The organism is Peribacillus sp. B65, from assembly GCF_058513295.1.
The window spans coordinates 2,177,446-2,292,788 of the sequence record NZ_CP195840.1 but is presented as its reverse complement, the minus strand read 5'-3'; the positions used below and the strand labels follow the sequence as shown (position 1 = coordinate 2,292,788).

Below are 115,343 nucleotides of genomic sequence, written 5' to 3'. Positions count from 1 at the left end.
CGATAACCACATAGGTATATTTTTTTTTGCATAAGCCAATGGTCACGATTAATGGATTACATACTTTTGCAAGCCACTGTATAATATAGCCTGCAAGAGGGGTTAGTTTCGTTCGAAAGGCCATTCGCTTATCATAGATATCCTCGGAATTTATAGGAGGCTTTAGACTAATTCCGCCCGAAACTTTGAAGATGTAAAGAAAAAAAATCAATAATGTTATAACAAAAATGATTTTTAATAGACCGAGATTAACATTAGGAGGTGTAATCTTCATGGCTGGCAATCTATTTACATTTCCAATGATAAGTAAACAAAAAAACAAAAGAACATTCGTATATATAAAATCAGGCTGCAGCGTAAATAAATAGTTCGGAACCCATACTACCGGTATATAGACAATAAAATACAAAATCCAGAAAACGAGTTCCGACGGCTTATCCAGTTCCTTTTTTATGAATATGGCTGGCAATATAATAAAAAACATGGAAATTACTATCATGACTGCACTTGGATGTTGCCGATATATATACCCCATATAAGCATATTCAGGGGAAATAAAGTAAACGTAGGATATATCCAGTAACCAGACGTATAATCCTACCAGACCCAGTTGAATCAGCTTCATTTTTTTAGATTATCCTCTCGATCTATGGAATGTATCGCCCTATAGCCAAGGAGAGCAAAAAAGTAGTAGCTGGCCCCCATACAAATGCTAAAGTATAAAATGGCTGTTTCAGCTGAACCCCCTGAAATGAATATGACCAGTACTCCAATAGAAGACAGTAACAGCCTTGAAACATCCCATAAGAGCTGAGTCCGTTGTTTTTTGATTAAAAACAATATTTGGGAAACTGGCATGACAATCACTTGACTTAAAAACATAAAAGACATCAATGTCACATATTCACCGGAAACACGCCACTCTCCTCCAAAAACAAAGCTGAAGAGACCGGGTGCCATCCATGCCAAAATTACCATTATCGGCACACCTAACATGGCCGTTTTAGTAATAATGCTCTTATACAAATGTAAAACTCTTCCCGGTTCATTTGAAATGCTTTTTGCCACTTCGGCATAGAATACTGTCGAAATACTCGCTCCCAACAAACTAATGGGTAAACCGATCGTTTTTGTAGCCATGGAAAAATGCCCTGTCACGTCAGGTCCGTATAGACGCATCAATAACAAAAATATGATTTGCATAGATAAGGAACTTAAGAGGGTTGACCATGTGGAGTATTTGGCGAATTTCTCATATTTTTTAAGCAAATAACCGATTCTCCTATAGTTCACTTTTGGCCAATGCATTCGCTTTAAGAAATATCGCCAAATGTACACAAGGGTTATTCCCCGTCCAATCATATCTCCCGCTATTAAACCTATTCCTTGATGATTAATGGAAATAAGTGAGAACTGACTTATTACATTGCTAATCGATTGAAGCAGTTTAGAGTGAGTTAACCCTTTAAACTTATCTTCTTTTAACATCCAGTAACTCATCACTTGATAGATTCCAGCAAAAAACAGGCCAATTGAAAGCAAAAAGTCATTCATTATCGAAGCTTCTATACCGTATAATCGAAATAATGATAGATTAAGGAAGCCTAAACCTATATTCAGGATACAAACGACGGCAATCGTAAACATGCTAATGTACATCAAGTGAACCGTATTACTATGGTTTTTTTCTAAAGGAATCGCCTTTTCTAAACAAAGAGATGCAAATGACATGAGAATGGCCAAAAGTGACGTATAGGTTGAAAACACACCAAAATCTTCTGGTGTATATATTCTTGTCAGTATGGGGGAACTTGCGAATAGAATAAGCTGTGCAAGTGAATTCCCTGTTAATAATAAAAGGATTTTATTCATAAATTCATTTTTTATTTTCATATTTTCAAACACGCCACATCTCTATTTTATATACTCATTTACATTGTTCTGATTTGCCTACATTATCTTCCGTTAACGTTTCTTTTATTTGATCCGCCGGATAGTGCATGATCCAATCTAGAATCGATAAATTTTTTACACATTCTTTTTCATTTTTCACATAATACACGGGATGTATGAACTTTTGATAAACGACTTCAATACCTTCATTATGAAACAATTCTTCTTCCAAATAATCCTTTCCGCTTTTCCCGCTTAAATAGCATGTACCTCTGGTTTGCTTAACTAAGCTGACTAATCTCTCTGTTTTTCCAAAGGAAGTGTTAAAATCATTGGAAAGGTGTGTTTCTCCTTCATAATTTAAATATTTTAAAATCAATTCAAATAAATGAATATTTAAATCGACTAACAAAGCGTGTTCTTTTTGATATGCTTCTTCCAACAACGGGAAGAAATCTTGAAAGTGCCGAGTTTTTTTATAAACTTCGGATATTTGCTTCAAATGATTCCTTTTCCATTTTTGATTCGGGGAATGATAACTGATTAATTTTTCATGTAACATTTCAGGCTTTTTTTGAAGCGGTACAGTTAGCCTTGACTCTTTTCCATCAGCACCTAGAATATATGTTTTATTTTGAAAATTACTTGAAGAGTATTTCACATCGGCCAAATATATAAAAACGTCCGATTGGAAAACCTTATGAATCAAACCAATCCAGGGCAGGAAATTCGGCTGGTGAATTGTGACTATCTTCTTTTTTTCCACCTACAAAACCTCTTTTGAAAAAATTAATAGGAATGTCTCCGCGTATTTACAATTCACTTGGGAACCCCTCCAACTGCCGATATGCTCCGCATTCACTAAATAATGCCCCATATACCCGGTTAGCTGTGATTGGAACACGGTAATCATACGTTTTTTATCTTCCATGAACTCTGTAATATCACTATAAATATTCGGGTGAAATTGATTGGCAGCGATGTTATTATTTTGGTTGATTTGTTCGAATTCATATAGTGTAAATTGTTTTTTCCTGAAACAGCTTCTTACCACCTTTGATAACTTTTGGTGATCTTGATGACTATCATTCATCCAATGTGTGTAGATTTCGTCTGGTTCCATCTTTTCGATGATATCGTCGAGCTCTTTTATTAATTTATGGAGAGGGATATCCTCAACGTTATTACCCTCACAGTACTTAGAAAACTGTACCTCATATCCGAAATTCTTTGATGACTCCATTGCCTCTTGTTTCCTGACCTCGATATTCGAAGGGATGGAAAATATGATGTTGATAATGTAATGTCCTTGGTTCAACAGCTTACGAACGGTACCGCCCATACTAATTTCCGCATCATCCGGGTGTGCTGTTACTAGCAATATTTTTTTCATCATGTTCCTCCATTTAAAGCTTGTTCAATGATAGATATCGCTTTAAGCGTAATATTCTTTTGTTCCATATAGGCCGTTACATTTTTCTTTAAAATCCATTCTGAAAATTCAGTGATTACATAAAGCAAACTGTTATCACTGATAGGTTCACTTATCGTTTCTTCAATGTCATTAATGATACTGCGGTAACTTATTGTGCGGATATCGTATAACGAGTGAAAACGCAAGGTTCCGTTCTCTCCGTAAATTTCCGATATTGAATCATTCGTTAAGTTAATTTTTGAAATCAACATCGTTATTTTAAAATCTTCATATTCAAAGATGCACGTACCGCCTAAATCAATGTTTTTTACGATCAATTGTTTAAAATAATAACTTTTAACGGGAACACCAAATAATTGGATGGCCACATAAATAGGATAAATTCCAATCGTTCTTAATGTCCCGCCACCATGATTATCATCGAAAAGTGGAGCTTTCTCCCCTTTTAATAAGGCCGAATACTGCTTGGAATAGTTTTGGTACTTTAGGGTTGCCCCATGGATCTTCCCTAACTTTTTAATAGCTTTCTTTAAAATTTGAAAGTTGGGTTCATAAATGGATCTAACTGCCTCAAACACAAAAACATTTTGTTTTTCTGCAGCATCGAAAACTCGGTTGGCCTGATCGGCTGTCATGAATGCCGTTTTCTCCACAATAACGTTCTTTCCATGCTCAATGGCTGCCATCGCTTGATCATAATGGGAAGCATTTGGAGTGGCTATATAAACAGTATCCAGCTCATCATCTTCAAACACTTCATTCAGGGATCCATAAACTTTAGAAACTCCTTTTTCTTTTGCAAGCTCCTTGGCATAATGAAATCTTCTCCCCCAAATTCCCATCACATCTCCATTTGAACTTTCATTAATGGCATCAATCATGGCACAGCTTATTGGACCTGACCCCACCACTCCAATCCTATTTTTAATCGCCATGTTCCACTGCCTGTTTACATTTCGCTACAATGTATTTCAGATCCTCATCTGACAAATCCAAGTGACATGGCAACGTGAAATGAGATTCACGAAATCTATCGGCATTCGGGAGAGACGCAAGGGGATATTCCTCTAGCAATGTGGGCTGTAAATGTAATGGGACCCCATAACAATGCCCGGTGCTTATATGACACTCGTTTAAATGCTTTTTAAATGTTTCGCATTGCTCTTTGCTTTTAGACATGACGATTATTTTATAAAATGAAGATATATTGTGGTCAGATGAAGCTTGGAAGTAAAGACCGTGTTCATGAAAAATCTCATTCAAGTTTTTTTGATAGAAACTGAAGATTTCCTGCCTGACCTGGATCATCCCATAAGCTTCCTGAACTTGCAGATAACCAAGCAATGCATTAAATTCACTAAGAAGCATGTCACCGGATAATACTTGATTGACTGCACCATTTTCATTCCCATGGTGCCTTAACAACTCACAGTATTTGATTAAATCTATATCATCCGATGTAATGACACCGCCTGTTGCACTTGTAACAATTTTAGTGGGGTACATTGAAAAAACCCCAGCAAATCCAATTGTGCCTGCTTTATATCCATTTATAGTGGCACCAAAAGCATGTGAAGCATCTTCGATTAGATAAAGATCATTCTCATCACAAAACTCTTTAATCTCAAAGATGTTATCAGGAATCCTTCCGGCAATATACGTAATTAGGACAACTTTCGTTTTAGGAGTCACGGCGTTCTTCAGGCTATTTAAATCCAAATTGAAATCCTCTAAATTAATGTCACAAAGAACGACCCTTCCTTTCGCATTTTTCACCGCATATACTGGAGAAATGAACGTATTGCTTGGCATGATCACTTCTTTTCCTTCAACATCTAGATATTTTAAAATAATTTCAATGGCGGCCGTTGCACTGGAAAGTGCGACAGCATACTTAGAATCACTGTATTGTCTGACGCTTTCTTCAAATTTCCGAGTATACTCACCTAAAATTAACCTGCCAGAATCCAAAATCCGCTCGATGTTCTTAAGGTATTCCCGTTTTACCCAACCTGTTATCACTGGCTTTGTATTTACGATAGTCTCCATGGAACTCCATCCTTTTTCCAAAATTAGATCTTTCAATAGACCTTAAGTGAGATGCAGACAAATATATCAAATTCTGTATGACCCATTGTTCATGAATATTCAATGATCATTAACAACCAATTCCGACAGTGTTTGCTCCAGTTTTGAAATCAATTTGGTTTTCTCATAATTCAGGGTTAAACGCTTTATATTTTCTTGTATTTTCAGATACATTCGTTTGTCATTTTTCATTGCTTTTACATACTCTATCATCTGTGATTCTTCACTATATTCAAAACCGTGACCTGCATCATATTTTGTCATGACCTCATGCTGCCAGCCTTTATAGTTTATTAATGTTGGTTTTCCGGCTGCCCAAAAATCAAAAAGTTTATTTTGACTATTCCTATCCAATATTTCATTATCACGTACAAAACACAGACCTATATGAGATATGGCCATTAATAAGTACGCTTCTTTTTTAGATACCTGATCCAAGAAAATGACGTTGTTTAATCTTTTGCTCTCTTTCACTTGAATTAAGCGTTCTTTTTCCTTTCCATCACCTACAATTAGATAGACAATATCGGGGTCATCCGTCTTTTCGGCAAGCTGTAAAATATAATCGATATTATTGATAAATCCTAATGTGCCTGCATATAAACAGATAAACTTCGCTTTTAAACCTAATTTATTCAATGCTTCTTCTTTATCTTCGGAACGAATTCGAGAAAAATAGTTTATATCCGCAAAGTTAGTAACCGTAGCAATTTTTTCCCGTTTGACTCCTTTTCTCAATAAATCTTCTTTCATTCCAGGCGAAAGCACGATGATTTTATCAGCTGAAGAATAAATCATGCTTTCTAGCTTCAATAAAATTCCCTTTAACCATTCATGTCTGATGATTCCCAGCTCAATAGGTATATCTGGCCATAAATCCCTTACTTCAAAAACAAATTCACTGCGCTTCACCTTAGCAAGAAGCATACCTATCAATCCAATTGTCAAAGGGGTCGAGGAAGCATAAACAACGTCTACCTCCTTCTCCTTCACCCCAATGAAAAAACTTTTATACATATAATGAATAAACTATAATAATCTTTTCAGGTAACTATATTCTTGTTTATATTTAGTTTTGGTTGAGATTATCTTTATTCCCTCTCGCGAATCTATGGAATTCCCGGTGATGATGGTGACTTTATTATTTTTAGAAACTAAAAATTTAGCTATTTCATAAGATCGGGTACTGCCTTTATCGGTATTGAAATATTGATGCAAATAAAGAATCTTCACTTTTTCACTTCCTCTTTTACCACTGTGATTCAAATTTGACTTACAGAGTAATGCTTGCCTATTGCTTCACCCCAGAAAACAAATGTAACACTTAATATAGGTGGCGCATGTCCCTTTTTTAGAATGGGGCGTTTTAACTTTGAAACCCACTAGCATCTTGTACAGCACTCCCTTACTCTTGATAATTCGGATGGGCTTCACCATCTTCAATGATGTTTTTCACATTAGGTTTGTTCCAATCAAGGAATGCCGAGATGGCAATCCAGTCATCCAGGCGGTTATAAACCGTTTTGTCTTGTACATGGATTTCATGCCCAACTTCGGTAAATCTGTTATCCCCTTCAATGACGTTGCTTTTCATGTTCAAAGAGGTGATGGCATAGTCATTTGTAGGGCTGCCGTTATTATGCGACCCTCTGATGCCAATGCCCGCTGAAATAAACTTTTCATCCGATTTATGAATTTGGTTTATGATGTTTCCTTTGATTTTGGTAAACTTGTTGGAGCTAAGCATCGCGATCCCATTGTTGAGGCCATTTTCAATGATATTGCTTTCAATAAGGGCATTTTTGGTCACATGAATACTGATGCCTCCCCATTCCTCGACATTAGCCCGGACATCATTCACATAATTGCCTTTAATCACGACCTTTTGCAGGAAGCCCATCTTTGTTTCAGTAAGATCATGGTATTGCGTTCCGTTGACTGTAATGCCCCGTTCGCTGACTGTTGCATTTTTACCTATATCGTAATACGCATAATCATTAAAAGAATTGATTCTATTCCCCTCAATCGTAATATTGCCTGGTGGGTAAGCTGAGATAGCTCCTCCTTTGTAATCCATTCCGCCGACAATGATTGGAAAACGCGTGTTTAAGATGACATTATTCGTGAAGGAAACATTTTGGCCTGAATGGGTGTCAATCCCTTCCCATCGAGGGTTGTTCGCCACCACATTCCCATCGACTGCGATTGTGTCACTTCGCTGGAACTTTGATTGAGTCATTTCATCTCCGGCACTGTCTTTCCGGTGACTAAAGGCGATGCCATAGCTTTGTTTGGTATTGCCCACCGTCTCCCCGGGCCCAAGGTTTCTCACTGTCGCATGCCTTACAGTCACGTTACTCGCGGAATAACCGCCGATGCCTGCATATCCAATATCCTTTATGACCATTTTGTTTCTTTTTCTTGAATCAGACCCTTTAATCATGACTCCATTCACATGTTCTAAGTAAATGCCATATCCCTCATACCCGGAAATTTGAACATCCTCGATCAGGATATTTTGAAGCCTGTGCAAATCATTCACAGCCGAATAGACAGACACCAAATCCGCCGTGGATTTGGATTGATCGATTGCAGTGACCTCAATGCCCCTGTTCCTTGCTTCAAAATAATTTCTCGGTTTCCCAGTATTGGGGTCTTCCGTCCTTCTTTTTCCTTCTAGTATCAGGTTTTTGACACCAGTATGGCTCACCATGATTTTAATGGTGACAGAATTGCTGGAGGGCTGGGTACACACTGTCGTGACGGGGCGTTCGTTCTCAACCGTCCCTTCTAAAATGACCCCTTCTTTCATTACAATAAAGGCACTCGCCGTAAACTGGCCTTTTGACAAACGGACCGTTCCCCTTTTCCCATTCGATACATCTTGCGGATAGGCTGAAACCTTTGTAATGGCATTATTAAGGATCGTCCGGATCGATGTCGCGGAATGGTTTGCGTCTAGTGACATCGTTTGTTTTAACTCCCCTTTATTGTCCAATAACTGAATCGCGGTACCCGTTGTGGGACTGCAGATCTCGTTTGCCCCGGCGGCAGTTGACTGAAGGGAGAAGAGCGCCACGATCAACACAGTAAATATTCCTGTCATTTCATATAATCGTTTCATCTGAATACTCCCATGTCTTTTATTCATTTTTTCTACAGTTGTTTTGCATTTTCCAGGGCAGAAACCAGACACGACACCCTAGTCGACCTAGAAAAGAGTGGTGCCTATCTAATGTTACAAGGGATTTGAAATGTGAGTTTCTCAAAATCAACATAAGATGTTTTAATCTTGGAACAGTCGCTTAAACGTATAGTTCATTCGACAATTTTCACAAAAAAACTTCAATCGATCATAAAAGGTATAAACCGGATTGTGTTTGAGGAAAGCTTCACTATTGAAAAGTGACGGCCGTTTGATGTGTGTTTTATTCTAAGGAGGAATGTGTCCGGCGATTACAAGAGAGACTCGTCATCGACAGAAAAAGCCTTTCCCCGATGTTGGCCGGGAAAAGGCTGCAGCTCGATATACTCTTTTCTATGTGTCATTCTTTATAACCCCCGCAAAGAAAAAGGAGGATATCCAACTTGTAGTCAGATATCCTCCTATATGTTCACTCACTGGTTCATTTGATCGAGAAAATCACCAAGAAGATCATCAAGATTTTCCTCTTCAGGTTCTGGTTCCTCCACTTGTTGTGTGGTTTTTTCCAAACTCCAATCAAAGTCATCCAAATCTTTCTTAGATATTTCTGCCTGCACCACTTCATTATCCTGTTCTTCGGGCTCATCCTGCAAATAAATCTCCTCATTAAGTACATTGCTGTCTAATGAGGCTAGCAAGGCTGTTGCGCGTAAAGGATCGGATAAAAGATGGTACATAATCGTTCCAAGCATAGCTTCTGAGTGGGAATGCTTGAGCCAGTCACGCTGAGATTTGCTAAGCTTGTTCGGCATGGGCAGGGCAATCATTTCCCGTTCCTGATGGGTCGATTGTCCGATTCCATCGAGAACATACTCGGCAATTTTACTGGAAAAATTCCTTCTTTCCGTTTCCTTCAATTTCTGCAGCTGCCTTAACGTATAATCTGATACATCTGAAGGGATACGAAAAGTGATGGCTTGTCCTCTTTTGATTTCAGAAGAAGCTGTTTTTTTCATTCTCTCACCTATTTAACAGCACCTGATCTTTGTTCTTTCTTCTTTTGGTGGGATTGCTGCTGTTCCTTTGAATTCCGGCGATTAAAATCCGAAATCAATTTATAATAGGCGTTGGCCATCATCCAAACGCTTTCCCGTTCATCTTCAAAAAAGTCGATATTGTAGCCATCAAAATTCTGATTGAGCGTTTTCAGGTAATCTTTCAAGACAATCGAACCTCCGCCAACAAAATAGCAGATTTCCGTTTGCGAGTTTTTCTGCCATACGTTGCGCAGATGGCGATATTGCTTTTTGGCAAGTTCTCCTAAAATCCGGTCAACGATATCATGGACGCTTGTCCGGCTTCCGCGAACCATAATATGGTTACGATCGTTTTTCTTCGTGATGATTTCAACGACATCTCGTCTGCTATCCAGCTCGACACCGTGTTTTTTTCTGATTTCTTCACGAATAGATTCAAGAGCCTCAGCTACTCCTAGATTGAACCCTTGCGCCTTATCATCGTCAACTTTACGGTTTTTAATGACCGCGATATCTGTCGATAGTCCGCCAATATCTTGAATGAGAATTCTTCTATCTATTAATTCACGGTTAATGATATTCAAATCATTGTCCATGACTAAATTAATGTATGCGGCGAAGCCCTCTGGATAGACTTTCACTTCATCAAATTTGATATTAACCTTAATACCTTGGTATTTAGGGGTAATTAAAAATTCTACTTGGTGAACGGATCCCAGTAGCTTCGAACGGTACCCAACATCTTTCCCTTCCTTAACTTCCCGAAGAGGTAGACCTGTGCCCAGCGTATAATTCGCTTCGACAACGTTATTTACTTTTTTGAACTTATCATTATTCCCTTGCTTGGCAGCATCCAATGCAATAGCCGCAAAAAGCATGACTAATGTTTGGTCTTCCTCTGATTTACTGCTCCCCAAATCTAGTTCTGTTGGGTTATCACTTTTTGTCGCTAAATTTCCGACACGATAAATGGCATTATTGTCTTGCAATGCTGGTGAATGGACTCTAATATGTAACCCTTCCAATGGGTTTTTTTCATCAAGTTCTTCGATTCCTATGACCGGACGATCTTCAATGTCTTTTGCAATGACATTTGGTATATATAGTTCAGACTCTAGCTTTCCAAAAATAGCTTTAATTGCATCATTTCCTACGTCTATTGCTGCGATTCTAGAACTCATCTAAAAACATCCCCTTTTTCATAAAAAAATTTAGGTGGAGCACTCTATTAAGCATAGAAAAGGTTTCTATATTAGTCAATGCTTCATAAGTTGTAGCTTTATTTGTCGAATTGTATTCATTTGTGTACACATTAGGAACAAATATGTACACACGTTATATATAGCCATGTGTACTCATTTGTAAACGTGTTTACTTTTTTGTGTACAAACCAGCTATTTTTGTTTACATGTATACGATATTGCAAACAAACAAAAAAACTAACTTTTAATAATCTTCTTCATATAAAAGAAAGCGTAAAAAAGGAGAATTTGGTCATGGTAATAAATTGGACAAACCACTAATGAAACGTAGGAAGATATTAAAATCACCAAAAAAATACAGAACTTCCTCAATATCCGTAGCCATATTGGCGCAGCACTTTATCCTTCCTTCGTTTTGATATAACAACTGATGTCTTAATTGTTGGTGGCGGAATTACGGGTATCACTTCAGCTTATCTATTAGCCAAGCAAGGTGTGAAAGCCACATTCATTGAGGCAGATGAGACCCTTAATGGAACAACAGGCCACACAACCGCAAAAATCACGGTCCAGGCACGGCTTGATTTACGACCAATTTATTACTGATCACAGTGAGGAATAGGCCAGACTATACTACCAGACTATACTATATGAGGCCAACACTGAAGGAACGGAGCAATCAAAGGATTGATAGAAGAACCATTCTATTGAATGTACAAGATGCTAATGTATACGCAAATACTAATGTTTGGTCCTCCTCTGATTTACTGCTCCCCAAATCTAGTTCTGTTGGGTTATCACTTTTTGTCGCTAAATTTCCGACACGATAAATGGCATTATTGTCTTGCAAGGCTGGTGAATGGACTCTAATATGTAACCCTTCCAAGGTTTTTTTACATCGAGTTCTTCGATTCCTATGACTCGCCGATCTTCATGTCTTTTGCAATGACATTTGGTATATATAGTTTTAGGCTCTAGCTTTCCAAAAATAGTTTTAATTGCATCATTTCCTACGTCTACTGCTGCGATTCTAGAACTCATCTAAAAACACCCCCTTTTTCATAGAAAAAATTAGGTGGAGCACTCTCGATAGAAGAGATTTCTATATTAGTCGATGCTTCATAAGCTGTAGCTTTATTTTCATTTGTCGAATTGTATTCATTTTTGTATACATTAGGAACAAACATGTATACACCTTATATATAGCCATGTGTACGTATTTGTAAACATATATACATATTTGTGTACAAACCATCTATTTTTGTTTACATGTATACATAATTGTAAACAAACCAAATAATGTATTTTTTTAGTCTTTCTTCTTACAAAAATAAGCGTATAAATAGCGGATTTGGGTATGGTAATAAATGGACGATTCACTAATGAACTGTATGGAGGTATTCAAATGACTGAAAAAAATACAGACCTTCCCCGATTTCCGGAACCTTATTGGCGCAGTGCGTTGACATTCCCTACTTTTTCTAAATTAGATACAGATTTAACCACTGATGTCTTAATAGTAGGCGGCGGAATTACCGGAATCACATCTGCTTACCTACTAGCTAAACAAGGTGTTAAAGTCACACTGATTGAAGCAGGCGAAATCCTTACTGGAACGACAGGACACACTACAGCAAAAATCACGGCCCAACATGGCCTGATTTACGACCAACTGATCACTGACCATGGTGAAGAGAATGCCAAACTTTATTATGAAGCCAATACAGATGGAATGAAGCTTATCAAAGACTTGGTAGAAGAACATTCCATAGAATGTAATTTGACTGCACAGGATGCCTATGTGTACGCAAATACTGAGGAATATAAAAGCAAAATTCAAAATGAATTGAAAGCCTATCAAAAACTCGGCATTCGCGGGGATTATGCGGAGAATATCCCTTTCTCCATTCCTTGTAAAGCTGCTGTGATAATGAAAGATCAAGCACAGTTTCACCCATTAAAATATTTAACGGCCCTCATTTCGACAATTCTCGATGCAGGAGGCACCATTTATGAACGTACAACGGCAATGAAAATTGAAGACGGCGATCCACCAACCGTTCTGACCGATACTGGACATACAATCAAAAGCAATCAGGTTATCGTGGCCTCCCACTTCCCTTTCAATGATGAAAAGGGCTTATACTTTGCCCGTGTTCATGTAAGTAGGTCCTATGTGCTTGGCATCAGGACTGAACAGGAGTATCCAGGCGGGATGTATTACAGTGCAGACAGCCCTAGCCGCTCCCTTCGCTATACGGAATTGGACAATGGGGAAAAACTTATACTTGTTGGCGGAGATGGCCATAAAACAGGCCAGGGAATCTCGACGATCGAGCATTATGAAGCACTGAAGGACTTCAGTTCCCAGTATTTCGATGTGAAGGACATTCCCTACCGCTGGTCGGCACAGGATATCGTGACACCGGATAATATCCCCTTCGTCGGTCCAGTGACAGCCAACCAACAAAACGTCCTGATAGCTACCGGCTATGCGAAATGGGGAATGACGAATGGATCGATTGCCGCCAAGATCTTAACTGACCGGATTTTGCAAATAGATAACAGGTATGCGGAATTGTATGATCCTGCCCGTTTAAAAGGCGTGAAGAATATAGTCCAAGATAATGCTGATGTGGCGAAGCATCTGATTAAAGGCAAATTGGCCGTCATTCAAAAAACGCCGGAAGACTTAGGAATTGATGAAGGAGCAATCGTTAAGGTGAATGGAGACAAAGCTGGGTGTTACCGTGATCATGATGGCCAGCTTCATATCGTTGATTCCACATGTACACACATGGGGTGTGAAGTTGCCTGGAATAGCGGCGACCGTACTTGGGATTGCCCATGTCATGGCTCCCGCTACTCCATCGCTGGTGAAGTGTTGAATGGCCCTGCTGTCGAACCATTGAAAAAAATTCGCTAAGTGCCAATTGTGATTTTATCTAAAAGTCGACTGGGCCCGCCGTTTTCCTTATACTGAAGTTACTGCATGATTGAATGGTTGCAAATAACTCTGAAAAGGATTGAATTGAACATGAACGGTAAAAACCGGAAAGATATTACCCCAGGTGCCTCTGTGGACATTGTACTTAAAGCAGATCAACGCACCGGAAAACTGACAAGCGGCACTGTAAAGGATATTTTAACCAACTCCAGCACTCACCCTCATGGAATTAAAGTAAGGTTGACTGATGGGCAGGTTGGCAGGGTTCAAGTCATTCATAATTAATGCGCACTCGGTCTTGGCCGAGTGTTTTTTTATGATCATTCGAACGAATTAATGACGATGGGGATATTTCAATCATGTTTCCCGTTCATAATTCGTACAATAGGGGTGAGATTATCTCTTATAAAGGCTGGTGTCAAAATGAATCAAGAATACAATGCCCCCGAAAGGGATTATTACCGCAATGATGATCATATATTGAAAGTTTCCGGCTCAGAGACGCTATCTGCTGCTCCGGATCAAGCCACGATCACCCTTGGAGTCATAACAGAGGATAAGGACCCGCAAAAGGCCCAGCAAGCCAATTCCCAAGCAATCGCAAATGTCATCGCATCACTTAAATCCGCAGGCATTCCCGAAGAGCAATTGAAAACGAGTGATTACAGAATCGATCCACAATATGATTATATTGACGGAAAGGAATTGTTCAAGAACTATAAAGTCCAGCACATCATACAAGCCCAAACGTCCGACATCGAGAAAATAGGCAGCATAATCGACACGGCCGTCAGAAGCGGCGCCAATTCAATCACCAGCATCCGCTTCTCTTTATCAAATCCAGATGCATACTATAACCAGGCACTTTCTCTCGCCTTAAAAAATGCATATGAAAAAGCACTCTCCATGGCTCGAACACTGGGAATCTCATTGAACCCAGTCCCTAATAAGGTTGAAGAGCTATCCGAAACGGCAACCCCAATGCTTTATCAAACAAGTACCTTTTCAAAAATGGCGACTACCCCGATTCAGCCTGGTGAACTGAACATCACTGCCTCAGTAAGGGTGGAATACACGTACTAGCACTCACTAAATTCCATCCTAAAAACCCCCCTTGGCAACCCAAAGGGGGGATTTTCATTTTAAAAGACTACCGTTTTATTTTCATGAACAATCACGCGGTCCTCCAAATGCCATTTAACGGCACGTGCCAGTACCCTGCGTTCAGCTGAACGACCGATTTTCTTCATATCCGCGGCAGAATCACGATGGTCCACACGTTCAATATCCTGTTCGATGATTGGACCTTCATCCAAATCATTCGTCACATAATGGGATGTCGCTCCAATCAGCTTAACACCTCTGTCATAAGCTCGTTCATAAGGCCGGGCTCCAATGAAGGCAGGTAAAAATGAATGATGGATATTGATGATTCTGTTCGGATGGGCCGCTACGAAGTCCGGCGTCAATATCTGCATATACCTGGCCAATACAATAAGGTCCACTTTGAATTCTTCCAGAAGTCCAAGCTGTTTAGTCTCCACTTCCTTGCGTATATCCTTATTGGCAGGAATGTAATAAAACGGGATGCCCATCGATTCGACAATTTCCCTCGTATCTTCATGGTTGCTGATGACTAGCGCAATGTCAGCCAATAAATCCCCGCTTTGCCACTCCCATAGCAATTCCAAAAGGCAATGAGGTTCCTTGGAAACGAAGATGGCCGTTCTCTTCAAATCACTGACATGGTTAAATGTCCATTGCATCGAGAATGCTGTCGAAACTTCCTGGAATGCCAGTTGCATATCCGCTGCCTTATCCTTCAATCCTGGACAATCGAACTCGATCCTGGTGAAAAAGGTACCGCCCTCAGGATTCATCGAATACTGACTCAATTCAACAATATTTGCATCATATTCTTTAAGAAAAGCCGTAACTGTCGAAACAATTCCCGGCTGGTCCGGACATTTTATAATCAAACGGCCTCTATCTTGATTTCTTTCGCGAAATTCCTGTAACTGCTCTTGCACAAAGTTGCTCACCATTTTCCCAACTGCCCTTCTTCTATTTTGCTATATTATACTTCAATTCATGGCAAAAATTAAAGTCAGTCAATCAATTCGGGATTTTGTTGGTAGCCACGACGATTCGAAACATTCCACTTTTATTCCAACATACACAGATTACACAGTAGAAATAAGTACAACATATTTAAAAATTTTTGCTTACAAGGATTTGTACCTTAATATCCTATCTATAACATCTTTATCCTGTAAAAAAAATTGGTGTTTATATTTAATAGAAATTAATAAAGTTCCAATAATGAAATAAATTATTTATATATTGAAACTCTAAAAATCATTTCTTATGTTACGTTTGGGATGATTTTAGGCAATATTAAAAAACTATCCAACCACTTGCAGGCAGCATTATTACAACCTCTCTTATTCTGAGCTATACATATTCCGGAAGCACAGTGGATATTATTCTTTCCAATTTAAACTAATTCCTATTTGACGTTAAAACAAAACAATGATGGAGTGGGGAAAATAAGATATGGCTACTTTAAAATTAAAAACTAAATGGCTGTTTTCTTAAGAGATTCTTAAGAGATTGGAAATCACGTAATCTTTTGGTTGTTTCAGTGTTAAAACATTTGATTTCAATTTTGAGAAATGCACGTCTCTCTTTTCATTTAACATAGAATACACAAACTAAATGGAGGGAGAAATAACAATGATACAAAAAATGAAATCTTTACTATTTTTATCCTTGATTCTAGTTTTAGGAGCCGCTCTACTTCCATCTCATGTATTTGCAGCTGAGGGTAACTCAACTGTAACGGAGGAAAAGCCAGTTGAAAGACAACCAACATCATTAGACCCGATTGAAATTAAGGAAATTAAATTTAAAATTAATAAAAATTTATCAGACAAACAAATCATTGATAGATTTGAAAAAATTAATTCAAAATATAATATAAATGAACCCTTTTCATTGGAAGATACAGAGTTTATAAGAGCTTATGCTTCAAGTACAAACGAAACGGAGGACATTGCCGTCCAACCAACTAACTTAATTCAACCAATTTCACTGAAATTTGGTAATACAAATAGCCAATCTTTTAGTAAATCAAAATCAAAATATGGTGTCACTGTTAAATTCACTGGAAAAGTTTATACAAATATAAATGTATTAAATCATAGTTATCGAGGAAACCTTAAAGCTACGATTCCTGCCGGAAGTTCAAAAGTTAAAGGAATAAAAACTGCTGTAACAAATGTTGCTTATGGCGTACTAGGAAAAAGCGGAACTTACGTAGGCATAGTTTATAGTGGTTCCGCACAAAGTAGCACAACCACAAAAAAAACATCATGGGCAATGGATAAGACTGTAAAATATAGTGCAATTGCTGTAGTATACACATACACTGATGCTTATGTAGAAGTTAAAACAACTAGTGGGTCCTTCAACTTATATGCATTCTAAGGAGAAATAATATGAAAACCTTTAGTCCAATAGGAGCTTTAATAACAATAGTTATAATATCTTTAATAGGCTTTCTTCTTTTTAAAATTGTAAGAAAATTCAAAAGATAAGATAAAGTTTTAAATGTGACAAATTGGGATAAGCCGCTAAAATTAGCTGCTCATTCTTTTTTTTGCAAATAATCTCCCATTACAAGTATCGCTATGCCTAGTAAAATAGTAATTACAATTATAGTAGCATTTATACTCTCTATTATTTTCAAAGATTTAAATAGTATAGGAACTAATAAAACCATAAGTCCGAGTAATTTAAGCAAGAAATACTTTTTCATTTTTTACTTTCCCCTTTGTTTTTGTCATCGTTCCAAGCCATAAGTTCAAACCATAAATAACATTTGCTATTGTATTAGTCGCTGAACTTGAGACTCCGCCCCCTAGTTAATGGATTTACTTTATTGCAAATCAATTGATTTTTAATCTTCCTTCTTTTGAACTTGATACATGGGATTTAAATGAAGCATCAGCTTTTAATTCAGCCCCTTTTATTAATGAAAATTGAATTGTAATAATTTAATCGTATATAAAAGGAATTTGTTATACATTCCTACTTTGGAACAATGAGTTTCATTTTTGAGTAAATAAAGAGAAAGTGATGATATGAAATGAAGGTCTTTTATTCCAAGAGTCAAAAGTTCTACTTTAGTAACACTTACAAAATCAAAAGGAGTTTCCATTTGATAAACCTATCCTCTAGTCATATTTCATAGGTTTTAATCGCGGAAAAGTCGGCCTGATCACGGTCGGCTTTTTTATATTGAAATAGAAATTACCTATATGGAATTGAAAAGATACCATTAGTTCCCACCCTCTATTAATAGGCACTATCATTCTTCCAATAAATAACTGGTGAATTTAAAGGAAATGAAGGCAAAGGCCGAGAACCTTTATGAAATGCATAGTTAAGGGGGACTCTTGAATGAAATGTCGGCATGATCTGGACAACCATTTTTATTTCAGTTTTTATTTTCCCTAGTTAATAAGGTTATTCACTGCCTTATAAGGGTATAGACCATTCTATTAGTTTTTTTAAAGGGGGAAATGAAATTATCATGAAATCATCAGTTACATTCATTGTATCCATTCTGGCTGTTCTTGGTCTTCTGTCCGGCTGTGCTGAAAAGGACCAGCTGGAGGACGGGAGTAAGCTGATCAATGAGGACCAGTTTGTTTTCGCTGCCTCAGGTGAATTCAAGCCATTCAGTTATGTCAATGATGACATGACCGTAACCGGGTTCGATATTGAAGTTGGCGATGCAATTGCAAAGGAACTCGACCTAGAGCCAGTGCCTAAACGGATAAAATTCAAAGGTATCGTGGAAGGTGTTAAAACCGGTCGGGCAGATGCCGCGGTTGCCAGTCATACAATCAATGAACAACGAAGTAAACATGTTGCCTTCTCTACCCCTTATTACTATTCAGGTCCTCAAATTTTTGTCCGTTCGGATAGTGATATTAAAACGGTTGAAGATTTAAAGGGTAAGGAAGTTGCGGCTTCTAAAGGCTCTACGTACGCAACCACAGCAGAAAAATATACAACCAATGTAAAAACCTATGACAGTGATATCACCGCCCTGAAAGCATTGAGCGGAGGGCGTCATGATGCCGTCATCACCGACTTCGTAACCGGTAAGGAAGCGACCAAGGAAGGTTTCGACATCGAAGGAAGGCAATTGATCGAACGAAGCGAGCAGGCCATCGTACTGCCTAACGACAACCCGCAGCTCCTTGCACGCATCAACGAAGCACTTGAAAACCTCCGGGAAGATGGAACTCTTGCGAAAATCAGCAAAAAATACTTCGGTGAGGACATCACAACTAAGCCTGAATAAAGATTGATAGAAAGGGAGTCATTACATTGCCAAGTTTTTCACATTTTTTTGATACATTATTTAGCTCCTCGGACGTATTCATCCGAGCCATGCTCCTCACATTGGAACTGACGGTAGTCTCCATATTGGTAGGTATCGTCATCGGTTTGCTATTTGCACTTTTAAAAATATCCAATATAAAAATTCTTGCATGGATTTCAGATACATATGTATTCCTGGTACGTGGAACACCTTTAATCGTACAGATATTCATACTCTATTTCGGTATCAGCAATCTCTTCTTACTGCCGGACTTCTGGGCGGCGTCACTTGCCCTGGCCTTCCATAATGGAGCGTATATCTCAGAGATTTTACGTGGGACGATTCAATCCATCGACAAAGGCCAAATGGAGGCCGGACGCTCCCTTGGCATGAGCAATTCGCTCACCTTAAGGAGAATCATCTTGCCTCAAGCCTTCCGCCGCGCATTGCCGCCGCTTGGCAACCAATTCATCATCGGACTGAAGGATTCATCACTTGCAGCCTTCATATCCATGAATGAGCTGTTTAATGTGGCGACTACGTTAGGCTCGAATAATTTCGATGAAATGACTTATTTATTGATTGTAGCGGTCTACTACTTGATTCTAGTGGCATTCCTGACCATTATCGTCAATTTATTCGAAAAGAAACTGTCCATTAGTGATCGATAGGGGGAATTGAAATGGAACAAAAAGAAATGATTCGGATAAGGAATTTAAATAAATCGTATGGAAATCTGCATGTACTTAAAGATATTGATATGAAGGTACTCGATAGCGATGTTGTCTGTCTGATCGGACCAAGCGGTTCCGGAAAAAGCACCCTGCTCCGCTGTTTGAATTATTTAGAGAAGAAAGACAGCGGCCAAATCCTCATTGAAGGAACGGAAATCAATCCGGGTACCCATGATATTAATAAAATCCGCGAAAAAGTCGGAATGGTATTTCAGCATTTCTACCTCTTTCCTCATATGACCGTACTGGAAAATGTCATCGAAGCACCGACACACGTCAAAAAGGTCCCTAAGGCCCAAGCGATTGAAGAAGCAAAGGCATTGCTTGCAAAAGTCGGTTTATCAGATAAAGCGGATGTCTATCCAAGCAAGCTCTCAGGTGGCCAGAAACAGCGTGTTGCCATAGCCCGCGCCCTTGCCATGAAACCTGATATCCTGCTCTTTGATGAGCCCACCTCGGCTCTGGATCCCGAACTTGTCGGTGAAGTTCTTGCCACGATGAAGGAACTTGCCTTGGAAGGGATGACAATGGTAGTCGTTACACATGAAATGAGCTTTGCACGTGAAGTCGGGGATTGGATTGTCTTCATGCATAATGGTAGGGTTGTCGAAAGCGGACCGCCAAAAGAATTCTTCACCAATCCAAAGGAAGAGCGTACAAAAGAATTTTTGCAAACGACAGTCTTTTGATTTCAATTCTAAAATCTGTCTGCTAGCGAGATTATAAGCAATACAGGCGTGAATTCCTGTATTGCTTTTTTTGAATGAAAAAGGATTTATTGGTTTCCTTAATATCCAGTTAAGTAGTTCCCTAAATTACCTGATTAAAGTTTCAGGGATATTTCGGCTCCGATTGTACAAACTAAATACTTGATGAATTGTTTCAGATAAACCCTGATTCCGGCTTGAACATGGAAAAATATCTGTATTTATGGTATATATACAGGTAAAATTAAAAGAAGTATATAAATGAAAGAGGTCGAATTCAGTTGGAAAATAACTCTTCGAATTTTATTAAAAATATTATAAAAGATGACCTAGAGTCCGGAAAACATGATCATGTCATCACCCGCTTCCCTCCCGAGCCGAACGGATATTTACATATCGGACATGCCAAATCAATCATTTTGAATTTTGGGGTGGCTGATGATTTCAATGGGAAAACTAACCTTCGTTTCGATGATACGAATCCGTTGAAAGAGGATATTGAGTTTGTTAACTCCATAAAGGAAGATGTAAAATGGCTCGGTTACGACTGGGATAACCTTTTCTTCGCTTCCGACTATTTTGATGAAATGTATAAAAGAGCTGTGCTGCTCATCAATAAAGGACTGGCATATGTGGACGACCTTAATGCCGACCAAATCCGTGAATATCGCGGAACGCTGACAGAGCCGGGGAAAGACAGCCCCTACCGAAATAGAACCGTCGAGGAAAATCTTGAACTATTTGAAAAGATGCGCAGCGGCGAATTCGAAAACGGCAAAAAAGTATTGCGTGCAAAAATCGATATGAGCTCACCTAACATTAATTTGCGTGATCCCGTCATATACCGTATCTCCCATACTGAACACCATAATACCGGCAACAAATGGTGCATCTACCCAATGTATGCCTTTGCCCACCCAATTGAAGATGCCATCGAGGGAGTCACACACTCCATTTGTACCCTTGAGTTCGAAGATCAACGCCCTCTTTATGACTGGATCGTTGAGAATTGTGAAATGGAAAGCAAACCAAAACAATATGAATTTGGCCGTCTTAACCTGACCAATACAGTAATGAGCAAGCGAAAACTGAAGCAGCTTGTCGATGAGGGCTTCGTGGACGGCTGGGACGACCCGAGGATGCCTACTGTTTCAGGCTTGCGGAGACGCGGGTATACACCAGAAGCGATTCGTGCATTCTGCCAAGAGATAGGCGTCGCCAAAACAAGCGGTGTCGTGGACTCTCAAATGCTTGATCATTTCGTGCGGGAAGACTTGAAGCTGAAGGCTCCACGGACTATGGGCATCCTGAACCCGCTTAAAGTGGTCATCACCAACTATCCGGAAGGCGAGATAGAATGGCTGGATGCTGAGGTCAATCCGGAAGTTCCGGAAATGGGCACACGCCAAATCCCGTTTTCACGTGAAATATATATCGAACAGGACGATTTCATGGAAAACCCGCCGAAAAAGTATTTCCGACTTTTCCCGGGCAATGAAGTTCGTTTGAAACATGCTTATTTCATTAAATGTGAAGAAGTGATAAAAGACGATGCCGGTAACGTCATTGAACTTCGCTGCACATACGATATTGAAACGAAAAGCGGATCGGGTTTCACTGGCCGTAAAGTAAAAGGTACATTGCACTGGGTAGAAGCTTCACAAGCCGTTTCAGCGGAATTCCGCAACTATCAGCCTTTAATCCTGGATAAGGAAAATGATGAAGAGGAAGAAAAATCATTCCTGGACCGGGTAAACCCTGATTCTATAGAAATTTTACAAGGATTTGTCGAGCCTAACATGAAAGATGTTAAGCCTCAGGATAAATTCCAATTCTTCAGGCATGGCTATTATAATGTTGATTCAAAACTCACTGCGGCCGATCACTTGGTCTTCAACCAAATCGTCGGGTTGAAAAGTTCATTCAAGTTATAGAATCACGAAAAAGAACCAGATTCCTAGCGGGATCTGGTTCTTTTTCATTTTCTGCACCCTTATATCATTTTTTCTCGTAAAGTTTGATCCCTTGCTTGGAAAGAGCCTGTTTAAGAGTACTATGTGTCGAAACCTGACTAAAATCAAGACCTAACTGAATCGATGTCTGGGCCACTTCAGGACGAATCCCGGAAATGGTCGATTGAATTCCTAACAGGTTCAGGGTACTTATCAATTGATAGATCTGTTGGGCAACCATCGTATCCAAAAGGGAGACCCCCGATAAATCGATGAATAAGTGTGTGATATTTTTGCTAATGCATTTGCTTGGAGTCCCATTCAATATTTCCTTTGCCCGATAGGTATCGATTTCACCGATTAACGGCAATACCGCAATGGCATCAACAATGGGAATGACAGGTGCGCCCAGTTCATTAATCAGCTCCTGTTGAGCAAGGAGCCGTTCTTTTGTCAAAAGGTAATACTGCTCTGTGAACTCACGGTTCAATTGATCGAAGGCACGATTAATAAGCCGGCTCCACCGGATGATTGTATCCTTCGTTATCTTCGTATCCATGAGCATATAATCAGTGATGAAGGCCCAATATGTTTCGCGAACCTTATTAAGCGCTTCCAACACTTCGTAAATAGGGGTGTCAGATTCAACCCTGCTCTTCGCGACAAGTGTGGCCCACTGCTCCATCGTTTCAATAAAAGCAGTTTTATCTTCAAGCAAAGCACTGGTCACTGTCTTGATCGTCAATGTATTCTGTTCCCTAAGCAGCTTTTCGATTTCCTCATTAGAATCCATTGAATAGATGGATCCAGACTGCTTTTCCCTTAAAGCCAGCCAGTTTTCCGTAATCTTCGACGAGTTATCAAGGATATATTGATATAAATTTTCATCTATTTTATCCATTTGTGTTCCCCTATCTCCCTAGTTATTTCATTTTAAAAAGTAATAATAAGTCACCATATCCCTCTTTCTCCATTTCATTTCTAGGAATGAATCGAAGGGCCGCAGAGTTTATGCAATATCTTGTGCCTTTAGGGCTTGGGCCATCAGGAAAAACATGTCCAAGGTGGGAATCGGCGTCCTTGCTGCGCACCTCGGTCCGGGTCATTCGGTGGCTGAGATCGATTTTTTCATTGACACTTGCCGACATGATGGGCTTCGTGAAGCTAGGCCACCCACAGCCGCTATCATACTTATTCCGCGAACTGAATAGAGGCTCCCCAGAAACGACATCCACATAGATGCCTTCTTCAAAGTGATCCCAATAGGCATTATCGAAAGGCGGCTCCGTGCCATTTTCCTGGGTGACATGAAACTGACTCTCCGTTAAGGTTTTTCTAAGGTGTGCATTATCCTTAGGCCAATTTTCTTTAATGAAAGCATCCCGTCCTGAGCCTTTACGATATAATGCATAGCGAAATTGATTTTTTCGATAGAACTCTTGATGATATTCCTCAGCGGCGTAAAAATTCCCCGATGGTAGAATACCCGTAACAATAGGTTTCTTAAACCGCCCACTCATAATTAAGTCTTCCTTCGATTGTTCTGCCTCCTGTTTCTGACGTTCATTAAGATAGAAAATGGCTGCTTTGTATTGCTTTCCCCTATCCGAGAACTGCCCCTCGTCATCCGTAGGATCGATTTGATGCCAGAATATCTCCAATAAGGTTTTATATGAAATGATTGATGGATCGAATACCACTTGAACCGCTTCAACATGATCGGTCGAACCGGTAATCACTTGTTTATAACTAGGTGCGGCAAATTTACCGCCTGTATAACCCGATGTCACTGAAATAATACCATCCATTTCATCAAAGGGAGCAACCATGCACCAAAAGCAGCCTCCTGCAAAGATAGCCGTTTCTTTTCCATCCATCGTCATGCTAAAACTCCCCTTTCACGCCTGTCATTTTATGTATTATATACCAGCAAGCCAAACACCTTCAAAATATTGTATCTTTGCTGTACAAATATAAAAGAGGCACTTAGGAGTAAACCCAAGTGCCCTTTTATTTTAGATTCGTTATTTAAAGTATCACACTTACAATGATCGCTGATAGGATGCTGACAAGAGTCGCACCGTAAAGCAGCTTCAAGCCGAAACGGGCTACAACATTTCCCTGTTTTTCATGAAGTCCTTTGACTGCACCGGCAATGATTCCAATTGATGAGAAATTGGCGAATGAAACCAAGAAAACCGAAACGATCCCTATCGTTCTTTCACTCAAGGCTGCTGATGCGTCCCCTAAGCTCAGCATGGCAACGAATTCATTGGTTACCAGTTTCGTCGCCATGATTCCGCCAGCAGTCACGGTTTCGGAAATCGGTATACCCATGATAAAGGCAAACGGTGCAAAGATATACCCCATGATGTCTTGGAAGCTGATGCCGAAGATCATGTCGAATAAGCTATTGATCCCTGCGATTAATGCAACGAAACCAATTAACATCGCTGCTACAGTGATAGCAACTTTAAATCCATCCATGATATATTCCCCAAGCATTTCGAAGAAAGACTGCTTCTCTGCCCCTTCTTCAACAGGGAGAATATCCTCTTCATCCGTTACGGTATAAGGATTGATAATGGATGCGATGATAAATCCACCAAACATGTTAATAACAATTGCCGTCACAACGTACTTTGGTTCAATCATCGTCATATATGCGCCGACGATCGACATCGATACAGTTGACATCGCTGATGCACAAAGCGTATACATGCGAGATGGCGGAATGGCACCGAGTTGTTTTTTCAAGGTTATGAAAACCTCGGATTGGCCCACTATTGCTGATGCTACCGCATTGTAAGATTCCAATTTACCCATTCCATTCACCTTACTTAGAAGGAATCCAATCCACTTCATGATGAACGGAAGGATCTTGAAGTGCTGTAAAATCCCGATTAATGCTGAGATGAATACGATAGGAAGAAGGACATTTAAAAAGAAAGGCGACGCTCCTTCGTTCACAATCCCGCCAAATACAAAGGTTATCCCTTCATTTGCCCATTCTAAGAGTTTTCCGAAACCATCGGCAATCGAATTGATGATCACTAAGCCAAACTTCGTGTTTAATAATAAATAAGTTAAAATAAGCTGAATGACCACCATGAGGATGATCGGTTTAATTTTAACTTTCTTCCGGTCACTGCTGGCTAAGATAGCTAGTCCAAAAACAATAAGCAGTCCTAAAATTGCAATCAGAAATTTCATATATTCTGCCTCCACTAAGGGTGAATTTAATGTTCGTGCATTAATAGTAGGATACCCTCAAAAAATTTATGCAAACGTTTTCTCTTTCATCCAAAATACATGTACGTACCTCTCCAGAAGTCTATATTAAACTAATATTTTTTTAAGTGCAATTATTATTTCCCTTTTTAAAATAACAATTAGTGACAATAAGCGTTTCGTGAATTAAAAAAGAAGGCTCCCCATCGAAGGGAACCTTCTCTTTCCTTAAATAGTTTCGACTATTTAGGCAGCTGTTTTTCTGGATATCATCGTTGTCGCTAATCCAGCGCCTCCAATTACAAAGATGATGATGGATACGGCCAAGCCACCTGCCCCTTGATAAAAGTCGATGAATTTCCCTGCAAAAGAGTCTCTGCCTTGGAAACCGCCACCGCTTGGCATCTCCCCTGGAGTCCCGGAACCATTAGGCCCGCCTTGTGGAGTGCCCTGCGTATCATTAGATGCCGTTTCCGTGGATGAATCATCGGTCGCCGTACTGCTATTAGCCGATTCTTCCGTATCATCCGTTTCTGTTGTGTTGCGATCGGCAGGCTGACCCATCACCGCCTGTCGGTTCATGGGTTCAGTGCCGCTGCCATCCACATACATCATGATCCCGATGACTGCTTGGGCCATTAAAAGGATAGAAGCCAATATTCCAACCAAAAAGTGTAACTTACCAAGTCTTTTCATTAATGATTCCCCTCCGAAAATAACTGTATTTATAAGATGATTATCTAAAAAGACCCTTAATTTTTCCTTAAGCAACAAGGAAGAAAGTAAGGGTCTTTTACTATTGGATGACTTCTTAAGGCGGATTAATTTTTCCTTTGATTTCTCGGAAAAGTGATTTCGAAACGGGTGCGTTCATTCAGTTCACTCGTAACCTTGATGTTCCCTTGATGTGTGTTTACAATCCATTTGGCTATGGATAGACCTAAGCCTGAGCCTTCATTTGCTGAACGGGATTGCTCCACTTGATAAAAACGGTTAAAAATCAAGGGGAGATCTTCCTGCGGAATGCCTTTTCCATTATCCTCCACAGTAAGAATGATGGATGAAGCATTCTTGATGCAGGATAGGGAAATCTTCCCGCCTTCCTCGGTGAATTTCATGGCATTATCCACCAATATCACCAACAGCTGATGAATTCTCTCTTTATCACCATGAAACACCACCTGTTCGGGAGCATGGCTAATGATTGATTTTTCTTGAAAAGATGCTATATCCGTATACTGTTCCACGATATCCATAAGTAAGTCATCAAGGAAAAAGTTTGATTTCTTAACCTCCATTTGATTTGAATCCGTTCTGGTCAAGGTCAAAAGTCCGTTTACAAGCTTATTCAATCGCCGGACTTCTTTCGAAATGATGGATATATCAACGGCTTTTTCCTCGATTGTCGCGTTCGGTGATTGAAACAGCAAATCAGCCCGCGATTGAATGACAGCAAGAGGCGTTCTAATTTCATGCGAAGCATCCGAGACAAACTGCTGCTGCTGATCCCAGGATTTCTTGACCGGGATCAAAGCCCGTCCTGCCAGAAGATAGCCTGCGCCAACCGCCACTAGACTTCCAATTCCTCCACCAACAAACAATATGAGCAGCAAGCGATCGAGCATTTCCTTTTCTGTATCCACATTCCTGATGAATTGTACGGCCATCTCTCCATACCCTGTATCGACCTGGGTGGAAAGGGCCCGATACGTGTATCCATTCACTGATATTTCTTCAATGTCATCAAATGTTTTAGGGAAAAATTGTTGTTCATTGACCTTAAAAAAATTGTCTACACTCAGTCTTGGCTCAATGATCGTATCATCCGGTCCCCAAACGATGACACTTGGCCCCGGACCTAAGAGAAACTCACCTTGCGGACGTCCGCCTGGCATGCCGCCATTATTGAAATCCCTGTAATCCTTTATAAGTGAATCATTTACATCCTTATAGATCTGGTCTTCCGTATAGAAATAAATCGTTCTGCTTAATATGGCTATTAAGACAATAAAGACGATAGAATTCAATAATGTTAGTTGAAGCCGTGTTTTTTGGAACATAATGATCCCCTTATGGTTGTTTTAGCATATAACCAATACCGCGTACGGTTTGAATATCTTTATGATAATTGAAAGGTTCCAATTTTTTTCTAAGGTGATGGATGAACACTTCGACAATGGCAATCGTTGTATCTGAATCAAACCCCCAAATACGGTCGAAAATTTGCTCACGGGTCAATATTTTCCCATTATTTTGAATTAGGTACTCCAGTAATTCAAACTGTTTCAAGGTCATTTTAATGACCTTTCCATCAACTAAAATATCCTTTTCCTTTTCCAGCAGTTCAATACCACGGTATTTTACATGCTGCGCAAGCGATATAATGCCGCTCCTTCGAAGCAGGGCACGAATCCTGGCCTTAAGTTCCGGTGCCTGGAACGGCTTGACTAAATAATCATCGCCACCCATTTCCAATCCTTTGACACGATCCTCAAGAGCATCTTTTGCCGTCAAAAACAAGACACTTGTATCTATTTTTGCGTCCCTGATTTTCCGTACGATTTCAAATCCATCGATTCCTGGAAGCATTACATCCAAAATGATGATATCGTATATACTTTGCTGAGCCATGAATAGCCCATCTTCCCCATTGTCTGCTGTATCGACTTCATATTCATCAGTCAGAATCTGTCGGATCGATTCTAATAATGAAACATTATCCTCTACCACCAAAACCTTCATTCAGGGTACCTCCCAGCCGCTTCAATTGTGATATATATGTTGATTTTATCCTTTTTCATATGCAAAAGAAAGCGGGCTTTTAATCGCCTGCTTTCTCTCAAATTGTATGTTCATTCGTGACGCAGTGCTTGAATTGGATTTAATCTGGATGCTTTATTGGCAGGAAATACGCCAAATATTATCCCGATTAAAATGGAGAATAAGAAGGCAAACAATGTCACCGACCATGAATAACTAATCGTTAAGCTTGAAAAAGCTGAAATCAATTTTGCGATTCCCAAGCCAATTCCAACTCCCAACAATCCCCCTAAGCAGCTCAAGACCATCGCTTCAATTAAAAACTGAAGAAGAATCGATTTCCGATTTGCTCCAATTGCTTTTCTAATCCCGATTTCCTTCGTCCTCTCCGAGACGGAAACCAGCATGATATTCATGATCCCGATTCCGCCTACCAATAACGAAATACTCGCAATACCGCCAAGCATGAGTGTGAAAGTGTCCGATACAGAGCTCATTGTATCCATCAAATCTTCTTGATTGGACACCGAATAGTTATCACTCTGTTCCGGGAATGATGTGGTCATCGTACCTTGTACCTGGTACATCGCCCTATCTATGCTATTCTCGATCTCCGCTTTTAAATAGACGGTTCCAATTGTCGTGCTGCCTGTAGCCCTTTCAGCAGTGGTGATCGGTGCAATGATTACATCATCCCCGCTCGATCCCATTGAGGTGCCTACAGATTTCAGCACACCGATCACGCGATAGGAAACGCCGCCGATGAGAACGTTCTGGTCCACGGCTTTTTGATTTTCAAAAAGCGTGGTGGCTGTATCTGATCCCAGGACAACGACCTTGGAGCGTAATTCCGTTTCCATATCCGTCAAAAACCGGCCTTGACTGAGCTCCAGATCCCTGACTGATAAGTAGGATGAAGTTGCACCGGTCATTGAAACCTGTGCCGTAGCTTCTCCATTCTTAGCATAAACGCGTCCAGTGACCACAGGCGCCACTTCCGATATCCCGTTCAGCTCTTTAAACTGTTCAATTGTATCATCCGTCAGCTCCACGGAGTCGGTATCCGTGACACTAACCGTTATCAGGTTCGTTCCCAGGCTATTGATCTCATCCTGAACGGACTGTGAGGAACCCTGTCCAATCGAAACCAGGACGATTACGGAGGCAACTCCAATTATGATCCCAAGCATGGTTAAAAATGCTCTGACTTTATTGGTTTTGATACTGCGTATAGCCATCTTCATAGATTCGCTCAGGTTCAATCCAATCACCTCCGTTTTCAAATAGCTGACCATCCTGTATCCGGACGACACGAGTCGCTTCTTTAGCAACTTTCAAGTCATGGGTTATAAGAATGATTGTTTGTCCCTTTCCGTTCAATTCTTTCAGCATCTGCAGCACTTCTTTACTCGTTTTACTATCAAGTGCCCCCGTCGGCTCATCCGCCAATAAAACGGGAGGGTTACCGGCAAGTGCCCTTGCAATCGCAACTCTTTGCTGCTGTCCACCCGACAGTTGGGTCGGCAGGTGATGCTTCCGGTCACTCAGGCCGACCATATCAAGGCATGCATTGGCCACTTCCCTTCTTTCCTTCACGCTTGCCCCTCTATAAACCAGGGGAAGTTCGACATTCTCCAACGCTGTCAGTTTTGCCAACAGGTTGAAATTTTGAAAGATAAATCCGATTTTAATATTACGAATGGCAGCCAGCTCATTATCCTTCATCTTTTCCACTTCTTTTCCATCGAGAAGATATTCACCTATGTCAGGCTTGTCAAGGCAGCCAATCATATTCATGAACGTCGATTTCCCTGATCCGGAAGGACCGATGATCGAAATGAAATCGCCTTTATCGATTGTAAGACAGACATCTTGAAGGGCGTTGACCGTTTCACCGCCTAATTCATAAGATTTAGACATGTTCTTAATTTTTATGATGGGTTTCGCCATTTTACTGACCTCCCTTGCCACTCGGCATTCCGCCACCGCTTGGCATCCCGCCGCTCGGAACTCCGCTGCCGCTCTGCATTCTTATTTCGCCTCCTTGGCCTCCCCTCATTCCTTCGCCGCCACTGCCAGTGGAGCTTTCATTGATGGTGATGGGCAAGGAAACGAACTGTCCCTCTTCAAGACCCGAAGTTATTTCAATATACTTATCGTTGCTGATCCCAGTCTCAACCACTTTTTTTGTACTGGCAGCTCCTTCAGTTGTACCGGATTGTTGTATATTCACATATTTCTCTTCACCGTCAATTTGGACTGCTTCAATCGGAACATATAAAGCATCTTTTACACTATTCGTCAAAATGCTCACCTCAGTCGACATCCCAATTTTTATATCGCCGGGTTTGTCAATTTTGATAGTGACATCGAACGTAGAAACTCCATTCTCATATGTACCTTCCTTTGCTACACTGGTCACTTCACCCGTAAACGTTTCATCTTCAAAAGCACTGGCTTTAATTTCAACTGTTTGTCCTTTTTTAACACTTGGAACATCCAATTCATCAACACTGATCGTGGTTTTCAATTTTTTATAATCCGTAACATGTGCCACCACTTCACTGCTTGATACACGATCTCCTTCTTCTACATCCAATGTTGTCACGGTACCATCGAATGGTGCCGTTATCGGGTCACTTCCATCCGTGAAGGTAATGAGTTCATCGCCTTTCTCAACCAATTCATTCTTCGCTACAAGGACTTCATCCACTTCATCCGTTACCGAGGAAGTGATGTCCTCACTATTGATTGCGGCGACCGATCCGGAACCGCTTATTTGAACTTCAAGATCTCCCTTTTCAACTGTAGCCGTCACCGACTTTGCAATTACAGGCTCAGCATTGTCCTTCATGAAAGACCAAACGCATCCACCAATCGCCAGAACTAAAACCGTGCCTATCATTATCAACTTTTTCATCACTTTTCTCCTTTCAGATTTCCTTCATTGAAACCAGTATCGTGAAAGAAGCTTAACTTTTCCTTAATGGCCATGTGTTTGATATCAATCAGCAAGCAGCTTTTGCTTGTACGTAACAATAAAAAACTATGTCGAACGAAAAATGGTTTATTTTCAGCATTTAAATTTACAATATATTCTGAAAAATATATACTGATACTGTTATCGGAAATTGGTAATGAAAACCAAATCAATGATGATGAAGGGGGAACCAACTTGGCATCAAACGATTCAATCGCTAAGGAAACCGAAGTAAGCGCTTCCACGGACTACACCAAGATCGTCCAATCACAATCTTTTCAAGAACTCTTAAGGAAAAAACGCAATTTCATCGTCCCGCTATCCATCTTTTTCATGGTCTTTTATTTCACCCTACCCATACTAACTTCCTATTCTAAAGTTCTTAACTCCTATGCTTTCGGGGCAATCAGCTGGGCCTGGATCTTTGCCTTCGCTCAATTTATCATGACCTGGACATTATGCATCCTCTATTCCAAAAAAGCTGCGACATTTGACCGGTTAGTAGAAAAAATCGTTAAAGAAGCGAAAGGATAAAGGTGAATTCACAATGAATATACTTGCTTTTATTTTATTTCTAATCATTGTCGGACTAACATTGGTCATTACCTATTTTGCTTCACGGCGCACCAAAACGACCGCGGACTTTTATACGGCTGACAGCAGCCTTACTGGCTGGCAGAATGGCTGGGCCATTGCGGGAGATTATATGTCCGCCGCCTCATTTTTGGGGATAGCCGGCATGGTCGCACTCTCCGGATTTGATGGTTTTTTCTATAGCATAGGTTTTCTCGTTGCGTATCTGGTCGTTCTTTATATCGTGGCCGAACCGCTCCGTAACCTTGGCAAGTATACATTGGCGGACATGATCGCTGCCCGTTTCAATGAAAAGAAAGTACGCGGGGTTGCTGCCCTTAACACCATTTCCATTTCAACCTTTTATATGATCGCCCAATTAGTCGGTGCAGGTGCACTTATAAAACTCTTACTTGGAATTGATTATCTTTACTCCGTCATCATTGTAGGTATTTTAATGACCGTCTATGTCGTATTTGGCGGTATGACGGCCACCAGTTGGGTCCAAATCGTTAAAGCCGTTTTATTGATGGCAGGTACATTCATCATCTCCATCATCGTGTTGGCGAAATTCGACTTTAGCGTGATCGAGATGTTCAAGCAAATGAAAACAGCCACTCCTTTGGGCGGGGATTTCCTCAACCCAGGTAACAAATTCAAGGATCCTTTGGATACTTTATCCCTTAATTTAGCGCTTGTACTCGGTACAGCTGGACTGCCTCACATTCTCATCCGTTTCTTTACGGTGAAAGACGCCATCACAGCCCGTAAGTCCGTAGTATATGCCACGTGGATCATTGGCATCTTTTATATAATGACCATTTTCCTCGGCTTTGGAGCGGCAGCTTTTGTTGGATACGACAAAATCATAGCCGCGAATGCAGCCGGTAATATGGCTGCTCCGCTGCTTGCCGAAGCTATTGGGGGTGACTTCCTGTTCGCCTTCGTCTCTGCTGTTGCTTTCGCAACCATTTTAGCGGTTGTAGCAGGTCTCGTCCTATCGGCAGCATCTGCTTTTGCCCATGACTTCTATGGCCACATCATCCGGAAAGGCCAAGCCACTGACCAGGAACAAGTCGTTGCAGCTCGTTGGGCATCCATCGGAGTATCCGTCCTTTCCATCATCCTTGCCTTATTTGCCCAAAACATGAATGTCGCCTTCCTTGTTTCACTTGCCTTTGCCGTCGCTGCCAGTGCCAATCTGCCAATTATTGTCTTCACGGTATTCTGGAAACGTTTTAACACTGCCGGGGCTGTCACGGGCATGATAGTTGGACTGGTCAGTTCTTTATTGCTTGTATTCCTAAGTCCCAATGTCTGGTCACCGGTAGAGGGAGCGGCAATATTCGTTGGGGAGCCATTATTCCCGCTTGCCAACCCAGGCATCATCTCCATCCCGATTGGTTTTATCGCAGCCATCGCCGGAACACTTCTGTCAAGCAAGAAAGCTGATGCCAAAAAATACGACGAAATCTTGGTCACTGCTAACACTGGGATGAAAGATCCCATATAAGCTAGATTTATTATTATTTTAAAATATCAAAAAAGAAAGGAGATCAGGGTGTTCGACCTGCTCTCCTTTCTTTTTATTCAGAACATATTCATCAGGAATATTCCCACTAGCTTTTCAATCTTAACTTCCTTCTATTGTACTTAGTTACTAACTGGTTCATGACTTCTGCAAAGATCAGCCCCATCGCAATGGCACCAGCCAGCATGAAGACCTTGGCCGCCAGCTGAACGGCGACATAAAAATCATTTCCGACAAAATGCTTCATCGCATCATATGACAAACCTCCAGGCACTAGGGGGATGATTCCCGATACATTGAAAATCGTAATCGGCGTTTTATACCTTTTAGCAAAATACTGGCTGATGACCGCAACGATAAATGCAGCCGCTAAAGTTGCAATGATGCTGTTTATCTCATTTTCAACCAAAGCAAAGTATAAGATCCACCCCAACATCCCTACGAAACCACATTGAAACAATGAATTTTTTGGTACATTGAAGATGACTCCAAAGGCGGCTGAGGCAATGAAACTGGTAATAAGCTGTGCAATCATCATTCTTCCTCCCCTAAAATCATAAGAAAACAAACGCAGCCGATATTCCTGCCCCAATGGCTAAAGCAGTCAATCCTGCATCCGCACCCTTGGATAGACCCGAAACCAAATGCCCTGCAATTAAATCCCTGGCTGCATTCGTAATTAACAGCCCTGGCACAAGCGGCATCACCGCTCCAATGATTATCGTGTCCAGATGACTTCCAACTCCAATCTGGACAAAGAACATAGCTACTAATCCTACGACTAAAGAGGCGATGAATTCAGCAAAGAAACGAACTTCCAGTAACCAGTGCAAATAAAGCAGGCAAGAGAATCCCATTCCTCCAGCTATACAGGACCAGATGAAATCACTCCACTGTCCTTGGAACATGATTAAAAAGCAGCCGCTCGCTATAAATGCAGCAAAGACCTGTACCCACATGGGATACCCCATCCCGGCCTTTTCGATTTGTTTTAACCGTAAATATGCTTCCTCCGGTGTCATTTCCTTGCTGGAAATGCTTCGGGATATACTGTTAACCAGCGTTACCTTATGTAAATCTGTAGATCGTTGGGAAACTCGGATCAATTTTGAAGCTGGATGCATGCCATCCAGCGAAAAAATAATTCCGGTAGGGGTCGAAAAACTGTGTGATTCACCGCACCCAAACGCTGCAGCGATCCTAACCATCGTATCTTCCACCCTTGATGTTTCCGCTCCGTTCTGAAGCATGATTTTTCCCGCAAGTAAACATACATCTATAATTTCATTGTATGGTAAACGATCATCCATTTTATCCTCTCCATCACTTCCTGCATGAGTTTCTCTCAATAACAGATAACGATCACACCAATTTAAATCCACCTCATAATAGCCCAATTCCTGTGAAAAGGATATAAAAATATTACCTATTTAATTTATCAATTCCATTAACCTTCACTACTATCTTTCTTAGTACCAGTATTCCCTTTATTTCCTGCCAAAACCGTTTAGTTAAAAGAAAATTCAATTATATTCATAATTAAAAGGAATGCAGGCACTGCATCCCCTTTTCCTATCCTGTACGACTATACTCCCTTTTGAATGAAGCAATTCACTGTTTCATTAAACAAATCGCTTTCTTCCATAAATGGACAATGACAACTATCTTCAAAGATTACTAGTTTGGAGTTAGGAATGTTTTTATGCAAATGTTCGCCTGCAGCTACAGGAATGACTTTTTCATGCCTTCCAAAACAGAGAAGTGTCGGAATATTGATTTCTGGCAAGAATTCACGATAGTCCACAATCGATTGGTCAAATAGAATGCTACTGGCGATGGATTCCGGCATTTTGTTCACTTCCTTAAGCATCCAGCTTGCATCCTCTGCAGTTAATTCATTGTTGAACATGGAAGCAAGGAAGCTTTGCAAAAACGAGGAACGATTCGTTTGTATTTCAGTCATGAAGGCAATCAACGTATCCATATCAAATGCGCCGATATTAAAATCGGGCCACTTGAAATCAGATGCCAATTCATCCACAATCACGGTTGAATGAATATTTTCCTCACCGAATTGCTTAAGATACTCCCAGACGACAAATGCCCCCATCGACCAGCCTACAAGTATGACATCCCTTAATCCCAGTTCAACTATGAACGCATGAAGATCTTTTGCATAAACGGAGACCGTATTTCCGTAATGTACATGATTTGACTGGCCATGGCTTCTTAAATCAAGTAAGATCGTTCTATATTTTTCTGAAAAGTACGGAAGCTGCCTTTTAAAGAACCGGCTGCTCATCCACACACCATGGATAAAGATGATCGGTTTCCCCTGGCCCTTTTCTTCATAAAATAACCGAACGCCTTCTTCCACCTCAATAAATGCCATTCTATCCCTCCTTCTTGATATTTTCACCATTCATTCCCCATTATTATTTATTGCATTTCTTCTTTTAACATTCCTTCCTATAAAAATATATTGTCAAACCTGATTTTAGAGTTGATAATGAAGTATATTTTTATTGATATCTTCATCCTGAAAGGACGGAATTTTAATGAAGAGTTTTATCAAAAACTATCGATCCTCTTTAATACTGCTCACTGCCATTATTATCGGCGGGATAGCGGGTGTAGTTTTCGGGGATAAAACCTCGATCATACAGCCTCTAGGGGACTTATTCTTAAATCTGATGTTCACGATCATCGTGCCATTGGTATTTTTCAGCATTGCTTCAGCGATTGCCAATATGAGCGGAATGAAGCGTCTCGGAAAAATCATGGGAAGTATCGTTCTCGTATTCCTGACAACAGCCGCTTTGGCTGCCGTCATTGGATTTATTGGGACAACCATTGTCAATCCGTTGGAAGGCACAGATACGACAGCCATTAAAGAACTGATGGAAAACAGTTCCCCTGAAGAGACCATAGAAGAAGTATCTTTCTTCAGTCAACTGGTCAACACGGTAACCGTTTCCGATTTCCCAGAACTGTTCTCCAGAAGCAATATGCTTCAGCTTATCGTTTTCTCAGTACTAATCGGACTTTCCACTGCACTGGTCGGTGAGAAAGCAAGACCGATTACTGAGTTTTTGACAGCGGGTACAGCTGTCATGATGAAGGTCGTCAAAATTGTGATGTACTATGCTCCAATTGGACTTGGTGCTTATTTTGCGGCGATTATCGGGCAGCTTGGGCCGCAGATTTTAGAAGGCTATGCTCGCACTTTCATTCTTTATCTAGTCTTAGCCTTGATTTATTATTTTGGCTTCTTCACTTTGTATGCCTTTATCGCAGGCGGGAAAGATGGAGTTAAATTATTTTGGAAAAATGCCCTGACACCATCCATTACAGCCATCGCCACTTGTTCTAGTGCCGCTTCCATTCCAGTCAATCTGGAATCGGTCAAGAAAATGGGCGTGCCAAAGGATATAGCGGAGACTGTCATCCCACTCGGAGCCAACACTCATAAAGATGGTTCGGTATTCGGCGGGGTATTGAAAATCGTTTTCCTATTCAGCTTATTTGGAAAGGATATGACAAGCATTTCAAGCATTTTAAGTATACTTGCTGTTGCCTTTTTGGTTGGAGCTGTTATGGGTGCCATTCCTGGAGGCGGCATGATTGGGGAAATGCTGATTCTTAGTGTTTTCGGCTTCCCTGTGGAAGTCCTGCCTATCATTGCCGTTATATCAACGATCATCGATGCTCCCGCTACACTGCTTAACTCAACAGGAAACACGGTTTGTGCCATGCTTGTCACAAGGCTTGTTGAGGGGAAAAACTGGTTAAAACAAGCTTTCGTTAAAGAAAACTCAGCCGTATGATTCTTATGACTGACTGGCTCCTGGTTAAACAGGAGCCAGTTTTTTCATTTTCACGACTTTTGACAAGGGGTTCCTTCCCCTTACATAGAATTAAAGATTGAAGGAGGGAATGGAATGTTAATGAAATGCCTACCTGCCGCAATCCTTATCACGGGACTAGCATATATTTTTCTTATACCGGAAGAGCCTTTGATCATTAAAATACTGTTCAAGATACTCCCCATGTTATTGATTTTGCTCTACGCCCGGACAAATGTGAGAAGACGGGATCGTTACCAATCCTTAATCTTTCTCGGTTTATTCTTTTGCATGCTTGGAGATGGTTTGTTGATTTGGTTCGTCATCGGGCTTTCCGCCTTCTTGATCGGCCACCTTTTCTATATTACGGCATTCCTTGGACTATGGAACTTTTCATGGCTCCGATTTGCGACGATTGTTCCGATTAGCATTTACTCCACTTGGATTAGCCGTGAAATTGTACATTCGTTAATCGAAAGAGGTGAACATTACCTCATCATCCCTGTGATCTGTTATGTAACGGTCATCTCCCTCATGGGCTGGGCGGCATTTATGACCGGAAATACGACCGCAATCATCGGCGGGGTCCTATTCGTGATTTCCGACTCCATTTTATCTTGGAACAAATTTATCGATGATGTTGCCTATTCTGGCCCAATGATCATGCTTACCTACTATGCAGCCCAGTTTTGCATCGCTAACAGCATTCGCATGAAACCTTCCTTTCATTTATCGAAAGGTTTGAAAAGTGAACGGCCTATCCAGTGAATCTGAATGTCCAATCGTTCCACATGAAACATTTATATTACAAAAAAAGGCGTTCACAGCCCTGCTTGAACTGTGACGCCTTTATTTAACCTTTAATTTTCTTAATGAAGACTACTTTTAAATAATCCCCTTCCTTATATTCCCTTATCGTTTTAAAATCAGCCGGTAATGAGAATTCTTCCATGATCTCATATTTTCCATTCATTTCCTTAAAAGCAACATCAATGAAGCTCTTGAATTTTTTCATGTCAAACGTACTGCAATTAGTTGAGGCGATAATGATCCCATTGTCTTCCGTAATGGAAATGGTATCCTTCAATAGATTGGCATAGTCTTTCCCGGCACTGAAAGTAAACTTCTTCGATTTGGCAAAGCTGGGCGGATCGAGGATGACCATTTCAAATTTCAAAGCCTTCTTCACTGCATATTTAAAATACTTGAAAACATCCATCACCACGATATTGTGAGCTTCGGGATCTATTCCATTCACACTGAACTGCTCGATCGTCTTTGGTAAACTGCGATTCGCCAGGTCGACACTAGTTGTTTTAACAGCACCGCCTAAAGCGGCAAACACGGAGAATGCCCCCGTATAGGAGAACATATTCAACACGGTTTTCCCTTTTGCGTATTCATCCCGGATTTTCCTTCTGACATCGCGTTGATCAAGGAAGACACCGACCATTGCCCCATCATTCAGATAAACAGCAAAATGGACTCCATTCTCCTTTACAAGAAGCGGAAATGCCGGCTGTTCGCCCATGACAAAATCGTCTTCATCCACGTACTGCCCCTTTGTATCAAAGCGTTTCTTCTGATAAATCGATTTGACCTCGACCGTTTCCTGCAATGCCTTAATGATGTAGTCCTTAAAGGAATATATCCCTTTGCTATACCAGCTAATGACATAGTGACCATCATAATGATCAATGATTAAACCGCCAATTCCATCACCTTCCCCATTAAACAAGCGGAAAGCTGTAGTCTCCCCATCTTCAAAAAAAGACTTTCGGAATTCATATGCTGCCTGGATTTTGCCGTTGAAGAAGGATTGATCGATCTTTTCATTTTCTCTTCGGGTCAATACCCAGCCATAGCCCTTATTCTGTTTACCATAATAACCTTTTGCCAGAAAGCGGTTGTTTTCATCCACCAAACGCACCAAGGACCCCTCTTCCTGAAGGTCATTAAGGTTGGCTATCGACTCTTTAACAATCAAGGGAAAACCCTTTGCGATTTTACTCACGAACTTAGCTTTCACTTTTATATCAATTTCTTTTCCCATCCATATCATCCTATCTATGCAATTGCTTTCCTCCCCATTTTACCCTAATCCCTTTATAAATAAAAACCAGCCCGGTTCCTTAACCAGGCTGGTTTCCAAGAAAACTATGATTATGAAACTTCCAAATGAAGATCGCCTGGCTTAACTTTACCCATCATCTTCAATACCCGATGCAAGGCAAGTGTGATTACAGCTGGCAATACCATACCAACTGCCACATAAACCAAGAACGTGTACAGCCCCTGACCAGTTATGATGGCAATCGGGGCAATCATTGAACTTAACCCCATGCCTCCAAGCTCATACGGCACTTGAAAATCGAATGCCAGGGTAGCGATAGGCGCACAGATGATTGCCGCCACAAAAGGAGGAATTACATATAATGGCTTTTTGATCAAGTTAGGAAATTGGACTTTTGGTGTAACGACCATCTGTGCCAGGAACCCGCCCATATCATTATCTTTATAAGACATGACAGTGAACCCGACAAACTGAACGGTACATCCGATTAGAGCTGCAGCACTGGAAACGGGATCTAATTGCAGGGCGATCGCCAGTGCAGCGGAAGACGCCGGTGTCATCAATAAAATGCTCCATACCAAGGCTATGACCATGGAACCGATTAAGGGAGAACCCTCGACCGCAGCGGTGGTTTGACTGCTTATCCATGTTAGGAGCGGAGTGGTGACAAGAGCCAGGCCATATCCAGAAACTCCACCGACCAGAACAGCGCCCATTGGGATGGCCATGATATCCAACTTCGTTTTGCCGATTAGGCGCTTACCTATATATGTTGCAATCACTGCCGCCAAGACAGCACTTAGTGGCTGACCCGTTACAATCGTGAAGGCACCCTCAGCAGTTCTGTGAATGGCAGCACCTCCAACAGCACTTGAAGCCATGGCGCTAAAGATAATTAATGAATTTCCTCCGAGCTGATATGCGATACCTGCTCCTAAAGCTGGCGCTAGCAAGACCTTGGCAGCCCCGCCTATTGCCATGAAGACCTCCCAGCCTAAATAGCCCCCTATGGATTCAAACAATAACCCGATCCCTAATGTAACCAAGACTGCGTTGGCTATCCCTGTTGATGCCTTGTACATTCGATCGCTGATGTATTCTTTCCTGCTCACTTTATCTCCACTCCTTATTAATTATCTGAATATTCAATTTAGGAAAATCGAAAAAAAAATAAAGGTCTTCATTAAAAAAGCCTATCAAGTATATCGTACCGCTGCCTAAATGTCTGCTAATGTCTGTTCGTATAATAACATGAATTTTCTGATAATGTAAGTGGTATTTTTATTCTGAAAAAATAAAAGCGCTTTCAAAAATAAAGATTTAACACATTACTATTCAATAAAAACTAATAATTTATTATTTCAAAATAATTTATACCCATTTTAAGATGTCTATATGGAGATATTTCGGTACATTTGCAACAAAAAAAAGAACCCGATTAAGGATTCTCCCATTAGCTGGATTTATGACTTTTCTAATAGATACCCATCCTATTTTTGAAAACCTTCCAATTTTGCAAAAGTGTCCTTCAAATATTGGTAAAACAATTTCTCCGTGGGCATCAGTTCCCTATCAGTTGGAACGATGACACCTACAGCCCTGGTAACAGAAGGTTCCTCCAGCGGCAATTTAACCGTAAAACGCGGCAAGCTATCGACTAAGGAAATCTCAGGTATCAAGGTTATACCCAGACCTGCTGCCACCAGGCCTTTTATGGCATCAGTATCTTTTCCTTCAAATGCCACTTCCGGTTCAAAGCCATGCAATTTGCAAGCTTTCATAACGAGATCCCTTAATACATAACCCTTTGGAGATAGGATGAACGGGTTTCCTTGAAGCTCATTCAAGTGTAGTGATTTCTTCAAGGCCAAAGGATGACTTTCTGGTAAAAGGGCAACTAACTTCTCAATAAATAGCGTTTCACCTTTAATTTTCTTTTCATTCATCGGCAGAGGACCGATCAAGGCCATGTTAATGTTACCTTTAATTACCGAATCTATCAGGTATCGATATGAACCTTGTTTCAATGTGAATTTTGCCTGCGGATAACTTTCCCTGAAGTCGGAAATGACCCTTGGCAATACATAAGAAGCTAAACTGCTGGGAAAGCCAATCCGGATTGTCCCTTTTTCTGGGTGCAGGCTTTCAGCCATCTCACGTTTGGCACGATCGATTATATCCATAGCTTGCTCCATATTCGCTAAAAAGGTATGTCCGATAGGCGTCAATCTAATCTTTCGGCCATCCCTGATAAATAGTGGCACGCCTAATTCTTCTTCTAAATTGTAGATTTGACGACTGACAGCTGACTGGGCAACATGCAAGTTCACTGCTGCTTCCGTCATATGTTCACGCTTTGCCACTTCAATGAAATATTCGATTTGCCTTAATTCCACTCTAAGCTCCCTCTTCCATATCAAAACAGCATGCTACTTATCTAATATTCAGATTGTTTGTTTTATTTTTAAATTATATCATGAAAGTATCATATAAAAACCGATATCTTATTCAATTAGTATTTTAAAACTACTATATTACCTTAAGGGAGAGAGAACAATGACCACTTCACAAGAAGTCGAGCATGAGGAATTACAAGTTGCCAAAGAGTTTGTAAGTCAAGTATACGCACAGGTAAAGGAGCGTAATCCTCACGAAAATGAGTTCCATCAAGCCGTAAAGGAGATATTCCTTTCACTGATCCCTGTTTTTGCAAAACATCCTGAATATATGAAAAGCGGGATATTGGAGAGGCTGGTTGAACCCGAAAGAATGATCACCTTCCGTGTTTCTTGGGTTGATGACCTGGGCAATGTTCAAGTAAACCGTGGTTTTCGTGTGCAATTCAACAGTGCAATCGGACCATTCAAAGGCGGTCTCCGATTCCATCCCACTGTCAATTCCAGCATCATAAAGTTTCTTGGTTTCGAGCAAATCTTTAAAAACTCTCTTACTGGCCAGCCGATCGGCGGGGGAAAAGGCGGGTCGGACTTCGATCCAAAAGGAAAATCGGACGCAGAAATCATGCGTTTTTGCCAAAGCTTCATGTCGGAACTATCTCGCTATATCGGCCCTGATACAGACGTACCAGCTGGTGACATCGGAGTCGGTGCAAGAGAGATTGGATACCTGTTCGGTCAATATAAAAAGATGCAAGGCAGCTACCATGCCGGTGTTCTAACTGGTAAAGGTATAAGTTACGGAGGAAGCTTGGCCCGTACAGAAGCGACTGGATATGGAACGGTTTACTTCGTCGAGGAGATGCTCAATGACAAAGGGTTACAATTCCATGGCAGCACTGCCGTTATTTCCGGATCTGGCAATGTATCCATTTATGCCATTGAAAAAGCTACACAGCTAGGCGCAAAAGTGGTTGCATGCAGCGATTCAAATGGCTACATATATGATGAAAATGGTCTTAACCTGGATACAGTTAAACGGTTAAAAGAAGTGGAACGAAAACGCTTGAGCGAATATGTCGATGCGCACCCGGAAGCTGTATATCATGAAGGGAGCTACGGTATTTGGTCTGTACCATGCGACATCGCACTGCCTTGTGCCACACAAAATGAAATCGATGAAGAAGCAGCAAAACTACTGGTCAAAAATAATGTGAAGGCAGTCGGTGAGGGTGCTAATATGCCTTCAACCCTTGAGGCCATTGAAGTATTCCTTAATAACGGCATCCTTTTTGGACCAGCAAAAGCGGCCAATGCTGGCGGTGTAGCCGTGTCTGCACTCGAAATGGCCCAAAACAGCGCCAGGATGCCTTGGACTTTCGAAGAAGTCGATGCCAAGCTGCATGAAATCATGAAAAACATCTATAAAAACAGTGTAGAGGCTGCAGAAGCATATGGTGAGCCTGGCAACTTAGTTGTTGGGGCCAATATTGCCGGATTCCTTAAAGTGGCGGATGCGATGCTGACTCAAGGTATACTCTAGCAATCAGTTGATTTAGGAGGCGGTCCGACATGGGCCGCCTTACTTTTGTAAAAGAAGGATCTCACTTTCTTATACTCTCTCATTCATATCAATTCAAGCTGAATATCCACAATCAGATAACATCAATGGAATTAAAAAAGGAGTGCCGGAAAAGTTCCGGCACCCTCATTGTTTGTTTGACAATCATTCTTTGGTGACCAATTTCAATGGAACGGATATTGTGTCATCCACTTTGTCGCCTTTTAAGATTTTTTCAGCCGCATTAACCGCTTCTTCACCGATAAGTGCCGGCTGTTGGGCGATTGTAGCTTTTAGTTCACCGTTTTCAACTGCTTTCAATGCATCATCATTTCCGTCAAAACCAACCACGATGATGTCTTTTCCAGCTGCCTTGATTGCTTCAATGGCTCCTAGTGCCATTTCATCATTATGGGCGAATACCGCTTGGATGTCTTTATTGCCTTGCAGGATATTTTCCATGACGTTAAGCCCTTTTGTCCGGTCGAATTCCGCCGTTTGGCTTGTCTGGACATCTAACTGCTTGTCCGCAATATTGTGGAAACCTTTCCCGCGTTCACGAGTTGCAGATGCACCGGATACCCCTTCAAGTTCCACTACTTTCGCTTTTTCGCCAAGCTCCTTAACTAGATATTCTGCAGCCATTTCCCCGCCAGCCACATTGTCGGAAGCGATGAACGTTTCAATATCCCCTTCGTCTGAAGAGCGGTCAATCGTGATAACGGGAATGCCCGCTTCATTAGCTGATTGAACGGCTGAAGATATTGCCGCAGAGTCAGTAGGATTCACAAGAAGGACATCAACCTTTTGAAGGATTAGATCTTCAATTCCGCTGATTTGTTTTGCCGTATCATCTTGGGCGTCAACAACTGTGACTTTCATGCCCTTTTCTTTTGCTTCTTTTTCAATACCATCTTTTAAGGAAACGAAGAATGGATTGTTTAAAGTAGAGATGCTGACTCCGACTTTCACGTCTTTCATGGAGTCTTTCTTTTCCTTTTTATCATCTGTTAGACCAGAATCCATTGAACAGGCAGCCAAGACCATTAAAGAAAGAACCATGATGATCGATACTAATTTTTTCATTGATTACACCTTCTTATGATTTTTTACGGTCAAGTAAGACCGCGATTAATATAACTGCACCTTTCACCACTTGCTGGTAAAAAGAGGATACACCAAGTAAATTCATGCCGTTATTCAAGGTACCGATGATCAGGACACCGACCAGCGTTCCGAACAACCGCCCTTTACCGCCTGAAAGGCTCGTTCCGCCCAGCACCACGGCTGCGATGGCATCCATTTCATAGGATTGGCCTGCCGTCGGCTGTGCCGAATTCAGACGGGATGTCAAAATGGCACCGGCAATGGCCGCCATCGTACCGGCCAGACCATAGATGGCCACCTTGACTCGGTCAACTTTAATCCCCGAAATACGGGAAGCCCTTTCATTTCCTCCAATGGCATAAGTTTTACGGCCAAAGGATGTTTTATGAAGCAGGAACCACAGGATTAAGAAAGCGATGACCATCACAACGGCCGGTACTGGCACTCCAAGGAAGTAACCTCTCCCAAGCATCTGGAACATAACGGAATCGCCAATTCCGGTAATCGGCTTTCCATCCGTATACACAAGCGTTAATCCCCGGAAAATCGTCATGGTGGCCAGTGTCACGATGAAAGGGGCCATTTTTCCCTTTGAAACGAGTATCCCATTGATTACACCCATTATTGCACCTAGTAGAATGCCTACTAATATTGCTAAAATCGGATCTAATCCCGAGACCATCATACCAGCCATAAGTGCGCTGGATAGAGCTAAAATGGAACCGACGGACAAGTCGATGCCACCTGTCAATATGATAAAGGTCATTCCAAATGCAATAAGTGCATTGATGGAGGTTTGACGCAATAAATTCAATATATTATTCGGTTCCATGAATGATGGATTTAAAACGGTTATTACGATAAATAAAAGTACCAGGGCGAGTAAAGGACCGAATTTCTGCCAAATCCCGCTTTTCCCTGTAGCCTCAAGTTTCATCCTAGTTCCCTCCTGTCGCCAATGCCATAATTTTTTCTTGCGTCGCTTCCTGCTTTAACAATTCCCCAGCAATCTCACCTTCGTGAACGACAAGGATTCTATCACTCATTCCAATGACTTCCGGAAGCTCTGACGAAACCATGATGATGGCGATGCCTCGCTCCGTCAATTCATTCATCAACTCGTAAATTTCACGTTTTGCGCCAACATCTATGCCTCTTGTCGGTTCATCCATAATTAAAACTTTAGGGGAAGTCCCGATCCATTTGGCTATTACCACCTTCTGTTGATTTCCTCCGGATAGATTGCCGATTACCGTTTCAGCAGAAGATGTCTTTACATGAAGCCGCTTAATCATCATTTCGGCAAAGTTCATCTCATCTTCCGTTTTTACGATTCCGTTAGGAGCAAAACTTTTGAGATTCGGCAAGCCGATATTTTCCCTTACGGAAAAGTCCAGGATCAATCCCTCTTCTTTACGATTTTCCGTAATGAAAGCCAGGCCGTGTCGAACTGCATCCGTTGGTTTTCGTATGGAAACCTTCTTGCCTTCAATGACGATTTCACCCCTGTCTATTTGGTCGACACCAAAAAGGGCACGCATTATTTCTGTTCTTCCTGCTCCCATCAATCCGGCGACACCGACAATCTCACCTTGGCGAACCGCGAAATGGATATCTTCAAAAAGCCCCTTTTTAGTTAAACCTTTTACATCAAGGACTATGTCGCCAAGGTTCGCTTCACGATGAGGAAAACGATCCTCCAGCTCCCGCCCTACCATTTTTTGAACGACTTCATCGAAATTTGTATCTGCAATTCTTTTCGTATCGACGGTTTTTCCGTCACGCATTACGGTGATCCTGTCACAAATGGCGAATATTTCTTCCATCCGATGAGAAATATAAACAAGCGATACACCCTTTTTGGTAAGACCCTTCATCACTTCAAAGAGCTTCTCTATTTCCCTATCAGTTAAAGCTGCTGTGGGCTCGTCCATGATGATGACTTCGGCATCCGTCATGAGCGCCTTGGCAATTTCAATCATTTGTTGTTCCCCGACAGAACAAAATCCGGCTTCCTTATCAAAAGGAAGGGAAATATTAAGTGTTTTAAAAATCTCGTTTGCACGCGCTTTCATTTGTTTCGTCTTCAGGACACCGAAGGCATTCACCATTTCCCTGCCGATAAATAGATTCTCCAGCACGGTCATTTCTGGCCAAATATTCAATTCCTGACGGATGAAGGCCATTCCCGCCTCTTCCGCTTCCTTTGAATCCTTGAATGAGGTTTCTTTACCGTTAATCTCGATCGTTCCTTGATCTTGTTTATGCAGCCCGGTCAAAATGTTCATCAAGGTTGATTTCCCCGCACCATTTTCTCCCATTAGCGCATGTACTTCCCCAGCCTCTAAAGAAAAATGAACACCTTCCAATACCTTGTTTTGACCAAATGCTTTATAAATATTGTGCATTTCAATTTGCATGCTCATCATCTCATTTCTTTAAAAGAATACTCCAGACTGCAATATGCAATTTGAATATGGCGTCGTCTCCCCGGTCCGGATTATTGCTTTCGCGTTGCTTGTCAGCCTTTTAAAATCCTCATGGGAAACATATTCAATCGCTGCTCCGAATTGCTGCTCCATATATTGATGCTGTTCCGGGTTTTTAACCTTCACTTCTGTGGCAGCGATAACTTTTTCAACAACCATATCTTCGTGAATTGCCCGGACGACATCTTGAAATGATGGTATTCCAGGCGTCAATGCTAAGTCTATCTTACAAACTCCAGGTGGCACCGGCAGCCCGGCATCACCTACGACAATATAATCGGTATGACCAAGGTCAACCAGGACCTTGGCTATTGAACTATTGATGATTCCTTGACGTTTCATGCTTCAAAGCCCCTCTCGACCTCTATCCTTTGCGGCATGCCGCCTTGGGCTCCTAACTTCGTCACGGAAATGGATGCTGCCCGATTCGCGAATACCAAACATTCGTCAAAACTTTTTCCTTCTGCAACAGCCACGGCAAAGGCAGCATTGAATGTATCCCCTGCGCCTGTCGTATCCACCGCTTCCACTTCAAAGCTTGGAACAACCTTTTCTTCATGTCCGTCAAAATAACGGACGCCATTTTTTCCTTCGGTAATGAATAATTTATTGGGATGCTCAGTCAAGACTTCCGTTCTATCTCTCCCATTGAATAGTATTTCGAATTCATGTTCATTTGGAGTAAGGAATGATGCCTGTTGAATGACAGCCTCACTTAGCTTGCGGGCGGGAGCTGGGTTCAAAAGTAATCTCTTTTGAAGCGTGCTGCACAACTCAGCTAGATATTCCACCGTTTCCTCAGGTATTTCCTGCTGAACCAACACGATATCCGATTCCTCTATTACCTTTTTCGCCTTTTGTACATATTCAGGAGTAATGAAATCATTCGCACCCTTTACGACAATAATGCTGTTATCACCTTCCGAAAGGGTAATGTGTGCTGTCCCTGAAGCGAAACCTGTAACCGGTTCCACATACTTCGTGTTTACATGATTTTTTTTCAGGTTATCTAAGATGATCTCTCCATACACATCATCTCCTACACATCCAACCATCGACACTTCTGCACCAAGACGTGCCGCTGCAACAGCCTGGTTGGCTCCCTTTCCTCCAGGAACCGTGATAAATGACTCCCCTAAAACCGTTTCACCAGCCATTGGCCGCTTGGCTGATGTCACAACTAAGTCCATTGAGGAACTTCCCACTACTGCAATTCTAATCATGTCTTCTCCGCCTTCCTTCTCGTTGTTTGTCTCTCCACAAAAGAAACAGGGAGCTTTTCATGTGTTACTTCCAATTTTTCTTGATTGATCCTTTTAATTAGCATTTCCGCGGCTTGTGCCCCCATCTCATAGGCTGGCTGCCTAATTGTAGATAACGGCGGGTGCAATAACGCTGTGAAGGCGATATCATCATAGCCGATCAATTGTATGTCTTCCGGTATCCGTATTCCCCGTTTTAAAATCTCTTGAAGTGCGGCGGCTGCAACAATATCATTACAAGCTATGATTCCATCCGTTTCCGGATATTGCTCGAACAGCTGCTTCACGCAAGTTTGGCCGCCTTGAAGAGTTAAGGATGAATCCATGACTTGCACGTTAACTTTTGCTTGTTTCAATTCTTCGTATGCTGCCATGTACCGTTCATAAACAGGCTTTATTTCGACTGGCCCCCTAATGAGGACGATATTCGTACTGCCTCTATCCAGCAATACGCGTGCTGCCAGCTTACCGCCTGTCTTTTGATCAGAATAAACAGCTGGTAATTTCTCTGCTGTACGGTCGAGAAGGACAACTGGAATATCCAGATTATCAAAATTTTCATTGGCTTCTTCACTAGTTGAAGCAATCATGCCCACTACATTATTTTGCAGGAATGTGTCGATATATTCTATTTCTTTATCTCTCTTTTCATCACTATTTCCAAAAATTAACCGATAACCAAATTGCTGAAGATAATCCTCCACACCTCTAGCCATTTCTGGGAAGAAAGGATTCGTAATGTCCGGCAAAATCAAACCAACCAATTTGGATTTACGTTTGTAGAGGGATCTTGCCACTTCATTCGGTTTATAATTTAATTTCTCAACAGCTGCCATGACCACCTTTTTTGTGTCCTCATGTGCATAACCACTGCCATTCATAACTCTGGAAACCGTTGCCACAGAAACCCCGGCTTCCTTTGCCACATCCCGAATAGTTGCCAATATATCACCCTCAATAATTTTGTGTAACCGTTTACACATAGCTTATCACCAATTTAAATGCACGGCAAGCCCTCTTCCAAAGATATTTTTTGGGGAATTTGACCCAAAATCGAAGACATGATTGGAGTGGAAGGTACGAGACTCCTGCGGGAAAAGCGTGTCTAGGGAAGACCAACAGGCCAGGCGTAAGCCGAGGAGACTCCCTGACCGCCCGCGGAAAGCGAGTGCCTTGAGCGGAAATCAACGGTCAAATTGTAAGGGCCATAATAATACTGTGGAAAGGTGGTTGGAACACAAATTAACATCTTCAACTCCTTAGATATGGATTCTATCTAAATTTAATAACAAAGTTGATTGGAGCGGAAGGGGCGAGACTCCTGCGGGAAAAGCGTGTCTAGGGAAGACCCCACAGGCGTAAGCCGAGGAGGCTCCCTGACCGCCCGCGGAAAGCGAGTGCCTTGAGCGGAAATCAACGGTCAAATTGATAAACCCCATAAGAAAACTGGCTCAAAAGTCTGAGCCAGTTTAACTTTATAGCGTTTTTGCAGGTAACTTTTCATAAAGGGCATTATTCACATGCCCAAACTCAGATGCATGCGGACGGTCTTCACCATCGCTATACCCATATTGAAGCATCCGATTTCTATTCAGGCAGAGTTTTGTTAATTTTGGCGCAAAGAAATTGAATGTATCGAAACGATCCTGTAACATAGGGAATTTTTTCTGATGTGTCAGGATTGTTAGGGCGACGCCTTCCCAGAAAGCATTCTCATCCAAAAGGGACCTCTTCATCAGAAGTGTTGACAAGTATCGGAAATGACAGATGAATAGTCCCGTGAAAATGAATTGAACAAGCCCCTCGGGAGTCTCACTTCTTAGTACTTTCCTTAAATCATCAGGAAGGCTGCTTAATTCAGGAAGCGGCTGATCACTGACGTTTACATCATCTACAAAATCCTTGATGGCCAAACGGTGAGGCTTGTAATCCTTCAAAACTAATATGGTATTTTGACCATGCGGTGAGAAGACCAATCCATATTGATAGATAAAATGTAGTAATGGTGATAGGATGACGTCGAATAATTGAGCTGTCCAGGCTTCTGCAGTCAATCCCGATTTTTCAATAAGGCTTTCCACATATGGTTTACCTTTGCTGTCCACATGTAAAAGGGATGCAAGCGTAATGGGCTTTTCGCCTTCCTCCATATAACTGTAAATACTTTCTCTCCAAATCCCCCCCAGCATCTCTAAATATTGATACGGTACATTCTCTAGCTTGGAATAATACGGGTGATCAACATTTAAACTGGCCACTTCACCAGGAAGCACTACTTTGCATTGTTCTTTCAAGAATGAGTCATTTTCATAAATGTTCTTTATATACGCTGTGATTTTTGGGGCAATGACTGTGCGTTCAGCTGGCAATCCACGGTAGACTAGCGTATTTAAAATGCTCATTGGCAGCTTGACATGGTTTTTATCCTTGTTCGATACATTAACAAATGTCCGGATGGATTGTTGCGGCAAATACTTATCGGGACCATTTCCCAAAGCTACGATCAGCCCTTTAGCCAGGTCATCGGTAAAGTTTTGGATGATTACATTCTTCCACTGCCATTCATGAACAGGGAGGTAGTAATAGTTTTCTGCGTTCAGCCCTTTTTCCGTCAATATCTTTGCAAATGATTTTTGGGTTTCCCCATCCAGTTCATTCTCCATCAATTGCTTATAAGATAACGTTTCGACTGAATTGAATTCACCCCTCGTTTTATGGACGGCAATCCAAGATAACTGAACTTCCTTCTGGTTTTCTGGAGCGAACTGCAAATAATCATCATAACCGAAACCGATTCTTCCCTTGTTATAAGCAATCCAAGGGTGACCGCTCATTTCTCCTTCAAGTAATGCATAATCCAGTTCGACTAAATCATCCGCATCCTGTTCAGGTTTGGAAAGCAGTTGGAGATCCGCAAGCAGCGTATGATGGAATTCTTTGATTAAATGTCCTGTTGTTTCTGCAGTCATCCCAATTAACGGCTGGATGTCCAAAATGAATTGAATAGCATCCTTGGCCTGTGTAAAGCCTTCCGTTTCATATACCTGGATCGACTCAGCCTGTACTTCGTAGCTGTCAAAAAGACGGGGCCTCGCCAAAAACCGATAAGATTTCCCCTTATTTATCTTTAACTCATATAAGTTTCCTGCTGTATTTTCGTTCAGGACAGCTGGATGGATCATATCTTCATACATATACTCAGAAATCATCTTGGCCAGCAGGTTTTGGTTTACTATCGACCAATTTTTTTCTGAAACTGCCTGTTCCACTTCATTTATGAACTGCATATAAATTCTCCCTTCCCTTCTCTTAGTAAGCCATGACGGGTGTTTTTACACGGAATGACTGAAATGCACCCTTTGGCTCGGATGGATAAACTTCTTTACCTGCCAATTGATTGATGATAATAGAATTTCGGAATGCTCCTAAGCCTAAATCCGGTGCACCCACACCATGTGTATGTATCTCGCCATTTTGAATAAAAAGATGATTCGGTGTAGAGATGGCCATTCCTACCCGATAGTCTTTCGTTATTGCAAGTCGACCCAAGTCATCGCGGACTAAATGGTCCTCCATGGTCTCAAGGAATGCCGGAAGGGTTGATTTATAGCCCGTCCCAAAAACGATCGCTTCTGTATCCACATCAAATTCGCTATCTTCTACCCACTGTCGGCATTTCAATTCCCAGCCATTTTCAGCAGGGGTAACCGCTGCAACTTCCGTCATGGCCCGAAGTTCAATGGACAGTTCCGCATTTCCAATCGATTTTTCATACATCTTGTCAAAAATTGCTGCGATTGTAGTGGCGCTGATGCCTTTATACAATAAATCCTGTTTTGGCAGGATTTCATCCTTTTTTTCCTGAGGCAGCCGATAAAAGAAATCAAGGTAATCCGGCGTGAAATATTCCAATCCGAGTTTTGAATATTCCATAGGGAAAAATCCCTTGGATCTTGTATACCAGTTTAGCTGGTAGCCATTTTCCTCCTGCTCATTAAGCAGATCCAGAAAGACCTCGGCTGCACTTTGTCCAGATCCGACAACCGTTATGGATTTTTTCTTTAAGATATTTTCTTTATTCCGTAAATAATCGGCCGAATGCAGGATGCTCTCTCCCATATATGGATGAAAAGCCGATGGAACAGTCGGGACGCTGCCAATTCCCATGACTACATGACGGCTATAATAGACTTCGATCTTTTGTGATTGTGCATCCCTTACACTGATTTGATAGCAGGGTTCATCTTGATCCCCTATATATTCAACCGCCTCCACCGCTTTTCCAAAACGGCAGCTATCAAGTTGATGGGCAGCCCAGCGGCAATAATCGTTATATTCTTTTCGTGGAATCAAGAATTTTTCAAGGAAGTAGAAATGATAAAGCCGATCATGCTGCTGTAAATAATTCAGGTAACTATATGGACTTGTCACATCTGCCATGCTAACCAGATCGGCAAAGAACGGTACCTGCAGAGTTGTCCCTTCCAACAGCATCCCTTCATGCCAATTAAATTCCCGCTTTTTCTCAAAAAAGACGGCATTCACCTCCGGGGTTTTCTCCAAAAGGGCCGCAAGTCCAAGATTAAAGGGACCTATCCCTATCCCTACCAGGTCATAGATAGATTGTTGCTTCTCCATAGTTCCACTTCCTCTCGAAATTCTCCCGTGTACATGACATTAGCAATGCCGTTTTATCCGGGAGCTCAATTTCTTTAATTGGGGTAAACCCGCATTTTTCAAATAAATGAATCATCTTTGCATTCCTGATATCCGGTTCTGCCATCACTTTGTTTGTTGTTGAAGTCAGTAGTTGGAATTTCACCATTGCACGTAAAAACGGCAAAGCCAGTCCTTTTCCAAGGTAATCCGAATCACCAATGAGTAAATGAATGCCTTGATCTCCCTCTTCGGTTTCATAATAATCTTCGATGATATCGCCTTTTACCCAATACGATTCCCAATAGCTCATGGGAATGGAGTCCAGACAGCCTAAATAGAGTGTTTGGTGTGTATCAGCCAATGCCTTTTTTAAATGAACAGCGAATTTTTCTTTTGTGAAATTCAAATTCCAGTAGGGTATCACATGATCTTCATGCATCCATTTATGCAATGTATCCAAATCCCTCTCAAATTCAACTTTGACAAATGAAAGCTGCTGATTACAGTCCTTAAGCATTTCTTCATAACTATTTTTCATGGACGGCCATAACCCCCTGTGCGAACGGATTATCAATCGTTGTATAAACGGATTGTGTCTCAAGTGAACCGACAAGCTCATCCATATCATGAAAACGTGTCAGTAAATTAGCCTTACAAGATAATTCCCGGGCATGAAGCAATTTTGAAACAACTCGATTCAAACCTTCATCTCCGCTTTCCGTGCTGCATGTTTCCAGTTGTTCCTGAACGAGCTGTAACAGTGTTTTTTCTGATACTAATCCTTCCGTACCAAAATTATTGATCAGGCCTAATAGGTGATTAAAGAAGAAATAGTATTGAAGTCTTTCTTCAGCGACTTCATCAGAACAAATCGTGAAGCTTTTTTCACTTAGTTCAGGCAAGATCTTCAGCAGCCTGTCCACTTTGGACTCACAGTAGTAATACCCTTGATTATCACGATAATAAAAAGTGGCTGGATACCCATCTTGAAGCTGAATGATGGAATTTTGTTGATGGGCCTCCAAAACAATTCCATACTCTTCAAATAGCCAAAGCATCGGTTTCAATGTCGTTGACAGATAGGTTTTGAACCAATCCTTACTCACTTCTTCAGTACTGCGGTTTTCATCAGCTGATAATTTGCGGATGATCGCTCCAAGTCTTGATGGGGCACCATAGGCATTATCCTGACATAAGCCGGCAATCAGGATTGCTTGTTTATCGTTTTCATAAAAAGGGTTTTCCCGAATATCAACATCGAATCCTGATTCTTCCTCGGTTGTTTTGATCGTTAGGTAAGCAGGGTCCTTGATGATACGGAAGGAGGGGTGCCGTTCTTTTAGATCGTCGCCCACTTTAGAATCTATTAATTTTGCAATTTCGACACCACGATCCAATTCTTTTTGCAGATTTGCACGTAAAGAATTCGTGATTTTAACCGGAACGGAAAATTTGTACATATATTTCGATGTGGGACTATATACCGTTCTAAATGAAGAGGTGGCCGTGAATTTTTTTCCAAGCGGTCCGGCATAAACTAGTGTCCCTTGCTCGAGTAGCCTCTTGACCTCTTCTTTTTCGATAAGCACTTTTGCCTGGAGCGGGTGTGCCGGGATGATGATATATTGGCTTTCCTTTTGGCAATAAGTTCTTCGGAATTCACTGGAAATCTCTAGGTCACCGGCTAATTCCTGTTTAATGATCTCACTTGCCGATGTGACTTCACTGGAATCCTGGATGACAATTGAAGGTTCTGCCAGGAAGTAGTGCAGCTGAAACTCCCCTTTTAATTCGGGTGAATAGATCCATTCATCTTTTTCTGAAATTCCCTGCTTACTTTTCGGTGTCGGGTGGAACAGGTGCCCGAATAATAGCGACTGCTCTGCTTCGATGTAGGTGAAATCAGGGCTTTGAAGTGCATCAACGTCTTCTGTCCTGGCTTCAACATACCGTTGAATATTTTGGCTGCTTAGGATGACGCGCAGCATCAACTCATCTTCACTATCCGTCCGGCCCTGCTCATTCAATAATTCTTTAGAAACAATCGAGACCATTGTCACGTAATCTAATTCATGCACTTGTTTGGATGCAGTTTGATAGTAAATCGGGAAGTTAAAAATATGACGCCCCGTTTCCGACCAATATTTAAGCGGAACAAGCAATTCAATATCTTGGGATATGAGCTTACTGACCATTAATGAATCCGAAATGGATCCCTCCAAATTCGGCCAGTTTTTCGTTTCTTCTAAACTGCAATTTCCGGTTTCCCGGAAATAACAATTCAGAAAGCTTTGCATCGTCGCCCTTTCAGCTATTTGCTTACCATTCATATTCATTCCTCCATCATCTTGAACATTTCACCTAATACTCGAATTTCGTCTAAAATTTCCTCTATGTGTTCAAGCCTCGTCATTGGATTCAATAGTGTCATTTTTAAATATACCTGGCCTTCAAAACGTGTTTTTGCTAAAAATGCACGTCCGCTTTTCAGTAATTCTTGCTGAATCTGTTTATTTAATAGATTTACTAACTGATCACTTTCTCCTTCGGGATTATAACGGAATACAACCGCATTCAATTCAGGTTCTTTATTCAATACTGTGAACCCTTCCTCTTTATCGATCTTCACAGCCACTTCACGTGCAAGGTGACAAGTATAGTCGATCATTTCGGCAAAGGCATCCAGTCCAACGACCTTCAATGACATCCAGAGTTTCAGTGCGTCGAACCTTCTCGTCGTTTGAACCGATTTATTGACTAAGTGAACCATGCCCTCCGCTTCATCTTCCTGTGGATTCAAGTAATCGGCGTGATGCTGGATATATTGAAATGAGTTGCTGTCAGAGACAAGAAAAGCACCGCAACTGATGGGTTGATAGAATAATTTGTGAAAATCGACCGTAATCGAGTCCGCCCGTTCAATTCCGCTGATTAACTCTTTGTAATCCTTACTTAAAATCATCGCGCCTCCATATGCGGCATCGACATGCAGCCATATCCCATTCTTCCTTGCAGCTTCGGACAATTCGTGTAACGGATCGATTGAACCAAAATCCGTTGTTCCACAAGTTGCAACGATGGCAAAGGGAAGTAAACCCTGTTCCTCTAAATGCAGCAGTTGTTGATTTAATTCAGCTACGGACAGACGGTGATTTGAATCCGTTTTAATCGTGATTACAGCCTGTTCACCCAGCCCCAACTGTGCCGCTGATTTACGAACCGTAAAGTGGGCAGCCTCGGAGCATAAGATCCGCAATTTTTTCGCCTCGACCGGCAAGCCATGCTGTTGAACGTCAACACCCCAGAATTTCTTACAATAAGCGTCCCTAGCCAATAGCAGGCCCATATAATTAGATTGGGTTCCACCGCTTGTGAAAATCCCATCCGCTTGTTCCGGCAACCCTACCTGACTGCAAAGCCAATCTATTAAACGCTCTTCAACGAAGGTTGCCGCCGAGCTTTGGTCCCATGAATCCATGGATTGATTCAACGTACCGATAATCATTTCGGCAGCCACCGCAGGTATTAATGTCGGGCAATGCAAATGTCCGATACAAGCAGGGCTATGTACATTGATGCTGTCATTAATAACAAACTCTGCCAGCTCATTCGCTACCGCTTCAAGTGTCTTCCCTTTTGGAGAAGCGAGTGTCAGCTCGTTTAATCTTGCTTCGATTTCATACGGTTTTTTCCCAGAGTATGGTGAATTATTCCCTTTTAAAAAGCTGGTCAGCTTTTTTTCAATGATGTTTAATGACTGGCTGTAGTTATTGAAGCCTTCTTCGTTATTCAGGAAAAATCGAGAATAGGCAAAATCCGTTTTATTTATCATTTCGATCATTGATCATTCACCCTCTTGCAACAGCTGCACGAACAGCTTGTTCAAAAATTGCAGTGGCCTCGCGAAGCTGGGATTCCGTAACGATCAATGGAGGCAAGAACCTCACTACACTTCCATGTCTGCCGCCAACTTCGAGAATCAACCCTCTTTGAAAACATTCCTGTTGAATGGCACTGGCAAGTTGCGAATCAGCAGGATGGCTCCCATTCGCATTTTGCGGTTCTTCATGATTGATCATTTCCACACCGATCATTAATCCCCGGCCCCTGACATCCCCGATCTGCGGAATATCTTTTTGCAAATCTTTTAAAATATCCTTTAAGATTTCTCCCATTTTAGCGGCATGCTCCACAAGATTCGTCTCTTTCATGTATTTTAAAGTTGCTGTTCCCGCTGCCATCGCCATTTGATTTCCGCGGAATGTACCGATATGTGCACCTGGAGACCATAAATCCAGCTCTTTGTTATAAATAACCACCGATAATGGAAGACTTCCGCCTATTGCTTTGGATAGTACAAGAACATCCGGAACGATACCTGCATGTTCAAACGCAAACATTTTCCCTGTACGGCCGATACCTGATTGAACTTCGTCGATAATTAGCGGAATGCCCTTCTCTTTCGTTATTCTCCTGATTTCCTTAAGCCATGGAATTGGAGCTGGAATGGAACCTCCCTCGCCTTGTACTGCCTCCAAAATCATTCCTGCAGGCGCCAATAATCCTGATTCGGGATCGTTCAATAGATTTTCGATATACTGGCTGCTGATTTTATGGCTTTCTTCTCCGCCTATTCCAAAGGGACAGCGATATTGATAGGGATACGGCAGGAATTGTACATCCGGCATCAACCCTTGTATTTTTTCCTTTGGCTTTGTATTGCCGCTGATTGACATCGTTGCATGCGTTGCCCCGTGGTAAGCTCCTTGGAAGGATAATATGCTTCTATTGCCTGTCGCTGTTTTAACCAGTTTAAGTGCTGCCTCAATGGCATCTCCGCCAGTAGGACCACAGAATTGAATTTTTGCATTTTTCCTGAATTCCTCAGGCAGGCATTCAAAAATTTCATCGACGAACTGCTCTTTGATCGGCGTCGTAAAGTCCAATGTATGTAAAGGACGTTTATCCTTAAGAACTTTTTCCATTGCTTCAAGCACAGCCGGATGATTGTGTCCGAGCGCTAATGTTCCAGCCCCGGCAAGAAAATCAATATATCGTTTTCCATCCATGTCCGTTAGGTAAATTCCCTCCGCTTGATCGATCGCCATGGGTAATCTTCTAGGATAAGATCGGGCATTTGATTCCCTTGTATTTTGTTGTTCCAGTAGTTGATCATTTTTTGTAAGCATATTCGTTACCATAGTGAACCTCCATGTATTGAATTAATTGAGAATAATTATCATTATCATGGACCTTATTCTACTGATAATGATAATTATTCTCAATGAGTAAATTCACTCATTTTTCTTCTATTAAATTCCAATAAAATTAAGAAAAGGTTAAAACTGGGGCCTATTCTCTATTAATCTATTGAATATAAAAATGTTGTTAAGGTTTTATTAAGATTCTGTTTATAAGCTGAATGCAGTCAAAAATCAAGGAAAAGGAGGAACAACAATGAATGGTTTAAAGGGAAGGCGGGAGCTCAAACATGCAATCACCAAGGCGGATTGTCATTTATTAAGAAAAAATCTGCAAAACTTCATGAGGCTTGATCCGCATGGGCTGGATGGGAAATATTTAATTCGAAGTGTCTATTTCGATAACTTTGACAATAAAATCCTGCGGCAAAAAACAGAAGGATTTTATCACAGGGATAAGTTCAGGGCTAGACTTTATGATCACAATACCGATTTCATCAATCTAGAAAAAAAGAGTAAGCGGAATAACCTTACCTATAAACAGAAGTGCAGGCTTTCTGACGAGGAATACGAACGGATCCGTTCTGGGGATATAGATTGGATGTCCGAAGATTCAAGGGATATACTCAGGGACTTATACGTTCAAATGACCCTTTTCCAAATCAAGCCGACAACCGTCGTTGACTATGAAAGGGAGGTATTCATCTTTGAGTACGGAAATGTGCGGGTCAACTTTGACAGTAATGTGAAAACGAGCTATCGGGATACGGACTTCCTGAATCCCGAATTAATCGTGGTTGATGCTTTAGACCCGAATTGTGTCATCCTGGAAATAAAGTTTGACGAATTTCTTCCGGATATCATCAAACAATTGTTATCCATCATCGATACTAGAAAAACGGCTTTTTCAAAATACCAACTAAGCAGAAGATACGGCTGATTGAGCAAACATAATATTTGGAGGAATAGTAAATGGATACGACGACAACTAGCACCACCTTTAATGATATTTTCAAATCAAGCTTTTTGGACAAGACCGAGAGCTTTTCAATCATTGACTCCCTAATTGGATTACTGTTGGCATTTGCCATCGGGTTGTTCATTTACGTCATTTATAAGAAGACCTTTTCAGGTGTGATGTACTCACACAATTTCAATATATCCCTCATCATCATGACAATGGCCACGGCTTTGATCATCATGGGCATATCAACGAATATCGTTATCTCCCTTGGTATGGTCGGTGCACTCTCAATCGTACGATTCAGAACGCCTATCAAAGATCCCATGGATTTGGTCTTCCTATTCTGGGCAGCGGCCTCCGGGATTTTATGCGGGGCAGGACTAATTCCGCTGGTTATTATCGGTGCCATCTTAATAGGTAGCGTCATGCTCATATTTGCCAATCGGATCACTGTTGAAAATCCATTTTTATTAATCGTTAAATATTCAGATGCTTCAATTGAAAAAACGTTGGAAGAAATGATATCCAACAAGGTGAAAAAGCATTCCGTCAAATCGAAATCCGTCATGGCGGATAATAACCTCGAAGTGACATATGAAATTCGATTAAAAGATAATAATGCCGAATTCATTAATCAAGTCAAGGACATGAACAGCGTTCACTCTGCCATCATGTTAAGTTATGATGGCAACTTCACAGCTTAAGATAGATGGCGGACATAAATATCCATGCCCACCCCTCTATATAAGACTACAGGAGGAAGGAGCCAAGGCATGTTAAAAACAAGATATGTTGTAGCGACCATTGGATTATTGATAATGATTTTTATAGCAGTGATGTTCTTCCTTCCCAATCTTCAAGTTGAAAAAGCCACTAAAGGAAATACTTATACAGAATCTGTTTTTGATCAAAGTAAGGTGACAACCGTGGATATAACATTGGCTGATGAGGATTTGGATTCCATCCTGGATAACCCCACTGAAAAGGAAATCGTTAATGCCGATGTAACGATAGATGGGGAGACGGTTAAAAACGTGGGATTTCGCACCAAGGGAAACCTTTCCTTGAATTCCGTTGTTCAAATGGGAGATTCCGATCGTTACAGCTGGAAGATAGACTTTGATTATTATCAGGAAGATCAAGATTTACACGGCCTGAAGAAGTTGGCCCTAAACAATAATTACAGTGATCCAACCTATATGAGAGAATACCTTTCCTATGAATTAATGGATAAGATGGGCATAGCGACTCCAGGACATTCCTATATGTACGTGACCATCAACGGAAAGGAATGGGGCCTTTATCTAGGGGTGGAAGCTATAGAAGAAACCTTTCTGAATACCAACTTCACTGATGGCACAGGCGATCTCTATTATCCGGATGGTACGGGAAGCGATTTAAAGTGGATCAGCGAAGACATTGATGACTACACAGGATTAAACTTGAAAACAAACGATAATTCGGACCAATCCTCCATGATCAAAATGCTCGATGCCATCAATAATGGCGGGAATCTGGAGGAAGTCCTGGATGTCGATGAGATGCTGCGCTATTTCGCAGCCAATACTGCCCTTGTCAACCTCGATCACTATCAAGGAGATAAAAAGCACAATTACTACCTGTATGAAGAGAACGGGGTCTTTTCGATATTGCCTTGGGACTATAATATGTCATTTGGCGGTTATTCCGGAGGAGGCGGGCGACTGGCGGGCGACTCTGATCAAGAAACCGCTGACCAAAAAAATGGAACGGCTGCTGAGGGTAACGCCGATGCCGCTAAGCAGGATGACAAGGAACCCCTTGAAGGGGCACCGAATATGAACGGTGGCGGAATGATGGATATGAGCTCAAATTTCATGAATGAAAGTAATATCAACTTCAGCATTACCGAGCCTGTTTCAGGTACAACCCTTGAAGAGCGCCCTTTATTGAATGCCCTGCTTTCCAACGACGAGTACCGTGAAAAATATTATGATTATCTAAATGACATTGCCACAGATTTTTTCTCTGAAGAAAATATGACAGCAATGACCACTGAAATTACTAAATTGATCACATCATATGTGAAAAAGGACCCGACCAAGTTTTATACAATGGACGAGTATACAGAAGCAACGTCAGGCGAGGAGACCCTGGTTGACTTCGCTGTCAAACGTGCGGAATCAATATTGGCACAGCTTTCAGGAGATCTGGTCGTGAAAGCCGAGACAGAAAGCAGTATGGGCGGCGGAGCTCCTAATATCGGCGATGACGCAAATGCAGGCCAGCAACCGCCAAACATGGGCGGCGAGAATGGGGCTGCGATGCAGCCACCGGACATGGACCGGGGCGGGAATGGTGCACCTCCTGGTTTAACCGGGAACATGGCCCAAAAGGGGGCAGGTAACAGCGCCTCATCAAAAGATACGATCATTCTATCTTCCGTGCTTCTAATCTTACTATTAGGTGCAATGGCTTTCGCCCACTTCTTTAAACGAAGAGGTAAAAAAGGATAATAGACTTACGAAAAACTAAGGTATCCCTAAAATTCGGGATACCTTTTTTGAATGGCGTATAGGCATTCTCCGGGTTATTCCTCCACATTTGAATTATTTTTAGCTGCTAATCAATATAAATTACCCTTATTTGGTATAAAATAGTAAAATAGAGAGGTAAATGAACCTCTATCCTGAGGATTGTTCACTTGTTTATCATTTGATTTTAGTGGGTAAAGATTTCCATTATTACTTTATCCGATCGCATTAGTTTCACTTTGTTAAAAACAGGTCGGTGTCAGGGGGGGAACGGATGAAAAGAAATCATACGATGATGCAATTTTTTGAGTGGCATCTTGAGGCAGATGGTTCTCATTGGGAAAGATTGAAATATTCAGCCTCAAAGTTGAAGGATATAGGAATTGACTGCGTTTGGCTTCCGCCAGTCACCAAAGGGCAATCCGTTGGGGATAATGGATATGGAATATATGACGGTTACGATTTGGGGGAATTTGACCAAAAAGGAACCGTTCGTACCAAATACGGAACCAAAGATGAATTGCTGCAAGCAATAGCCACCTGTCATAACTACGGACTTTGCGTTTATATCGATTTAGTCATGAACCATAAGGCAGGAGCTGACGGAACCGAAAAATTTGAGGTGATTGAAGTCAATCCAGACAACCGTATGGAAGATATTTCAGAACCATTCGAAATGGAAGGCTGGACCAAATTCGATTTTCCGGGACGTAAAAATAAATACTCTGACTTTAAGTGGAACCATACTCATTTCAATGGTACAGACTATGATGCCGAAAACGACAAAATGGGTGTATTTCGCATCACAGGCGAAAATAAGCACTGGAATAAGCATGTCATCGATGAATTCGGAAACTACGATTATTTAATGTTTGCCAACATCGATTACAGCCTGCCGGAAGTTCGCAAGGAAATGATTAGCTGGGGAAAATGGATGGTTGATACGTTAAAGTGTGATGGTTTTCGTTTGGACGCCGTTAAACATATCGATTATGAATTCATCAACGAATTTCTCCAAGAACTCATTCCTTATACAAAGGAACATTTTTTCATGGTCGGCGAATTTTGGAAGGCGGATGTTAAAGCCTGTCAAACTTACTTAGAGCAAACCAATCATGACCTCAACTTGTTCGATGTTTCCCTGCATTATAAATTTCATGAGGCCTCAAACGCAGGAACAGACTTCGACCTCTCAACCATCTTTGATGATACCCTCGTCCAAACCAATCCAGCAGAGGCTGTCACTTTTGTCGATAACCATGACTCCCAGCCTCATGAATCCCTGGAGTCTTGGGTAAAGGACTGGTTCAAGCCATCGGCATATGCACTTACCTTGCTTAGACTTTGCGGTTATCCGTGTGTCTTTTACGGAGACTATTATGGAATCGGCGGACCTTCTCCGGTGCCTGGGAAAAAGGATATCCTGGATCGCCTATTATTCGCTAGGTATGAAAAAGCTTACGGAGAACAAACCGATTACTTTGATGATCCAAATACGATAGGCTGGGTCCGGCACGGAGTTGAAGAGCTAGAAGGCTCAGGGTGTGCGGTCATTATCTCTAATGGAGATCACAACAGTGAAAAAAGGATGTTCGTCGGTGAACATCGGGCTGGTGAAATCTGGAGTGATTTAACCTATCATAGAGATGACCACATCACCATTGAAGAAGATGGGTTCGCGACATTCCCCGTTCATGGAAAAAGCGTATCCGTATGGGCCTTGAATAATCCACTCTAAAAAGAGAAAGCAAGGAACGGCATGTCTTTTGCAGATATGCTGTTCTTTGCTGATTACACCACCCAAGAAGATTTGGAAAAAGATAATTTTTCCATTCCGGTCAATCATGGTAAGATAAGGGAAAAAGGAGTTGAAGGAAAAGTGAAAAATGAAATCATTGAAAGATTCACTTCTTATGTGAAAGTGGATACCCAATCGAATGAGGAAAATCCCTCATGCCCTTCTACACCCGGACAGCTGACCTTGGCAAATGCATTGGTCAAGGAACTTCAATCCATTGGGATGAAGGATGTGACAATTGATGGGAACGGCTATGTCATGGCAACCTTGCCAGCCAATTCAAATAAGGATGTCCCGACAATCGGTTTCTTGGCCCATGTCGATACAGCAACGGATTTCACTGGAAAAGATGTAAAACCGCAAATCGTTGACAACTATGATGGCAAAGATCTTACTTTACATGAAAAATTGGATGTCATTCTTTCACCTGATGATTTTCCTTCGCTTAAGAACTATAAAGGGCATACCTTGATTACGACGGATGGGACAACCCTGTTGGGAGCAGATAATAAGGCTGGAATTGCCGAAATCCTGACTGCCATGGATTACTTGATTCAGCATCCGGAAATCAAGCATGGAAAAATCCGTGTTGCTTTTACTCCCGATGAGGAAATCGGAAGGGGACCCCATAAGTTTGATGTAGATGCTTTTGGTGCCCAATTTGCCTACACCGTGGACGGCGGCCCACTTGGAGAACTTGAATATGAAAGCTTCAATGCAGCATCGGCCAAAATCCTGATCAAAGGGACGAATATTCACCCTGGTACGGCTAAAGGAAAAATGGTCAATTCAGCCAAAATCGCAATGGAATTCCATAATAGGCTCCCAGTGGCGGAAGCACCGGAATATACGGAGGGTTACGAAGGATTTTATCATCTGCTTTCATTTCACGGTGATGTGGAGGAGACCAAGCTTTCTTACATCATCAGGGATTTCGACCGCCAAAAATTTAATGACCGCAAGGAATATATAACAAAAGTAAGCGAGGATTTAAAAGAAAAATATGGGCAAAACCGGATCCAGCTTGAATTACACGACCAATACTTCAACATGAAGGAAAAAATTGAGCCCGTTAAGGAAATCGTGGATATTGCCCATGAAGCAATGGAGAAACTCGATATAAAACCGAAAATCTCACCAATACGCGGTGGTACGGACGGTTCTCAATTATCTTATATGGGACTGCCAACACCCAACATCTTTACGGGCGGGGAGAACTTTCATGGCAAATATGAATTTATTTCCGTCGATAATATGCTACTGGCCACTAAGGTTATCGTTGGCATTGCATCGCTTTTTGAAGAAAAGGCAAAGTAGCATGATACCTGTTTATTGAAAAACCCCCAGACTCCAAGTCTGGGGGTTTTGATTCAATATTAAGCGCGTGTCCAGTGACGGTGCTTGGCAATTGCCTCGATAAAGGCATAACCACTATTTTTATCCGTAATAGCTACAATGCCTCCGGCTGGATCATTGGAAACGATGCCTGCCTTCGATAAGATCTCGGCTCCTTCTTTTCCCGCTCCAATCGCTTTGAAATGATTGTAGGCTTCATCAACAAAGTAAATGGGTTCCTTGGACGCCTTTAAGGCATCGACACTCTCCTGGCCTCCTGCCACATATACAGCATCGAAAAGTACCGAATCGGCTGTCAGGAATGTCTGATTCACCTCGACCTGCTGTCCTTCAGAACTTGTAATCAATCCACGATTAATGCTGATGATATCAGCCGTTATACCTGCAGATTTAAATGATTCCAAGACTTGATCAACCTCCGGCCCGTTGAAACCATCTGCGGCCAGGATTGCCACTTTTCTTGTTGCGGCCGTGTTCACTTTCATTTGCTCCTGGCTTAAAGCTGGAGAAGCCAAGTCCATTTTGACCTCACTTTTGTTGGATGGAGGCTTCACGCCCACTCCAATAGCGATCGTTTTGGCCAGCTCGACATCTACATTGCTGAACATCTCGACAATTTGCTGCTGAACGTCCTTATTTTTCACTTTTCCCACTTCAAAGTGGAAAGCCTGTATAATATGCTCCTTCTCCACTTCCGTCATGCTATTCCAAAATAGTTTAGCCTGGCTGTAATGATCCTTGAAGCTTTCACTGCGCTGCCGGACCTTTCTGCCATCGACTTTTTCCTGGTAATGTGCATAGCCGCCTTCCTCTTCCGAAGCAGGTTCAGGAGAGTTGCCTGCAAGGGAATTTTTGTGGTAGCTGACCGGCCCTGGATTTATTGACATTCTGTGCATGCCATCGCGCTGATTATTATGGACGGGGGCAACCGACCTATTAATCGGAAGCTCATGGAAGTTCGGTCCTCCCAATCGGGATAGCTGGGTATCGGTGTATGAGAATAAACGTCCCTGAAGCAGCGGATCATTTGAAAAGTCAATACCAGGTACAACATGCCCCGGATGGAAAGCTATCTGTTCCGTCTCTGCAAAAAAGTTATCCGTATTTTGGTTCAAAACCATTTTTCCGATTATTTTAACCGGGATTTGTTCTTCCGGCCATAGTTTAGTAGGATCAAGGATATCAAAGTCGAATTTGAATTCATCTTCTTCCTTAATCATTTGGACGCCAAATTCAAATTCAGGATAATTTCCGGTATCTATCGCTTCCCACAGATCTTGGCGGTGAAAATCAGGATTCTTCCCTGCAATTTTCTGTGCCTCATCCCAGACAAGGGATTTAACTCCCAGTACAGGCTTCCAATGGAATTTAACGAAATGGGCCACGCCCTGCTCATTTACAAAACGGAATGTGTGGACACCAAACCCTTCCATCATCCGGAAACTTCTCGGTATGGCCCTATCAGATAGATGCCACATGACCATATGTGCCGTTTCTTCATTGTTGGCTACGAAATCCCAAAAAGTATCATGGGCAGACGCGGCCTGAGGTATTTCATTATGAGGCTCCGGTTTAACCGCATGAATTAAATCCGGGAACTTAATGGCATCCTGGATAAAAAATACCGGAATATTATTTCCGACCAAATCATAGTTTCCTTCCTCCGTATAAAACTTTGTAGAGAATCCCCTTACATCACGGACCGAGTCTGCCGAACCTCGGGAACCTGCCACAGTGGAGTAACGAACGAATACTGGTGTCTTGACTGAAGGGTCTTGAAGAAACTTGGCTTTTGTATATTCGGTCATCGGTTCATATACCTGGAAATATCCATGTGCACCAGATCCCCGCGCATGGACAATCCGCTCAGGAATACGCTCATGGTCAAAATGAGTCATTTTTTCACGAAAATGAAAATCCTCCATCAAAGTTGGACCACGGGTTCCCGCTTTCAAAGAATGCTCATCCTCAGAAACACGCAAACCTTGGTTAGTCGTCATCTTTTTCCCATTATCGTCCACTCGATATTGATCCAACTGCCGCTGCTTACTTTGCTCATCGATTCTTCCGCTTTCATTTGCTTTCGTCATCCCACTCAATCCCTCCATGTCTATGAATTCAGATTAAATCGTGTTGTTTATTGTCTACAGGGTCGTTGACCTCCACTCCAGGCACTCGCTTTCCGCGGGCGGTCCGTAAGCCTCCCCGGCGCCTTTGCGCCTGCGGGGTCTCCCCTGGACTCGCTTTCCCGCATTAGTCTCGCACCCTACGTTCCAATCAACTTTGTTTTAAAATTAGATAAACCCCTTTTTTCTACAATCGGATGTATTTATTTGATTCGAAATAATTGCGTTATCCTTCATCATATACCACTCTGTTTTGACGGTTAAACAGAATTTGGAGAAAGAATCTTAACCTCCCCATAAACAAAAAAACTACTATTTCAGTGAGGACGGATCATTTAGGGGGAGGGCGAATTATCTGTGTGTAGGTCGAATTTTCCCCCGGTGGGTCGAAAAGTTCCTGCCCCAAGTCATGTAAAAAAGAAGCGGGAAGACCGATTTTCGGTCTTCCCGCTTCTTTCATTCGACATCTTTAGTTCTTAAAGGCCTCTGAAACCTTCAGAAGTTTGCCTTTTACTTTCGTATTTTTCATCACTTTCAAGACAAGCGGTCCCTTTTCATTCAATATTTCCACATAAGAAACATTGTCCTGAATCGTAATGATCCCGATGTCCTCTGCATTCACTCCATCAATCTTTGCGATGGTTCCGACAAAATCCACAGCCCTGATTTTCTTTTTCTTGCCGCCATTAAAATACAGCTTCATGATTTGTTTATTCAATTGTTCGCTTTTATCTTTTTTGATCTTTGGACGAGCTTCCAGTTTCGCTTCGAATTCCATTTTTTTATTGGAGACTTCCTCTTTTGAAGGAACAGCCATCTTAGGGATTTCAAAACCGATATATCCTTGGATTTCAGCAAGGAATTTATCTTCGTACGGCGTCACAAAAGTAATGGCCTTTCCTTTTTTGCCGGCACGGCCCGTTCTTCCAGTCCGATGTACGTAACTTTCCTTTTCCAATGGCAGGTCATAGTTAATCACATGGGTTATATTGTCGATGTCAATTCCACGTGCAGCAACATCTGTCGCAACCAAATAACGGAATTCACCTCTTCTGAATTCATTCATCACTGCAAGGCGATCTTCCTGAAGCATGCCGCCGTGAATCATATCACACGGATATTCCAGCTCCAGCAGCTGTTCACATACTTGGTCCACCCTGTCTTTTGTCCGGCAGAAAATGATGCAGCTATCGGGGTTTTCCGTGATGGTGACGTCCCTAAGCAGGGAAAACTTATCATCTTCCTTCACTTCAATAAGAGCATGTTCAATTTTCTCCGTCGTTAATCCCTTTGCTTTGATTTCAATATCCAAAGGATCTTTCATATATTGCTTGCATAGCTTTTTTATACTCTCAGGTAACGTAGCAGAGAACAGCATGGTTACTCTATCTTTCGGAAGCTCTTTAATAATGGCTTCCACTTGTTCAATGAAGCCCATATTCAGCATTTCATCCGCTTCATCAATAACTAAATGAGTTAAGCGTTCCAAGGCGAATGTCCCTTTTTCGATATGATCCAGAACACGTCCCGGGGTTCCAACGACTACATGGCTTTTTTGTTTCAATTCCGCTTTTTGGAGTGCGAATGGATGTTTTCCATAAACCGCAGTAGCCTTTATCCTCTTAAATCTGCCAATATTCGTAATATCCTCTTTAACCTGCACGGCAAGCTCACGTGTCGGTGTTAAAATAAGCGCCTGAGGCTTATTCTCCTCCCAATCGACCATTTCGCAGATCGGTATGCCGAATGAAGCGGTCTTGCCGCTTCCCGTTTGTGATTTAACGACAAGATCACGCCTTTTCAGCGCCACTGGAATCACTTCACGCTGCACCTCGGTTGGATGTTGATATCCCAAGCTTTCTAATGCCCTTACAATTTCATCGCTTAATGTATAATCAGTAAAACTCAATTCATTCATATAACAGCCTCTTTTGTTGTTTAGTATGTTGCCTTATTGTTTCCATAATCGTAATTTCCTTATACAGAGTTCTATTATACGCGATATGCATCGATAAACCTTGTAATATCCAAATCCAATTACCTTATTTCAATATAATGTAGCGTCCGTCTTCATTAAAACAAGGGTCATCAGGATCTCATGATCCGAGTTAATCAAAATGGACCCTGCTTCTTTCAATATGCTAAAATATGTATGAAATTGCGGAAAATAGGGTGTAGATTCTAACCGAAGTCCAAAAGGAGAGCTGATTTATGATAATCGTAACGAATAGAATCAGAGTCAAAAAAGGGATGGGCGCAGTCATGGCCCCAGGATTTACTGCACCAGGTCCACTTGATACTATGGAAGGCTTCGTAAAAGTTGAAGTATTATTAACGCAGAATTTGTCGGATTACGATGAACTGAGCGTTAATATGTATTGGGAAAACCTTGATAACTTTACTGCTTGGAGAAATAGCGATGCATTCAAAGCTGCACATAAACGGCCTGAACCTGGTTCCGGTGATGCAAAAAAAGAATCTCCAATTCTAGGCAGCGAGCTTACAACGTATGAAGTCGCCTCGGTAAAGGAAATAGCCAAATAATGAAATCACGCCAAAAGAGGCCGCAAAATATGCGGCCTCTTTTTGTTTTATCTTAATGGATTTACTTAGCTTCAGCCTTCTTGATTTGTTTGCTTCTAAGCTGACCGCAAGCCGCATCAATATCCGTTCCATGTTCTTGGCGAATTTTACAATTTACGCCTCTCTTTTTCAGCGTATCATAAAACGAGAGAACGGACTCTTTTTCACTTCTTTGGTATTGACTATGCTCATCTACAGGATTATATGGGATCAGATTGACATAGAGGCGATGTTTTTTGTCCTCAAGTAGATTGGCGAGTTGCTCGGCTTCTTCTTGGTGGTCATTGACATCTTTCAATAGGATATATTCAATCGTAATTCTCCTATTCGTTTTCTCTAAATAATAATCAAGAGATTTCATCAACTTTTCTATCGGAATACCTCGATTTATTTTCATGATTCGTGTCCTGAGTTCATTGTTCGGCGCATGCAATGAGATGGCCAGATTCACCTGTAATTGGGTATCGGTGAATTCATAAATCTTATTGGCAAGACCGCTCGTCGAAACAGTAATGCGCCTAGCCGCGATGGCAAGACCCTTATGGTCCATGAGCACCTTCAAAAAGTCTATCATATTTTCAAAGTTATCGAACGGTTCGCCAATACCCATTACAACAACATGGCTTACAACATCCCCTTGTTCCAATTTATCCAGATGCAGTTGAACGTTCATGATCTGTTCCACTATTTCCCCGCTGGATAAATCACGGCTTTTGGCCAATAATCCACTGGCACAGAAACTGCAGCCAATATTGCAGCCCACTTGGGTGGTGACACAAACTGAAATTCCGTATTTATGTCTCATCATGACCGTTTCGATAAGGTTTCCATCCTGTAATTTAAACAGAAACTTGATCGTACCATCTGCTGATTCTTGCTTAACGTGCTCAGTCAAAGTCTGGATGACAAAGTGCTCTTCAAGTAATTTTATGCAGTCTTTATTAACATCCGTCATCTCAGAGAAATTCGTCACACGTGTTCTATAAAGCCACTCCCAGACTTGGGAAGCTCTGAATTTTTTATGGCCATGGTCCAAAAGCCATGCTGTCAATTGTTCGAATGTTAAACCATAAATGGACTCTTTATTCATTCGTTACCCTCTTTTCATTACATTAAAATTTAAAATGTTAACTCTTTAACCTTACGGAGAATTCCCCCGGAATCAGTTCTTTCATTTATGATATGGTTCATTTCTATTTATCCGAAAAGCCCGATATATCTGCTCCACTAGAACCAGTTTCATTAATTGATGCGGAAAGGTCATTTTCGAGAAGGAAAGGGCATAATCACTTCTTGATAACACCTCGGTGCCAAGCCCAAGCGACCCGCCAATGATAAAAGCAATTTTGCTCTTTCCATAGGTGGCAAGCTGATCCATATGAGTGGCCAGCTGCTCTGAAGTAAGCTGTTTTCCACTGATCTCAAGCGTTATTACGTAGGTGTCCGGGCTGACTTTCGCCAGGATTCGTTCACCCTCCTTTTGCTTTACAATCTCCATGTCCGCTGCACTCAGGTTCTCCGGAGCTTTTTCATCCGGTACTTCGACAAGTTCTATATTAGCATAGGCGCTTAACCTTTTTGTATATTCAGCAATTCCTTGCTTTAAGTATTTTTCCTTTAGCTTGCCAACAGTAATAATCGTTATTTTCATATATATCCTCTAGCTTTCATTAATGTTTTTACTATCAATTGTTGGATTTGCCTACCTATTATCATACCTTACAGTGACCTATAAGCAAAACAAGCATATCCTTTCCAATTTTTTAAAAATAAAAACCGCTGCCCCTGAAAGCGGCAACGGTAACTTTCATTATTTTTTAATGTATGTATATTGAAGAAATTGGGCTGGACTTAGTTTGGATTTATGGTTGATTATTCGTACAACCAAAAGCTTGATTTAAACAATTCAACCCTCCAGTTTATTCTTCGGAAAATGTTAAGAACAGGTTACAAACATGTTATCCACAAAAGTTATCCACATATCCACAAAATCTATCCACATCTTGTATGGGAATATTAGTTCCCTACTAGATATATTGCCACGTTTCGACAATATTCACAGGTTGTTGATAACTGATTTTCTTCGGAAACCAGCGTTAAAACAGGATAGGTTTCACATTCGTATACCACTTCATCCAGCGCCATGTCCACGTGTTCCTGACAGCAATATAATTTCATCTTTCATGTCTCCTTTCCTCTTCATTATTCCCAGTACTTCCATTCCCAATTATCCACAAGTTACTTGAGATTCTTAATTTCAGGATATATCCACAGGTAATCGTAACAAAAAATAAGAAAAGCGCAAGGAAATAGAAAGGACAGCAGGCATTTTCTGCCCCCTGTCCTTTTATGCTTTAAATTTCGCTGCTTGAAAGCGTGACTTCCGTAGTCTCTTTCTTTCCGTCACGGTAATAAGTGATTTTAACTTTATCACCGACTTGTTTTTCATTGTAAAGGTATTTTCTTAATTCCACGACATCATGGATTTTTTCATTATCCATTCCAACTACGACGTCAAATTCCTTCAATCCTGCTTTGGATGCTGGTGAGTTGCTTTGAACGCCTGTTATCGCAACGCCAAATGTAACTTTCCTTGGCAGCTTTAATGTATTTTGTTGATGGTATTGGGAAATTTCTTCTACAGATGCCAAGTTCACACCCAAGAAAGCACGTTTCACTTCACCAAATTCCTCTATATCATTAATAATCGGGATAACTGAATCGATTGGGATGGAAAGACCGATTCCTTCCACTGCATTTTCTGCAATCTTCATCGAATTTATTCCGATGACCTGCCCTGACATATTAACGAGTGCCCCCCCGCTGTTACCAGGATTAATCGCTGCATCGGTCTGAATGACCTCCGCATTCCAATCCACTTGGCCGTCCTCATTGATATCCACCTCTATCGTGCGCTCCAAACCGGAGATGATCCCTTGTGTGATCGATCCAGAGAATTGAAGGCCTAATGGGTTACCTATGGCAATTACGGGCTCACCAGGTTTCAATTTGCCGGATTTTCCGAATTCTGCAATGGTTTTGATTTTATCACCATTCACGACAATGACGGCTAAATCTGTCCATGGGTCACTGCCTTGTAATTCAGCTGGCAATTTAGTGCCATCACTTAATGTCACTTCCAGTTCATTAGCGCCTTCAATGACGTGATTATTCGTGACGATATAGGCCTTGCCGCCATCTTTTTTGTAGACGACTCCCGAACCTGTGCCGGCTTCTGCCGAACTGTCCTCGGCGTTGCTTCCTTGACCCCAGAAGTTCGTTTCCTGAATGTTAGTGATGCCGACCACTGCGTCGCTGGCTTTATCAACGGCATTGGTGACGGCACTTGTTACATCAACAGTAAGGTTTTGCTGAGCCTGCTCCGTGGACTCACTTCCCGTTGATTTTTCCGTTGTAATTTCGTTATCATCGTTATTTAACAGTCCACTTCCCGGAAAGGCTAATAAAATAAGTAAGGCCCCGATAATGGCGCCCCCCAAGCCTGCTAGAAAATAGCTCGTATGGCTCTTTTTCCGTTTATTTTGGTTCTCATCATTCTGATCATAATAACCCAAGACCGCCCCATCCTCTCATTTTAGGAATGAATTATAGCAATTCTATTGTTTGGTATCCTCCCTCAATTATACTCAATTACCGAAATTTTTCTAAAAAAATGCATGCTTTTATTTAAGGGAAACTTAAAATTGACTAATATACAGCCATTCACCTTTTACCTATACAGTTCTAACCAAACGATACCCCTTTTAATCCGATTCGTAACTTACGATTCGAAATTATTAAAAATAAAAAGGAATGAACAAGGTATCCCTCATCCATTCCTTATATTTTATAATGTAACAAGTTCCGTTGGTCTTTTCGGGTCAGTATCATATAAGGAAAACTGTTCCCCGACAATGATCCCCTTTGTCTTTAACGTTTGTTCCACCGACATTCTTGCTAGATCCTTCATATTGTTATCAAGGCTTAAGTGGGCCAAGTAAATCCGCTTGGTCTTATCACCGGCCACTTCACTCATGGCTAGGGCGGCGTCTTCATTACAAACATGTCCGACATCACTTAAAATTCGGCGCTTGATGCTCCATGGATATTTTCCCATCCTCAGCATGGACACATCATGGTTACTTTCAAATACATATGCATCGGCATTAGAAATGATTCCTTTCATCCGATCACTTACGTACCCTGTATCGGTAATGACCACAAGTTTCTTATCTTCATGATGAAAGACGTAAAACATCGGCTCTGCCGCATCGTGTGAAACGCCAAAAGATTCTATATCAAGGCTGCCGAATGTTTTGACCTGTTCCATTTCAAATGTGAATTTTTGTTCGGTTGCAATTTCACCGATTGATCGATCCATGGCATTCCATGTTTTTGCATTCGCATATATCGGGAGTTTATGTTTTCTGGCAACCACGCCAAGACCTTTAATATGGTCGCTGTGTTCATGGGTAACAAGGATACCGGATAGCTTTGACATATCACGGCCTATATCCTGAAACAACGCTTCCAGGGCTTTACCGCTTAAGCCGGCATCGACAAGGAATGATTGATCCTCCGTTTCCACGAAAAAGGCATTTCCTGTACTCCCGCTTGCGAGAACACTAAAATGCATTGTCATCTATACTCACTCCAGTATTTTTTCTTCTGTATTCAATTCAATGACCTCTCCATCAAAAGCGTTCACGAAGAGATCCGTTTCGTCATCAATGACCACCCACCATGTTGGCACAAGTAAATGTGACACAGATGTCGTCTGCAGCGAATTGTAAAAACCTAATTTTACATTCGTGACTTTGCTTTTAGGGGCGATATCGCCATTATCATACAATTCTCCAATAGCAGTTAAAGCAGATACCAATTCTTTAGGTTTGTTGAATTTTTCGATCCCCTCTAAATACATCTGTTCATAGGAGACGATTTCACCCTTCTTGTTCAGATATAAAGTGACCTTCCCCTTACTATTATTATAAAACATCTTTTTATCTGCCACCTGATAGCAGATTATGGTCTGGCTGATTTCATCATAGCTCCAAAAATGATACTCACTTCCATTTAATATATACTCCTTCAGGAATATATCCACGTCTGCAGCATTAATTTCCGCTTTCATGCCAACCGGTATCTTAAATGTACCCACAAGGTTCTTATCATCGATGATTTTTGCTTTTTGATTCTTTAGGTGCTGTATATCTTTCTTCTCGAAGGTCTTGCTTTGGGCTATCAGGAATTGATCCTTCAACTTTTGTTTCGGAAGTGGGGTTTCTATTGAAATCTCATCTTCTTTCAAAAGTTCATCCGTAAGAGGCTCCGTAAAGCTTTCTAATTGGGAGTCATTAATCTTTTCCAGGAATTGATAAAGAAGAAAAATATTCAAAATGAAGAAAACCATGATGAATATCGACTTTGTATTATTCCAATCCACTTTGATCGCCTCCTTCTTCAAAAGGCACAATAAACCATTTATCGCCTATACGATAATACCAAGTGGGTTCAAGTGTAACTAGAGTCACAAGTTTGGAATCGAGGGATTTATTCAATCTATAACCAATCGAGATGTCCTCCACGCTTTTGAAATCGATATTATCTTTCGATTTCAGCTGTTTCAATACTTCTTTTCCGCTTGCTAAGGTCACTGCGGCTCCTTCTGACGGGAGGACTGAGTCAAGTGAAAAGTACGGGCGGTCATAGCTATAAATTTCTTCTTTCCCCCAAATTTGCTCGATTTCAGTCATTCCGTAATCATTGAAGGTCGGATAACCATTCACGAATAAGCGGAATACCACTCGTTGTTCATTCTCAGACATGTAGGCAAAGCGGTAATTGTTATCTTCCCAACCAGCATGATCATTGATGAAATCGATGCTTTTTTGCAGAAGGTCACTGGAACTGCCGAAAAACTTGCTCTTTTGTGCCGGATTGATATAAGAAATTAAGTAATTCTCTTTATTGACCGTCATTAGTCTTGTTCCATCCGTGTATTCCTCACCGACCGAAACGGATTCCTGGCGTACGAACTTCGGATAATTAAATAATGCATTTTTCAAGTTTCCAATATCCAAATAGTCAATATAATACTCAAGTCTGTTGATCTCCACTGGATTTTCCGGGACGAACAGCGTCCTTTTGCTGTTTATCGTTTCGGCCGTGTATTCAGGGTGCTTATCGTAGGAATCCCTATAAAATGAATCCATGAAATTCCTAAGTTTTTTAGAGTTCACCATGCCTTGATAAATCTTCTCTTTATCGTAGGAAACAAAATAAACGGCAGATTCATTTCCGCTGATATCCTTTTGTTTAATGATGATTCGGTCAAATGAAAATTCAGGCACTTCCTTATCCGTAATATTCAATACCGTTTTATAAAGAGCGATGGGTATATCATCGGAAAATTCGATTTCAATCGACCCATCTTCATGGACAAAATCATCAAATTTCCTTTGCAGCCTGTTTACGGATACCTCTTTTAAGCCTCTGAAACGCCATTGCGTAAATTCTTTTTCCATTTCATTCATTTCTGCCGGATTGGAAGTCTGGAAATGCTGCCCATTGCCATGGAAAAGGATACTGACTGGTTTAATGACATCACTGACAATCTGGACATCGCTTTTAATCTTTATAAATTCCGACGATTGTTCAAATGGATCATATTCAGGCTCGTAAGTCCAAATGCTCCATGTCAAAAAAATGCTTGTCCCAACCAAAATAATCAGTATGATACTTTTTGCACGTTCAAAATTCATGACCAATCATCCTCTTCTTCCTGTTCGTAAGGAAGTGTAAAGAACACGGTAGTTCCTTTTCCATCCACACTTTCCGCCCATATTTTCCCGCCATGCGCCACGACCATCTCTTTTGCAATCGCTAAACCAAGCCCTGTCCCGCCTAAGTTACGGGCCCTTGCTTTATCCACACGGTAGAAGCGGTCGAAAATTTTATCAATGACGTTTTTCGGGATACCCACTCCTTGATCTGTAATGCTCACAATGATAAAGCCATCAGATGCCCTGACGCGGAAAGTCACTTGACCCCCTTCAGGTGAGTACTTTAATGAGTTGGAGATTACATTATAGAGAACCTGGGTAATTTTATCTTCATCAATATCCACAAAATAAGCTTCCTTCGGCAAATCACGCTTAAACGTGATGTCATCATTTTTCGTCATTTCAAAACGATCGATGATGTGGTCATAGAATTTATTGAAATTCACCCAGCCTGTTTTAAGCCTGTAATCTTTACTATCCATTTTCGAAAGCTGTAACAGATCATTAACAAGCCTGATCATCCGCTCCGTTTCATTTTGGGTAACACTTAAAAAGGATGGAGCGATCTCCTCGTCCTTCCATGCACCTTCAGCCAATGCCTCCAGGTAACTTCTCATCGTCGTTAGAGGAGTTCGCAATTCATGTGATACATTGGCAACAAATTCCCTGCGTTCACTCTCGATTTTTTCCTGCTCTGTTATATCATGCAAAACAGTAATCAAACCATTAACGAATCCCGTTTCCTTTTGAATGACCGAAAAGTTCCCCCTCAAAATGAAAGGCCGGTTTTTTTTGCTGTAATCAAGTATTACGGACTCTCGCTCTTCCAGTAAATCCTCAAATTTATACTCTTCTTCAAGACCCAAAACCTCAATGATCGGTTGATTCATGACGGTTTCACGCGAGACATTCAATAATTGTGCCGCCGGTTCATTAATCAAGTTCACCCGACCGCGCCTGTCCGTTGAAATTACGCCATCCGTCATATTGGCAAGTACAGATGATAGCTTACGCCGCTCTCCTTCTGTACTTGATTGCGACTCTTGAAGCTTTTTGGTCAAATTATTGAAAGTGACGGCAAGCTGGCCAATTTCATCATCGCCATATACCCTGACTTTTCTGGAGAAATTCCCTTTCGCCATCACCAGTGCCTGTTTTCTCATATCAGACATTGGCCTAGTGATCGTTCGTGCGAGCAGGATCCCCAAGATGGCCGTAATGACTAAGGCGATGGCCGTACCCGTCATGAAGATGCTATTGATTTCATCCATCTGCTCAAAGACATTTTCCATCTCAGCTATTACATAGACGGCGCCAATGACCTCCCCATTTGCTTCAACGGGTGTCGAAAGGACCCAGAGCCGCCTGCCTGTTTTCTTATCCCGGAATATATCATTATCTTCTTTTCCATAAATGAGCGTATTCTTAATAAGGACCTCTGTTGTCTTCTTCCCTACAATATCCTGGTTACCTGGGGCTGAAGTTCCGATCACGCGTCTGCTGCGGGTGTCGATGACACGTACTTCCGAAATATCATTCGATGAATTATCCCGGTCTCTCAATATCGTATCAATCGCTTCTTCGAGGGTTGGATCTTCCTCTCCCCTCTCTTTTTCCATTTCTTCACCAATGCTGTAGGTAAGCAGGTTAACGTGGCCTTTTATTGATTTCGTAAAGTTCCCAACAAGATTTTCTTCCAATTCCCCAACAAAATATACCCCGATTATTTGCATTGCTACAAAAATGAGCAAAACATAAATCAGAACAAATTTAAAATGGATTGAGCGAAAAAAACCAACCTTTTTCATAGAAACTACTCCTGTTCAGGGTTACGCAGGTAATAACCGACCCCTCTTCTAGTTACAATCCAGCCAGGATGGCTTGGATTGTCTTCAATCTTCTCACGAAGACGTCTGACCGTTACATCGACCGTCCTCACATCCCCGAAATAATCATAGCCCCACACGGTTTGCAATAAATGCTCCCTTGTCATGACCTGACCGATGTGCTTCGCTAAGTAATGAAGCAACTCAAATTCGCGATGCGTCAATTCAATCGTATCGCCCCGTTTGGAAACCACATAGGCATCCGGATGGATTGTGAGCGTTCCTATCGTAATTTCCTTCGGTTCATTTTCTTGATCGGGAACCGGAACAGCTTGCTGACGTCTTAGGTTCGCCTTAACGCGGGCAATTATTTCCCGGGTACTAAATGGCTTTGTCACATAGTCGTCTGCACCAAGCTCCAATCCTAAGACCTTATCTATCTCTGAATCTTTTGCCGTTAACATGATGATCGGCGTTTCATACTTCTTCCTTACTTCCCTGCAAACTTCCATCCCATCGCGCTGCGGCAGCATGATATCAAGTAAAATCAAATCAGGTTGCCGTTCCTCTACCATTTTGAGGGCTTCATTGCCATCATAAGCACAAAAAACTTCATAGCCTTCTTTTTTTAGATTGAATTGTAATATATCAGCAATTGGCTTTTCGTCATCCACTACCAGAATCTTTTTATCCATGTACTTATCTCCTTTTTAATAACTGAACTGAATCTATTAAAAACCGTGTCCTTATCCGGGACCTTATTCACTTTTCCTTCTGCTTGCACCAATCTTCGCAACCTAGTTCAGCAAACTTACATATATATACCCAATAAAAGGGGCTGAACACCGGAAATGAAAGCAAATTGTCTCTATTCTACTTTATCATTTTATAGGCATTAAATCACCTTTTTCCTATTATTCTCATCTATGTATGAAGCAGAAGAAGTCTTCGAATATTTTTCGAAGACTTCCACCGGTTACTGACTTATAAAGTTTAGCGGATTAACGAGAGACCCATTTTTATATATTTCAAAATGGAGGTGGACACCAGTCGAGTGCCCTGTTGAACCCATCATGCCGATTTTCTTGCCTTTTTCAATCTTTTGTCCTGCTTTTACATCTATTGAATCCAAATGGGCATACACTGTCTTATATCCATTATTATGATTGATCGTTATCTTATTTCCATATCCTCCGGAGTTTCCTGCAGTTTCGATTATCCCATGATCTGCTGCCGTTATTGTCCTGGTGGTTGGTCGGGCAATATCAATACCTTTATGAAGTTTCCCCCATCGCTGGCCCTGCTTACTGGAAATATAGCCCCCATCTGCAGGCCATGAATATGTACCGCTTCCCTGTGAAGGAATGACCTTGGTGCCTTTTCTGGTGATTTCTGTTTTGGCTTTTTCCGTGACTTCTTTTTTTACGATCGTTTCACTGATTTTCTTTCCGTTTGTTTCAGATACATTATAGGTGAACGCAAGAATCCCCTCATTCCCTATTTGTTCAGTAATGATCTCTCCCTTAAGGAGTTCGTCATCCTCCTTCACTTTCTTCTGAAAAGGAATTCTCTCTTCCTTAAACACTTCTCTTTCTACCATTACGTTCACATAGGGGGTACGCTGGGTCACATAGAGACGTTCGCCCTCTTTAACATCTTTGTTCTCATCCTGTCCCGGATTCAGCTCCAGCAGTTGATCCAGGTCCATATCATGCCTAGTGGCAATGGCTTCAAGATCTTCATCTTCCTTAGCCTCATAGATCGTCGTTTCTTCCTTTCCTTCTTCTATCATGGAGAGGGTTTCATCGACGCTCTTGATTTCGTCTGGATATACCATTGTCTTTATAGACGTAACTGGAAGTGAAAATTCGATGTCCAGAATTCTACTTCCTGACTCTTTTAACGCATCCAAATCTTTTTCACTTTCTTTTTTACCTGATTCGTATTCAGCGTATTCCTCTTCATCTACATATAATAAAGTGATTTTCTCCAGAACGTCCTCGGCATCTTCCTTTGACGCAACATAAGCGACCGCCTGATTATCTATGTCGATTTCATACGCCTCTGCCTTCACATTCAACTGATGAATTCCCTTAACAGCCTGATCCTCTTTTACCTCTTCATCGAATACCTCTTCAGGTACAAAAGTCAGCTGTGTCTCCTTATCGAATGTAAAGTCAGGATAGTCTTCCTGTGCTTCTTCTACTTTATCGGCTACGATCTTTTCGATCTCCATTTCATCCGTGACACTTCCGACGAACTCATCGTTAAGATAAACATGCTGTATGGTTGCAGTTTCCGATAGCCCAGCAGCAGTTGCCCGATTTCCTGCAAGCACTAAAATGACGGAAACCATCAACAGGATGATCCCCTTACCTTTTGAGCTAAACATATATTGTCCTCCTTAACGGCTCAGTCACCAATTAAGAAACTAATCAAATTTATTTCGAGTTTTATTAGTCCATTTTAAATATCAACATGCTCATGACTGATTGCTATAATGATTTTTTATCACTCATAACTCTACCATATTAAGAAAAAAAACAAGAAACAGACTTCATAATGTAATAGAACTGTATAAATGGTGACAACATGTACCAATAAATATGGTAATGGGAAAGTTTCAATAAACTGCGGAAAAGGGAGTGGACCTAAGCCCAGCAAGGCTAAAAGCGGTTTATATGCCGAATTGGTCTAAATTGGAATGTTACAAAACGTTAACAATCCATTAACAGTATTTCATTCAAAATACATCTGAATGCAAAACAAAAAAACGCCCTAAAGGAAAGGCGTTTATTAAAGGATGGCTCAGGACGGAATCGAACCGCCGACACAAGGATTTTCAGTCCTTTGCTCTACCGACTGAGCTACTGAGCCAAATATTCTATTTTAGTATAAAAATAAAATGGCGGTCCCGACGGGAATCGAACCCGCGATCTCCTGCGTGACAGGCAGGCATGTTAACCGCTACACCACGGGACCAGTAAAGCATTTATATAAAGAAGTGACCCATACGGGATTCGAACCCGTGTTACCGCCGTGAAAGGGCGGTGTCTTAACCGCTTGACCAATGGGCCGGAAAAAATGGTGAGCCATGAAGGATTCGAACCTTCGACCCTCTGATTAAAAGTCAGATGCTCTACCAACTGAGCTAATGGCTCGTTCTAATGAAATGTTTCTTTGCATGATGTGAACTTAACATCTGCTGCTTGTTAATGGCTTGTTCTATTGTGACGACGCTTTTGATAATATCATGGTTAGTATAGTTTAGGCAATAGTTTTTTGAAATAAAATTATTTTTTTCTTATCTTTTTCATTTTCCCTACAGTTTAATCCATTCATTCGGTATCCTGGACCTCCCGAACGTGACAGATGATGCATTGATCTTAATAACGAAAGAAGAGCCGGCAAAAAAAGCCAGCTCCTTTTTCATGAATTACGCTAGACGCCAAGGGCTTCTCACGACATTAGTTTGGTTGCGGTCAGGACCGACAGAGAAAGTGGTCAAAGGAATGCCTACCAATTGAGATACGCGCTCTACATAATGGCGAGCGTTCTCTGGAAGCTCATCCAATGATTTGCAGCCTGTGATGTCTTCTGACCAGCCTGGCAGCTCTTCATAGACTGGTTTACATTCGCCAATCGCTTTCAAAGTCGCTGGAACCTCATGAATGATCTCGCCTTTGTAGTCATAAGCCACACAAATTTTGACCGTATCAAGACCTGATAATACGTCAATAGAGTTCAATGATAAATCGGTAATCCCGCTGACACGGCGGGCATGGCGAACGACAACAGCGTCAAACCAGCCTACACGGCGAGGTCTGCCTGTAGTTGTACCATATTCCCGGCCAATTTCCCGGATTTGGTTGCCGACTTCATCATGTAATTCTGTAGGGAAAGGACCATCGCCCACACGGCTTGTATATGCTTTACATACTCCAACCACATGGTTGATTTTCGTAGGACCTACACCAGAACCGATCGTAACTCCACCTGCAACCGGGTTAGATGAAGTGACAAATGGGTATGTTCCTTGATCGATATCAAGCATAACACCTTGTGCGCCTTCGAATAATACCCGTTTTCCTTCATCAAGTGCGTCATTCAATACAACGGATGTATCACAAACATATTTCTGCACTTGTTGTCCGTACTCATAGTATTCTTCCAAGATATCTTCGATTTTGAAACCTTCCGTTTCATAGAAACGTTCAAACATACGGTTTTTTTCGACAAGATTTTGAGACAATTTTTCCTCGAAAATTTCACGGTCCAAAAGGTCTGCCATGCGGATTCCGTTACGAGCAGCTTTGTCCATATATGCAGGGCCGATTCCCTTTTTAGTCGTTCCAATTTTGTTGGCGCCTTTACGGTCTTCTTCGACTTCATCCAATTTGATATGGTAAGGAAGAATGACATGTGCACGGTTTGAAATACGAAGATTATCCGTACTCACCCCATGGCTATGTAAATAAGCAAGCTCCTCTACAAGAGCTTTTGGATCAACCACCATACCATTTCCAATGACACAAATCTTATCACTATAAAAAATCCCTGACGGAATTAAATGCAGTTTATAGGTAACGCCGTTAAATTTTATTGTATGCCCTGCATTATTCCCACCTTGATAACGAGCGATGGCTTCCGCATTCTGGGATAGAAAATCTGTTATTTTACCTTTACCTTCGTCTCCCCATTGTGTACCGACTACTACAACTGATGACATCTGAATAAAGCACCTCCAAAGGTTCACGTAATACCGATCATTAACCGGTTCTTATCAAACAAACCTATTTTATCAATAATCCAAACTGGAAGTCAATACAAAATCCGAACAATACACTTTTTAAAAAATTCTTTGTTCGTAAATATGAGAAATTTCTTTCCGGTTTTTTTGGATTGTCAAACATTATTGTACCCTCTGATTTCTTTTTCTATTATCATAACGCCCTTTCTTTTTCCCGAAACAGAGAAAGCCCGCCATTGCATAATGGCAGGCAGTTTTCTATGCGCCGGGAGACATCGAATCATCATCGAAGCGGCGTTCAAGGTTAACGAATTTATTATATTCTTTCACGAATGCAAGCGAAACCGTGCCTACTGGACCATTACGCTGTTTCGCTATAATGATTTCAATGATATTTTTGTTCTCGGATTCTTTATCATAATAATCATCACGGTATAAGAATGCGACGATATCTGCATCTTGCTCGATACTCCCGGATTCCCGGATATCAGACATCATCGGGCGCTTATCCTGACGCTGCTCCACTCCCCGCGATAGCTGGGAAAGGGCGATGACGGGCACTTTAAGTTCACGAGCGAGCGCTTTGAGTGAACGTGAAATCTCGGATACCTCTTGCTGACGATTGTCGCCTGAACGACCATCTCCTTGAATTAATTGCAGGTAATCGATCAATATCATGCCAAGGCCATGTTCCTGCTTCAAACGACGGCATTTTGAACGGATTTCACCAATCCTAACACCTGGCGTATCATCGATATAAATGCCGGCATTCGACAAGCTTCCCATCGCCATCGTCAGTTTACGCCAATCCTCATCAGTTAAGGAACCTGTCCGTAAATTCTGAGCGTTGATATTCCCTTCAGCACAGAGCATACGCATAACGAGCTGCTCTGCACCCATTTCAAGACTGAAAATCGCTACATTCTCCTCCGTTTTGGTCGCAACGTTTTGAGCGATATTCAATGCAAAAGCGGTTTTACCAACCGAAGGACGGGCACCCACTATAATGAGGTCATTACGTTGGAACCCTGCTGTCATTCGATCCAGTTCAGCAAACCCTGTCGGTATTCCCGTGACATCCCCTTTACGGGTAGTCAAAATTTCTATGTTATCGTAAGTCGCAACCAATACATCTTTAATATTTTGAAAAGACCCGGAATTTTTACGCTGGGCCACTTCCATGATCGTTTTTTCTGCTTCCCCGAGCAGCTCCTCGACCTCGTCCTCGCGACTGTAGCCTTCCTGAGCGATGTTGGTCGCTGTCCTGATCAAACGACGCAGCAATGACTTCTCCTCGACGATGCGGGCATAATATTCAATATTGGCGGCGGTAGGCACCGATCCGGCCAATTCACTTAAATAAGAAACACCGCCAACTTCTTCAAGGTTTTTTGTCGCAGCCAGTTCCTCTGTCACCGTAATCAAATCGACAGCTTTTCCTTCGTCATTCAATTTAAGCATCACATTAAAAATCTTTTGATGAGAGCTTCTGTAAAAGTCTTCCGGAATCAAAACTTCCGATGTAACGGTCAATGAAGAAGGCTCTAGAAAAATGGCTCCCAGTACAGCCTGTTCGGCTTCTATATTTTGAGGTGGAATCCTATCCTGAAATTGTTCTATCATATCTTAAAACCTCCCAATCTAAGAGGATACCTTTTATATGTTTCTAGTAAAAAAGAAAAAAGTGAAAGGACAACATGCCCAATCACATTTTTCGTCTATCTCTATTTTATCAATTTTTCACAGATATGAAACAGCTAAAATTAGTTAATTTCTTTCACATGCACAGTCAGTGTCGCAGTGACCTCAGGATGAAGCTTGACTGGAAGCTTTGTATGCCCTAAAGAACGGATGCCATCAGCAAGCTCCATTTTACGTTTATCAATCTTGATACCGTGTTTTTTCTGAAGCTCGGAGGCAATTTGTTTAGTCGTGATTGAACCGAATAAACGCCCGCCCTCACCGGCTTTGGCTGATAGTTCAACCGTTAACTTCTCCAGCTGCACTTTCAATTCTTCAGCTTGCTGCAGCTCTTCTGCTGCAAGTGATTCTTCTTTATTTTTCTGGGCTTCCAAAGTTTTTACATTTGAATTATTTGCTTCAACCGCCAATCCTTGTTTAAGCAGGAAATTATGTGCATAACCATCTGCAACATTTTTAACTTCCCCTTTTTTCCCTTTACCTTTTACGTCTTTAAGAAATATCACTTTCATTCTTTATGTCCCCCTTCTAAATATTCATCAATAGCTGCTTTCAATCGACTTTCGGCCTCATCAATGGAGCATACCTGCTGGGTGGCGGCATTTGTTAGATGTCCGCCTCCATTCAACATTTCCATGATCACCTGTACATTGATATCACCGAGAGAGCGCGCACTTATGCCAACTGTATCATCAGATCGCTTAGCCATTACAAAGGAAGCGACAACGCCATCCATGGTCAATAGGGTATCCGCAGCCTGAGCGATGAGCACCTGATTATGAACCTGATCGGTTTTTGCCGCTGCAATGGCAATTCCCTTTTTATAAAAGATGACTTCTTCAATGAGCTTCGAACGTTTGATATAAGTGTCCACGTCTTCTTTTAAGAATTTCTGGACAAGTACCGTATCAGCCCCATGCGCCCTTAGATAAGAGGCGGCATCGAAAGTGCGTGAACCCGTTCTCAAGGTGAAGCTTTTCGTATCGACGATGATACCCGCAAGAAGCGCCGTCGACTCCAGCATATCAATCTTTGAGCGTTTCGGCTGATATTCAAGCAGTTCGGTCACAAGTTCTGCCGTTGAAGACGCATATGGCTCCATATAGACGAGCAATGAGTTCTTGATGAACTCCTCACCCCGGCGATGATGATCGATGACCACAACCTTATCGATCCTATTCAATAGCCGCTCTTCAATTACCATGGAAGGTTTATGCGTATCAACCACAACCAGCAGCGTCTCATCCGTAATCATTTCAAATGCATCATCAGGTGTTATGAACCGGGCATACAGCTCTTCTTTATTTTTGATCTCTTCCATTAAACGAAGGACGCTGCTATCGAGCTGCTGGGTGTTGATGACAATATAGCCTTCACGTTCATTCATTTGGGCAACCTTCAAGATGCCGATCGCTGAACCGATTGCGTCCATATCCGGGTTTTTATGGCCCATGACAATGACTTTATCGCTATCAAGTACTATATCCTTCAATGCATGCGAAATAACACGGGCACGGACCCTCGTGCGTTTTTCCATCGGATTGGTTTTGCCGCCATAGAATTTCACTTTTCCATTCGCTTGCTTTATGGCTACCTGGTCACCGCCACGTCCTAAAGCGAGATCCAAGCTGGACTGTGCAAGCGTACCTAGTTCCGGCAAGGATGACACGGCCGAGCCGACACCGATGCTCAAGGTCAATGGCACATTTTGCTTGGCCGTCGTTTCCCTAATTTCATCCAAAATCGAGAATTTCCCCTTTTCAAGCTGCTGAAGGATATGCTCATTAAAGACAGCGATGAATCGTTCCGAGGAAACCCGTTTAAAGAAAACGCCATTATCCCTTGCCCATTTATCAAGAAGTGAGGTAACCAAGCTATTAATGCTGCTTTTACGCTGATCATCCATACCCTGGGTCAAGTCATCATAGTTATCAAGAAGAATGATCGCAATTGCCGTTCGCTCATCTTCATATAATTTCTCGATTTCCACTTGCTCCGTCACATCAAAAAAGTAAAGAAGCCTTTCATCACGCTTATGGACCACCTTGAATTTCCGATCGTGGAGCGTAAGTGTCTCTGTCTCGATCTCTTGCTTGATTAACGGTACTATCGAGTCCGCAACATCGTATAGCGATCTTCCTGCCAAGGAGTCTTCACTAAAACAGGAAGCCAGGAATGGATTGGTCCATTCAATGTAATAATCCTCATTAAAGAGCATGATCCCAATCGGCATTTCCAATAACGCTTCTTCGCCTACCTTCTTTAAACGGTAAGATAAAGTCGTTATATACTCTTCTGTCTTCCGTTGCTTTTTTTCTACCATTCTTAATGTTAAATAAAATAAACCAGCAAGAATCAATAATCCAACAAGTGCAATAACCCAATTATAATAAGCCAGGACGCCCAAAAGTAAAACGACCGCGGCGAGCACCCCATATAATGGGGACTTAATCGAGTATTCTTTCAAATAAGATGGCATAGTTTCAGCTCCTAAAAGCATCTGTTTTACAAAAAAGTCTTCTATTCCTTTTTCTTGATTGTCTCCCTAAATGGAAATCCTAAATCTATTATACCTAAAAACCGGACGGCCGTCGTAATAATCGGAATCGGCAGAAGCAAAGAAAAAACCACGATTAAAACAGGTATGGCCTTAACCCATGACTTAACATGAGCAATATAGAATATCAGGGAATACCCTTGTAATAATATGAAGAACTGCAGTATGAAAAATAGGTTCGTTATGGCCATATATACAAAACTGTTCTTGTCCGTATTCACAAAAAGAGCAAGAAGCATCGTAATTAAATAATACCATAAAAGGCTTTTCGGGAGTCGCAGATCTCGAAAATGTGGCCATTTTAACGCCTTATTACTGAATCTCTTCACAATGGGGTGCGCCGCAAGGAAAATCAATAAAACCATGATGACGGACATCAAGACGAACAAACTTGGCATCAGGGTGTTCATCATATCGATTGATTCATACATCCGCTTTTTGACTTGTTCCGTCGGTGCCTGTCCAAAAGAATCCATGATGCCGATTGAATTTTCAATGGACCCCTCAAGAATGTTCATCGATTCTTCTATGTAATTAACATCCGTAATCAAAACTGAAGCTGCATACATTAATAAAATGCCCCCCAGAAAGACAAGGACTGCGCTTATGAACATAGGTGCCATCGGTTTGTCCTTTTTCAAAAAATAGCCGATCGCAATTCCCGTCGCCCCCATTAGCAAGGTCAGCGGAACAGACAATATCGTCCCGATGAGGATCGACAATAGCGAGGCTACAAATAAGTAACCAAGGCTCCACGATAACTTTTGTTTGATTGTGACCAGTATGAATGGAATGGGTAAAAAGAAAGTAGTGAAAATACCCAATGGTGGGATTTGAATGGTGATGAACAATAAAATGCAATATAGTGCCAGAAGTGCTCCGCCCTCGGCAATTCGTCTCCCGCTATTCATCTTTATTTCACCCCCTGTTATTATTGATGTCTTTATCTCCATCTTTATATTGTATCCGTTACGGCCAGGATATTTCAAACATCACATTCTTTTTTAGGATATGATTATTTTTTCTGAGGAAAACGCGCGGATAACTTCCTTCTGAAATAAAAAAAACCGCAATTCAGCAGTTTTCAGGCAAAAGCGATAACTTATAAAAAAGGCACATTAAGGATAACTCCTCAATGTGCCAATTTATTATTCACCAGATACGTATGGTAGTAATGCCATAGTACGTGAGCGTTTAATAGCAATCGTTAATTTACGTTGATATTTAGCGCTTGTGCCAGTTACACGACGTGGTAAAATTTTACCGCGTTCTGAGACGAATTTTTTAAGAAGATCTGTATCTTTGTAATCAATTTTAGTGATTCCGTTAGATGTGAAATAACAAACCTTTTTACGCTTACCGCGTCCTTTACGTCCACCCATTGCCATAATATATTTCCCTCCCTGCTTTTTTGAATTTTCATTTTAAACGGCTGTTTAAAACGGAAGATCGTCATCTGAAATGTCGATTGTCTTACCGTCATTTGCAAATGGATCATCATCTACACGAGTGTAGTTGTTATTGCTCCGTTGATTCTGATTAGGATTTTGTCCATACGAATTGTTGTCATTTCCGTTATTACCATAACTTCTTTGACCTCCACCGTAAGAACCGCCTTCATTTCTTTCACCCGCTGAACTGCTTCGTGGTTCAAGGAATTGAACGCTCTCAGCCAGAATCTCCGTCACATATACGCGTTTGCCGTCTTGTCCTTCATAATTACGTGTTTGGACACGTCCATCCACGCCAGCTAAACTGCCCTTTTTCAAGAAGTTAGCTACATTTTCTGCCGGTTTACGCCAAACTACACAGTTAATGAAATCCGCTTCACGTTCACCCTGCTGATTCGTAAAACTACGGTTCACAGCCAAAGTAAAGGTAGCTACGGGAACCCCATTAGGTGTATATCGTAATTCAGGATCTTTAGTTAAGCGTCCTACCAAAACTACGCGATTCATCATCAGAATCAACCCCTAGGTTTCAAGCTTGTTTCATGTGAAACAAGATTAGAATTTATATAAATATTGAATTAAACTTCTTCTCTAGTAGCCATGTGGCGAATAATGTCTTCACTGATTTTAGCAAGACGATCGAATTCTTGAATCGCAGCACTTTCAGCGTTAACTTTAAGAAGCATGTAGTAACCATCACGGAAATCATTGATTTCGTATGCAAGACGGCGTTTACCCCATTCTTTTGCTTCTACTTCCGCACCATTATCAGAAAGGATTGTGTTGAAACGTTCAACTAAAGCTTTTTTAGCTTCTTCCTCAATGTTTGGACGGATGATATACATAATTTCGTATTTTCTCATCACTGTCACCTCCTTTTGGTCTAAGCGGCCCAATTGGGCAAGGAGCAATTATTTATAATTACTCACAAGATAAAATTATAGCATAGTTAAAGAGGCTTTGCAACGAACGGTTCGACTTATTACAATTAATTGTAATCTGATGATTCAAATCGCAAAAAAAAAGACCCTACATATGGAACGGTAGGGTCTTTGAATCTTAAACGTTAAAACGGAAATGGATAACATCGCCATCGTTAACGATGTATTCTTTTCCTTCCAAACGGACTTTACCCGCTTCTTTTGCAGCACCATGACTGCCCGCTTCAAGTAAATCGGTATAAGAAACCGTTTCGGCACGGATGAAACCACGTTCGAAGTCCGTGTGAATGACGCCTGCACATTGAGGGGCCTTCATTCCTTTTCGGAATGTCCAAGCACGCACTTCCTGTACACCAGCTGTAAAGTATGTTGCCAATCCAAGCAGATTATAAGAAGCACGGATCAACTGATCAAGACCTGACTCCTCGATGCCAAGTTCAGATAGGAACATTTCCTTTTCTTCACCTTCAAGCTCTGCAATTTCCTCTTCGATTTTGGCACAAATCACGATTACTTCGGCATTTTCCTTCGCAGCATATTCACGAACTTGCTGTACATATTCATTATCGTCAGCATTCGCCACTTCATCTTCGCTCACGTTCGCTACGTAAAGCGTCGGCTTCGCCGTAAGTAAATGCATGCCCTTCACGATTTTTTGCTGCTCTTCAGTAAACTCAACGGAACGTGCAGGCTTTTCATCTTCCAGTGCTTCTTTTAAAGCCACAAGGATTTCATGTTCTGCAACAGCGGCTTTATCTTTTTGCTTGGCCATTTTTCCGACACGGTCGATGCGTTTGACAACAGATTCCAAATCGGCAAGGATCAATTCAAGGTTGATGACTTCAATATCATCGATTGGATTTACTTTTCCGGAAACATGGGTAATGTTATCGTCTGCAAAACAACGGACGACTTGACAAATGGCATCAACTTGACGGATATGGGAAAGGAATTTATTACCCAATCCTTCTCCTTTACTTGCTCCTTTTACAATCCCGGCGATATCCGTGAATTCAAATGCTGTCGGAACCGTCTTTTTCGGTTTAACCAATTCAGTCAATTTTTGCAGACGGTGATCTGGGACTTCCACGATCCCGACATTAGGGTCGATCGTACAGAAAGGATAGTTGGCAGATTCCGCACCTGCCTGAGTAATTGCATTAAATAAAGTGGATTTACCTACGTTAGGTAAACCGACTATACCAGCTGTTAAAGCCATTTATATTTCACTCCTTCAAGATGATTCGTACATATGGGAAAAGAACTGATCTTCTATAAGACCATCCAATTACCTAAACCTTTCCCAATTATAGATTTCGCTTCCTAAAAAGACAAGTAAATCATGAGAAACGCAGGACTACTTTCACTCCCAAAAAAAAAGCATGATCACTCCTCATGCTTTTGCAGAACTTTTTTCATTTTCTTTGCGAATTCACGTCGGGGCAGCATCACGCTATGACCGCACCCTTCACATTTTATCCGGATATCCATACCGAGCCGTATAATTCTCCACTTATTCACTCCACACGGATGTGGTTTCTTCATTTCCACAATATCCTTAAGTGCAAATTCCTTTTCTTCCATAACCATGAGCCCCCTAACTCCTATGACTCGCTGCCATTGTACGTAGATTTAATCCCACTTGAATCAAGCGCAGCACTTATTTCATTTCTTAATATCCTGCTGATTTCGATGTGATGCATCGGCTTCGTTTCCGCTTTAACCCGAAAGACGATTTCTTCAGGACTGATTTTTTCAATTCCCAAAAATTCTGGTGCTTTGACCAGGGCTTCGTATCTGCCTTCCATACTGTTTAAAAGATCAATCAGCACCTTCTCGGCACGCTCGACCGATCCATCATTAGGTATGGTCACATCAACAACAGCCATACTGTTTAAAATCGAATAATTCGTGACCTGGATGATGCTGCCGTTAGGTATGAAGTGCAATTCACCTGCACTGCTTTTGATTTTTGTTGTACGAAGCCCGATTTCAATGACTTCCCCTTCAAAAGTATTGATTTTAATATAATCCCCAACCGAGAAATGATCTTCAAAAATAACGAAAAACCCGGTAATTATATCCTTGACCAAACTTTGTGCGCCAAATCCAATGGCCAAACCGAGAACACCAGCACCAGCGAGTAATGGCATCACATGAAGTCCAAAAATCTCCAGAATCATCAACAAGGCAATGAAATTGATGACATAAGTAATGATATTTTCCAGCAATTTAATGAGTGTCGCTTCCCTGCGCTCCGATACCCGAATTGGACTTCTTAAACGAGCTTTGAAAAATTTATTCAGAATAGTCTTTCCTATTGTAATAATAATACGCGATAACAACAGAACAAGGAAGATTTTAATAATGCCCTCGCCCATCAGCAGCCATATCTTTTCATCTAATATCTCTTTTGTAACGCTATCATAAATGCGATCCATATTTTCCTCCTGCTTAATGCAAATAACTGCAAAACTATTATATCTTATATATGATTTTTCCCATATAGACGTATTCCTCTACCCTTCATGCATGGAGATAACCATGAATTAGAGAGATTTTCTCTATTTTATCAATAAATAATGGTTTCTGTACAAAAAAATTATGGGTATATAGGTAAAAGAATTAGAAGTTTTTTCCCAAATATTCAAGTGATTATTTACTAGAAAGTATAAATGAAAGCAATTGGTAGAGGAAGAACGTCGATTCATATCCCCTTCACCTGTTTGCATGTTCTACAAAAAATTCCCTCATCCATTATGTTAAATACCGTATATTTTCCCCTTTTTATCCGTATACTGTAATACCAAATAAAGTAAAGGAGTTGAGCCGATGAATCTGAATTCTAGTCTATTTAATAATAATAAAAATAGATTGAGTCGCATCCTGCATGAAGATACGGATGCATCCAAACAAATTTCCCAGGAATTGATCAACCTCCTACCTACCGGAAAGCTTCAACCAATCGTCATCGTCTGTATAGGCACAGACCGTTCCACAGGCGATTCACTCGGACCACTTGTCGGCACTCTGCTTAGTGAAAAAGCTGAAAACAGCTCTTCTTCATTCCATGTTTATGGTACTCTGGATGACCCTATACATGCGATGAATTTACAGGAAAAATTAAATGAAATCAAAAAGATGCATACCAATCCATTTATAGTCGGAATCGATGCTTGCTTAGGGAAAATGAAAAGCGTCGGCATAGTTCAAATCGGCCAGGGACCAGTGAAGCCAGGTGCTGGGGTCAATAAAGATCTTCCTTCCGTTGGAAATGCCCATATTACAGGAATCGTGAATGTAAGTGGATTCATGGAGTTCATGGTCTTGCAGAACACTCGTCTTAATCTTGTGCTAAAAATGGCCAAAACCATTGCCGAGGGAATTCATGAAGCACAAAATCATTATCCAATAAAACCTACCATCACTCCTTTCACATGGTCATTCAAGCAAGAAAAAACCCTTTGATCGATTTTTGCCTATGATAAAAAAGAAGGAAGGGGTCATCCCCTTCCTTCTTTTTTATACATAATACATGAAAGTAACCAGAATGGCGGTGATCATTATGCCTGGAAGCAGATTCGCCACCCTTATTTTGGTGACACCGATAATATTCAAACCAATTGCCAAAATCATGACTCCCCCAGTTGCCGTCATTTCCAATATGAAGGAATCCATTAAAGCAGTTGGGACCATCGTATTGATCTGCCTTGAAAAAATCGCCATTAACCCCTCATATAGAATGATCGGAAATGCTGAAAAAAGTACACCTATGCCGAGCGTGCTGGCGAGGACCAATGCAGTAAATCCATCGATGATCGCTTTTGTTATCAAAACGTCATGATCATTCCGGATGCCGCTATCCAGGGCACCAATAATGGCCATCGCCCCAATGCCAAATATGAGTGTAGCCGTTACAAACCCCTGGGATATCGAAGTTCCTTCCTTCGCTTTCATCCTGCGTTCAAGCCAATTGCCTAAAGAATTAAGCCTACCCTCAAGATTCAACCATTCACCAAGGACAGCCCCTCCGACAATACTTAAAATGACAACAAGGAAATTATCGCTTTTAAACCCCATCTGTAAACCTAAGACCATGACAGCCAAACCAATGCCGCTCATGACCGTTTCTTTTATCTTTTCAGGTATATGTTGTAAAAACCTTCCTAAAATCGAACCGATTAAAATGCAGGCACCATTCACCAAGGCCCCTAATAATACCATCTCATCCACCTAATTTTCTGCATAAGTCGTCACGATCTTTTCATAAAGGCAATCTAAGAGGAAAGGTTCTCTTGATCGATCAAGTTCAAAATTCTCTCTAAATCTTCTTTTGAAAAGAATTCTATTTCTATTTTTCCTTTTTTCTTGCTTTGTTTTATCGTTACGCTCGTTCCTAGTCTTTCACGCAGACTTGTCTCCCGTTGCTTTATGAATATATCTTTTTTCTCTTGTTTCTTAGTTTTGGTTTCACGTGAAACGGTATCATTCAATTGATGTATATATTGCTCTAGCTGTCTGACATTCATACCTTCTTTGAGGATTTTATCCACTACCGGCTTAAGCAACTCTTTTTTCTTTAAACCTAGCAATGCCCGTCCATGGCCCATGGAAATTTCCCCATCGGAGATATATCTCCTAATCCCTTCAGGCAAAGAAAGTAATCTAACATGGTTTGCTATATGGGGCCTGCTTTTACCCAGCCGATTGGCCAACTGCTCCTGGGTAAATTCCAATTTTTCAAGAAGTGTTTGGTAAGCGACGGCTTCCTCGATCGGATTCAAATCCTCCCGTTGCAGGTTTTCCAAAATCGCCAGTTCCATCATCTGCTGTTCGCTCAATTTCCTCACAACGACCGGAACTGTCTTTAAACCTGCTTCCTTGGCAGCACGGTAACGCCTTTCCCCAGCCACGATTTCATAGCCCTTAATGCTTTCCCGGGCAATAATCGGCTGTAATATCCCGTGTTCCATGATGGATTGCTTTAATTCCTCTATAGCTTCAAGCCGAAAGCTCTTTCGGGGCTGATAAGGATTTGGCCTTAATTCCCTTACTTTGATTTCGCGCACGATTTCATCTTTACTGATCTCCCCACTGTTGAAAAGTGCGTTAAGTCCTTTGCCAAGTCCTTTAGCCATTTGATACCACTTCCTTTGCCAGTTCTAGATAGACCTCCGCCCCACGTGACTTTGGATCATATATAATTATCGGTTCTCCATGGCTCGGTGCCTCACTCAAACGGACATTGCGGGGAATGATGGTTTGATAGACTTTATCCTGAAAGTATTTTTTTACTTCTTCTATGACCTGGAGACCTAGATTTGTTCTTGCATCCAACATCGTCAAAAGCACACCCTCGATTTTCAAATCATGGTTCAAATGCTTTTGGACGAGGCGGACCGTATTCAACAGCTGACTCAAACCTTCCAATGCATAATATTCACATTGTACCGGAATCAAAACTGCATCAGCAGCCGTTAAGGCATTAAGCGTAAGCAACCCCAATGACGGAGGGCAGTCAATCACAATGTAATCATATTGGCTTTGCACCTCTTCTAATGCCCTTTTTAATCGGACTTCCCTTGAGATGGTTGGAACCAGTTCAATTTCTGCACCTGCAAGTTGAATTGTCGCAGGTATGGCATATAGGTTTTCTACCTTTGTTTCCATGATAACGGTACTGGCCTCGACATCATCAACCAATACATCATAAATACATTGTTCCACATCTGCTTTGTCGATACCTGCACCGCTTGTCGCATTTCCCTGCGGGTCAATATCGACCATTAAGACTTTCTGTCCTATATATGCAAGACAAGCACTTAGACTGACAGAAGTTGTCGTTTTTCCAACACCGCCCTTTTGATTGGCAATGGCGAGAATCTTCCCCACGAATTCACCTGCTTTCAACTATCTTCATCACGCTATATAAATCTATTGATTTTTACCGTAAATCCATTTATTTCTTTCTATTTTATCATGAATGTTACTGGAAGAAATCGTTTTCTGAAATTCCTCTTAAAATTTCAAATACACTTAAAAGCATTAAAAATCCGGGGAAAGTTGAATGTTTTCAAGGAGGAAAATGCCAGTTTTGGAGTGAAAATAAAAAAGCTTGGTAATCGAAGACTACCAAGCGGGCTAAGGATAGGGAATCAAGTTTTTTTCTTGGGTATTTTAATCGTGAACTGATAATACTCCTCGAATTCTTCTTCCTCTGCATCCAAATTTATTCCATTGTCTGTAACCATATTGAGTGATTGGCGTATGGTATTCACGGCAATCCTCATGTCTTTACTAAACGCTTTTCGCTTAGGTTTCGGCTTCTGCACAGTACCCGTCAGGAGCTTGACGACCTGCTCTTCGGTCTGCTTGACGTTCAACCCTTTTTCGATGATTTCCACAAGCAGTTTAAGCTGCTTTTCAGGACTCTTTAACGGTATCAACGAGCGGGCATGTCGTTCCGTAATTTGCTTTTGAAGAAGTGCATCCTGAACCTCCTGTGGCAGCTTAAGCAGCCGAAGCTTATTCGCCACGGTAGATTGACCTATTCCCAGTCTTTGTGCCAGAGCTTCTTGGGTTAAACTATGCAGCTCCAATAGTTTTCCGTAAGCCAAAGCTTCTTCAATCGGTGTCAGTTCTTCACGCTGAAGGTTTTCTATCAGCGCGACGGAAGCAGTTTCTGTATCGGTGAAATCCTTGATTATAGCAGGTGCCAATTCCCAGCCAAGCTTTTGCATGGCCCGGAAACGTCGCTCACCTGCAATGATTTCATATTTTCCCTGACCATAAGCCCTTACTACAATTGGTTGAATGATCCCATGAGTATGAATCGTTTGAGCCAATTCAGCAATTTTATCGTCATTAAAAACGGTCCTTGGTTGAAATCGATTAGGCACAATATCAGAAATGGAAATTTTTCTTATCTCTTCATTATTATTGCTAGGTGTCTCCATCTCTAGTTGCTCTTCTTCTTTTTCGCCAAACCCAAAGAACCGCGAAAAAGGATGCTTCATCTTCCTACACCACCTTTTAAAACTCCCAAATAACATATTCTCTATTTAAAGGACAAGTCCTGCATACATTTCCCGACATGGTTATACATATGGCCCTTCACTGTAAAAAACATGTCGACTGGCGCCATCAAGGCAATAATGAGGAATGGGAGGCCGGTTATTATGAATATCGGCCGGCATGCCCTAGACTATTTCCCTGAATCAGCCAGCACAGGGCACACGTTTTAACATGTACCTAAATGTCTTTTTGCTAGCAAATGCAGTATTGAGTGAAAATAATAAGTTCATACATTTATAGTAAAAGAAAATAAGGGCAAGTACCAGCCATATATCTGAATCATCTGCGCTTACTATGAAAACATACTCTTCTTTCAAGGATTATTCAATAGGCTGTTTATTTGGTGTCCCTGGTTTTCTCGGGTACTTTTTAGGAGTCTTCTTCACTTTTTTTACAGTAATGATGTTTCTTTCACTATTTTCCTCTGGCAATGTGAAAGGATGAATTTCTTCGATTTCTCCGCCTAACGTAAAAATGGCCTTCTTCCCAGTGTCCATTTCATCTTGTGCACTAGCCGCTTTCATGGCAATGAAAGTCCCATCCGGTTTAACAAGCGGCAAACATAGTTCACTTAAAACGGACATCCTGGCTACCGCCCTCGCCATGACAATATCATAGGATTCGCGATGCTCCGGTTTTTGGGCGAAGGTTTCAGCCCGGTCATGATAGAAGGAAACTCCCTTTAATTGCAAGGAATCCGCAAGGTGATTCAAAAAAGAAATTCGCTTATTCAAGGAATCCACAATCGAGACGTGGATATCAGGGAAACAAATCTTCAATGGAATACTCGGAAATCCAGCTCCAGCCCCAACATCGCAAATTCGATATGATTTATTAAAGTCAAAATAGAAGGCTGCACTGATTGAATCATAAAAATGCTTCAGATAAACTTCTTCTTTATCAGTGATGGCTGTTAAGTTCATCTTTTCGTTCCATTCCACCAATAATCGATAATAAGTGTCAAACTGATCAAGCTGTTGAGGAGAAAGCTCGATTCCTTTCTCCAGCAGTGCTTGTTGGAACTGTTCAATATTCATGTCTGCTTCAATCCTTTTCGGGTATTTCCATTACTGAGATACTCTGGCGATCTTACCTTGTTCCAAATAAACAAGCAAAATGGAAACATCAGCGGGATTCACACCTGAAATTCTTGAAGCCTGAGCTACTGATAGCGGGTGGACCTGCTTTAATTTTTGACGTGCTTCCGTTGCAAGACCAGAAATTGCATCATAATCGATATTCTCTGGAATCTTTTTATTCTCCATTTTTTTCAGGCGATCGACTTGCTGCAAGGATTTTTCGATATATCCTTCATACTTGATCTGGATTTCGACCTGTTCCGTCACTTCATCGCTCAGTTCGACATCACTTGGCGCCAACTTCTGAATGTGGGAATAATCCATTTCAGGCCGTTTCAATAAATCAGAGGCACGGATTCCATCCTTCAACTCACTGCCGCCGCTTGCAGTAATGACTTCTTGAACCTCTTTGGTCGGTTTGATGAAGTTTGTTTTCAGTCGTTCCTTTTCCATTTCAACCGCTTCTTTTTTCATAAGGAAACGATTGTAGCGTTCTTCTTTGATCATCCCGATATTGAATCCAATTTCCGTTAAGCGTAAATCGGCATTATCATGGCGCAATAATAAACGGTATTCTGCACGTGAAGTCAGCAAACGGTATGGTTCATTCGTACCTTTCGTCACAAGGTCATCAATGAGAACACCAATATAGGCATCCGAACGGCTTAAAATCAGTTCTTCTTTACCCATTGCATTCAATCCTGCATTAATACCGGCCATCAACCCTTGTCCTGCTGCTTCCTCGTAGCCGGATGTCCCGTTAATTTGGCCAGCAGTATACAGATTTTTAATTTTCTTCGTTTCAAGTGTGGGCCATAGCTGCGTAGGAACGATAGCATCATATTCAATTGCATATCCAGCACGCATCATTTCCGCCTTTTCAAGTCCTGGAATTGTTTGCAGGATTTTCACTTGTACATCTTCAGGCAGACTGGTGGATAAACCTTGCACATAAACTTCCTTTGTATTACGGCCTTCAGGCTCCAGGAAGATCTGATGCCGTGGTTTATCATTAAAACGAACGACTTTATCTTCTATCGATGGACAATAACGCGGTCCGGTTCCTTTTATCATTCCGGAATACATTGGCGAACGGTGCAGATTTTCATCAATGAGCTGATGTGTCCCCTCATTCGTGTACGTTAACCAGCATGGCAATTGATCCGTTATGAACTTTGTCGTTTCATAAGAAAATGCGCGTGGCACTTCATCGCCAGGCTGAATTTCCGTTTTGCTGTAATCTATGGAAGAGCTATTCACACGTGGCGGCGTTCCTGTTTTAAAACGGACCAAGTCAAATCCTAACTGCTCTAAATGCTCAGAAAGCCTGATGGAAGGCTGCTGGTTATTTGGGCCGCTTGAATATTTCAATTCCCCTAAAATGATTTCACCGCGTAAATATGTTCCCGTCGTGATTACGACTGTTTTCGCACGGTAAACCGCGCCTGTTTTAGTGATGACACCCGTACATACGTCGTTTTCAACAATTAATTCCTCTACCATTCCTTGAATCAATGTCAAATTTTCTTGGTCTTCTATCGTCTTTTTCATTTCTTGTTGATAAAGAAATTTATCTGCCTGCGCCCGCAGCGCACGAACAGCCGGACCTTTTGCCGTATTGAGCATCCTCATTTGAATATGGGTCTTGTCGATATTTCTTCCCATTTCACCGCCTAAAGCGTCAATTTCCCTAACGACTATCCCTTTTGCCGGCCCGCCAACGGAGGGATTGCATGGCATAAAGGCGACCATATCCAAGTTAATGGTGATCATCAACGTTTTAGCTCCTACTCTTGCAGCTGCAAGGCCTGCCTCACTGCCAGCATGACCGGCACCAATAACAATGACATCATAGCTACCTGCTTCGTATTGCATATCCTTTTCCTCCTTTTACGCTTATTTTCCTAAACAAAATTGAGAGAACAATTGGTTGATCAAATTATCCTGAACGCTTTCGCCAATGATTTCTCCAAGTAACTCCCAAGCTTTCGTGAAATCGATTTGAACCAAATCAACAGGCGTACCCATTTCAATAGCATCGATTGCATCTTCGATAGACTGTAATGCCTGTCCAAGCAAAGCTATATGCCTGGCATTGGAAACATACGTCAGGTCTCCCGTTTCTAAAGAACCTTCAAAAAATAAAGAAGCGATGGCTTCTTCCAATTCATCGACTCCTCGATCCTCCAGTAATGAGGTGGAAACAACTTTATGGGATGCCGCCTTTTCCTTAACCTTTGCCATATCGATTTTTTGTGGAAGGTCGGTTTTATTGATGATAACGATAACATCCATACCCTCAACCGCTTGAAACAGTTTCTCATCTTCGGCAGTGAAATCATCCGAATAGTTCAATACAAGCAATATTAAATCAGCCTCTTTTAATACTGCACGAGACCGTTCAACTCCAATTCGTTCAACAATATCTTCCGTTTCGCGAATTCCTGCTGTATCGACAAGTTTAAGCGGTACACCGCGAACATTGACATACTCTTCAATTACGTCACGTGTTGTACCTGGAATATCAGTGACAATCGCTTTATTTTCATGAACTAAGCTGTTAAGCAAAGAAGATTTTCCGACATTAGGGCGCCCTATGATAACGGTCGCAAGCCCATCCCTAAGTATCTTGCCCTGTTGGGCCGTGTGAAGCAGCTTCTCTATTTCATTCTTCACATAACTGCCCTTTTCCAAAAATAAACGATGCGTCATTTCTTCGACATCATCATATTCCGGATAATCTATATTAACCTCGACTTGTGCGAGGGTCTGTAAAATTTCTTGTCGCAGGTTTTGGATTAATTTCGAAAGCCGGCCTTCCATTTGACCTAATGCAACATTCATCGCTTTATCCGTTTTAGCGCGGATTAAATCCATAACGGCCTCAGCTTGCGAAAGATCGATCCTGCCATTCAAAAAAGCACGTTTCGTGAATTCACCAGGTTCCGCTAAACGAGCACCTTGTGAGAGAATGAGCTGCAATACCCGATTGACCGAAACGATTCCACCGTGACAATTTATTTCAACTACATCTTCCCTTGTAAATGTCTTTGGACCCATCATGACCGAAACCATGACTTCCTCTATGATTTCACCTGTTTTAGGCTGGATAAGATGGCCATAATGAATCGTGTGTGATTTCACATCAAGCAATCCTTTTCCACCTGGCCCTTTAAAGATCCTGTCGGCTATTTCTATGGCCTCATCACCGCTGATCCTAACGATGGCGATTGCCCCTTCCCCTAAGGGAGTAGAGATAGCGGTGATTGTATCGAATTCCATGCTTTCACCTCTTATATATTGATGTTTCTATTTTTTATTCTGATAACAAAATCGTCGAATCCCTAAATTACTACAATACCATAGTATATAGATGAAAAAAAGTAGATACTCCTTCCTCTCGAGAGTTATCCACATGCCATTAATCCATATTCTGTAACATTCATTTTAACTTATCCACATGTGAATAACAAATATCGTCCGCATCCCTTTACGGATCAAGAATATATAGAGAAATATGTCACTTATTGTTGAATTGATACTTTGTAAAAAAATATTCGACACACATTGATAGCAGGCCTAAAAAAAAGAACCCCTGCTTAAAAGCAGAAGGTTCATTTAAGTGGAGTAATGACTAAGTGGCGATATGGTTCCGTCCCACTCGAAGTCGTTTTTATTTTTGGATAATCCAAGAGAGCATTATGGATGACCTTTCGTTCGTAGGATGGCATCGGCTCAAGTGAAACAGCTTTACCTGTTTTCAAGGCTTTATTTGCCATTCTTTCGGCCAATTGGATTAAGGTGTCATTGCGGCGATTTCGATAATCTTCTGCATCTACAGTAATATTCAAAAACTGCTTCGAATATCGATTTGCTACCAGCTGTGCTAAATACTGAAGTGAATTTAGTGTTTGACCCCTTTTTCCAATCAATAAGGCAATTTTATCACCTGATAAATGGAATGTTACATTCTTACCTTTACGGGTGACATCAATTTGTGCATTGACTCCCATTTCCACGCTGACATTCTTCAAAAATCCAAGTGTCTCTTCAATGGGATCCGGAGGCAACGTCACATGGACGATTGCCTTCCTTGCACCAAATAAACCAAAAAATCCTTTTTTGCCTTCATCTTCTATTTCAATCTCCACGCGATCCTTAGTGCTGTTCAATTGAGCTAAAGCTAAATTTACTGCTTCTTCGACAGATTGTCCTGTAGCAGTCACTTTTTTCACTTTTTCTTTGCCCCTCCCGCGTTTTCCGCAGCTGCTTTTCTAAGATCCGGACCTTTGATGAAATATGTTTGAACGATACCAAAAATGTTACCAACTACCCAGTAAAGAGAAAGAGCAGCGGGGAAATTAATAGCAAATACAACAATCATGATTGGCATGATGTAAAGCATCATCGTCATTTGTGCCGCCATTTGTGGATTGGAGTTCATTCCTACCATGGACATCTTTTGCTGGATGAAAGTCGTGATACCTGCAACGACCGGTAAAATATAATAAGGATCCGGGGAACCTAAATCAAACCAAAGAAAACTATGTAAAGCAATTTCTTCCGTACGGCTGATTGCATGGTAAAATCCGATCAAAATCGGCATTTGCACCAATATCGGCAAACATCCCGCCAATGGATTCACATTATATTTTGAAAATAGAGCCATTGTTTCTTGCTGTAGTTTTTGTTGTGTGGCAGCATCTTTTGAGCTGTATTTTGCTTGAAGTTCTTTCATTTCAGGCTGAATGGCCTGCATGGCTTTCGAGCTTTTCACCTGTTTAATCATTAATGGAAGTAACGCTAAGCGAATGATTAGTGTAACACCGATGATTCCCAAACCATAGTTCTCGCCAAATGCTTCAGAAAGCCAGATGATCAGGGCTGATAATGGATAGACAATGTATGAATTCCAAAAACCTTCACTATCCGCAGTAATAGGTTCTTTAATTTCCGTACACCCTGCTAACAACATCATTATCGAGGCTAGTCCAATAATGAGTAATATTCGTTTTTTCAACCGTAATTTCCTCCTAACTTCAATCAATCTTTTTTGAAACAATTGTGAACTGTTTGATAGAAGATTTCAAGGAAAAGTAATCCACTTTTTCCACAGTTACAATCGGGATTTTCTATGTCATCTTTCTCAAGTAACCACATGATCCGAGGAGTGCTTATTCGATATTAAGGGGACTTTATTGTTTTTTCATTTTAAAGTTTAGTGATTTAGAACGTTTAAGGACATGGATCAAGCTGCTTTTCACCTGGCTAAAGTCCATCTCCGCCGCTGGTTTTCGAGCAATCACAATATAATCCTTACCCTCTTCTATATCTTCTTTCAATTCCAAAAACGCTTGCCGTATGTATCTTTTGATTTGGTTCCTAACAACGGCGTTCCCGATTTTTTTACTGACTGAAAGGCCGATCCGAAAATAATCCTGACCTGGCTTTTCAAGGACATAGACAACGAATTGCCGATTAGCAGAAGATTCACCTTTTTTAAACACAAGCTGAAATTCGTCCTCTTTCTTAATCCTTAACTTTTTTTTCATTTTTACACCTTCATTACATGAATTGAGTCTCAGTAAATCCCTTATTTTGCGAAAAAAGACCACTGAGACTTTTCAGTGGTCTATGCAGATAATACTTTTCTGCCCTTACGGCGACGTGCAGCGATTACTCTACGTCCGTTTTTCGTGCTCATACGTGCACGGAAACCGTGAACTTTACTATGTTTGCGGTTATTCGGTTGATAAGTTCTTTTCATTATATGACACCTCCCTGAGGAATAACAGTTAAAGACAGTCTTTACAATTATATAGATGGAGGTTTCTACTTGTCAACCTCATCCATAAAAATATTTCTTTTTTAATGCTCAATGTCCAGTTGGCCTTTTTTTACTACCTAGCCTATTGTAAATGATTTTGCTCCGAACTGATATAGAAATTTTTGGGGAAAGGCAAATTTCCATCATTTTATCCATGAGCACAAATATGAGATTCGCAATGAATCCTTCCTTGATCGAAACAACATTCGACAAATAATAAGAATGGACGTGAATCATCTTTCGATCTGTCCCATGCAGTACTTTCGGCTTGAACAACTTCATTCAAAACAAATTAGTTCAGCCGATAATCACGGTCTGTGGATAAATTTCGACATGTTTTTTTCTATCCACATCCCATTTCATAGACTTTTGCACATAACAATGGCCTGTGGAAAAGTTTTTCCCACAAGCTCGGTAAGTTGTGGATAAAGTTTTCTAACCCATTGCAAGACGCCTGAATTTCTGATATTATATTTGTGTTTTCACTCTGAATAACTTTATCAACAGGTAAGGTTTATCCACAGACTGTGAATAACTTGTGGATAGTTTATCCGACCTGTGTATATTAATCTGTCCACAGATGGTGGATATTGTCGAAAACCCTTTTTTCTTCTTTATTATATATTTCTTAAAATACCTGTTGATGAATAAACATTCAAATCTACACTGGTTCACCAGATGTAGTCTGTACAAAGGTTGTACAGCGCAAGATATAGTTTTTAGGCACTTCATTACACAACACAAAAATCCCTTAATACAGCTCACCGAACCTTTGCTGTCAAAATTAATATAAAGACGGCAATCGATGAGTTTATTTGTGCCTATACATTTAGATACAATTATTAAAAATATTTTGCAAAGGAGGGATAAGTTTGGATAACATCGATAGCCTCTGGAACCAGGCGCTCGGAAAAATCGAAAAAAAAATCAGTAAACCAAGCTTTGAGACTTGGCTTAAATCAACCAAGGCCTATTTACTGCAAGGTGATACTTTAACAGTCACCGCTCCCAATGAATTTGCCAGGGATTGGCTTGAAGAACGCTATTCCCATCTTATTTCCGATGTATTGTTTGAACTTACCGGTGAGGAATTGGAAGCAAAATTCATCATTCCCCCCAATCAAGAAGATGATGATTTTACCGTTCCTGTTCAGCCTAAAAAGATAAAAAAGCAGGATAAAGAGCATGCTGCATTTCCACAGCATATGCTTAATGCGAAAAATACATTCGATACATTTGTCATCGGCTCCGGCAATCGTTTTGCCCATGCCGCGTCTCTCGCTGTCGCAGAAGCTCCGGCCAAAGCCTATAATCCCTTATTCATTTACGGGGGCGTCGGCCTTGGAAAAACTCATTTAATGCATGCAATCGGGCATTATGTTCTAGAGCATAATCCGAATGCGAAGGTCGTTTATTTATCGTCTGAAAAGTTCACGAATGAATTCATCAACTCGATCCGGGACAATAAAGCTGGGGAATTCCGTGATAGATATCGAAGCGTGGATGTTTTATTAATTGATGATATTCAATTCCTTGCGGGAAAAGAACAAACTCAAGAAGAGTTTTTCCATACATTCAATGCGTTGCATGAAGAAAGCAAACAAATCGTCATCTCGAGTGACCGCCCGCCAAAAGAGATACCTACTCTAGAGGATCGCCTCCGTTCAAGGTTTGAGTGGGGCTTGATCACGGATATCACGCCACCTGATCTAGAAACGCGGATTGCCATATTGCGTAAAAAGGCAAAAGCTGAGGGTCTTGATATCCCGAACGAAGTCATGCTCTATATCGCCAATCAAATCGATTCCAATATTCGTGAGCTTGAGGGTGCACTTATTCGTGTCGTCGCTTATTCTTCATTGATTAATAAGGATATAAATGCCGATTTGGCAGCTGAAGCATTAAAAGATATCATCCCTAGCTCAAAACCTAAAATAATCACCATCTTGGAAATCCAGAAAACGGTCGGTGAACATTATAGTGTCAAACTTGAGGATTTCAAGGCGAAAAAACGGACTAAATCCGTGGCCTTTCCGAGACAGATCGCCATGTATCTTTCCAGGGAGTTGACGGACTCATCCCTGCCCAAGATAGGTGATGAATTTGGAGGTCGCGATCATACGACCGTTATCCATGCGCATGAAAAAATCTCCAAACTCATGCAAACGGACACCCAGCTTCAACGTCAGGTTAAAGAAATCCAGGACCAGCTGAGGGTATAATGGATTCTGGATAATGTGAATAACTGACGACTACTTACACACAGTCTGTCCACATGTGGATAGACTGTTTTTCCTTAGGTTGACTGGACTTATCCACATATCAACAGGCCCTACTACTATTACTACTATCTTTTTTAATAAAAATTATTAATAAATATGCCTATTCGGCAATAAAAAATTGGAGGATGAAACATGAGATTTATAATCCAAAGAGATCGATTAGTTCATAGTGTCCAAGAAGTAATGAAAGCAGTCACATCAAGGACGACGATTCCGATTCTAACGGGGATAAAAATAAGCGTTACTAGTGAGGGTGTCACTCTAACAGGAAGTGATTCTGATATCTCCATCCAATCATTCATTCCTGCTGAGGTTGACGGAGATGAAATCGTTGAAGTTAAAAGCAGCGGCGGTATTGTCCTGAATGCCCGTTTTTTCAGTGAAATTGTCAAAAAGCTGCCGATGGATACTGTAGAAATTGAAGTGGAGAACAACTTCCAAACGATTATTCGCTCTGGAAAAGCTGAGTTTAATCTAAATGGACTGGATCCTGAGGAATATCCACATCTTCCGATCATTGAAGAAGAAAATATTTTCAAACTTCCAACTGACCTTTTAAAGACCCTTATCAGACAAACTGGCTTTGCAGTGTCCACGTCAGAAACACGCCCCATCTTAACAGGTGTAAACTTGAAGGTTCAAGATGACGAATTGACCTGTATTGCAACAGATAGTCATAGGCTTGCAATGAGGACAGCCAAAATAGAAAATAAAATTAACGGGACCTATAGCGTTGTCATCCCAGGTAAAAGTTTGAATGAGTTAAGTAAGATCCTTGATGATACAAACGAACTCATTGAAATCGTCATTACCGAAAACCAAGTACTTTTCAAAGCTGAAAATTTATTATTCTTCTCAAGACTTCTTGAAGGGAATTACCCTGATACATCACGCTTGATTCCATCAGATAGCAAAACCGATGTGACTGTTCACACCAAGGATTTCCTGCAAGCGATCGACAGGGCTTCTTTATTGGCGAGAGAAGGAAGAAATAATGTCGTCAAATTGACAACCCTGGAAGGTCGTATCATCGAAGTCTCTTCCAATACTCCTGAAATTGGTAAAGTAATTGAAGAGGTTCAGGCAGAAGCCATTGAAGGTGAAGACCTGAAAATCTCATTCAGTGCCAAATTTGTAATGGATGCTCTAAAGGCATTGGAAGGTTCCGATATAAAAATTAATTTCACAGGGGCAATGCGTCCGTTTGTCATTCGTCCGCTACATGATGATTCCATGCTGCAATTAATTCTCCCAGTAAGAACTTATTAAGCTAAAATAATATTTCAAAAAAATTAAAGGCTTGTATAGCAGGTCTTTAATTTTTTTATATTTAAACATAGGTTTCCAAAGGGTTCTTGGCTTTTTTTTAATGCTGTACGGAACGGTGAATCGCTAAAAATAAGAACTGAAAAAGCTATACTTTGTCTTAATGGGATTAATTTAGTAAAATGAAATATTAAAGACTACTTAGAAATGAGTGAGGCATGAAATGGACTCCATAAAAATCAATACTGAATATATTACGCTTGGACAATTCCTGAAATTGGCCGATTTAATCCAAAGCGGCGGAATGGCGAAATGGTTCTTAAGTGAATACGAGGTTTACATTAATGGCGAATTAGACGTGAGAAGAGGCAGAAAATTAAGATCAGGTGATAAAATAGAGATTCCTGGATTTGGCACCTACACAATTACAAGCTAAAACATAAGGGAAGAGCGGAATATGTATATTGAAAATATAAGTTTGAAAAATTACCGCAACTATACCGAATTGAATCTGACTTTTGAGAATAAAGTCAATGTAATCCTCGGCGAAAATGCTCAAGGAAAAACAAATGTCATGGAATCTATTTTTGTTTTAGCAATGGCAAAATCTCATCGCACCTCAAATGATAAAGAACTTATTCGCTGGGATGAAGAGTATGCTAAAATAGAGGGAAGAGTTAGAAAGAGAAATACCTCAATACCACTTGAGCTGACCATTTCAAAAAAAGGGAAAAAGGCGAAGTGCAACCATATTGAACAAAGAAAGTTAAGTCAATATGTCGGAAATATGAATGTGGTCATGTTTGCGCCTGAGGATCTAAACCTTGTAAAGGGAAGTCCTCTAGTCAGACGCCGTTTTATAGATATGGAAATTGGCCAGGTTTCTCCCGTATACCTTCATGATATGAGCCAATATCATAAAATACTTCAACAAAGAAATCATTACTTAAAGCTTCTGCAGACCCGAAAACAAACGGATACGACGATGCTTGACGTGCTGACCGATCAATTTATTCAGTATGCAGCGAAAATTGTCGAAAGAAGATACGAGTTTCTTTTAAAGCTCCAGCAATGGGCAGAGCCGATTCATTCGGGGATCTCCAGAAATCTAGAAGTATTGAAAATCCAATATAAACCGTCGCTTGATGTATCAGAATCTATGGATTTGACGAAAATGATAGAAGTATACACAGAAAAATTTGATAAAATAAAAACAAGGGAAATTGAACGGGGTGTAACACTGGTAGGTCCTCATCGTGACGACCTGGTTTTTTTTGTGAATGACCGGGATGTCCAGACATACGGTTCACAAGGACAACAGCGAACGACAGCCCTGTCTTTGAAACTTGCCGAAATTGAGCTGATCCATGAAGAAATCGGCGAGTATCCCATTTTATTATTGGATGATGTGTTATCGGAACTTGACGATTTCCGCCAATCCCATTTACTGAATACAATACAAGGGAAAGTGCAAACATTCGTGACGACACCCTCCGTTGATGGAATCGATCATCAAACCCTAAGAGAAGCGTCCACCTTTTATGTTAGTCAAGGAAGTATAAAAAAGGTTAAATGATGAGGTGAATGTATGTATCTCCATATTGGTGAAGACATTCTTGTGAAAACGGACGATGTCATAGCCATTTTAGATAAGAAGCTGCTTCAGGCCTCTCCAATCATGAGTGAATTTTTGGAGAAAAAGTCTGATGTAACTTACCATTTAGCAAAAAACTCGGTTAAATCGATTGTAGTGACGGACAAACAGGTATATTATTCACCGCTTGCGTCGTCCACTTTGAAAAAGCGTTCACTGCAGCCATCGCTCTTAATCGATGATATAGATATTCTTTGAATTGTAGCTAAACGTATAATTACTCCTGAAAATTGATAAATGCCAAAAGAAAAGTGTAGGTGATACGTATGACAATGGAACAAAAAGAAGTACAAGCTCAGGCATACGATGAGAATCAGATACAGGTTTTAGAAGGCTTAGAAGCAGTTCGTAAACGTCCGGGGATGTATATCGGCACTACCTCTGCAAAAGGACTTCACCATCTTGTTTGGGAAATTGTCGATAATAGTATTGATGAGGCACTGGCTGGTTTCTGTACGGAAATCAAAGTGACGATCGAAGAAGACAATAGCATAACCGTAGTCGATAATGGTCGGGGAATTCCAGTGGGGATCCATGAAAAAATGGGACGCCCAGCTGTAGAAGTAATCATGACGGTCCTTCATGCGGGCGGTAAATTTGGCGGCGGAGGTTATAAGGTCTCCGGCGGTCTGCATGGTGTGGGGGCATCAGTAGTTAATGCCTTATCCACGGTATTGGAAGTTTACGTTCATCGTGAAGGTAAAATCCATTATCAGCAATTTAACCGCGGTATCCCAAAGGAAGATTTGAAAATCATCGGGGAAACCGATCATACAGGAACGACTGTACACTTCATTCCTGATGGTGAAATCTTCATGGATACCTTGGAATATGACTTTGATACATTAGCCACACGAATCCGTGAGCTTGCATTCCTGAATAAAGGGTTGAAGCTGATCATTGAAGATAAACGTGAAGAAGAAGAAAAAATCAGGGAGTTCCACTATGAGGGCGGTATCAAATCTTATGTTGAGCATTTGAACCGTTCTAAAGAGGTATTGCATGAGGAACCGATTTTCATGGAAGGCGAGAAAGATGGAATTTCCGTTGAATTGGCTTTGCAATATAATGACAGCTATATCAGCAATGTCTTTTCTTTTGCCAATAATATTCATACCTATGAAGGCGGTACACATGAATCGGGATTCAAGACTGCTTTGACCCGTGTCATCAATGATTATGCACGGAAAAATGGTCTTTTAAAAGAAGCGGATGCCAATTTCTCAGGTGAAGATGTCCGGGAAGGTTTAACGGCAATCATTTCGATTAAGCATCCTGATCCGCAATTTGAAGGTCAGACGAAAACCAAACTCGGAAACTCTGAGGTAAGAACGGTTACTGATTCCATTCTTTCGGAACGACTTGATGCCTTCTTATACGAAAATCCTGCCGTGGCCCGAAAAATAGTAGATAAAGGGCAAATGGCAGCGAGAGCCCGAATGGCTGCGAAGAAAGCACGTGAATTGACCCGGAGGAAAAGTGCTTTGGAAGTATCCAATCTACCAGGTAAATTGGCAGATTGTTCTTCTAAGGACCCGAGTATCAGCGAATTATACATCGTTGAAGGAAACTCTGCGGGAGGATCGGCAAAACAAGGGCGGGACCGCCATTTCCAAGCTATCTTGCCGCTAAGGGGTAAAATCCTGAATGTTGAAAAAGCGCGATTGGACAGAATCCTGCATAATGAAGAAATAGGTACGATCATCACAGCACTTGGAACAGGCATTGGTGATGAATTCAATACTGAAAAAGCCAGATACCATAAAATTGTTATCATGACCGATGCGGATGTGGATGGTGCCCATATCAGAACACTGATGTTGACATTCTTCTACCGGTATATGCGAAAAATCATCGAGTATGGATATATATATATTGCTCAGCCGCCACTTTTCAAGATTCAGCAAGGGAAAAAAGTGGATTATGCTTATAATGACCGCGAGCTTGAAGAAATCATGGCAAGTTTGCCAAGTACTCCAAAGCCTAACCTGCAGCGTTATAAAGGGCTGGGGGAAATGAATCCGGAGCAATTGTGGGAAACGACCATGAACCCAGAAACGAGAACGCTGCTTCAAGTCAGTTTGAAAGATGCCGCCGAGGCAGATGAAACTTTCGAGATGCTGATGGGCGACAAGGTCGAGCCGCGACGTAACTTCATTGAAGAAAATGCAATTTATGTAAAAAATCTTGATATCTGATTTTTTGACAGGATGCTTTTTACATCCTGTTCTTTACATAGTGCACGAACAGTTAAATTTAAATGAGAGTATAAGCTTTTAATAGGAGGTTGGCTCCATGTCAGAAAATGAAAGATCAGGTGTTAAAGAAATAAATATAAGTACCGAGATGCGGACATCGTTTTTGGATTATGCGATGAGCGTTATCGTGTCGCGGGCTTTGCCTGATGTAAGGGACGGTTTGAAACCGGTACACCGAAGAATTCTTTATGCAATGAACGATCTTGGAATGACTTCGGATAAACCATTTAAGAAATCAGCCCGTATTGTCGGGGAAGTCATCGGTAAATATCACCCGCATGGTGATTCGGCAGTATATGAAACGATGGTACGGATGGCGCAGCCTTTTAACTATCGCTATATGCTTGTAGATGGACATGGGAATTTCGGTTCGGTCGATGGTGACCAAGCTGCCGCAATGAGGTACACCGAAGCGAGAATGTCGAAAATCTCGATGGAGTTACTCCGCGATTTAAATAAAGATACGGTCAATTTCCAGGATAACTACGATGGTTCAGAAAGAGAACCAGCCGTCATGCCTGCCCGTTTCCCGAACTTGTTGGTGAATGGTTCATCAGGAATAGCGGTAGGAATGGCAACCAATATTCCGCCCCATCAATTAGGTGAGGTAATTGACGGCGTATTGGCTTTAAGCAAGAATCCTGAAATTACAATTCCAGAGTTGATGGAATATATCCCTGGGCCGGACTTTCCGACAGCCGGTTTGATTTTAGGACGAAGCGGAATCAGAAAGGCCTATGAAACCGGAAAAGGATCAATCATTCAACGGGCGAAAGTCGAGATTGAAGAGAAACCGAATGGTAAGCAGGTAATCCTTGTTAAGGAAATCCCTTATCAAGTGAATAAAGCAAGATTGATTGAAAAAATTGCAGAACTTGCCCGAGATAAGAAAATCGAAGGCATTACCGACTTACGCGATGAATCGGATCGCAATGGCATGCGTATCGTCATGGAGCTTCGAAAGGATGTTAATGCGAATGTCCTTTTAAACAACCTGTATAAGCATACTGCGATGCAGACCACCTTCGGAATCAATTTGCTTGCTTTGGTGGACGGTCAGCCTAAAGTGCTGAATTTAAAACAATGCCTACGCTACTACTTGGAGCATCAGCAGGTAGTCATACGGCGCAGGACTGAGTTTGAATTACGGAAAGCGGAAGCCCGCGCCCATATTTTAGAAGGTTTGCGCATTGCACTTGATAATTTGGACGCAGTCATTTCGTTGATCCGCAGTTCCCAAACGACAGACATTGCCCGTGAAGGCTTAATGACACAATTCTCACTTTCCGAAAAACAGGCGCAAGCTATCCTGGATATGCGTTTACAGCGCTTGACAGGTCTGGAACGTGAAAAAATTGAAGATGAATACCAGGCATTAATGGCTATAATTGCAGAATATAAAGCGATTCTTGCTGATGAGGAAAAGGTTCTTGAAATTATCCGTGAAGAACTTCTTGAAATTAAAGAACGTTTTGATGATAAACGGAGAACTGAAATCACATTAGCCGGGTTTGAAAGCCTGGAAGATGAAGATTTAATCCCAGAGGAAAATATAATCGTGACACTTACGCATAACGGTTATATTAAACGCTTGCCTGCAACCACATACCGCAGTCAAAAACGCGGGGGGCGCGGAATACAGGGTATGGGCACGAATACAGATGACTTTGTCGGTCACTTGTTAACCACTTCGACTCATGACACTCTATTATTCTTCACCAACAAAGGTAAGGTCTATCGTTCCAAAGGTTATGAAATACCTGAATATGGAAGGACGGCAAAAGGATTGCCGCTTATCAACCTGTTGGAAGTCGATAAAGGTGAGTGGGTCAATGCAATCATACCGGTGAAGGAATTTGCGGACGATTGGTATTTATTCTTCACGACCAGACATGGGATATCGAAGCGTACACCTTTATCGTCTTTTGCAAATATCCGTAATAATGGTTTAATTGCCCTAGGCTTACGTGAAGATGATGAATTGATTTCTGTCCGTCTTACGAATGGAGAGAAACAGATCATAATTGGAACGAAAGCCGGGATGATGATCCGTTTCCCTGAGACGGATGTACGGACAATGGGACGTACTGCGGCGGGAGTGAAAGGGATTTCCTTAGGGACGAATGATGAAGTTGTCGGAATGGAAATTCTTGAAGATGATGAAGAAGTCCTGATCGTTACGAAAAACGGCTATGGAAAACGGACCTCTGCGGAAGAATACCGTATTCAAAGCCGTGGAGGAAAAGGAATAAAAACATGTAATGTCACTGAGAAAAATGGTGAACTTATAGCCGTGAAAACAGTTACGGGTGTAGAGGAAGATTTAATGCTGATTACAGCAGCTGGTGTATTGATCCGAATGGAAGTCGAAGGCATTTCTAAAACGGGCCGTAATACACAGGGTGTTAAGCTCATCCGACTCGAATCCGCAGATAATGAATATGTTTCTACGGTGGCCATCGTAGGAAGGGAAGAAGAAGAAGAAAAAGACATGGATATAGAGGCGGTAACAAATCTAGATCCGGATTCTGATCCTGAACCTACCGTAATTGAAGAAAATGAAGAAACTGAAAAAGATACGGAAGAATAATCTTTTCATAAAAAAAGGGGTTCGGAATTTTAATTCTGAACCCCTTTTGAAATTCCCTTTGAATTTTAAGTCAAAGGGTTCTATCAAAAGTTAAAACAAAGTTGATTGGAGCGGGACTCCTGCGGGAAAGCGAGTACCTGTAGAGGAAATCAATGCTCAAATTGTATAGACCGTAAAAAAACTGTAGACCCAGCAATTTTTCTGGGTCTTTTTTTTGCGCATTAGCGGATTTCAAAATGATAATGTGGGTAAAAAGACTCGTTAGTTTTGCATAAACTTGCTAATAAATTGAATTTTTTTAGGTGTTTAATCATAATAAAGATAGTTTTTACCATGTTTTTCAAGTAAAATGATACTCATTATTACTACCGAGGTGAAACGTTTTGCTAGTGAAAACTCGCTATTTAATTGAAGGCTGCATCCTCTCGAAAGAAATTAGAGGTCTTTCGAACCACCCCATTATGTATGAAAAAACAATATTGACCAAGCGATTGATTGGGCTTTGCAAGCCTTTTTAATAACAGAGGTAAGCGTTGAAAAAACTTTGATTGATGGAAAGAAATTTCTGCCGAAAGAAGTAATGGATCCAGAATTGGATGAAATCGAAGAGTCATTGGATTTTACGGATTTGTATCTTAAGTCAGTAGAAACATATAAACGATTATTTAAAAATTGGCAGGCGGGCAGTAAAGTCGAGGTGGCCATGATTCGTTTAATCATGATTCCCCTTATGGATAAGGCTTTAGAGGAACCAGGAAACATTTTGATGCTGCACCACTATTGCACTAAAGAAGAATATGTATATCATCATGCCATTTCCATTGGATTGATAGGAGGATATATTGCATATAAAATGAAATGCAATAGGGCTGATGTCTACCAAGCGGCAATTGGCGGATGTCTGGCAGATTGCGGGATGGCAAAGCTGTCACCAAGGTTATTAAATAAAACGGAAAGCCTGACAGCGGATGATTATGAGGAGATACATGCTCATCCTATTTTCAGCTATAAGATGATTAAAGATAGTTCAAGCATAAAGGATAGTGTGAAGTTAGCCGTTCTAGAGCATCATGGAAGGTTAGATGGAACGGGTTATCCCAAAAGATTGAAAACAAAGCCCATGAATCTATTCTCAAAAATCATTGCTGTTGCAGATGTATTTCACGCCATGACTTCCGAAAGGACATATAGAAAGAAACAATCACCGTTTAAGGTATTGGAGATGATCTTACATGATGACTTTGGTAAATTCGATATTGGGGTAGTTAAAACCTTGTTATCAAGCTACGCTAATTTTTCCATGGGAAGCATGGTCAAACTGAACAATGGATTCATTGCTGAAATCATTTTCATTGATGCCGTCTCGCAAACAAGACCGGTCATAAAGGTGATGGATAGTGGACAAATTATCAATTTAGGGATTAATCGCGAATTATATATAGAAGAAATACTATAAAGTTCAAAGAAAAAGTTTACTCTTAAAATGTATGTTTTTTCTTCGTGATTAGGTGTACAGTCATAGGATTTGAAATCTATGAATTCATGTATATTATTTATTTTAAAATAACTATTGCTTTTATTCCTGATACTAGATATAATAACTAAGTCGACAGCGAAAGAAAAAAAGTTGTTGACAAAAAATAATATAGTTGATATATTATTAAAGTCGTTTCCAAACGAACGACGATAAATTGCTCTTTGAAAACTGAACAAAACAAAGCGCCAACGTTAAATTTTAAGTGAGCACACACTATC

General features: G+C 41.2%; 102 protein-coding genes, 4 tRNA genes and 1 pseudogene (1 of these 107 running past the window's edge). 29 read left to right on the top strand and 78 right to left on the bottom strand.

The annotated features are described in order from the left end of the window. The 10 genes from ACSR9O_RS11230 to ACSR9O_RS11185 form a co-directional block, all read right to left on the bottom strand. Positions 1–625, bottom strand: partial view of a hypothetical protein gene (locus ACSR9O_RS11230; protein WP_491724408.1) — the 5' portion only. The gene continues 659 nt to the left of window position 1, outside the view; only the first 625 of its 1,284 coding nucleotides appear in the window; its start codon is at positions 623–625; its stop codon lies off the left edge, out of view. Further along, a complete protein-coding gene (locus tag ACSR9O_RS11225; protein ID WP_491724407.1) occupies positions 622–1,893 on the bottom strand; it encodes an oligosaccharide flippase family protein in 1,272 nt (423 codons plus the stop codon). Before ACSR9O_RS11225 ends, ACSR9O_RS11230 begins: the two co-directional genes overlap by 4 nt. A gap of 34 nt (positions 1,894–1,927) precedes the next feature. After that, the gene (locus ACSR9O_RS11220; protein WP_491724406.1) at positions 1,928–2,659 is read right to left on the bottom strand and encodes a WbqC family protein; all 732 of its coding nucleotides are present in this window, start codon (positions 2,657–2,659) and stop codon (positions 1,928–1,930) included. Further along, positions 2,660–3,286: a PIG-L deacetylase family protein gene (locus ACSR9O_RS11215; RefSeq protein ID WP_157831073.1), complete on the bottom strand. Its 627-nt coding sequence runs from the start codon at positions 3,284–3,286 to the stop codon at positions 2,660–2,662. Continuing rightward, positions 3,286–4,263 carry a Gfo/Idh/MocA family protein gene (locus tag ACSR9O_RS11210; protein WP_491724405.1) on the bottom strand — a complete coding sequence of 326 codons (978 nt, stop codon included), beginning with the start codon at positions 4,261–4,263 and terminating at the stop codon, positions 3,286–3,288. Before ACSR9O_RS11210 ends, ACSR9O_RS11215 begins: the two co-directional genes overlap by 1 nt. Further along, on the bottom strand, positions 4,253–5,377 hold the full coding sequence (locus ACSR9O_RS11205; RefSeq protein ID WP_491724404.1) for a DegT/DnrJ/EryC1/StrS family aminotransferase: 1,125 nt from the start codon (positions 5,375–5,377) through the stop codon (positions 4,253–4,255). The genes ACSR9O_RS11210 and ACSR9O_RS11205 overlap by 11 nt, the downstream gene beginning before the upstream one ends. A 99-nt stretch (positions 5,378–5,476) precedes the next feature. Next, on the bottom strand, positions 5,477–6,433 hold the full coding sequence (locus ACSR9O_RS11200) for a glycosyltransferase family 4 protein (protein WP_491724403.1): 957 nt from the start codon (positions 6,431–6,433) through the stop codon (positions 5,477–5,479). A 388-nt stretch (positions 6,434–6,821) separates the two neighbouring features. Then, positions 6,822–8,540, bottom strand: a complete 1,719-nt coding sequence (locus tag ACSR9O_RS11195) for a right-handed parallel beta-helix repeat-containing protein (protein WP_491724402.1) — start codon at positions 8,538–8,540, stop codon at positions 6,822–6,824. A gap of 494 nt (positions 8,541–9,034) precedes the next feature. Further along, positions 9,035–9,577, bottom strand: coding sequence for a hypothetical protein (locus ACSR9O_RS11190; RefSeq protein ID WP_491724401.1), 543 nt, complete (start codon positions 9,575–9,577; stop codon positions 9,035–9,037). An 8-nt stretch (positions 9,578–9,585) separates the two neighbouring features. Next, a complete protein-coding gene (locus ACSR9O_RS11185) occupies positions 9,586–10,779 on the bottom strand; it encodes a ParM/StbA family protein (protein ID WP_048680510.1) in 1,194 nt (397 codons plus the stop codon). Between the two features lie 441 nt (positions 10,780–11,220). On the opposite strand from ACSR9O_RS11185, the gene ACSR9O_RS11180 reads away from it, so the two are divergent. Continuing rightward, a complete protein-coding gene (locus ACSR9O_RS11180; protein WP_363320564.1) occupies positions 11,221–11,406 on the top strand; it encodes an FAD-dependent oxidoreductase in 186 nt (61 codons plus the stop codon). Between the two features lie 121 nt (positions 11,407–11,527). On the opposite strand, the pseudogene ACSR9O_RS11175 reads toward ACSR9O_RS11180, so the two are convergent. Further along, positions 11,528–11,841, bottom strand: a pseudogene (locus tag ACSR9O_RS11175) (ParM/StbA family protein); the annotation flags it as partial. 364 nt (positions 11,842–12,205) lie between these two features. On the opposite strand from ACSR9O_RS11175, the gene ACSR9O_RS11170 reads away from it, so the two are divergent. From ACSR9O_RS11170 to ACSR9O_RS11160, 3 genes are all read left to right on the top strand, one after another. Next, positions 12,206–13,726, top strand: a complete 1,521-nt coding sequence (locus ACSR9O_RS11170) for an FAD-dependent oxidoreductase (protein ID WP_491724400.1) — start codon at positions 12,206–12,208, stop codon at positions 13,724–13,726. Positions 13,727–13,837: 111 nt separating this feature from the next. Continuing rightward, positions 13,838–14,032, top strand: coding sequence for a YwbE family protein (locus ACSR9O_RS11165; protein ID WP_402943154.1), 195 nt, complete (start codon positions 13,838–13,840; stop codon positions 14,030–14,032). Positions 14,033–14,170: 138 nt separating this feature from the next. Continuing rightward, entirely contained in the window at positions 14,171–14,830 is a 660-nt protein-coding gene (locus ACSR9O_RS11160; protein WP_402943151.1) for an SIMPL domain-containing protein, read from the top strand. 59 nt (positions 14,831–14,889) lie between these two features. Here the strand turns inward: ACSR9O_RS11160 and purU are convergent, their stop codons facing one another. Then, positions 14,890–15,789, bottom strand: coding sequence for a formyltetrahydrofolate deformylase (gene purU, locus ACSR9O_RS11155; RefSeq protein WP_260358827.1), 900 nt, complete (start codon positions 15,787–15,789; stop codon positions 14,890–14,892). Between the two features lie 694 nt (positions 15,790–16,483). Here purU and ACSR9O_RS11150 point away from each other — a divergent pair. Then, entirely contained in the window at positions 16,484–17,236 is a 753-nt protein-coding gene (locus ACSR9O_RS11150; RefSeq protein ID WP_491724399.1) for a hypothetical protein, read from the top strand. 160 nt (positions 17,237–17,396) lie between these two features. Here the strand turns inward: ACSR9O_RS11150 and ACSR9O_RS11145 are convergent, their stop codons facing one another. Next, on the bottom strand, positions 17,397–17,567 hold the full coding sequence (locus ACSR9O_RS11145) for a hypothetical protein (RefSeq protein ID WP_491724398.1): 171 nt from the start codon (positions 17,565–17,567) through the stop codon (positions 17,397–17,399). 777 nt (positions 17,568–18,344) lie between these two features. Between ACSR9O_RS11145 and ACSR9O_RS11140 the strand changes: the two genes are divergently transcribed. The 4 genes from ACSR9O_RS11140 (at position 18,345) to ACSR9O_RS11125 (ending at position 22,520) form a co-directional block, all read left to right on the top strand. Next, positions 18,345–19,124, top strand: coding sequence for a transporter substrate-binding domain-containing protein (locus tag ACSR9O_RS11140; protein WP_230176058.1), 780 nt, complete (start codon positions 18,345–18,347; stop codon positions 19,122–19,124). Between the two features lie 26 nt (positions 19,125–19,150). Then, the gene (locus tag ACSR9O_RS11135; protein WP_048685680.1) at positions 19,151–19,816 is read left to right on the top strand and encodes an amino acid ABC transporter permease; all 666 of its coding nucleotides are present in this window, start codon (positions 19,151–19,153) and stop codon (positions 19,814–19,816) included. Positions 19,817–19,827: 11 nt separating this feature from the next. Next, positions 19,828–20,568, top strand: a complete 741-nt coding sequence (locus ACSR9O_RS11130) for an amino acid ABC transporter ATP-binding protein (protein ID WP_095390614.1) — start codon at positions 19,828–19,830, stop codon at positions 20,566–20,568. 299 nt (positions 20,569–20,867) lie between these two features. Next, positions 20,868–22,520, top strand: a complete 1,653-nt coding sequence (locus tag ACSR9O_RS11125) for a glutamine--tRNA ligase/YqeY domain fusion protein (protein ID WP_491724397.1) — start codon at positions 20,868–20,870, stop codon at positions 22,518–22,520. 64 nt (positions 22,521–22,584) lie between these two features. Here ACSR9O_RS11125 and ACSR9O_RS11120 read toward each other — a convergent pair whose 3' ends face one another. The 9 genes from ACSR9O_RS11120 to ACSR9O_RS11080 form a co-directional block, all read right to left on the bottom strand. Then, positions 22,585–23,439, bottom strand: coding sequence for an STAS domain-containing protein (locus tag ACSR9O_RS11120; protein WP_434168206.1), 855 nt, complete (start codon positions 23,437–23,439; stop codon positions 22,585–22,587). Between the two features lie 22 nt (positions 23,440–23,461). Beyond that, on the bottom strand, positions 23,462–24,421 hold the full coding sequence (gene msrB, locus ACSR9O_RS11115; protein ID WP_491724396.1) for a peptide-methionine (R)-S-oxide reductase MsrB: 960 nt from the start codon (positions 24,419–24,421) through the stop codon (positions 23,462–23,464). 145 nt (positions 24,422–24,566) lie between these two features. Further along, on the bottom strand, positions 24,567–25,751 hold the full coding sequence (locus ACSR9O_RS11110; protein ID WP_101223930.1) for a NupC/NupG family nucleoside CNT transporter: 1,185 nt from the start codon (positions 25,749–25,751) through the stop codon (positions 24,567–24,569). A gap of 264 nt (positions 25,752–26,015) precedes the next feature. Next, positions 26,016–26,465: a hypothetical protein gene (locus tag ACSR9O_RS11105; protein WP_101223931.1), complete on the bottom strand. Its 450-nt coding sequence runs from the start codon at positions 26,463–26,465 to the stop codon at positions 26,016–26,018. A 125-nt stretch (positions 26,466–26,590) separates the two neighbouring features. Beyond that, complete coding sequence (locus tag ACSR9O_RS11100; RefSeq protein ID WP_459735228.1) at positions 26,591–27,829, bottom strand: sensor histidine kinase; 1,239 nt, start codon at positions 27,827–27,829, stop codon at positions 26,591–26,593. 10 nt (positions 27,830–27,839) lie between these two features. Then, entirely contained in the window at positions 27,840–28,511 is a 672-nt protein-coding gene (locus ACSR9O_RS11095; protein ID WP_101223933.1) for a response regulator transcription factor, read from the bottom strand. A gap of 110 nt (positions 28,512–28,621) precedes the next feature. Continuing rightward, positions 28,622–29,812, bottom strand: coding sequence for an ABC transporter permease (locus ACSR9O_RS11090; RefSeq protein WP_491724395.1), 1,191 nt, complete (start codon positions 29,810–29,812; stop codon positions 28,622–28,624). Beyond that, the gene (locus ACSR9O_RS11085) at positions 29,739–30,479 is read right to left on the bottom strand and encodes an ABC transporter ATP-binding protein (RefSeq protein ID WP_491724394.1); all 741 of its coding nucleotides are present in this window, start codon (positions 30,477–30,479) and stop codon (positions 29,739–29,741) included. The genes ACSR9O_RS11090 and ACSR9O_RS11085 overlap by 74 nt, the downstream gene beginning before the upstream one ends. Position 30,480: 1 nt before the next feature. Then, on the bottom strand, positions 30,481–31,449 hold the full coding sequence (locus tag ACSR9O_RS11080) for an efflux RND transporter periplasmic adaptor subunit (RefSeq protein ID WP_491724393.1): 969 nt from the start codon (positions 31,447–31,449) through the stop codon (positions 30,481–30,483). A 273-nt stretch (positions 31,450–31,722) separates the two neighbouring features. On the opposite strand from ACSR9O_RS11080, the gene ACSR9O_RS11075 reads away from it, so the two are divergent. Both ACSR9O_RS11075 and ACSR9O_RS11070 read left to right on the top strand, forming a co-directional pair. Beyond that, positions 31,723–32,043 carry a DUF485 domain-containing protein gene (locus ACSR9O_RS11075; RefSeq protein WP_434169746.1) on the top strand — a complete coding sequence of 107 codons (321 nt, stop codon included), beginning with the start codon at positions 31,723–31,725 and terminating at the stop codon, positions 32,041–32,043. A gap of 13 nt (positions 32,044–32,056) precedes the next feature. Further along, positions 32,057–33,595 (top strand): solute symporter family protein, encoded by a 1,539-nt coding sequence (locus ACSR9O_RS11070; RefSeq protein WP_491724392.1) that lies wholly within the window; start codon positions 32,057–32,059, stop codon positions 33,593–33,595. A 106-nt stretch (positions 33,596–33,701) separates the two neighbouring features. Here the strand turns inward: ACSR9O_RS11070 and ACSR9O_RS11065 are convergent, their stop codons facing one another. From ACSR9O_RS11065 to ACSR9O_RS11055, 3 genes are all read right to left on the bottom strand, one after another. Next, positions 33,702–34,151 (bottom strand): threonine/serine exporter family protein, encoded by a 450-nt coding sequence (locus tag ACSR9O_RS11065; RefSeq protein WP_491724391.1) that lies wholly within the window; start codon positions 34,149–34,151, stop codon positions 33,702–33,704. A 16-nt stretch (positions 34,152–34,167) separates the two neighbouring features. Then, positions 34,168–34,923 carry a threonine/serine exporter family protein gene (locus tag ACSR9O_RS11060; protein ID WP_230176051.1) on the bottom strand — a complete coding sequence of 252 codons (756 nt, stop codon included), beginning with the start codon at positions 34,921–34,923 and terminating at the stop codon, positions 34,168–34,170. Between the two features lie 275 nt (positions 34,924–35,198). Next, on the bottom strand, positions 35,199–36,005 hold the full coding sequence (locus ACSR9O_RS11055; protein WP_491724390.1) for an alpha/beta fold hydrolase: 807 nt from the start codon (positions 36,003–36,005) through the stop codon (positions 35,199–35,201). A 166-nt stretch (positions 36,006–36,171) separates the two neighbouring features. Between ACSR9O_RS11055 and ACSR9O_RS11050 the strand changes: the two genes are divergently transcribed. Then, positions 36,172–37,440, top strand: coding sequence for a dicarboxylate/amino acid:cation symporter (locus tag ACSR9O_RS11050; RefSeq protein ID WP_101223939.1), 1,269 nt, complete (start codon positions 36,172–36,174; stop codon positions 37,438–37,440). 114 nt (positions 37,441–37,554) lie between these two features. Then, positions 37,555–38,226: a lysoplasmalogenase gene (locus tag ACSR9O_RS11045; protein ID WP_491724389.1), complete on the top strand. Its 672-nt coding sequence runs from the start codon at positions 37,555–37,557 to the stop codon at positions 38,224–38,226. A gap of 85 nt (positions 38,227–38,311) precedes the next feature. Here ACSR9O_RS11045 and ACSR9O_RS11040 read toward each other — a convergent pair whose 3' ends face one another. The 3 genes from ACSR9O_RS11040 to gltC all read right to left on the bottom strand — a co-directional run bounded on the left by ACSR9O_RS11040 (position 38,312) and on the right by gltC (position 41,928). Next, on the bottom strand, positions 38,312–39,511 hold the full coding sequence (locus ACSR9O_RS11040) for a class I SAM-dependent rRNA methyltransferase (RefSeq protein ID WP_101223941.1): 1,200 nt from the start codon (positions 39,509–39,511) through the stop codon (positions 38,312–38,314). A 110-nt stretch (positions 39,512–39,621) separates the two neighbouring features. Beyond that, on the bottom strand, positions 39,622–40,614 hold the full coding sequence (locus ACSR9O_RS11035) for a PTS sugar transporter subunit IIC (RefSeq protein WP_101224027.1): 993 nt from the start codon (positions 40,612–40,614) through the stop codon (positions 39,622–39,624). 408 nt (positions 40,615–41,022) lie between these two features. Continuing rightward, complete coding sequence (gene gltC, locus ACSR9O_RS11030; protein ID WP_101223942.1) at positions 41,023–41,928, bottom strand: glutamate biosynthesis transcriptional regulator GltC; 906 nt, start codon at positions 41,926–41,928, stop codon at positions 41,023–41,025. A gap of 160 nt (positions 41,929–42,088) precedes the next feature. On the opposite strand from gltC, the gene gdhA reads away from it, so the two are divergent. Beyond that, positions 42,089–43,471 (top strand): NADP-specific glutamate dehydrogenase, encoded by a 1,383-nt coding sequence (gdhA, locus tag ACSR9O_RS11025; RefSeq protein ID WP_101223943.1) that lies wholly within the window; start codon positions 42,089–42,091, stop codon positions 43,469–43,471. A 183-nt stretch (positions 43,472–43,654) separates the two neighbouring features. On the opposite strand, the gene rbsB is transcribed toward gdhA, so the two are convergent. The 12 genes from rbsB to ACSR9O_RS10965 form a co-directional block, all read right to left on the bottom strand. Next, entirely contained in the window at positions 43,655–44,575 is a 921-nt protein-coding gene (gene rbsB / locus ACSR9O_RS11020) for a ribose ABC transporter substrate-binding protein RbsB (RefSeq protein ID WP_230176045.1), read from the bottom strand. Positions 44,576–44,588: 13 nt separating this feature from the next. Next, positions 44,589–45,533, bottom strand: coding sequence for an ABC transporter permease (locus tag ACSR9O_RS11015; RefSeq protein WP_101223945.1), 945 nt, complete (start codon positions 45,531–45,533; stop codon positions 44,589–44,591). A gap of 1 nt (position 45,534) precedes the next feature. Beyond that, positions 45,535–47,016: a sugar ABC transporter ATP-binding protein gene (locus tag ACSR9O_RS11010; RefSeq protein ID WP_491725463.1), complete on the bottom strand. Its 1,482-nt coding sequence runs from the start codon at positions 47,014–47,016 to the stop codon at positions 45,535–45,537. An 18-nt stretch (positions 47,017–47,034) separates the two neighbouring features. Next, entirely contained in the window at positions 47,035–47,427 is a 393-nt protein-coding gene (gene rbsD / locus ACSR9O_RS11005) for a D-ribose pyranase (protein ID WP_491724388.1), read from the bottom strand. Then, positions 47,424–48,308, bottom strand: a complete 885-nt coding sequence (rbsK, locus tag ACSR9O_RS11000) for a ribokinase (RefSeq protein ID WP_491724387.1) — start codon at positions 48,306–48,308, stop codon at positions 47,424–47,426. The genes rbsD and rbsK overlap by 4 nt, the downstream gene beginning before the upstream one ends. Further along, positions 48,305–49,291: a LacI family DNA-binding transcriptional regulator gene (locus tag ACSR9O_RS10995; RefSeq protein WP_202190609.1), complete on the bottom strand. Its 987-nt coding sequence runs from the start codon at positions 49,289–49,291 to the stop codon at positions 48,305–48,307. Before ACSR9O_RS10995 ends, rbsK begins: the two co-directional genes overlap by 4 nt. A gap of 531 nt (positions 49,292–49,822) precedes the next feature. Continuing rightward, positions 49,823–51,634, bottom strand: coding sequence for an IucA/IucC family protein (locus ACSR9O_RS10990; RefSeq protein ID WP_491724386.1), 1,812 nt, complete (start codon positions 51,632–51,634; stop codon positions 49,823–49,825). 22 nt (positions 51,635–51,656) lie between these two features. After that, on the bottom strand, positions 51,657–52,985 hold the full coding sequence (locus ACSR9O_RS10985; RefSeq protein WP_491724385.1) for a lysine N(6)-hydroxylase/L-ornithine N(5)-oxygenase family protein: 1,329 nt from the start codon (positions 52,983–52,985) through the stop codon (positions 51,657–51,659). Next, complete coding sequence (locus ACSR9O_RS10980) at positions 52,960–53,544, bottom strand: GNAT family N-acetyltransferase (RefSeq protein ID WP_491724384.1); 585 nt, start codon at positions 53,542–53,544, stop codon at positions 52,960–52,962. The genes ACSR9O_RS10985 and ACSR9O_RS10980 overlap by 26 nt, the downstream gene beginning before the upstream one ends. Next, entirely contained in the window at positions 53,534–55,336 is a 1,803-nt protein-coding gene (locus ACSR9O_RS10975; RefSeq protein WP_491724383.1) for an IucA/IucC family protein, read from the bottom strand. Before ACSR9O_RS10975 ends, ACSR9O_RS10980 begins: the two co-directional genes overlap by 11 nt. A 2-nt stretch (positions 55,337–55,338) precedes the next feature. Then, entirely contained in the window at positions 55,339–56,847 is a 1,509-nt protein-coding gene (locus ACSR9O_RS10970; protein ID WP_491724382.1) for a pyridoxal phosphate-dependent decarboxylase family protein, read from the bottom strand. A 7-nt stretch (positions 56,848–56,854) separates the two neighbouring features. Beyond that, on the bottom strand, positions 56,855–58,207 hold the full coding sequence (locus ACSR9O_RS10965; protein ID WP_101223952.1) for an aspartate aminotransferase family protein: 1,353 nt from the start codon (positions 58,205–58,207) through the stop codon (positions 56,855–56,857). Positions 58,208–58,463: 256 nt separating this feature from the next. Between ACSR9O_RS10965 and ACSR9O_RS10960 the strand changes: the two genes are divergently transcribed. The 5 genes from ACSR9O_RS10960 to pepT all read left to right on the top strand — a co-directional run bounded on the left by ACSR9O_RS10960 (position 58,464) and on the right by pepT (position 64,799). After that, entirely contained in the window at positions 58,464–59,147 is a 684-nt protein-coding gene (locus ACSR9O_RS10960) for a polyphosphate polymerase domain-containing protein (RefSeq protein ID WP_491724381.1), read from the top strand. Positions 59,148–59,179: 32 nt separating this feature from the next. Continuing rightward, positions 59,180–59,875 (top strand): DUF4956 domain-containing protein, encoded by a 696-nt coding sequence (locus ACSR9O_RS10955; protein WP_491724380.1) that lies wholly within the window; start codon positions 59,180–59,182, stop codon positions 59,873–59,875. 69 nt (positions 59,876–59,944) lie between these two features. Next, positions 59,945–61,666, top strand: a complete 1,722-nt coding sequence (locus ACSR9O_RS10950) for a CotH kinase family protein (protein WP_491724379.1) — start codon at positions 59,945–59,947, stop codon at positions 61,664–61,666. Between the two features lie 292 nt (positions 61,667–61,958). Further along, positions 61,959–63,422 (top strand): alpha-amylase, encoded by a 1,464-nt coding sequence (locus ACSR9O_RS10945; RefSeq protein ID WP_101223956.1) that lies wholly within the window; start codon positions 61,959–61,961, stop codon positions 63,420–63,422. 141 nt (positions 63,423–63,563) lie between these two features. Next, positions 63,564–64,799 (top strand): peptidase T, encoded by a 1,236-nt coding sequence (gene pepT / locus ACSR9O_RS10940; protein WP_491725462.1) that lies wholly within the window; start codon positions 63,564–63,566, stop codon positions 64,797–64,799. A gap of 59 nt (positions 64,800–64,858) precedes the next feature. Here pepT and ACSR9O_RS10935 read toward each other — a convergent pair whose 3' ends face one another. Next, on the bottom strand, positions 64,859–66,928 hold the full coding sequence (locus ACSR9O_RS10935) for a catalase (RefSeq protein ID WP_491724378.1): 2,070 nt from the start codon (positions 66,926–66,928) through the stop codon (positions 64,859–64,861). Positions 66,929–67,433: 505 nt separating this feature from the next. Then, entirely contained in the window at positions 67,434–68,882 is a 1,449-nt protein-coding gene (locus tag ACSR9O_RS10930) for a DEAD/DEAH box helicase (protein ID WP_491724377.1), read from the bottom strand. 293 nt (positions 68,883–69,175) lie between these two features. Between ACSR9O_RS10930 and ACSR9O_RS10925 the strand changes: the two genes are divergently transcribed. Then, on the top strand, positions 69,176–69,508 hold the full coding sequence (locus ACSR9O_RS10925) for a heme oxygenase (protein ID WP_230176032.1): 333 nt from the start codon (positions 69,176–69,178) through the stop codon (positions 69,506–69,508). Between the two features lie 61 nt (positions 69,509–69,569). On the opposite strand, the gene rlmN is transcribed toward ACSR9O_RS10925, so the two are convergent. From rlmN to ACSR9O_RS10800, 25 genes are all read right to left on the bottom strand, one after another. Continuing rightward, positions 69,570–70,637, bottom strand: a complete 1,068-nt coding sequence (gene rlmN, locus ACSR9O_RS10920) for a dual-specificity RNA methyltransferase RlmN (RefSeq protein WP_101223960.1) — start codon at positions 70,635–70,637, stop codon at positions 69,570–69,572. Between the two features lie 81 nt (positions 70,638–70,718). After that, positions 70,719–71,198 (bottom strand): 23S rRNA (pseudouridine(1915)-N(3))-methyltransferase RlmH, encoded by a 480-nt coding sequence (rlmH, locus tag ACSR9O_RS10915; protein ID WP_491724376.1) that lies wholly within the window; start codon positions 71,196–71,198, stop codon positions 70,719–70,721. Positions 71,199–71,563: 365 nt separating this feature from the next. Further along, positions 71,564–71,725, bottom strand: a complete 162-nt coding sequence (locus ACSR9O_RS10910; RefSeq protein ID WP_101223962.1) for a CxxH/CxxC protein — start codon at positions 71,723–71,725, stop codon at positions 71,564–71,566. 176 nt (positions 71,726–71,901) lie between these two features. Beyond that, positions 71,902–73,122, bottom strand: a complete 1,221-nt coding sequence (locus tag ACSR9O_RS10905) for a S1C family serine protease (protein WP_230176031.1) — start codon at positions 73,120–73,122, stop codon at positions 71,902–71,904. A 272-nt stretch (positions 73,123–73,394) separates the two neighbouring features. After that, on the bottom strand, positions 73,395–74,189 hold the full coding sequence (locus ACSR9O_RS10900; RefSeq protein ID WP_076368488.1) for an MBL fold metallo-hydrolase: 795 nt from the start codon (positions 74,187–74,189) through the stop codon (positions 73,395–73,397). A 6-nt stretch (positions 74,190–74,195) separates the two neighbouring features. Then, positions 74,196–74,993: a two-component system regulatory protein YycI gene (locus tag ACSR9O_RS10895; RefSeq protein WP_101223965.1), complete on the bottom strand. Its 798-nt coding sequence runs from the start codon at positions 74,991–74,993 to the stop codon at positions 74,196–74,198. Then, entirely contained in the window at positions 74,980–76,311 is a 1,332-nt protein-coding gene (locus ACSR9O_RS10890) for a YycH family regulatory protein (protein WP_491724375.1), read from the bottom strand. The genes ACSR9O_RS10895 and ACSR9O_RS10890 overlap by 14 nt, the downstream gene beginning before the upstream one ends. Then, positions 76,308–78,140, bottom strand: a complete 1,833-nt coding sequence (gene walK, locus ACSR9O_RS10885; RefSeq protein WP_434168226.1) for a cell wall metabolism sensor histidine kinase WalK — start codon at positions 78,138–78,140, stop codon at positions 76,308–76,310. The genes ACSR9O_RS10890 and walK overlap by 4 nt, the downstream gene beginning before the upstream one ends. A 5-nt stretch (positions 78,141–78,145) precedes the next feature. Then, positions 78,146–78,853 (bottom strand): response regulator YycF, encoded by a 708-nt coding sequence (gene yycF, locus ACSR9O_RS10880; RefSeq protein WP_034316131.1) that lies wholly within the window; start codon positions 78,851–78,853, stop codon positions 78,146–78,148. A 281-nt stretch (positions 78,854–79,134) separates the two neighbouring features. Beyond that, a complete protein-coding gene (locus ACSR9O_RS10875; protein ID WP_491724374.1) occupies positions 79,135–80,550 on the bottom strand; it encodes a peptidoglycan DD-metalloendopeptidase family protein in 1,416 nt (471 codons plus the stop codon). A gap of 412 nt (positions 80,551–80,962) precedes the next feature. Beyond that, positions 80,963–81,035 (bottom strand) — tRNA-Phe (locus tag ACSR9O_RS10870). Between the two features lie 29 nt (positions 81,036–81,064). Continuing rightward, a tRNA-Asp gene (locus ACSR9O_RS10865) sits at positions 81,065–81,140 on the bottom strand. Between the two features lie 23 nt (positions 81,141–81,163). Continuing rightward, positions 81,164–81,235, bottom strand: a tRNA-Glu gene (locus ACSR9O_RS10860). An 8-nt stretch (positions 81,236–81,243) separates the two neighbouring features. Then, positions 81,244–81,319, bottom strand: a tRNA-Lys gene (locus tag ACSR9O_RS10855). Between the two features lie 275 nt (positions 81,320–81,594). Continuing rightward, on the bottom strand, positions 81,595–82,887 hold the full coding sequence (locus tag ACSR9O_RS10850; protein WP_076368493.1) for an adenylosuccinate synthase: 1,293 nt from the start codon (positions 82,885–82,887) through the stop codon (positions 81,595–81,597). 279 nt (positions 82,888–83,166) lie between these two features. Further along, on the bottom strand, positions 83,167–84,531 hold the full coding sequence (dnaB, locus tag ACSR9O_RS10845) for a replicative DNA helicase (RefSeq protein ID WP_034316139.1): 1,365 nt from the start codon (positions 84,529–84,531) through the stop codon (positions 83,167–83,169). 140 nt (positions 84,532–84,671) lie between these two features. Further along, positions 84,672–85,121: a 50S ribosomal protein L9 gene (rplI, locus tag ACSR9O_RS10840; protein ID WP_101223970.1), complete on the bottom strand. Its 450-nt coding sequence runs from the start codon at positions 85,119–85,121 to the stop codon at positions 84,672–84,674. After that, the gene (locus ACSR9O_RS10835; protein WP_063595549.1) at positions 85,118–87,088 is read right to left on the bottom strand and encodes a DHH family phosphoesterase; all 1,971 of its coding nucleotides are present in this window, start codon (positions 87,086–87,088) and stop codon (positions 85,118–85,120) included. Before ACSR9O_RS10835 ends, rplI begins: the two co-directional genes overlap by 4 nt. A 41-nt stretch (positions 87,089–87,129) precedes the next feature. Continuing rightward, on the bottom strand, positions 87,130–88,077 hold the full coding sequence (locus ACSR9O_RS10830) for a YybS family protein (RefSeq protein ID WP_491724373.1): 948 nt from the start codon (positions 88,075–88,077) through the stop codon (positions 87,130–87,132). Positions 88,078–88,314: 237 nt separating this feature from the next. After that, on the bottom strand, positions 88,315–88,554 hold the full coding sequence (gene rpsR / locus ACSR9O_RS10825) for a 30S ribosomal protein S18 (RefSeq protein WP_053348323.1): 240 nt from the start codon (positions 88,552–88,554) through the stop codon (positions 88,315–88,317). Positions 88,555–88,602: 48 nt separating this feature from the next. Next, positions 88,603–89,127, bottom strand: a complete 525-nt coding sequence (ssb, locus tag ACSR9O_RS10820; RefSeq protein WP_057278276.1) for a single-stranded DNA-binding protein — start codon at positions 89,125–89,127, stop codon at positions 88,603–88,605. Between the two features lie 68 nt (positions 89,128–89,195). Continuing rightward, positions 89,196–89,480: a 30S ribosomal protein S6 gene (gene rpsF / locus ACSR9O_RS10815; protein ID WP_034316153.1), complete on the bottom strand. Its 285-nt coding sequence runs from the start codon at positions 89,478–89,480 to the stop codon at positions 89,196–89,198. A 196-nt stretch (positions 89,481–89,676) separates the two neighbouring features. Further along, on the bottom strand, positions 89,677–90,777 hold the full coding sequence (ychF, locus tag ACSR9O_RS10810; protein WP_034316156.1) for a redox-regulated ATPase YchF: 1,101 nt from the start codon (positions 90,775–90,777) through the stop codon (positions 89,677–89,679). Between the two features lie 167 nt (positions 90,778–90,944). Beyond that, positions 90,945–91,142, bottom strand: a complete 198-nt coding sequence (locus ACSR9O_RS10805; protein ID WP_034316158.1) for a DUF951 domain-containing protein — start codon at positions 91,140–91,142, stop codon at positions 90,945–90,947. 20 nt (positions 91,143–91,162) lie between these two features. After that, a complete protein-coding gene (locus tag ACSR9O_RS10800) occupies positions 91,163–91,999 on the bottom strand; it encodes a mechanosensitive ion channel family protein (RefSeq protein ID WP_101223972.1) in 837 nt (278 codons plus the stop codon). 391 nt (positions 92,000–92,390) lie between these two features. Here ACSR9O_RS10800 and yyaC point away from each other — a divergent pair, with 391 nt between their 5' ends. Beyond that, positions 92,391–93,026: a spore protease YyaC gene (gene yyaC, locus ACSR9O_RS10795; protein WP_101223973.1), complete on the top strand. Its 636-nt coding sequence runs from the start codon at positions 92,391–92,393 to the stop codon at positions 93,024–93,026. Positions 93,027–93,080: 54 nt separating this feature from the next. On the opposite strand, the gene ACSR9O_RS10790 is transcribed toward yyaC, so the two are convergent. The 11 genes from ACSR9O_RS10790 to rpmH all read right to left on the bottom strand — a co-directional run bounded on the left by ACSR9O_RS10790 (position 93,081) and on the right by rpmH (position 103,478). Further along, positions 93,081–93,782 carry a DUF554 domain-containing protein gene (locus ACSR9O_RS10790; RefSeq protein WP_427573207.1) on the bottom strand — a complete coding sequence of 234 codons (702 nt, stop codon included), beginning with the start codon at positions 93,780–93,782 and terminating at the stop codon, positions 93,081–93,083. 53 nt (positions 93,783–93,835) lie between these two features. Continuing rightward, positions 93,836–94,696, bottom strand: coding sequence for a ParB/RepB/Spo0J family partition protein (locus ACSR9O_RS10785; protein ID WP_101223975.1), 861 nt, complete (start codon positions 94,694–94,696; stop codon positions 93,836–93,838). Further along, complete coding sequence (locus ACSR9O_RS10780) at positions 94,689–95,450, bottom strand: ParA family protein (protein ID WP_034316249.1); 762 nt, start codon at positions 95,448–95,450, stop codon at positions 94,689–94,691. The genes ACSR9O_RS10785 and ACSR9O_RS10780 overlap by 8 nt, the downstream gene beginning before the upstream one ends. Before the next feature lie 263 nt (positions 95,451–95,713). After that, positions 95,714–96,574 (bottom strand): nucleoid occlusion protein, encoded by an 861-nt coding sequence (noc, locus tag ACSR9O_RS10775; protein WP_101223976.1) that lies wholly within the window; start codon positions 96,572–96,574, stop codon positions 95,714–95,716. Positions 96,575–96,952: 378 nt separating this feature from the next. Continuing rightward, complete coding sequence (gene rsmG, locus ACSR9O_RS10770; protein ID WP_101223977.1) at positions 96,953–97,669, bottom strand: 16S rRNA (guanine(527)-N(7))-methyltransferase RsmG; 717 nt, start codon at positions 97,667–97,669, stop codon at positions 96,953–96,955. 30 nt (positions 97,670–97,699) lie between these two features. Continuing rightward, entirely contained in the window at positions 97,700–99,586 is a 1,887-nt protein-coding gene (mnmG, locus tag ACSR9O_RS10765; protein WP_101223978.1) for a tRNA uridine-5-carboxymethylaminomethyl(34) synthesis enzyme MnmG, read from the bottom strand. A 21-nt stretch (positions 99,587–99,607) separates the two neighbouring features. Further along, a complete protein-coding gene (gene mnmE / locus ACSR9O_RS10760) occupies positions 99,608–100,993 on the bottom strand; it encodes a tRNA uridine-5-carboxymethylaminomethyl(34) synthesis GTPase MnmE (protein WP_101223979.1) in 1,386 nt (461 codons plus the stop codon). A 332-nt stretch (positions 100,994–101,325) separates the two neighbouring features. Continuing rightward, positions 101,326–101,946 carry an RNA-binding cell elongation regulator Jag/EloR gene (gene jag / locus ACSR9O_RS10755; RefSeq protein WP_101223980.1) on the bottom strand — a complete coding sequence of 207 codons (621 nt, stop codon included), beginning with the start codon at positions 101,944–101,946 and terminating at the stop codon, positions 101,326–101,328. Then, complete coding sequence (gene spoIIIJ / locus ACSR9O_RS10750) at positions 101,943–102,731, bottom strand: YidC family membrane integrase SpoIIIJ (RefSeq protein ID WP_048687953.1); 789 nt, start codon at positions 102,729–102,731, stop codon at positions 101,943–101,945. Before spoIIIJ ends, jag begins: the two co-directional genes overlap by 4 nt. Positions 102,732–102,906: 175 nt before the next feature. Then, the gene (gene rnpA / locus ACSR9O_RS10745) at positions 102,907–103,263 is read right to left on the bottom strand and encodes a ribonuclease P protein component (protein ID WP_101223981.1); all 357 of its coding nucleotides are present in this window, start codon (positions 103,261–103,263) and stop codon (positions 102,907–102,909) included. An 80-nt stretch (positions 103,264–103,343) separates the two neighbouring features. After that, a complete protein-coding gene (gene rpmH, locus ACSR9O_RS10740; RefSeq protein WP_034316183.1) occupies positions 103,344–103,478 on the bottom strand; it encodes a 50S ribosomal protein L34 in 135 nt (44 codons plus the stop codon). A gap of 932 nt (positions 103,479–104,410) precedes the next feature. Between rpmH and dnaA the strand changes: the two genes are divergently transcribed. The 8 genes from dnaA to ACSR9O_RS10700 all read left to right on the top strand — a co-directional run bounded on the left by dnaA (position 104,411) and on the right by ACSR9O_RS10700 (position 115,044). After that, positions 104,411–105,760, top strand: a complete 1,350-nt coding sequence (gene dnaA, locus ACSR9O_RS10735) for a chromosomal replication initiator protein DnaA (protein WP_057914144.1) — start codon at positions 104,411–104,413, stop codon at positions 105,758–105,760. A gap of 192 nt (positions 105,761–105,952) precedes the next feature. Beyond that, positions 105,953–107,089, top strand: coding sequence for a DNA polymerase III subunit beta (gene dnaN, locus ACSR9O_RS10730; protein WP_101223982.1), 1,137 nt, complete (start codon positions 105,953–105,955; stop codon positions 107,087–107,089). A 220-nt stretch (positions 107,090–107,309) separates the two neighbouring features. Next, complete coding sequence (gene yaaA, locus ACSR9O_RS10725) at positions 107,310–107,522, top strand: S4 domain-containing protein YaaA (RefSeq protein WP_034316192.1); 213 nt, start codon at positions 107,310–107,312, stop codon at positions 107,520–107,522. A 21-nt stretch (positions 107,523–107,543) separates the two neighbouring features. Further along, positions 107,544–108,662 (top strand): DNA replication/repair protein RecF, encoded by a 1,119-nt coding sequence (recF, locus tag ACSR9O_RS10720; RefSeq protein WP_048687943.1) that lies wholly within the window; start codon positions 107,544–107,546, stop codon positions 108,660–108,662. Between the two features lie 12 nt (positions 108,663–108,674). Next, positions 108,675–108,938 carry an extracellular matrix regulator RemB gene (gene remB, locus ACSR9O_RS10715; protein ID WP_101223983.1) on the top strand — a complete coding sequence of 88 codons (264 nt, stop codon included), beginning with the start codon at positions 108,675–108,677 and terminating at the stop codon, positions 108,936–108,938. Between the two features lie 74 nt (positions 108,939–109,012). Then, a complete protein-coding gene (gene gyrB, locus ACSR9O_RS10710; RefSeq protein WP_491725461.1) occupies positions 109,013–110,938 on the top strand; it encodes a DNA topoisomerase (ATP-hydrolyzing) subunit B in 1,926 nt (641 codons plus the stop codon). A gap of 97 nt (positions 110,939–111,035) precedes the next feature. Further along, the gene (gene gyrA / locus ACSR9O_RS10705; RefSeq protein WP_491724372.1) at positions 111,036–113,588 is read left to right on the top strand and encodes a DNA gyrase subunit A; all 2,553 of its coding nucleotides are present in this window, start codon (positions 111,036–111,038) and stop codon (positions 113,586–113,588) included. Positions 113,589–114,132: 544 nt separating this feature from the next. After that, positions 114,133–115,044 carry an HD-GYP domain-containing protein gene (locus tag ACSR9O_RS10700; protein WP_491724371.1) on the top strand — a complete coding sequence of 304 codons (912 nt, stop codon included), beginning with the start codon at positions 114,133–114,135 and terminating at the stop codon, positions 115,042–115,044. Positions 115,045–115,343 lie beyond the last annotated feature (299 nt).

Excerpts from the sequence above, each read along its gene's own strand:
- ACSR9O_RS11225 (WP_491724407.1), bottom strand. The coding sequence starts at position 1,893 with ATGAAAATAAAAAATGAATTTATGAATAAAATCCTTTTATTATTAACA.
- ACSR9O_RS11215 (WP_157831073.1), bottom strand. The coding sequence starts at position 3,286 with ATGAAAAAAATATTGCTAGTAACAGCACACCCGGATGATGCGGAAATT.
- ACSR9O_RS11210 (WP_491724405.1), bottom strand. The coding sequence starts at position 4,263 with ATGGCGATTAAAAATAGGATTGGAGTGGTGGGGTCAGGTCCAATAAGC.
- ACSR9O_RS11205 (WP_491724404.1), bottom strand. The coding sequence starts at position 5,377 with ATGGAGACTATCGTAAATACAAAGCCAGTGATAACAGGTTGGGTAAAA.
- ACSR9O_RS11200 (WP_491724403.1), bottom strand. The coding sequence starts at position 6,433 with ATGTATAAAAGTTTTTTCATTGGGGTGAAGGAGAAGGAGGTAGACGTT.
- ACSR9O_RS11195 (WP_491724402.1), bottom strand. The coding sequence starts at position 8,540 with ATGAAACGATTATATGAAATGACAGGAATATTTACTGTGTTGATCGTG.
- ACSR9O_RS11190 (WP_491724401.1), bottom strand. The coding sequence starts at position 9,577 with ATGAAAAAAACAGCTTCTTCTGAAATCAAAAGAGGACAAGCCATCACT.
- ACSR9O_RS11185 (WP_048680510.1), bottom strand. The coding sequence starts at position 10,779 with ATGAGTTCTAGAATCGCAGCAATAGACGTAGGAAATGATGCAATTAAA.
- ACSR9O_RS11170 (WP_491724400.1), top strand. The coding sequence starts at position 12,206 with ATGACTGAAAAAAATACAGACCTTCCCCGATTTCCGGAACCTTATTGG.
- ACSR9O_RS11165 (WP_402943154.1), top strand. The coding sequence starts at position 13,838 with ATGAACGGTAAAAACCGGAAAGATATTACCCCAGGTGCCTCTGTGGAC.
- ACSR9O_RS11160 (WP_402943151.1), top strand. The coding sequence starts at position 14,171 with ATGAATCAAGAATACAATGCCCCCGAAAGGGATTATTACCGCAATGAT.
- ACSR9O_RS11150 (WP_491724399.1), top strand. The coding sequence starts at position 16,484 with ATGATACAAAAAATGAAATCTTTACTATTTTTATCCTTGATTCTAGTT.
- ACSR9O_RS11145 (WP_491724398.1), bottom strand. The coding sequence starts at position 17,567 with ATGAAAAAGTATTTCTTGCTTAAATTACTCGGACTTATGGTTTTATTA.
- ACSR9O_RS11140 (WP_230176058.1), top strand. The coding sequence starts at position 18,345 with ATGAAATCATCAGTTACATTCATTGTATCCATTCTGGCTGTTCTTGGT.
- ACSR9O_RS11130 (WP_095390614.1), top strand. The coding sequence starts at position 19,828 with ATGGAACAAAAAGAAATGATTCGGATAAGGAATTTAAATAAATCGTAT.
- ACSR9O_RS11120 (WP_434168206.1), bottom strand. The coding sequence starts at position 23,439 with ATGGATAAAATAGATGAAAATTTATATCAATATATCCTTGATAACTCG.
- msrB (WP_491724396.1), bottom strand. The coding sequence starts at position 24,421 with ATGACGATGGATGGAAAAGAAACGGCTATCTTTGCAGGAGGCTGCTTT.
- ACSR9O_RS11110 (WP_101223930.1), bottom strand. The coding sequence starts at position 25,751 with ATGAAATTTCTGATTGCAATTTTAGGACTGCTTATTGTTTTTGGACTA.
- ACSR9O_RS11105 (WP_101223931.1), bottom strand. The coding sequence starts at position 26,465 with ATGAAAAGACTTGGTAAGTTACACTTTTTGGTTGGAATATTGGCTTCT.
- ACSR9O_RS11100 (WP_459735228.1), bottom strand. The coding sequence starts at position 27,829 with ATGTTCCAAAAAACACGGCTTCAACTAACATTATTGAATTCTATCGTC.
- ACSR9O_RS11095 (WP_101223933.1), bottom strand. The coding sequence starts at position 28,511 with ATGAAGGTTTTGGTGGTAGAGGATAATGTTTCATTATTAGAATCGATC.
- ACSR9O_RS11085 (WP_491724394.1), bottom strand. The coding sequence starts at position 30,479 with ATGGCGAAACCCATCATAAAAATTAAGAACATGTCTAAATCTTATGAA.
- ACSR9O_RS11080 (WP_491724393.1), bottom strand. The coding sequence starts at position 31,449 with ATGAAAAAGTTGATAATGATAGGCACGGTTTTAGTTCTGGCGATTGGT.
- ACSR9O_RS11070 (WP_491724392.1), top strand. The coding sequence starts at position 32,057 with ATGAATATACTTGCTTTTATTTTATTTCTAATCATTGTCGGACTAACA.
- ACSR9O_RS11065 (WP_491724391.1), bottom strand. The coding sequence starts at position 34,151 with ATGATGATTGCACAGCTTATTACCAGTTTCATTGCCTCAGCCGCCTTT.
- ACSR9O_RS11060 (WP_230176051.1), bottom strand. The coding sequence starts at position 34,923 with ATGGATGATCGTTTACCATACAATGAAATTATAGATGTATGTTTACTT.
- ACSR9O_RS11055 (WP_491724390.1), bottom strand. The coding sequence starts at position 36,005 with ATGGCATTTATTGAGGTGGAAGAAGGCGTTCGGTTATTTTATGAAGAA.
- ACSR9O_RS11050 (WP_101223939.1), top strand. The coding sequence starts at position 36,172 with ATGAAGAGTTTTATCAAAAACTATCGATCCTCTTTAATACTGCTCACT.
- ACSR9O_RS11045 (WP_491724389.1), top strand. The coding sequence starts at position 37,555 with ATGTTAATGAAATGCCTACCTGCCGCAATCCTTATCACGGGACTAGCA.
- ACSR9O_RS11040 (WP_101223941.1), bottom strand. The coding sequence starts at position 39,511 with ATGGGAAAAGAAATTGATATAAAAGTGAAAGCTAAGTTCGTGAGTAAA.
- ACSR9O_RS11035 (WP_101224027.1), bottom strand. The coding sequence starts at position 40,614 with ATGTACAAGGCATCAACAGGGATAGCCAACGCAGTCTTGGTTACATTA.
- gdhA (WP_101223943.1), top strand. The coding sequence starts at position 42,089 with ATGACCACTTCACAAGAAGTCGAGCATGAGGAATTACAAGTTGCCAAA.
- rbsB (WP_230176045.1), bottom strand. The coding sequence starts at position 44,575 with ATGAAAAAATTAGTATCGATCATCATGGTTCTTTCTTTAATGGTCTTG.
- ACSR9O_RS11015 (WP_101223945.1), bottom strand. The coding sequence starts at position 45,533 with ATGAAACTTGAGGCTACAGGGAAAAGCGGGATTTGGCAGAAATTCGGT.
- ACSR9O_RS11010 (WP_491725463.1), bottom strand. The coding sequence starts at position 47,016 with ATGCAAATTGAAATGCACAATATTTATAAAGCATTTGGTCAAAACAAG.
- rbsD (WP_491724388.1), bottom strand. The coding sequence starts at position 47,427 with ATGAAACGTCAAGGAATCATCAATAGTTCAATAGCCAAGGTCCTGGTT.
- rbsK (WP_491724387.1), bottom strand. The coding sequence starts at position 48,308 with ATGATTAGAATTGCAGTAGTGGGAAGTTCCTCAATGGACTTAGTTGTG.
- ACSR9O_RS10990 (WP_491724386.1), bottom strand. The coding sequence starts at position 51,634 with ATGCAGTTCATAAATGAAGTGGAACAGGCAGTTTCAGAAAAAAATTGG.
- ACSR9O_RS10985 (WP_491724385.1), bottom strand. The coding sequence starts at position 52,985 with ATGGAGAAGCAACAATCTATCTATGACCTGGTAGGGATAGGGATAGGT.
- ACSR9O_RS10980 (WP_491724384.1), bottom strand. The coding sequence starts at position 53,544 with ATGAAAAATAGTTATGAAGAAATGCTTAAGGACTGTAATCAGCAGCTT.
- ACSR9O_RS10975 (WP_491724383.1), bottom strand. The coding sequence starts at position 55,336 with ATGAATGGTAAGCAAATAGCTGAAAGGGCGACGATGCAAAGCTTTCTG.
- ACSR9O_RS10970 (WP_491724382.1), bottom strand. The coding sequence starts at position 56,847 with ATGATCGAAATGATAAATAAAACGGATTTTGCCTATTCTCGATTTTTC.
- ACSR9O_RS10965 (WP_101223952.1), bottom strand. The coding sequence starts at position 58,207 with ATGGTAACGAATATGCTTACAAAAAATGATCAACTACTGGAACAACAA.
- ACSR9O_RS10960 (WP_491724381.1), top strand. The coding sequence starts at position 58,464 with ATGAATGGTTTAAAGGGAAGGCGGGAGCTCAAACATGCAATCACCAAG.
- ACSR9O_RS10955 (WP_491724380.1), top strand. The coding sequence starts at position 59,180 with ATGGATACGACGACAACTAGCACCACCTTTAATGATATTTTCAAATCA.
- ACSR9O_RS10950 (WP_491724379.1), top strand. The coding sequence starts at position 59,945 with ATGTTAAAAACAAGATATGTTGTAGCGACCATTGGATTATTGATAATG.
- ACSR9O_RS10945 (WP_101223956.1), top strand. The coding sequence starts at position 61,959 with ATGAAAAGAAATCATACGATGATGCAATTTTTTGAGTGGCATCTTGAG.
- ACSR9O_RS10935 (WP_491724378.1), bottom strand. The coding sequence starts at position 66,928 with ATGACGAAAGCAAATGAAAGCGGAAGAATCGATGAGCAAAGTAAGCAG.
- ACSR9O_RS10930 (WP_491724377.1), bottom strand. The coding sequence starts at position 68,882 with ATGAATGAATTGAGTTTTACTGATTATACATTAAGCGATGAAATTGTA.
- ACSR9O_RS10925 (WP_230176032.1), top strand. The coding sequence starts at position 69,176 with ATGATAATCGTAACGAATAGAATCAGAGTCAAAAAAGGGATGGGCGCA.
- rlmN (WP_101223960.1), bottom strand. The coding sequence starts at position 70,637 with ATGAATAAAGAGTCCATTTATGGTTTAACATTCGAACAATTGACAGCA.
- rlmH (WP_491724376.1), bottom strand. The coding sequence starts at position 71,198 with ATGAAAATAACGATTATTACTGTTGGCAAGCTAAAGGAAAAATACTTA.
- ACSR9O_RS10910 (WP_101223962.1), bottom strand. The coding sequence starts at position 71,725 with ATGAAATTATATTGCTGTCAGGAACACGTGGACATGGCGCTGGATGAA.
- ACSR9O_RS10900 (WP_076368488.1), bottom strand. The coding sequence starts at position 74,189 with ATGACAATGCATTTTAGTGTTCTCGCAAGCGGGAGTACAGGAAATGCC.
- ACSR9O_RS10890 (WP_491724375.1), bottom strand. The coding sequence starts at position 76,311 with ATGAATTTTGAACGTGCAAAAAGTATCATACTGATTATTTTGGTTGGG.
- walK (WP_434168226.1), bottom strand. The coding sequence starts at position 78,140 with ATGAAAAAGGTTGGTTTTTTTCGCTCAATCCATTTTAAATTTGTTCTG.
- yycF (WP_034316131.1), bottom strand. The coding sequence starts at position 78,853 with ATGGATAAAAAGATTCTGGTAGTGGATGACGAAAAGCCAATTGCTGAT.
- ACSR9O_RS10875 (WP_491724374.1), bottom strand. The coding sequence starts at position 80,550 with ATGTTTAGCTCAAAAGGTAAGGGGATCATCCTGTTGATGGTTTCCGTC.
- ACSR9O_RS10850 (WP_076368493.1), bottom strand. The coding sequence starts at position 82,887 with ATGTCATCAGTTGTAGTAGTCGGTACACAATGGGGAGACGAAGGTAAA.
- dnaB (WP_034316139.1), bottom strand. The coding sequence starts at position 84,531 with ATGATAGAACAATTTCAGGATAGGATTCCACCTCAAAATATAGAAGCC.
- rplI (WP_101223970.1), bottom strand. The coding sequence starts at position 85,121 with ATGAAAGTGATATTTCTTAAAGACGTAAAAGGTAAAGGGAAAAAAGGG.
- ACSR9O_RS10835 (WP_063595549.1), bottom strand. The coding sequence starts at position 87,088 with ATGCCATCTTATTTGAAAGAATACTCGATTAAGTCCCCATTATATGGG.
- ACSR9O_RS10830 (WP_491724373.1), bottom strand. The coding sequence starts at position 88,077 with ATGAATAGCGGGAGACGAATTGCCGAGGGCGGAGCACTTCTGGCACTA.
- rpsR (WP_053348323.1), bottom strand. The coding sequence starts at position 88,554 with ATGGCAATGGGTGGACGTAAAGGACGCGGTAAGCGTAAAAAGGTTTGT.
- ssb (WP_057278276.1), bottom strand. The coding sequence starts at position 89,127 with ATGATGAATCGCGTAGTTTTGGTAGGACGCTTAACTAAAGATCCTGAA.
- rpsF (WP_034316153.1), bottom strand. The coding sequence starts at position 89,480 with ATGAGAAAATACGAAATTATGTATATCATCCGTCCAAACATTGAGGAA.
- ychF (WP_034316156.1), bottom strand. The coding sequence starts at position 90,777 with ATGGCTTTAACAGCTGGTATAGTCGGTTTACCTAACGTAGGTAAATCC.
- ACSR9O_RS10805 (WP_034316158.1), bottom strand. The coding sequence starts at position 91,142 with ATGGAAGAAAAGGAATTTGCACTTAAGGATATTGTGGAAATGAAGAAA.
- ACSR9O_RS10800 (WP_101223972.1), bottom strand. The coding sequence starts at position 91,999 with ATGGATCGCATTTATGATAGCGTTACAAAAGAGATATTAGATGAAAAG.
- yyaC (WP_101223973.1), top strand. The coding sequence starts at position 92,391 with ATGAATCTGAATTCTAGTCTATTTAATAATAATAAAAATAGATTGAGT.
- ACSR9O_RS10790 (WP_427573207.1), bottom strand. The coding sequence starts at position 93,782 with ATGGTATTATTAGGGGCCTTGGTGAATGGTGCCTGCATTTTAATCGGT.
- ACSR9O_RS10785 (WP_101223975.1), bottom strand. The coding sequence starts at position 94,696 with ATGGCTAAAGGACTTGGCAAAGGACTTAACGCACTTTTCAACAGTGGG.
- noc (WP_101223976.1), bottom strand. The coding sequence starts at position 96,574 with ATGAAGCATCCTTTTTCGCGGTTCTTTGGGTTTGGCGAAAAAGAAGAA.
- rsmG (WP_101223977.1), bottom strand. The coding sequence starts at position 97,669 with ATGAATATTGAACAGTTCCAACAAGCACTGCTGGAGAAAGGAATCGAG.
- mnmG (WP_101223978.1), bottom strand. The coding sequence starts at position 99,586 with ATGCAATACGAAGCAGGTAGCTATGATGTCATTGTTATTGGTGCCGGT.
- mnmE (WP_101223979.1), bottom strand. The coding sequence starts at position 100,993 with ATGGAATTCGATACAATCACCGCTATCTCTACTCCCTTAGGGGAAGGG.
- rnpA (WP_101223981.1), bottom strand. The coding sequence starts at position 103,263 with ATGAAAAAAAAGTTAAGGATTAAGAAAGAGGACGAATTTCAGCTTGTG.
- rpmH (WP_034316183.1), bottom strand. The coding sequence starts at position 103,478 with ATGAAAAGAACTTATCAACCGAATAACCGCAAACATAGTAAAGTTCAC.
- dnaN (WP_101223982.1), top strand. The coding sequence starts at position 105,953 with ATGAGATTTATAATCCAAAGAGATCGATTAGTTCATAGTGTCCAAGAA.
- yaaA (WP_034316192.1), top strand. The coding sequence starts at position 107,310 with ATGGACTCCATAAAAATCAATACTGAATATATTACGCTTGGACAATTC.
- recF (WP_048687943.1), top strand. The coding sequence starts at position 107,544 with ATGTATATTGAAAATATAAGTTTGAAAAATTACCGCAACTATACCGAA.
- remB (WP_101223983.1), top strand. The coding sequence starts at position 108,675 with ATGTATCTCCATATTGGTGAAGACATTCTTGTGAAAACGGACGATGTC.
- gyrB (WP_491725461.1), top strand. The coding sequence starts at position 109,013 with ATGGAACAAAAAGAAGTACAAGCTCAGGCATACGATGAGAATCAGATA.
- gyrA (WP_491724372.1), top strand. The coding sequence starts at position 111,036 with ATGTCAGAAAATGAAAGATCAGGTGTTAAAGAAATAAATATAAGTACC.